Source organism: Rhizobium sp. LEGMi-198b, from assembly GCF_054114205.1.
This window is the reverse complement of the sequence record NZ_JBSYVH010000002.1, coordinates 1,184,307-1,298,066: the sequence shown is the minus strand read 5'-3', so window position 1 is coordinate 1,298,066 and position 113,760 is coordinate 1,184,307. Positions and strand designations below refer to the sequence as shown.

General features: G+C 60.1%; 105 protein-coding genes and 1 pseudogene (2 of these 106 running past the window's edge). 58 read left to right on the top strand and 48 right to left on the bottom strand.

The window, feature by feature from the left end; translation table 11 throughout:
* The 3 genes in view from ACXHXG_RS12880 to ACXHXG_RS12870 are tightly spaced (at most 18 nt apart) and all read left to right on the top strand, a layout consistent with a single transcriptional unit that may run on beyond the window.
* On the top strand, positions 1-1,040 hold the 3' portion of the coding sequence (locus ACXHXG_RS12880) for a PrkA family serine protein kinase (protein WP_104824385.1). It extends 907 nt beyond the left edge of the window; the window shows 1,040 of its 1,947 coding nt (coding positions 908-1,947); the start codon falls outside the window, past its left edge; it ends in the stop codon at positions 1,038-1,040.
* Between the two features lie 18 nt (positions 1,041-1,058).
* Positions 1,059-2,330, top strand: a complete 1,272-nt coding sequence (locus ACXHXG_RS12875; protein ID WP_104824384.1) for a YeaH/YhbH family protein — start codon at positions 1,059-1,061, stop codon at positions 2,328-2,330.
* Positions 2,330-3,877, top strand: coding sequence for a SpoVR family protein (locus ACXHXG_RS12870; protein ID WP_104824383.1), 1,548 nt, complete (start codon positions 2,330-2,332; stop codon positions 3,875-3,877). Before ACXHXG_RS12875 ends, ACXHXG_RS12870 begins: the two co-directional genes overlap by 1 nt.
* 73 nt (positions 3,878-3,950) lie before the next feature.
* Here the strand turns inward: ACXHXG_RS12870 and ACXHXG_RS12865 are convergent, their stop codons facing one another.
* The 5 genes from ACXHXG_RS12865 to ACXHXG_RS12845 all read right to left on the bottom strand — a co-directional run bounded on the left by ACXHXG_RS12865 (position 3,951) and on the right by ACXHXG_RS12845 (position 8,758).
* A complete protein-coding gene (locus ACXHXG_RS12865) occupies positions 3,951-4,892 on the bottom strand; it encodes a DUF6030 family protein (protein ID WP_457899481.1) in 942 nt (313 codons plus the stop codon).
* Between the two features lie 135 nt (positions 4,893-5,027).
* The gene (locus ACXHXG_RS12860; protein ID WP_457899480.1) at positions 5,028-5,738 is read right to left on the bottom strand and encodes a copper homeostasis protein CutC; all 711 of its coding nucleotides are present in this window, start codon (positions 5,736-5,738) and stop codon (positions 5,028-5,030) included.
* On the bottom strand, positions 5,728-6,654 hold the full coding sequence (locus ACXHXG_RS12855) for an ROK family protein (protein WP_457899479.1): 927 nt from the start codon (positions 6,652-6,654) through the stop codon (positions 5,728-5,730). The genes ACXHXG_RS12860 and ACXHXG_RS12855 overlap by 11 nt, the downstream gene beginning before the upstream one ends.
* Positions 6,655-6,746: 92 nt before the next feature.
* Positions 6,747-8,102, bottom strand: a complete 1,356-nt coding sequence (locus ACXHXG_RS12850) for an ATP-binding protein (RefSeq protein WP_104824379.1) — start codon at positions 8,100-8,102, stop codon at positions 6,747-6,749.
* Entirely contained in the window at positions 8,099-8,758 is a 660-nt protein-coding gene (locus ACXHXG_RS12845; protein ID WP_104824378.1) for a response regulator, read from the bottom strand. The genes ACXHXG_RS12850 and ACXHXG_RS12845 overlap by 4 nt, the downstream gene beginning before the upstream one ends.
* Before the next feature lie 227 nt (positions 8,759-8,985).
* On the opposite strand from ACXHXG_RS12845, the gene ACXHXG_RS12840 reads away from it, so the two are divergent.
* The 9 genes from ACXHXG_RS12840 (at position 8,986) to ACXHXG_RS12800 (ending at position 18,790) form a co-directional block, all read left to right on the top strand.
* Positions 8,986-9,441, top strand: a complete 456-nt coding sequence (locus ACXHXG_RS12840) for an RbsD/FucU family protein (protein ID WP_457899478.1) — start codon at positions 8,986-8,988, stop codon at positions 9,439-9,441.
* Between the two features lie 55 nt (positions 9,442-9,496).
* Entirely contained in the window at positions 9,497-10,450 is a 954-nt protein-coding gene (locus tag ACXHXG_RS12835) for a sugar-binding transcriptional regulator (RefSeq protein ID WP_457899477.1), read from the top strand.
* A gap of 145 nt (positions 10,451-10,595) precedes the next feature.
* Complete coding sequence (locus ACXHXG_RS12830; RefSeq protein ID WP_104824375.1) at positions 10,596-11,912, top strand: ABC transporter substrate-binding protein; 1,317 nt, start codon at positions 10,596-10,598, stop codon at positions 11,910-11,912.
* 146 nt (positions 11,913-12,058) lie between these two features.
* Complete coding sequence (locus tag ACXHXG_RS12825; protein ID WP_104824374.1) at positions 12,059-12,931, top strand: carbohydrate ABC transporter permease; 873 nt, start codon at positions 12,059-12,061, stop codon at positions 12,929-12,931.
* A gap of 1 nt (position 12,932) precedes the next feature.
* Positions 12,933-13,775 (top strand): carbohydrate ABC transporter permease, encoded by an 843-nt coding sequence (locus ACXHXG_RS12820; RefSeq protein WP_104824373.1) that lies wholly within the window; start codon positions 12,933-12,935, stop codon positions 13,773-13,775.
* 11 nt (positions 13,776-13,786) lie between these two features.
* Positions 13,787-14,785 (top strand): ABC transporter ATP-binding protein, encoded by a 999-nt coding sequence (locus ACXHXG_RS12815; RefSeq protein ID WP_104824372.1) that lies wholly within the window; start codon positions 13,787-13,789, stop codon positions 14,783-14,785.
* 146 nt (positions 14,786-14,931) lie between these two features.
* The gene (locus ACXHXG_RS12810; RefSeq protein ID WP_457899476.1) at positions 14,932-16,413 is read left to right on the top strand and encodes a mannitol dehydrogenase family protein; all 1,482 of its coding nucleotides are present in this window, start codon (positions 14,932-14,934) and stop codon (positions 16,411-16,413) included.
* Between the two features lie 98 nt (positions 16,414-16,511).
* A complete protein-coding gene (locus ACXHXG_RS12805) occupies positions 16,512-17,186 on the top strand; it encodes an HAD family hydrolase (RefSeq protein ID WP_457899475.1) in 675 nt (224 codons plus the stop codon).
* Positions 17,187-17,206: 20 nt separating this feature from the next.
* Entirely contained in the window at positions 17,207-18,790 is a 1,584-nt protein-coding gene (locus tag ACXHXG_RS12800) for an FGGY-family carbohydrate kinase (protein WP_457899474.1), read from the top strand.
* 48 nt (positions 18,791-18,838) lie between these two features.
* Here ACXHXG_RS12800 and ACXHXG_RS12795 read toward each other — a convergent pair whose 3' ends face one another.
* On the bottom strand, positions 18,839-19,690 hold the full coding sequence (locus ACXHXG_RS12795) for a MurR/RpiR family transcriptional regulator (RefSeq protein ID WP_457899473.1): 852 nt from the start codon (positions 19,688-19,690) through the stop codon (positions 18,839-18,841).
* A gap of 255 nt (positions 19,691-19,945) precedes the next feature.
* Between ACXHXG_RS12795 and ACXHXG_RS12790 the strand changes: the two genes are divergently transcribed.
* Positions 19,946-20,659 (top strand): sulfate transporter family protein, encoded by a 714-nt coding sequence (locus ACXHXG_RS12790; protein WP_104824367.1) that lies wholly within the window; start codon positions 19,946-19,948, stop codon positions 20,657-20,659.
* Between the two features lie 28 nt (positions 20,660-20,687).
* On the opposite strand, the gene nth is transcribed toward ACXHXG_RS12790, so the two are convergent.
* Positions 20,688-21,485, bottom strand: a complete 798-nt coding sequence (gene nth / locus ACXHXG_RS12785; protein ID WP_457899520.1) for an endonuclease III — start codon at positions 21,483-21,485, stop codon at positions 20,688-20,690.
* Here nth and ACXHXG_RS12780 point away from each other — a divergent pair.
* Both ACXHXG_RS12780 and ACXHXG_RS12775 read left to right on the top strand, forming a co-directional pair.
* Positions 21,484-21,987: a DUF2244 domain-containing protein gene (locus ACXHXG_RS12780; protein ID WP_457899472.1), complete on the top strand. Its 504-nt coding sequence runs from the start codon at positions 21,484-21,486 to the stop codon at positions 21,985-21,987. The genes nth and ACXHXG_RS12780 overlap by 2 nt on opposite strands.
* Before the next feature lie 69 nt (positions 21,988-22,056).
* On the top strand, positions 22,057-22,929 hold the full coding sequence (locus tag ACXHXG_RS12775; protein ID WP_457899471.1) for a methylated-DNA--[protein]-cysteine S-methyltransferase: 873 nt from the start codon (positions 22,057-22,059) through the stop codon (positions 22,927-22,929).
* A 40-nt stretch (positions 22,930-22,969) separates the two neighbouring features.
* On the opposite strand, the gene ACXHXG_RS12770 is transcribed toward ACXHXG_RS12775, so the two are convergent.
* A complete protein-coding gene (locus tag ACXHXG_RS12770; RefSeq protein ID WP_104824364.1) occupies positions 22,970-23,959 on the bottom strand; it encodes a sugar-binding transcriptional regulator in 990 nt (329 codons plus the stop codon).
* Positions 23,960-24,459: 500 nt separating this feature from the next.
* Between ACXHXG_RS12770 and tal the strand changes: the two genes are divergently transcribed.
* Positions 24,460-25,425: a transaldolase gene (gene tal, locus ACXHXG_RS12765; RefSeq protein ID WP_104824362.1), complete on the top strand. Its 966-nt coding sequence runs from the start codon at positions 24,460-24,462 to the stop codon at positions 25,423-25,425.
* Positions 25,426-25,522: 97 nt separating this feature from the next.
* Here the strand turns inward: tal and ACXHXG_RS12760 are convergent, their stop codons facing one another.
* The 4 genes from ACXHXG_RS12760 to ACXHXG_RS12745 form a co-directional block, all read right to left on the bottom strand.
* Positions 25,523-26,680 carry a CaiB/BaiF CoA transferase family protein gene (locus ACXHXG_RS12760; RefSeq protein ID WP_457899470.1) on the bottom strand — a complete coding sequence of 386 codons (1,158 nt, stop codon included), beginning with the start codon at positions 26,678-26,680 and terminating at the stop codon, positions 25,523-25,525.
* Position 26,681: 1 nt separating this feature from the next.
* A complete protein-coding gene (locus ACXHXG_RS12755; protein WP_457899469.1) occupies positions 26,682-27,227 on the bottom strand; it encodes a MaoC family dehydratase in 546 nt (181 codons plus the stop codon).
* A 31-nt stretch (positions 27,228-27,258) separates the two neighbouring features.
* Positions 27,259-28,095: an amidohydrolase family protein gene (locus tag ACXHXG_RS12750; RefSeq protein WP_457899468.1), complete on the bottom strand. Its 837-nt coding sequence runs from the start codon at positions 28,093-28,095 to the stop codon at positions 27,259-27,261.
* A gap of 65 nt (positions 28,096-28,160) precedes the next feature.
* Positions 28,161-28,952, bottom strand: coding sequence for an IclR family transcriptional regulator (locus tag ACXHXG_RS12745; RefSeq protein ID WP_104824358.1), 792 nt, complete (start codon positions 28,950-28,952; stop codon positions 28,161-28,163).
* 177 nt (positions 28,953-29,129) lie between these two features.
* Between ACXHXG_RS12745 and ACXHXG_RS12740 the strand changes: the two genes are divergently transcribed.
* From ACXHXG_RS12740 to ACXHXG_RS12690, 11 genes are all read left to right on the top strand, one after another.
* A complete protein-coding gene (locus ACXHXG_RS12740; RefSeq protein ID WP_104824357.1) occupies positions 29,130-30,446 on the top strand; it encodes an ABC transporter substrate-binding protein in 1,317 nt (438 codons plus the stop codon).
* 180 nt (positions 30,447-30,626) lie between these two features.
* The gene (locus tag ACXHXG_RS12735; protein ID WP_104824356.1) at positions 30,627-31,520 is read left to right on the top strand and encodes a carbohydrate ABC transporter permease; all 894 of its coding nucleotides are present in this window, start codon (positions 30,627-30,629) and stop codon (positions 31,518-31,520) included.
* Between the two features lie 2 nt (positions 31,521-31,522).
* A complete protein-coding gene (locus ACXHXG_RS12730; RefSeq protein ID WP_104824355.1) occupies positions 31,523-32,389 on the top strand; it encodes a carbohydrate ABC transporter permease in 867 nt (288 codons plus the stop codon).
* A 5-nt stretch (positions 32,390-32,394) separates the two neighbouring features.
* Positions 32,395-33,492, top strand: a complete 1,098-nt coding sequence (locus ACXHXG_RS12725; RefSeq protein WP_457899467.1) for an ABC transporter ATP-binding protein — start codon at positions 32,395-32,397, stop codon at positions 33,490-33,492.
* A gap of 17 nt (positions 33,493-33,509) precedes the next feature.
* A complete protein-coding gene (locus ACXHXG_RS12720; RefSeq protein ID WP_457899466.1) occupies positions 33,510-34,622 on the top strand; it encodes a mandelate racemase/muconate lactonizing enzyme family protein in 1,113 nt (370 codons plus the stop codon).
* Between the two features lie 14 nt (positions 34,623-34,636).
* Entirely contained in the window at positions 34,637-34,966 is a 330-nt protein-coding gene (locus tag ACXHXG_RS12715; RefSeq protein WP_457899465.1) for an L-rhamnose mutarotase, read from the top strand.
* A 201-nt stretch (positions 34,967-35,167) separates the two neighbouring features.
* A complete protein-coding gene (locus ACXHXG_RS12710) occupies positions 35,168-36,241 on the top strand; it encodes a Gfo/Idh/MocA family protein (protein ID WP_457899464.1) in 1,074 nt (357 codons plus the stop codon).
* A gap of 3 nt (positions 36,242-36,244) precedes the next feature.
* The gene (locus tag ACXHXG_RS12705) at positions 36,245-36,697 is read left to right on the top strand and encodes a MaoC/PaaZ C-terminal domain-containing protein (RefSeq protein ID WP_457899463.1); all 453 of its coding nucleotides are present in this window, start codon (positions 36,245-36,247) and stop codon (positions 36,695-36,697) included.
* 6 nt (positions 36,698-36,703) lie between these two features.
* A complete protein-coding gene (locus ACXHXG_RS12700) occupies positions 36,704-37,837 on the top strand; it encodes an extracellular solute-binding protein (RefSeq protein ID WP_457899462.1) in 1,134 nt (377 codons plus the stop codon).
* A gap of 114 nt (positions 37,838-37,951) precedes the next feature.
* Entirely contained in the window at positions 37,952-38,683 is a 732-nt protein-coding gene (locus ACXHXG_RS12695) for an SDR family oxidoreductase (protein WP_104824348.1), read from the top strand.
* A gap of 109 nt (positions 38,684-38,792) precedes the next feature.
* Positions 38,793-39,467, top strand: coding sequence for a DUF1345 domain-containing protein (locus ACXHXG_RS12690; protein ID WP_283047475.1), 675 nt, complete (start codon positions 38,793-38,795; stop codon positions 39,465-39,467).
* A 35-nt stretch (positions 39,468-39,502) separates the two neighbouring features.
* On the opposite strand, the gene ACXHXG_RS12685 is transcribed toward ACXHXG_RS12690, so the two are convergent.
* The 7 genes from ACXHXG_RS12685 to ACXHXG_RS12655 form a co-directional block, all read right to left on the bottom strand.
* Complete coding sequence (locus ACXHXG_RS12685; RefSeq protein WP_104824347.1) at positions 39,503-39,676, bottom strand: DUF1328 domain-containing protein; 174 nt, start codon at positions 39,674-39,676, stop codon at positions 39,503-39,505.
* A 225-nt stretch (positions 39,677-39,901) separates the two neighbouring features.
* The gene (locus tag ACXHXG_RS12680) at positions 39,902-41,329 is read right to left on the bottom strand and encodes a gamma-aminobutyraldehyde dehydrogenase (protein WP_457899461.1); all 1,428 of its coding nucleotides are present in this window, start codon (positions 41,327-41,329) and stop codon (positions 39,902-39,904) included.
* 13 nt (positions 41,330-41,342) lie between these two features.
* Complete coding sequence (locus tag ACXHXG_RS12675; protein WP_457899460.1) at positions 41,343-42,158, bottom strand: ABC transporter permease; 816 nt, start codon at positions 42,156-42,158, stop codon at positions 41,343-41,345.
* Positions 42,148-43,119, bottom strand: coding sequence for an ABC transporter permease (locus ACXHXG_RS12670; RefSeq protein WP_104824344.1), 972 nt, complete (start codon positions 43,117-43,119; stop codon positions 42,148-42,150). Before ACXHXG_RS12670 ends, ACXHXG_RS12675 begins: the two co-directional genes overlap by 11 nt.
* A complete protein-coding gene (locus ACXHXG_RS12665; RefSeq protein WP_260303150.1) occupies positions 43,116-44,102 on the bottom strand; it encodes an ABC transporter ATP-binding protein in 987 nt (328 codons plus the stop codon). The genes ACXHXG_RS12670 and ACXHXG_RS12665 overlap by 4 nt, the downstream gene beginning before the upstream one ends.
* 168 nt (positions 44,103-44,270) lie before the next feature.
* On the bottom strand, positions 44,271-45,431 hold the full coding sequence (locus ACXHXG_RS12660; protein ID WP_104824342.1) for an ABC transporter substrate-binding protein: 1,161 nt from the start codon (positions 45,429-45,431) through the stop codon (positions 44,271-44,273).
* Positions 45,432-45,659: 228 nt separating this feature from the next.
* Positions 45,660-46,145: a TetR/AcrR family transcriptional regulator gene (locus tag ACXHXG_RS12655; protein ID WP_457899459.1), complete on the bottom strand. Its 486-nt coding sequence runs from the start codon at positions 46,143-46,145 to the stop codon at positions 45,660-45,662.
* Here ACXHXG_RS12655 and ACXHXG_RS12650 point away from each other — a divergent pair.
* Positions 46,030-47,274 carry an SDR family NAD(P)-dependent oxidoreductase gene (locus ACXHXG_RS12650; protein ID WP_457899458.1) on the top strand — a complete coding sequence of 415 codons (1,245 nt, stop codon included), beginning with the start codon at positions 46,030-46,032 and terminating at the stop codon, positions 47,272-47,274. The genes ACXHXG_RS12655 and ACXHXG_RS12650 overlap by 116 nt on opposite strands.
* Before the next feature lie 37 nt (positions 47,275-47,311).
* On the opposite strand, the gene ACXHXG_RS12645 is transcribed toward ACXHXG_RS12650, so the two are convergent.
* A complete protein-coding gene (locus tag ACXHXG_RS12645) occupies positions 47,312-48,220 on the bottom strand; it encodes a LysR family transcriptional regulator (RefSeq protein ID WP_457899457.1) in 909 nt (302 codons plus the stop codon).
* A gap of 195 nt (positions 48,221-48,415) precedes the next feature.
* Between ACXHXG_RS12645 and ACXHXG_RS12640 the strand changes: the two genes are divergently transcribed.
* On the top strand, positions 48,416-49,264 hold the full coding sequence (locus ACXHXG_RS12640; protein ID WP_104824339.1) for a hypothetical protein: 849 nt from the start codon (positions 48,416-48,418) through the stop codon (positions 49,262-49,264).
* A gap of 36 nt (positions 49,265-49,300) precedes the next feature.
* On the opposite strand, the gene ACXHXG_RS12635 is transcribed toward ACXHXG_RS12640, so the two are convergent.
* The 7 genes and pseudogenes from ACXHXG_RS12635 to ACXHXG_RS12605 all read right to left on the bottom strand — a co-directional run bounded on the left by ACXHXG_RS12635 (position 49,301) and on the right by ACXHXG_RS12605 (position 57,410).
* The gene (locus tag ACXHXG_RS12635) at positions 49,301-49,585 is read right to left on the bottom strand and encodes a hypothetical protein (protein ID WP_104824338.1); all 285 of its coding nucleotides are present in this window, start codon (positions 49,583-49,585) and stop codon (positions 49,301-49,303) included.
* Positions 49,586-49,822: 237 nt separating this feature from the next.
* Positions 49,823-51,319, bottom strand: coding sequence for a lysine--tRNA ligase (gene lysS / locus ACXHXG_RS12630; protein ID WP_457899456.1), 1,497 nt, complete (start codon positions 51,317-51,319; stop codon positions 49,823-49,825).
* Between the two features lie 16 nt (positions 51,320-51,335).
* Positions 51,336-52,793 carry a glutamate--tRNA ligase gene (gltX, locus tag ACXHXG_RS12625; protein ID WP_283047466.1) on the bottom strand — a complete coding sequence of 486 codons (1,458 nt, stop codon included), beginning with the start codon at positions 52,791-52,793 and terminating at the stop codon, positions 51,336-51,338.
* 174 nt (positions 52,794-52,967) lie between these two features.
* Positions 52,968-54,741, bottom strand: a pseudogene (locus tag ACXHXG_RS12620) (SLC13 family permease).
* A gap of 165 nt (positions 54,742-54,906) precedes the next feature.
* Entirely contained in the window at positions 54,907-55,650 is a 744-nt protein-coding gene (locus ACXHXG_RS12615) for a TerC family protein (protein WP_104824334.1), read from the bottom strand.
* A gap of 134 nt (positions 55,651-55,784) precedes the next feature.
* Positions 55,785-56,624, bottom strand: a complete 840-nt coding sequence (locus tag ACXHXG_RS12610; protein WP_457899455.1) for an AraC family transcriptional regulator — start codon at positions 56,622-56,624, stop codon at positions 55,785-55,787.
* Positions 56,625-56,729: 105 nt separating this feature from the next.
* Complete coding sequence (locus ACXHXG_RS12605; RefSeq protein WP_104824332.1) at positions 56,730-57,410, bottom strand: TetR/AcrR family transcriptional regulator; 681 nt, start codon at positions 57,408-57,410, stop codon at positions 56,730-56,732.
* Positions 57,411-57,570: 160 nt separating this feature from the next.
* Between ACXHXG_RS12605 and ACXHXG_RS12600 the strand changes: the two genes are divergently transcribed.
* From ACXHXG_RS12600 to xylA, 5 genes are all read left to right on the top strand, one after another.
* A complete protein-coding gene (locus tag ACXHXG_RS12600) occupies positions 57,571-58,803 on the top strand; it encodes an HlyD family secretion protein (RefSeq protein ID WP_457899454.1) in 1,233 nt (410 codons plus the stop codon).
* Between the two features lie 15 nt (positions 58,804-58,818).
* Complete coding sequence (locus ACXHXG_RS12595; RefSeq protein ID WP_457899453.1) at positions 58,819-60,417, top strand: DHA2 family efflux MFS transporter permease subunit; 1,599 nt, start codon at positions 58,819-58,821, stop codon at positions 60,415-60,417.
* A 157-nt stretch (positions 60,418-60,574) separates the two neighbouring features.
* Positions 60,575-61,600 (top strand): LacI family DNA-binding transcriptional regulator, encoded by a 1,026-nt coding sequence (locus ACXHXG_RS12590; protein WP_457899452.1) that lies wholly within the window; start codon positions 60,575-60,577, stop codon positions 61,598-61,600.
* A 39-nt stretch (positions 61,601-61,639) separates the two neighbouring features.
* Positions 61,640-63,097, top strand: coding sequence for a xylulokinase (xylB, locus tag ACXHXG_RS12585; protein WP_457899451.1), 1,458 nt, complete (start codon positions 61,640-61,642; stop codon positions 63,095-63,097).
* 163 nt (positions 63,098-63,260) lie between these two features.
* Complete coding sequence (xylA, locus tag ACXHXG_RS12580; RefSeq protein ID WP_457899450.1) at positions 63,261-64,571, top strand: xylose isomerase; 1,311 nt, start codon at positions 63,261-63,263, stop codon at positions 64,569-64,571.
* 39 nt (positions 64,572-64,610) lie between these two features.
* Here xylA and ACXHXG_RS12575 read toward each other — a convergent pair whose 3' ends face one another.
* Complete coding sequence (locus ACXHXG_RS12575) at positions 64,611-64,967, bottom strand: VOC family protein (protein WP_457899449.1); 357 nt, start codon at positions 64,965-64,967, stop codon at positions 64,611-64,613.
* Positions 64,968-64,977: 10 nt separating this feature from the next.
* On the bottom strand, positions 64,978-66,003 hold the full coding sequence (locus ACXHXG_RS12570) for a LacI family DNA-binding transcriptional regulator (RefSeq protein ID WP_104824325.1): 1,026 nt from the start codon (positions 66,001-66,003) through the stop codon (positions 64,978-64,980).
* 166 nt (positions 66,004-66,169) lie between these two features.
* On the opposite strand from ACXHXG_RS12570, the gene ACXHXG_RS12565 reads away from it, so the two are divergent.
* The 8 genes from ACXHXG_RS12565 (at position 66,170) to ACXHXG_RS12530 (ending at position 77,112) form a co-directional block, all read left to right on the top strand.
* Positions 66,170-67,693: a sugar ABC transporter ATP-binding protein gene (locus ACXHXG_RS12565; RefSeq protein WP_457899448.1), complete on the top strand. Its 1,524-nt coding sequence runs from the start codon at positions 66,170-66,172 to the stop codon at positions 67,691-67,693.
* A gap of 61 nt (positions 67,694-67,754) precedes the next feature.
* The gene (locus tag ACXHXG_RS12560) at positions 67,755-68,771 is read left to right on the top strand and encodes an ABC transporter permease (protein ID WP_457899447.1); all 1,017 of its coding nucleotides are present in this window, start codon (positions 67,755-67,757) and stop codon (positions 68,769-68,771) included.
* A 62-nt stretch (positions 68,772-68,833) separates the two neighbouring features.
* Positions 68,834-69,781 carry a substrate-binding domain-containing protein gene (locus tag ACXHXG_RS12555; RefSeq protein WP_457899446.1) on the top strand — a complete coding sequence of 316 codons (948 nt, stop codon included), beginning with the start codon at positions 68,834-68,836 and terminating at the stop codon, positions 69,779-69,781.
* 261 nt (positions 69,782-70,042) lie between these two features.
* The gene (locus ACXHXG_RS12550; RefSeq protein WP_457899445.1) at positions 70,043-71,095 is read left to right on the top strand and encodes a sugar phosphate isomerase/epimerase family protein; all 1,053 of its coding nucleotides are present in this window, start codon (positions 70,043-70,045) and stop codon (positions 71,093-71,095) included.
* Between the two features lie 319 nt (positions 71,096-71,414).
* A complete protein-coding gene (locus ACXHXG_RS12545) occupies positions 71,415-72,602 on the top strand; it encodes a Gfo/Idh/MocA family protein (protein WP_457899444.1) in 1,188 nt (395 codons plus the stop codon).
* Between the two features lie 193 nt (positions 72,603-72,795).
* Positions 72,796-74,169, top strand: a complete 1,374-nt coding sequence (locus tag ACXHXG_RS12540; protein WP_457899443.1) for a GH1 family beta-glucosidase — start codon at positions 72,796-72,798, stop codon at positions 74,167-74,169.
* A gap of 74 nt (positions 74,170-74,243) precedes the next feature.
* On the top strand, positions 74,244-74,789 hold the full coding sequence (locus ACXHXG_RS12535; protein ID WP_457899519.1) for an NADPH-dependent FMN reductase: 546 nt from the start codon (positions 74,244-74,246) through the stop codon (positions 74,787-74,789).
* 109 nt (positions 74,790-74,898) lie between these two features.
* Positions 74,899-77,112: a bifunctional diguanylate cyclase/phosphodiesterase gene (locus tag ACXHXG_RS12530; protein WP_457899442.1), complete on the top strand. Its 2,214-nt coding sequence runs from the start codon at positions 74,899-74,901 to the stop codon at positions 77,110-77,112.
* Positions 77,113-77,220: 108 nt separating this feature from the next.
* On the opposite strand, the gene trhO is transcribed toward ACXHXG_RS12530, so the two are convergent.
* Positions 77,221-78,165 carry an oxygen-dependent tRNA uridine(34) hydroxylase TrhO gene (trhO, locus tag ACXHXG_RS12525; RefSeq protein ID WP_457899441.1) on the bottom strand — a complete coding sequence of 315 codons (945 nt, stop codon included), beginning with the start codon at positions 78,163-78,165 and terminating at the stop codon, positions 77,221-77,223.
* A gap of 111 nt (positions 78,166-78,276) precedes the next feature.
* Between trhO and ACXHXG_RS12520 the strand changes: the two genes are divergently transcribed.
* A complete protein-coding gene (locus ACXHXG_RS12520) occupies positions 78,277-78,771 on the top strand; it encodes a GNAT family N-acetyltransferase (protein ID WP_457899518.1) in 495 nt (164 codons plus the stop codon).
* A gap of 60 nt (positions 78,772-78,831) precedes the next feature.
* Here the strand turns inward: ACXHXG_RS12520 and ACXHXG_RS12515 are convergent, their stop codons facing one another.
* The 3 genes from ACXHXG_RS12515 to ACXHXG_RS12505 all read right to left on the bottom strand — a co-directional run bounded on the left by ACXHXG_RS12515 (position 78,832) and on the right by ACXHXG_RS12505 (position 82,816).
* Complete coding sequence (locus ACXHXG_RS12515) at positions 78,832-81,222, bottom strand: arylsulfatase (protein ID WP_457899440.1); 2,391 nt, start codon at positions 81,220-81,222, stop codon at positions 78,832-78,834.
* A gap of 222 nt (positions 81,223-81,444) precedes the next feature.
* Positions 81,445-82,353 (bottom strand): CHAD domain-containing protein, encoded by a 909-nt coding sequence (locus ACXHXG_RS12510; protein ID WP_457899439.1) that lies wholly within the window; start codon positions 82,351-82,353, stop codon positions 81,445-81,447.
* Positions 82,331-82,816 carry a CYTH domain-containing protein gene (locus tag ACXHXG_RS12505; RefSeq protein WP_104825212.1) on the bottom strand — a complete coding sequence of 162 codons (486 nt, stop codon included), beginning with the start codon at positions 82,814-82,816 and terminating at the stop codon, positions 82,331-82,333. Before ACXHXG_RS12505 ends, ACXHXG_RS12510 begins: the two co-directional genes overlap by 23 nt.
* 160 nt (positions 82,817-82,976) lie before the next feature.
* Here ACXHXG_RS12505 and ACXHXG_RS12500 point away from each other — a divergent pair, with 160 nt between their 5' ends.
* From ACXHXG_RS12500 to ACXHXG_RS12490, 3 genes are all read left to right on the top strand, one after another.
* Complete coding sequence (locus ACXHXG_RS12500) at positions 82,977-83,615, top strand: 2-dehydro-3-deoxy-phosphogluconate aldolase (protein WP_104824316.1); 639 nt, start codon at positions 82,977-82,979, stop codon at positions 83,613-83,615.
* Positions 83,616-83,799: 184 nt separating this feature from the next.
* On the top strand, positions 83,800-84,495 hold the full coding sequence (locus tag ACXHXG_RS12495; RefSeq protein WP_457899438.1) for a tellurite resistance TerB family protein: 696 nt from the start codon (positions 83,800-83,802) through the stop codon (positions 84,493-84,495).
* A gap of 92 nt (positions 84,496-84,587) precedes the next feature.
* A complete protein-coding gene (locus ACXHXG_RS12490) occupies positions 84,588-84,803 on the top strand; it encodes a hypothetical protein (RefSeq protein WP_457899437.1) in 216 nt (71 codons plus the stop codon).
* A 9-nt stretch (positions 84,804-84,812) separates the two neighbouring features.
* Here ACXHXG_RS12490 and ACXHXG_RS12485 read toward each other — a convergent pair whose 3' ends face one another.
* From ACXHXG_RS12485 to ACXHXG_RS12475, 3 genes are all read right to left on the bottom strand, one after another.
* On the bottom strand, positions 84,813-85,925 hold the full coding sequence (locus tag ACXHXG_RS12485; RefSeq protein WP_104824313.1) for a nickel/cobalt transporter: 1,113 nt from the start codon (positions 85,923-85,925) through the stop codon (positions 84,813-84,815).
* Positions 85,919-86,575, bottom strand: coding sequence for a DUF1007 family protein (locus ACXHXG_RS12480; protein ID WP_199773487.1), 657 nt, complete (start codon positions 86,573-86,575; stop codon positions 85,919-85,921). Before ACXHXG_RS12480 ends, ACXHXG_RS12485 begins: the two co-directional genes overlap by 7 nt.
* A gap of 90 nt (positions 86,576-86,665) precedes the next feature.
* Complete coding sequence (locus ACXHXG_RS12475) at positions 86,666-87,559, bottom strand: LysR family transcriptional regulator (RefSeq protein ID WP_104824311.1); 894 nt, start codon at positions 87,557-87,559, stop codon at positions 86,666-86,668.
* Positions 87,560-88,089: 530 nt separating this feature from the next.
* On the opposite strand from ACXHXG_RS12475, the gene odc2 reads away from it, so the two are divergent.
* Together odc2 and ACXHXG_RS12465 are read left to right on the top strand one after the other, a co-directional pair.
* Positions 88,090-89,223, top strand: a complete 1,134-nt coding sequence (gene odc2 / locus ACXHXG_RS12470; RefSeq protein ID WP_283047433.1) for an ornithine/lysine decarboxylase — start codon at positions 88,090-88,092, stop codon at positions 89,221-89,223.
* A 112-nt stretch (positions 89,224-89,335) separates the two neighbouring features.
* Complete coding sequence (locus tag ACXHXG_RS12465) at positions 89,336-89,926, top strand: GNAT family N-acetyltransferase (RefSeq protein WP_104824309.1); 591 nt, start codon at positions 89,336-89,338, stop codon at positions 89,924-89,926.
* A 40-nt stretch (positions 89,927-89,966) separates the two neighbouring features.
* On the opposite strand, the gene ACXHXG_RS12460 is transcribed toward ACXHXG_RS12465, so the two are convergent.
* The 6 genes from ACXHXG_RS12460 to ACXHXG_RS12435 form a co-directional block, all read right to left on the bottom strand.
* Entirely contained in the window at positions 89,967-91,346 is a 1,380-nt protein-coding gene (locus ACXHXG_RS12460) for a cytochrome-c peroxidase (protein ID WP_457899436.1), read from the bottom strand.
* 22 nt (positions 91,347-91,368) lie between these two features.
* Positions 91,369-92,994 (bottom strand): phospholipase C, encoded by a 1,626-nt coding sequence (locus ACXHXG_RS12455; protein ID WP_457899435.1) that lies wholly within the window; start codon positions 92,992-92,994, stop codon positions 91,369-91,371.
* A gap of 456 nt (positions 92,995-93,450) precedes the next feature.
* Positions 93,451-94,266, bottom strand: coding sequence for a serine O-acetyltransferase (gene cysE / locus ACXHXG_RS12450; protein ID WP_104824306.1), 816 nt, complete (start codon positions 94,264-94,266; stop codon positions 93,451-93,453).
* Positions 94,267-94,282: 16 nt separating this feature from the next.
* The gene (locus ACXHXG_RS12445) at positions 94,283-95,272 is read right to left on the bottom strand and encodes a WD40 repeat domain-containing protein (protein ID WP_457899434.1); all 990 of its coding nucleotides are present in this window, start codon (positions 95,270-95,272) and stop codon (positions 94,283-94,285) included.
* Positions 95,272-96,378, bottom strand: a complete 1,107-nt coding sequence (locus ACXHXG_RS12440; protein WP_457899433.1) for a CobW family GTP-binding protein — start codon at positions 96,376-96,378, stop codon at positions 95,272-95,274. The genes ACXHXG_RS12445 and ACXHXG_RS12440 overlap by 1 nt, the downstream gene beginning before the upstream one ends.
* A gap of 190 nt (positions 96,379-96,568) precedes the next feature.
* Positions 96,569-97,360 (bottom strand): creatininase family protein, encoded by a 792-nt coding sequence (locus ACXHXG_RS12435; protein ID WP_457899432.1) that lies wholly within the window; start codon positions 97,358-97,360, stop codon positions 96,569-96,571.
* 86 nt (positions 97,361-97,446) lie between these two features.
* On the opposite strand from ACXHXG_RS12435, the gene ACXHXG_RS12430 reads away from it, so the two are divergent.
* The 3 genes from ACXHXG_RS12430 (at position 97,447) to ACXHXG_RS12420 (ending at position 100,102) form a co-directional block, all read left to right on the top strand.
* Positions 97,447-97,959: a MarR family winged helix-turn-helix transcriptional regulator gene (locus tag ACXHXG_RS12430; RefSeq protein ID WP_283047418.1), complete on the top strand. Its 513-nt coding sequence runs from the start codon at positions 97,447-97,449 to the stop codon at positions 97,957-97,959.
* A 120-nt stretch (positions 97,960-98,079) separates the two neighbouring features.
* Positions 98,080-99,102, top strand: a complete 1,023-nt coding sequence (locus ACXHXG_RS12425; RefSeq protein ID WP_104824301.1) for a LacI family DNA-binding transcriptional regulator — start codon at positions 98,080-98,082, stop codon at positions 99,100-99,102.
* Positions 99,103-99,133: 31 nt separating this feature from the next.
* Positions 99,134-100,102 carry a 2-hydroxyacid dehydrogenase gene (locus ACXHXG_RS12420; RefSeq protein ID WP_104824300.1) on the top strand — a complete coding sequence of 323 codons (969 nt, stop codon included), beginning with the start codon at positions 99,134-99,136 and terminating at the stop codon, positions 100,100-100,102.
* On the opposite strand, the gene ACXHXG_RS12415 is transcribed toward ACXHXG_RS12420, so the two are convergent.
* Positions 100,103-100,891: a gamma-glutamyl-gamma-aminobutyrate hydrolase family protein gene (locus tag ACXHXG_RS12415; RefSeq protein WP_457899431.1), complete on the bottom strand. Its 789-nt coding sequence runs from the start codon at positions 100,889-100,891 to the stop codon at positions 100,103-100,105.
* Between the two features lie 285 nt (positions 100,892-101,176).
* Between ACXHXG_RS12415 and ACXHXG_RS12410 the strand changes: the two genes are divergently transcribed.
* From ACXHXG_RS12410 to ACXHXG_RS12380, 7 genes are all read left to right on the top strand, one after another.
* Positions 101,177-102,283 (top strand): TRAP transporter substrate-binding protein, encoded by a 1,107-nt coding sequence (locus ACXHXG_RS12410; RefSeq protein ID WP_283047413.1) that lies wholly within the window; start codon positions 101,177-101,179, stop codon positions 102,281-102,283.
* 230 nt (positions 102,284-102,513) lie between these two features.
* Positions 102,514-104,817, top strand: coding sequence for a putative bifunctional diguanylate cyclase/phosphodiesterase (locus ACXHXG_RS12405; RefSeq protein WP_104824297.1), 2,304 nt, complete (start codon positions 102,514-102,516; stop codon positions 104,815-104,817).
* 351 nt (positions 104,818-105,168) lie between these two features.
* Positions 105,169-105,924 carry an N-acyl amino acid synthase FeeM domain-containing protein gene (locus ACXHXG_RS12400; RefSeq protein WP_457899430.1) on the top strand — a complete coding sequence of 252 codons (756 nt, stop codon included), beginning with the start codon at positions 105,169-105,171 and terminating at the stop codon, positions 105,922-105,924.
* Positions 105,925-106,105: 181 nt separating this feature from the next.
* The gene (locus ACXHXG_RS12395) at positions 106,106-106,330 is read left to right on the top strand and encodes an aa3-type cytochrome c oxidase subunit IV (RefSeq protein ID WP_104824295.1); all 225 of its coding nucleotides are present in this window, start codon (positions 106,106-106,108) and stop codon (positions 106,328-106,330) included.
* 126 nt (positions 106,331-106,456) lie between these two features.
* Positions 106,457-107,620: a Re/Si-specific NAD(P)(+) transhydrogenase subunit alpha gene (locus tag ACXHXG_RS12390; protein ID WP_285167522.1), complete on the top strand. Its 1,164-nt coding sequence runs from the start codon at positions 106,457-106,459 to the stop codon at positions 107,618-107,620.
* Complete coding sequence (locus tag ACXHXG_RS12385; protein WP_457899429.1) at positions 107,621-108,019, top strand: NAD(P) transhydrogenase subunit alpha part 2; 399 nt, start codon at positions 107,621-107,623, stop codon at positions 108,017-108,019. It begins immediately after the preceding gene.
* A gap of 10 nt (positions 108,020-108,029) precedes the next feature.
* Positions 108,030-109,424 (top strand): NAD(P)(+) transhydrogenase (Re/Si-specific) subunit beta, encoded by a 1,395-nt coding sequence (locus tag ACXHXG_RS12380; RefSeq protein ID WP_457899517.1) that lies wholly within the window; start codon positions 108,030-108,032, stop codon positions 109,422-109,424.
* A 94-nt stretch (positions 109,425-109,518) separates the two neighbouring features.
* Here the strand turns inward: ACXHXG_RS12380 and ACXHXG_RS12375 are convergent, their stop codons facing one another.
* The 5 genes from ACXHXG_RS12375 to ACXHXG_RS12355 form a co-directional block, all read right to left on the bottom strand.
* Entirely contained in the window at positions 109,519-110,001 is a 483-nt protein-coding gene (locus ACXHXG_RS12375) for a DUF992 domain-containing protein (protein ID WP_104824292.1), read from the bottom strand.
* Positions 110,002-110,082: 81 nt separating this feature from the next.
* Complete coding sequence (locus ACXHXG_RS12370) at positions 110,083-111,747, bottom strand: sensor histidine kinase (protein ID WP_457899428.1); 1,665 nt, start codon at positions 111,745-111,747, stop codon at positions 110,083-110,085.
* Positions 111,748-111,754: 7 nt separating this feature from the next.
* On the bottom strand, positions 111,755-111,985 hold the full coding sequence (locus ACXHXG_RS12365) for a hypothetical protein (RefSeq protein ID WP_283047405.1): 231 nt from the start codon (positions 111,983-111,985) through the stop codon (positions 111,755-111,757).
* A 3-nt stretch (positions 111,986-111,988) separates the two neighbouring features.
* Positions 111,989-113,068 carry an NAD(P)/FAD-dependent oxidoreductase gene (locus ACXHXG_RS12360; RefSeq protein ID WP_457899427.1) on the bottom strand — a complete coding sequence of 360 codons (1,080 nt, stop codon included), beginning with the start codon at positions 113,066-113,068 and terminating at the stop codon, positions 111,989-111,991.
* 151 nt (positions 113,069-113,219) lie between these two features.
* A protein-coding gene (locus tag ACXHXG_RS12355; RefSeq protein ID WP_104824290.1) for a tetratricopeptide repeat protein crosses the window boundary here: on the bottom strand, positions 113,220-113,760 show its 3' portion. Its footprint extends 335 nt past the window's final position; only the last 541 of its 876 coding nucleotides appear in the window; its start codon lies off the right edge, out of view; the stop codon is at positions 113,220-113,222.

Below are 113,760 nucleotides of genomic sequence, written 5' to 3'. Positions count from 1 at the left end.
TTCTCGCCCACTCGAACGAGTCGGAATGGCAGACCTTCAAGGCCAACAAGAACAATGAGGCGTTCATCGACCGTATCTGCGTCGTGAAGGTGCCTTATTGCTTGCGGGTCACCGAAGAACAGAAGATCTACGAGAAGCTGATCGAGGAATCCGAGCTTAGCGACGCGCCCTGTGCGCCGTCGACGCTGGAAACGCTTGCCCGCTTCACGGTTCTGACGAGGCTTGCCAAGCACGAGAACTCGACGGCCTTCTCCAAGCTTCGGGTCTATGACGGCGAAAGCCTGAAGGAGACCGATCCGAGGGCGCGCAGCGTGCAGGAGTATCGCGATGCGGCCGGTGTCGACGAAGGTATGGACGGGGCTTCGACCCGCTTCGCCTTCAAGGTGCTGGCGGCGACCTTCAACTACGATACGACCGAGATCGGCGCCGATCCGGTGCATCTGATGTATATGTTGGAGCAAGCGATCCGCCGCGAGCAACTGCCGCTCGAAACCGAAAAGCTCTACATCGAATTCATCAAGAGCGAGCTCGGGCCGCGCTACGCGGAATTTATTGGACATGAGATTCAAAAGGCCTATCTGGAATCTTATGCGGATTACGGCCAGAATCTCTTTGACCGTTATGTCGATTACGCCGATGCCTGGATCGAGGATGTGGATTTCAAGGATCCGGATACCGGCCAGCTTTTGGACCGAGAGCTTCTCAACCAGGAACTGACCAAGATCGAAAAGCCGGCGGGTATCGCCAATCCGAAGGACTTCCGCAACGAGATCGTCAAGTTCTGCTTGCGGGCGCGGGCAAGCCATGGCGGAAAGAATCCGTCCTGGACGAGTTACGAGAAGATTCGCGAAGTCATCGAAAAGCGGATGTTCTCCCAGGTCGAGGACCTCCTGCCGGTGATCTCGTTCGGATCCAAGAAGGATGGCGAGACGGAAAAGAAACATGGCGAATTCGTCGAACGCATGATGGCGCGGGGCTATACCGAGCGTCAGGTTCGGCGGCTTGTGGAATGGTACATGCGTGTGAAACAGGCAGGATGAGCCACCAAGGAAGAAGGAATGCACATTGTTGACCGGCGCCTGAATCCAGGCGGCAAAAGTCTAGAAAATCGTCAACGGTTTTTGCGAAGAGCAAAAGCGCTGGTGCAGAGAGCGGTCTATGAATCCTCTCAAAATCGCGACATTCAGGATATTCTGAAGGGCGGTGAGATCAGCATTCCCCTTGATGGAACCGAGGAGCCCCGGTTCCATCGCGGCCCAGAGGGCCTGCATGAGCATATCCTTCCCGGCAACAAGGACTTCCTTGAAGGCGATATCCTTCCGCGGCCAGAGAGCGGTGGCGGAAGGGGGCGGGCCGGCGGCGAGGGCAGTGGCGAAGACGCCTTCCGCTTCATCCTGACCCGCGAGGAATTTCTCGACCTTTTCCTCGACGATCTTGAACTTCCCGACCTTGCCAAAAAGCGGCTGACAACGACCGATCAGCCTAATCCGGTACGATCGGGCTATTCGGTAACGGGATCGCCGGCCAATCTTGCCATCAACCGCACCATGCGGCTGGCGATGATGCGGCGCGTGGCGCTGCACCGTCCGAAGCCCGAGACCGTCGCCGAACTCATCGCGGAGGCGGCCGAATGCAAGGATGAAGAACGCCGCGCCGCGCTCGAGGCTGAGATCAAGGTGCTGGAATCGAAAGTCCGGCGTATTCCCTATATCGACCCAATCGATATCCGCTACCGCCGTTTCGAGAACGAGCCGAAGCCGGTGGCACAGGCCGTCATGTTCTGCCTGATGGATGTTTCCGGCTCGATGTCGGAGCACATGAAGGATCTGGCCAAGCGCTTCTACATGCTGCTCTACATCTTCCTGACGCGGCAGTATCGCCGCGTCGAGATCGTCTTCATCCGCCATACGGATGTGGCCGAAGAGGTGGATGAGGAGACCTTCTTCCGCAGTCCGGCGACCGGCGGCACGCAGGTGTCGAGCGCTCTCGAAGCCATGCGGCGGATCGTTCATGATCGTTTCCCGCCATCGGACTGGAACATCTACGCAGCGCAGGCATCGGATGGCGACAACGCCTATTCGGACAATGCGACTGCGGCGGCGCTGCTCACCAGTGCCATCCTGCCGGTCAGCCAGTATTTCGCCTATCTGGAGGTGGGGGAGGCGCGCAGCGTCGCGATCTCTTCCGGTTCGGCGCTTTGGTCGCTTTATGAGCGCATTCAAGTGGGGTGGCCCGTGCTATCGATGCGCCGCGTCAGCGATCGCAGCCAGATCTACCCGGTCTTCCATGATCTCTTTCAGCGCCGGGCGGCGGAAACCAGGAGCGGATAATGGCAAAGGCATCGATGGAGCGGCTTTTTGACGGTGCGGACTGGGACTTCGCCACCATCCAGCGGATCCACAATGCCTGCGAGCGGATCGCCCTCGACGAGCTCGGCCTCGACGTTTATCCCAACCAGATCGAGATCATCACCGCCGAACAGATGCTCGACGTCTATTCCTCGATCGGCATGCCGCTGTTCTACAAGCATTGGTCCTTCGGCAAGCATTTTGCTCATCACGAGGCTTTTTATCGCAAGGGTCTGCGCGGGCTTGCCTATGAGATCGTCATCAACAGTTCGCCTTGCATCTCCTATCTGATGGAGGAAAATACGGCGACGATGCAGGCGCTGGTGGTCGCCCACGCCGCCTTCGGGCACAATCATTTCTTCAAGAACAATTACCTGTTCAAGCTCTGGACGGATGCGGAGGGTATTCTCGATTACCTCAACTTCGCCAAGGGCTATATTGCCCGCTGCGAGGAGCGCTATGGCCATGCCGCCGTGGAGCGGACGCTGGATGCCGCGCATGCGTTGATGTCGCATGGTGTCCACCGTTATGCCGGCAAGAAGACGCTCGATCTTCGCGATGAGGAAAGGCGCGAGCGCGAGCGGCGCGAATATGACGAACGGATCTTCAACGATCTCTGGCGGACGGTTCCGGTCGTAAAGGGCAAGAAGGCGCCTGACCTCGATTTGGAGCACCGGCGTTCGCTCACCGGCCTGCCGCAGGAAAATATCCTCTATTTCCTGGAGAAGATGGCGCCGCGGATGAAGCCGTGGCAGCGGGAGATCCTGCGCATCGTCCGGCATGTGGCGCAATATTTCTATCCGCAAAGCCAGACCAAGGTCATGAATGAGGGCACGGCGACCTACGTGCATTACCGCATCATGACTCGGCTGCACGAACTCGGCGGCATCGGCGACGGCGATTTCCTCGAATTCCTGAAATCGCATACCAATGTCGTCTTCCAGCCTTCCTTCAACGATCCGCGCTTTTCCGGTTTCAATCCCTATGCGATCGGTTTTGCGATGATGCAGGACATCGAGCGGATCGTGACCAAGCCGAAGGACGAGGACCGGCAGTGGTTTCCCGATATCGCCGGGTGTGGGGACACTATGGGAGTACTGCGCGACCTCTGGGCGAATTACCGCGACGAGAGCTTCGTATCGCAGTTCCTCAGCCCGCATCTGATGCGCAAGATGCGCATGTTCCACCTCACGGACGATCCGGAAGAGGAGGAGGGATTGCTGGTGGCGGCTATCCATGACGAACGCGGTTACAAGCGCATCCGGCGCGAACTGGCGCGGCAATATGATGTCGGCTGGATCGATCCGCATATCGAGATTGTCGATGTCGATCTTGCCGGCGACCGGCGGCTCATGCTCAAGCATACGGTGCTGAACGGCGGCCTGCTGGAGGATATTGATGCCAAACGCGTGCTGCAGCACCTTGCCGATCTTTGGAGCTATGATGTGCTGCTGCAGGAGGTCGACCGCTCCGGCTCGGTCCTGCGCGACCACCTCGTCCATCCGCGTCCGTCGGCCATTGCGGCCTGACGGCGCAGATTCACCGGCCATCAAGATTGGCGATATTTGACCACCATCGTTGCGCGGTGAGAACAGCGACCCTTCATCGCGAACGCCATGTAAAATTTTCGCGAGCGGTTTGATATGTGACGGGTGGCGGCGACCGCAGCGTCCATCGCGCCTTGTCGAAGACGATGGCGGTGCGGATCTGTTCCGGCGTTTTCCTCTGGAGGCTTAGCTGAAGATTGAAGCTTCTGTCGTTCCGGAATTCCCGGAAGAAGCTGAGCTTTGTGCCGAAAGCTTCCAGCGTCACGTCCTGCAGCTTGCCGATCGCTTCGAGCGCCGGCTGGAAATCGAGCCAGCGGGTTTCGGTCAGAAGCAGGACGACGGCGTCGATAAATGTCTCGCCGGTCGCCCTGCCATCCGCATTGTCGGGCATGATCACCTTGATACGGATATTGTCGAGCTCCCCGGTCGACGCACCACGGACGATGATGAAGAACGACGCAGCATTGCGGTCACCGTTGCCGCCTTTCTGAATCTCGTAGCTGCATTCGAAGGTTCCGGCGTCAAGCGCGCTCTGCCTCCATTCGCCAACGGACAGGCCCGATTTCGAAAGGTCGGCGCAGAGCGTTTGGCCCGTTATCCGCCAGCTTCGCACGAAGGCGCCGCGCAGGGCATCGACGGGCGGGTCGAATAAGTGGGAGCGCCGGGCTGGTTTTGGCGTTGCCGCTTTTTTGACGCGCGTGGCCTGCTTCTGTGCTGGCGCGGTTGTCGTGACCCCGGGATTGGGTGTCGCACTCTTCGCGCCGGCGATTTCGGTGGGTTTCGGATTGGCGGTTTGTGGGGCGGCGGCTGTCATGACCGGAGGTGAGGCTGGCTGGGCCGACCCGCTGAACAGATCGAGATGATAACGAGCATCGAGCGCCCTCAGATTGCGCATATCGTTAGCAAGCAACGCGGTCGCCAAAATGATCGAGCCGATAACGATCGTCGCAATCCAGAAGACAGCCCTGCTTTTCTTGCGAGGTGGCGCCACCGACATGGTTTAGATCTACAGCTACTCCAGAGGAAACCTGCTTAACTGCAATGGGTTGGCATTCCGCAGCAGATCCATAGCTACAGAATATGCGTTTATGAACGATTGATCACTCTACCGTTTTTTGTCAAATCGCAGCCTTCAGGCGAAATGTGCCTTGAGCGCCATAACGGTCGCTGCATCGGTGCGGCGCACCGTCGGTGTGGAAAATCCGAAGGCGAGCAGGTGTTCATCCGTTTCCGGGGCAGCAACGGAGCAGGAAGCGTGGATTTCGGTGATCGCAAGGCGCGGCCAGAGCTTGCCGACAGTTCCAAGATTGACGCCCGAACCGGGCATGATGGAGATGCGGCCGGCGGCAACGGCGATCGCCTGTTCCAAAGCGGGGAGCCCTTCCGCGGCCGTTTTCGCGCGGCCCGAGGTCAGGATGCGCTCGAAGCCGAGGGAAATGGCGAGCTCCACCGCCTCCTCGATATCGGGAACGAGATCGAAGGCGCGATGCAATGTTTTGCCGAGGCTTCCCACATGATCGGCGAGCGCGCGGAGTGTATCGCTGTCGAGGCGGCCGTCCGGCAGGGAGGCGCCGAGCACGACACCCGGCAGACCGGCGTGGCGGGCGGCGTCTATGTCGCTCTTCATGATGTCTTGTTCATCGGCCGAGTAGACGAAGCTGCCGGCGCGCGGGCGGATCATGGCATAGGCCGGGATCGGCGCACGCGCCGCCGCGGCCATCAGCCCAGCGCTCGGCGTGAGGCCGCCGACGGCAAGGGCGCTGCAAAGCTCGATGCGATCGCCGCCACCGGCGATGGCGGCATTGAGCCCGGCAATATCCTCGACGCAGACCTCAAGCAGCATGGCTGCGCTCTTCGGCAAATTTCAATCCAAGCAAGGCCGCGCCGATCAGGCCGGGCTCGACCTTGCATTCGCTCGGCACGACGAGCGGGCGGTCGAACTTGCGGAGAATGCGGGCGCGCACCGCCGTGTCCAGCCGCGCCAGCAGGGGTTCGACATTGGAAAGGCCGCCGCCGACCGGAACGATGGTTGCGCCGGTGATGTTGACGGTCAGCGCCAGGGGCGAGGCGACGAGATCGACAAGGACATCGATCGTCCGCTCGGCCTTGGCATCGCCCTCAAGCCATTGGCCGATGATTTCCTCGCTGGAAAATTCCAACCCATGCAGGGTCCTGTGCAGGCGCTCGACGCCACGAGCGCCGCCTATGGTGTCGACACATCCCTTCTGGCCGCATCCACAGGGATAAGCGGGGATGACCGCCGGCGGAATGCCGGCAAAGGAAGCGATGATCGGGCCATGGCCCCATTCGCCCGCAAAGCCGCCGGCGGCGTTAACGAGGCGGCCATCCGCCACCAGGCCGCCGCCGACGCCGGTGCCGAGAATGGCGCCGAAGACGATGCGATGGCCGCGTCCCGCGCCGGACATTGCTTCCGCCATGGCGAAGCAATCGGCATCGTTGGCGATCAGCACGGGATAGCCGAGTTCCGCTTCCAGTTCGGCGGCAAGGCGCCGGCCGTTGATGCAGGGAATGTTGGCACAGGTGAGTGCCTGCGTATCGGGGTCCACAACGCCGGCAATGGAAAAGGAAATGCAATCCGGCGTCTCGCCGGCCTCGGCGATGACAGCGCGCAAAGCTTGGACGAATTCGCCGAAGTCGTACTTCGGCGTCGGGCGGCGGGCGAGCGGCGTGATGTCCATCATGGAATGGGCGATGCCGCCTTTGATGGCGGAGCCCCCGATATCGAAAGAAACGATCATGAATATTGGCCTGCAGGGAACGTCTTGCGCTTGCTCGCACCCTTTGCCGGTCTTTGCAAGCCATTCCGCGCGGTGCTCCGGTCTCGGCGTGATCAGGCTTCGGGTGGGATGATCCTGGCCTCGAAACCGTCCACCTTATCGGTAGCGGGGGAGAAAAGATCGAGGCGGCCGCCGATCTGCTCGACGATGCGCTCGGCGATGGCAAGGCCGAGGCCGGAGCCGGAAGCTTTCGTATTGCCGCGCCAGAAACGTTTTTTCAGATCGGCCAGTTCTTCTTGCGACAGCACATTGCCGCCATTCAGGATATGGATCGTTCCTGCCTGGCCGATCCTGACGGTCACCTCGTCATCGGTCGGACCATGAATCAAGGCGTTTTCGATGAGGTTACGGATGGCGATGGCGAAGGCGTCGATATCGACGTTGCGGATCAGCTTCCCGTCGGCCTCGTTCTCCAGGAGAATGCGGCCCGCCGTACCCGTATCCCGGTCGTAGTCGCCGATGACTGTTTCGATGATGGCGATCAGATCGGCGGGCTTGTCGCCAGTGCCAATGCCGGCCTGGGCGCGGGAGAGCTGCAGCAGCTTTTCCGCCAGGCGGCCGAGATTGGAGAGCGAGGTCTCGATTCGTCCGGCGCGTTCGGCGAGAGGCCCTTTCGGCAGTTCGGCGATCAGCCGCTGCGTCTGCGCGAGCGCGCCGGCGATCGGCGTGCGCAGTTCGTGGGCGCTGTTGGCGGTGAATTCACGTTCGGCCTCGAGAGCCGAGCGCAGGCGGCCGAGGAGCAGATTGACGGAACGGCCTATCGGCTGCAGCTCGCGGGGCAACGGGTCGCTCTCCAACGGGGCCATGTTGCCGCCATCCTTGGTGGCGATTTCCAACCGCAACCGATCGATCGGCCGAAGCGAGCGGCCGACGATGAACCAGATGGCGACGACGCTGCCGGGGATGAGGGCAAGCAGCGGCCAGAGCAGGGCGACGCCGCTCTCCCGCGAGGCTTCCCGGCGATTCTTGAAGGCGTCGGCGACATGCAGGAAGAGTGTGCCGTTCAAAGAGGATTCTGTGTAGATTCGGTATTTCGGCGTGTTGTGGAAACCGATCTTCAATGGCACGTCGTAGGGTATCTTCGGTGCATCATGGGAATGCAGGATGAGCTTGCCCGTCGCGTCGAGCACCTGGTAGGTCAGGTATTCCCGGTTCAGTCCCCTCTCCATATTTTCGAGGGTTTGCGGATCGGCGGAGGGATCGCGATCGGCAAGATCGTCGACCACCAGAGGCATCAGGCGTTGGGCGGTTTCCTGCAATGCGCCATCGAAGGTCTCGGCGAGCTCCTTGTTGACCACATAGACGCCGATGCCGACGGCGATCAGCCAAAAGAGGACGACCGTGCCGGTCAGCGCCGCGATCAGGCGGCGGGTGATGCTGGTGCGGTTGAGACTTTTGCGCTGCGTCATCTTTCACCCAGGCAATAGCCGACGCCGCGGGCCGTGCGGATGCGGTCCTTGCCGATCTTCTTGCGCAGGCGGCTGACATAGACCTCCACCGTGTTGCTTTCGATTTCCGAACCGAAAGCATAAAGCGCTTCTTCTATCTGGTCCTTCGAGACGATGGCGCCCGGTCGCGCAACCAGCAGATCGAGGACCGCCCATTCCCGGCCGGTCAGCACGACATCCTTGCCGGAGAGCGTAATGCGCCGTTGCGGCAGGTCGATTTCGAGATCGGCTAAACGAACGGTGGGCTGCGGACTGCCGCTGTAACGGCGGGCCACCGCCATGATGCGGGCTGTAAGCTCGCCGAGATTGAAAGGCTTGACGAGATAATCGTCGGCACCGCTGTTCAGGCCCTCGATCCGGTCGGAGATCTGGTCGCGGGCGGTCAGAATGATGACGGGCGTCTCGTCCGGTTTGCGGCGCAGTTTCTTGAGGAAGTCGATGCCGATGCCGTCGGGGAGCTGCAAATCAAGCAGGATGAGGCCGTAGTGCACGGCGCTGGTAACCTCTTGCGCATCCGCGAGGTTTTTCACCCAGTCTATGGCATGCGGGGACGCGGCAATATGGTCGCGAACCGCGCCGCCGATCATATCGTCGTCCTCGACCAGAAGAATTCTCACCTGTCCCTCGCAACCATGCCCGTGCTTCAGTTAATGCCGCCGAACCTATCTGGTCAATAAAGGCCGAAATAAGCCACAATGAGAAGCGCAGTTCTCATCCCTCACGTTCTGCTGATAACGTTCGTGGCGGCTATGGACAGAGATCGGCGCCGCGATTACTTCTTTGCTCCCGATGAAGAGCGCGGCTTCGGAACTGCCGCTGATCGAAGAGCTGAGGAGAGCCGTTCATGCTGAAGGGAATTTCGCCGCTGTTGAATGCGGATGTGCTGCATGCGTTGAAATCGATGGGGCATGGCGACATGCTCGCGATCGTCGACACGAATTTTCCGGCCGATGCAATCGCGCGTCAGACCAGGCTGGGGCAGCTTCTGCGAATCGACAATGTATCGGCCGCCGAAGCCGTCGCGGCGGTGCTATCGCTGATGCCGCTCGATACGTTCATCACCGACGCGGCGACGCGCATGGAAGTGGTCGGCGCGGCCGATGAAGTACCGCAGGTTCAGAAGGAAGTGCAGGCGGCGATCGATCGCGCCGAAGGCAAGCACTGGCCTCTGACGCCGGTGGAGCGTTTCGCCTTCTATGAGCGGACAAAAACCGCTTACTGCGTGATCCAGACCGGCGAGCGCCGCTTCTATGGTTGTTTCACCTTGACCAAGGGCGTCATTCCGCCGGAAACTGACTAACGTACCGCGCTGCTGCCATATCGGGTAAAGGGTGCTGCTTTCGCAGAGGAATGTGATGGTCAGGAAGTTGGATTCCCAGGGGCGGCTTGACGATGCGGCGCGAGCCGGCTGGCTGTATTACGTTGCCGGGCGGACGCAGGACGAGATCGCCATCGCCATGGGAATCTCCCGGCAATCGGCACAGCGGCTGGTGTCGCTCGCGGTTGCCGAAAGGCTGATCAAGGTGCGGCTGGACCATCCGATTGCCGCCTGCCTCGAATATGCGGTGGCGCTGCGGGAAAAATTCAAGCTCAGGCATGTCGAAGTGGTGCCGAGCGATCCCGACGGGACATCCTCCACGGTCGGTATCGCCGAAGCGGGTGCTGCCGAGATCGAGCGCTGGCTGAAGCGCAGCGATCCGATCGTGCTGGCGATCGGCACCGGCCGCACGCTGAAGGCCGCGGTCGACCAGCTGCCGGTCATGGAATGCCCGCAGCACCGGGTCGTATCGCTGACCGGCAATATCGGTCCGGATGGCTCGGCCGCCTATTACAACGTTATCTTCAGCATGGCCGATGCGATCAAGGCGCGGCACTATCCCATGCCGCTGCCCGTGCTGGTCTCCTCGGCCGAGGAGCGCGAGCTTCTGCATGCGCAGGCGCTGGTGCGCTCGACGCTCGATATCAGCGCGCAGGCCGATGTGACTTTCGTCGGCGTCGGCGAGATGGGCATCGAGGCGCCGCTCTGTCTCGACGGCTTTCTCGAGAAGGAGGAGATGCTGGCGCTGATGAAGCGCGGAGCGGCCGGCGAAATCTGCGGCTGGGTATTCGATGGCGACGGCAAGTTGATGTCGGATGCCATTAATGACCGGGTGGCCAGCGCACCGCTTCCGCCGCGCGAAGCCTCTTCCGTCATCGGAATAGCCAAGGGCAAACGGAAGTTCGAAGCCATCAAAGCGGCCGTTACCGGCCATCAGATCAATGGTTTGATCACCGACGAAGCGGTCGCTGAGTTTCTGCTCAAGGCTTGAGCAAAAAATAACCCCATAAAATCAAATGGATGAGCTGCTTGTTCGGCAATGCAGCAATGAATTCGCATTGACATTTTGTCGCAACGGGTGAGTAATTGCTCACGAGCAAAGCGAATGCTCAAATTTGATCTTCTGGGAGGAAGATATGAAATTGAAAACTTTCCTGCTGAGCGCATGCTCCGCACTGATGTTTGCTGGAATGGCGTCCGCCGAAACCCTCACGATCGCCACCGTGAACAATGGCGATATGGTTCGTATGCAGAAGCTTACGGACGATTTCAAAGCCAAAAACCCCGACATTGACCTGCAGTGGGTCACGCTCGAAGAAAACGTATTGCGCCAGAAGGTTACGACGGACATCGCTACCAAGGGCGGCCAATACGACGTGCTGACGATCGGCACCTACGAAGTGCCGATCTGGAGCAAGCTCGGCTGGCTCGCGCCGCTCGATAAGCTTGCTGCCGACAAGAACTACGACGTGGATGACCTTCTCCCGGCTATCCGCAGCGGCCTGACGGTAGACGGGAAGCTCTATGCTGCGCCGTTCTACGGTGAAAGCTCGATGGTGATGTACCGCAAGGACCTGTTCGACAAGGCCGGCTTGAAGATGCCGGATGCGCCGACTTGGGATTTCATAGCCGACGCAGCCCGCAAGATTACCGACAAGGACCATGAAGTCTACGGCATCTGCCTTCGCGGCAAGGCCGGCTGGGGCGAAAACATGGCATTCCTGACGGCGATGTCGAACTCGTTCGGCGCTCGCTGGTTCGACGAGAAATGGAAGGCACAGTTCGATCAGCCGGAATGGAAGGACACGCTGGACTTCTACGTCAAGCTGATGAAGGACGCTGGCCCTCCGGGCGCTTCGTCCAACGGCTTCAACGAAAACCTCTCGCTGTTCCAGACCGGCAAGTGCGGTATGTGGATCGATGCGACCGTCGCAGCTTCGTTCGTTGCCGACCCGAAGCAATCTAAGGTTGCCGACAAGGTTGGCTTCGCTCTGGCGCCGGACAAGGGCCTCGGCAAGCGCGGCAACTGGCTCTGGGCATGGAGCTTGGCGGTCCCTGCCTCTTCGAAGAAGACCGAAGCTGCCGAGAAGTTCATCTCCTGGGCAACCAGCAAGGATTACACCAACCTCGTTGCCCAGAAGGAAGGCTGGCTGAATGCACCTCCCGGTACCCGTGCCTCGCTCTATGCGAATGCGGACTATCAGAAGGCAGCACCTTTTGCGAAGATGACGCTGGACTCGATCAATGCGGCTGATCCGGCCCACCCGACCGTCAAGCCGGTCCCGTATGTCGGCGTCCAGTTTGTCGCTATTCCTGAGTTCCAGGGTATCGGCACCGCCGTCGGCCAGCAGTTCTCTGCTGCCCTTGCAGGTCAGATCCCCGTCGATCAGGCGCTCAAGGCCGCACAGCAACTGACCAGCCGTGAAATGACCAAGGCTGGTTATCCGAAATAAGAAACCTCCCAAGGGTATGGAGGAGAGCGGCTCGTAGCGCTCTCCTCCCTTAGGTCGCCGAGTGCCCGAATTGCTCTTCGGCGGCCTCTTTTATTTTAGCCGGTCCGCGGCCACTCTCCCTGCTAAAAGATAGGTCGGTACTTGCCATGGCAACGCTACACACCCGTTCTACCGCACGCGTCATGATGGCGCCCTCGGTTTTGCTTCTCTTCGCGTGGATGATCGTCCCCCTGGTCATGACGATCTATTTCTCGACGCTGAACTACAATCTCATGTCTCCCGGTGCGCATGACTTCATCGGGTTCTTGAATTACGAATATTTCGTCACCGATCCGGCCTTCTGGAATTCGCTGCTGGTAACGATCCTGCTCGTGGTCGGCGCGTTGATCATCACGGTGGTCGGCGGCATCGCTCTCGCGCTCCTTCTCGATCAGCCGATCTTCGGCCAAGGCATCGTGCGCATGCTGGTGCTCGCGCCCTTCTTCGTCATGCCGACGGTCGCCGCCCTTATTTGGAAACATATGTTCATGAACCCGGTGAACGGGCTTCTGGCGTATCTTTTCAAGCTCGTCGGGCTCGATCCGCTGACCTGGCTGGAGACGATTCCGCTGTTTTCGATCATCATCATCGTTGCCTGGCAGTGGTTGCCCTTCGCAACGCTCATCCTGCTGACTGCTTTGCAGTCGCTCGACGAAGAGCAGAAGGAAGCCGCCGAAATGGATGGTGCCGGCGCGGTGTCGAAGTTCATCTACATCATCCTGCCGCATCTGGCGCGTGCGATCACGGTCGTCATTCTCATCGAGACGATCTTCCTGCTTTCGGCCTTCGCCGAAATCCTGGTCACCACCAATGGCGGCCCGGGCACGGCAACGACCAACCTCACTTACCTGGTCTATTCGCAGCTCGTTCTGCAGCAAGACGTCGGCGGCGCGTCGGCGGGCGGCATCATTGCCGTCATCCTCGCCAATATCGTCGCGATCTTCCTGATGCGCGCAGTCGGCAAGAATCTGGAGGCTTAAGATGGCTCGTACTGTCTCAACCAAACATAAGGTGGTCGTATCCGTCGCCGCCTGGGTGGTCGCGATCCTGATCTTCTTCCCGATCCTCTGGACGTTCCTGACGAGCTTCAAGACGGAGGGCGACGCCATCGCCTCGCCTCCGCAATTCCTCTTCTTCCATTGGACGCTGGAGAATTATTTCGAGGTGCAATCGCGCTCGAACTATTTCCTCCACTTCGGCAACTCGGTGCTCATCGCCTTCGGTTCGACGATCCTTGGTCTGATCGTCGCCGTTCCGGCGGCCTGGGCCATGGCCTTTTCGCCGACCAAGCGCACCAAGGACGTGCTGATGTGGATGCTGTCCACCAAGATGATGCCGCCTGTCGGCGCCTTCATCCCGATCTATTTGCTGTTCCAGGCATTCGGTCTGCTCAACAATCAGTTCGCCAGCCGTCTCGGCATGGTCGTCGTACTGATGCTGATCAACCTGCCGATCATCGTGTGGATGCTCTATACCTACTTCAAGGAAATCCCCGGCGAGATCCTCGAAGCGGCCCGCATGGACGGCGCGTCGCTGGCCAAGGAGATCATCTATGTGCTGACGCCGATGGCGATCCCGGGCCTTGCCTCGACGATGCTTCTCAACATCATCCTCGCATGGAACGAGGCCTTCTGGACGCTGAATCTCTCCGCCGTGGACGCGGCGCCGCTCAGCACCTTCATCGCCTCCTATTCCAGCCCGGAAGGCTTGTTCTACGCCAAACTTTCGGCGGCATCGACCATGGCGATCGCCCCAATCCTGATCCTCGGCTGGTTTTCGCAAAAACAACTCGTTCGCGGCCTCACCTTTGGCGCGGTTAAGTAAGGAAGAGAAACATGGGTAGCATTGTCCTTAAGAAGGTTTCTAAGGTCTTCGGCGAAGCCAAGGTCATCCCTTCCATCGACCTCGAAATCAATAACGGCGAGTTCGTCGTGTTCGTCGGCCCCTCCGGTTGCGGCAAGTCTACGCTGCTGCGTCTGATCGCCGGCCTCGAGGATGTCTCAAGCGGCCAGATTATGATCGACGGCAAGGACGGCACCAATCTGGCGCCGGCCCAGCGCGGCCTCGCCATGGTGTTCCAATCCTACGCGCTCTATCCGCACATGAGCGTTCGCAAGAATATCGCCTTTCCGCTCAAGATGGCGAACCTGGCACAGGCGGAGATCGACAAGAAAGTGGCGGATGCGGCACGTGTTCTGAACCTGACGGACTATCTGGAACGCAAGCCGCGCCAGCTCTCAGGTGGCCAGCGCCAGCGCGTCGCCATCGGCCGTGCCATCGTACGTCAGCCCGCAGCCTTTCTGTTCGACGAGCCCTTGTCGAACCTCGATGCGGCATTGCGCGTCAACATGCGCCTCGAAATCAGCGAACTGCACAATCAGCTCAAGACGACAATGATCTACGTGACCCACGATCAGGTGGAGGCCATGACCATGGCCGACAAGATCGTCGTCCTGAACCGCGGCAATGTCGAACAGGTCGGTTCGCCGCTCGAGCTCTATCGTAACCCGCAGAACATCTTCGTTGCCGGCTTCATCGGCTCGCCGAAGATGAACTTCGTCACGGGCGCCTATGCCCAGAACCTCGGCGCCCACACGATCGGCGTCCGTCCGGAACACGTACTGCTGTCGACCACCGAGGGGGACTGGCAGGGCAGGGTGAACGTCGCCGAACATCTCGGCTCCGACACCTTCCTGCATATCGATGCCGATGGCATCGGCACCATCACGGCCCGCGGAACCGGCGATTTCCCGGCACGCGCCGGCGATACCGTTTATCTGACTCCCGACAAATCCCGCATCCACCGGTTCAACGATAGGGGGCAGTCGATCTAAATCGCGCGCCCTCGCCATGTCCGGCCTCACGCGGCATGGCGAATACTATTAGACCTGGGCCACATCAGATGGGCCCAGGCCATCCTAGCCGGATAAGGCATTCCCAATCCATCCGGAGCAGAAGACCTTTCAGAAGGACTTGAGACATGACGTGCAAATTATCGCTCGCAACCCTTCAGGAGGCGGCTGCAACGGCTGCCATCCCGGCCTATGATCCAAAGTCGCTGTCGGCGGGCATCGTTCATTTCGGCGTGGGCAATTTCCATCGCGCCCATCAGGCGGTCTACCTCGACGACCTTTTCAATGTCGGCCAGAACCACGATTGGGCGATCATCGGCGCCGGCGTCCTGCCTTCGGACGCCGCCATGCGCGAGAAGCTCGCGGCTCAGAATTTCCTGACGACGGTGGTCGAACAGGACAATAATCGCACCGCTGCGCGCGTAACCGCGCCGATGATCGACATTCTGCCGGTCGGCGACGCCGCGGTCATCATCGCCAAGCTTGCCGATCCTTCGATCCGCATCGTCTCGATGACGATCACCGAAGGCGGCTATTTCATCGACGCATCCGGCAAGTTCAATCCCGCCCATCCGGCCATCGTTGCCGACGGTCAGAATGCGGATGCGCCGAAGACGGTGTTCGGCCTGATCGTCGCCGGCCTCAAGGCCCGCCGCGCCGCCGGTCTGCAACCCTTTACCGTCATGTCCTGCGACAACATTCCCCACAATGGCGGTGTCACCAAAGCCGCCGTCGTCGGCACGGCGAAGCTTTCGGATCCCGCTTTTGCCGACTGGATCGCCGCCAACGTCGCCTTCCCGAACGGCATGGTCGACCGCATTACGCCCGCAACCGGCGCACGCGAGATCGATCTGCTCAAGGAATTCTTCGATATCGAGGATAACTGGCCGGTCTATTGCGAAGAGTTCAAGCAGTGGGTGCTGGAGGACAATTTTCCGGCAGGCCGTCCGGCGCTGGAAAAGGTCGGCGTTACTTTCGTGCCGGATGTTACGCCCTACGAGCATATGAAAATCCGCATCCTGAACGGCGGCCATGCGGCAATCGCCTATCCGGCGGCGCTGATGGACGTACATTTCGTGCACGAGGCCATGGAAGAGCCCTTGATCCGCGCTTACCTCGCCAAGCTCGAGAACGAAGAGATCATTCCCGTCATCCCGCCGGTGCCGAACACGGTGCTTGCCGATTATTTCAAGCTGATCGAGCGGCGATTCTCCAATCCGAAGATTGCCGACACCATTCCGCGCTTGGCACAGGACGGTTCGAACCGGCAGCCGAAGTTCATCCTGCCGTCGACGGCCGATCGTCTGCGCCGCAAAGAGGATGTCGTGGGCCTGGCGCTGGTTTCGGCGCTGTGGTGCCGCTACTTCGCCGGCACCACCGACAGCGGCAAGGACATCGTTTTCAACGATGCCAGCGCCGACCGGCTACATGCCGCCGCGCTGAAGGCCAAGAACGACCCGGGCGCCTTCCTCGTCTTCGACGATATTTTCGGCGACGTCGCCAAATCGGATCTTTTCCGCAAGCGCTTTGCCCATGCATTAAAAACGCTGTGGGAAAAGGGGACCCGCGTTACCCTGCAGCTATACCTCGATAACAAACTCGCGGAATAACTGTCTATCGGCCGGGGCGCCCAAGTCCCGGCCGAATTTTTATGGCCAGGCCTGCGTTTGAAGAGGCGCGGCTTAACAGGGTTCGGGTTGGATCTGCGATGACTGGTGCGGAGAAGGGACTCGTAATCTTCGACTGCGATGGTGTGCTCGTCGACAGTGAACCGCTGTCCGTCAGCGTGCTCCTCCAGGCCATGCGTGATGTCGGCGTCGATATGAGCGAGGAGGACATCTACAGGCGCTTTCTCGGCAAGAGCCTCGCCACGCTCGTCGATACGCTGGAGACGGAGTTCGACGTCTTCATCGATCAGGATTTTCTCGATCGTATCCGCAATGACCTTTATGAACGCTTCCGGAACGAACTGAAGCCCATCGGCGGCATTGCCGAGACGCTGGACGCGCTGACCGTTCCGCGTTGCGTCGCCTCTTCCAGCCAGATAGAGCGCATCCGGTTGTCGCTCGGCGTTACCGGTCTGCTGGAGCGGCTGGAGCCGAATATTTTCAGCGCCAGCATGGTCAAGCGCGGCAAGCCGGCACCCGATCTCTTCCTTTATGCCGCCAAGCAGATGCAGGTCGCGCCGCAGGACTGTATCGTCATCGAAGACAGTCCGGCCGGGATCACGGCAGCGAGGGCGGCCGGCATGACGGTGTTCGCTTTCATCGGCGGCTCGCATGCTCATTCGCCGAGTTACCGGGCAGAACTGGAGCGGCTTTCTCCGGAAGTCGTGTTTGACGCAATGTCGGATTTGATACACCTTGTCCGCAATAAGCCATAAATGGACGGGGCCCATACTGAATGCGTGATCATGTGGTTGCGGTCGATATCGGCACTGGCAGCGCGCGCGCCGGCGTGTTCACATCCCGCGGTGCTCTGCTGGGTAAGGGCGAACATCCGATCATCATGAACCGCCCGCGTGAAAATCACGCCGAGCACGATTCTGAAAACATCTGGGCCGCTGTCTGCACAGCGGTGCGCGCCGCCGTTGCCGCCTCCGGCGTCGATATCTCCGTCATCGGCGCCATCGGCTTCGATGCCACCTGTTCGCTGGTGGTGCGCGACGCGGATGGCAAGCCGCTCACGGTTTCGACCGGTGGCGAAGACCGGTTCGACACCATCGTCTGGCTCGATCACCGGGCGCTTGCCGAAGCGGATTTCTGCACGGCGACCAAGCATCAGGTTCTCGAACATACCGGTCACTTCATGTCGCCGGAAATGGAGATGCCGAAGCTAATGTGGCTGAAGAAAAATCTGCCGCAGAGCTGGGCAAGGGCCGGGTATTTCTTCGACCTCGCCGATTTCATGACCTGGAAGGCCACTGGTTCGCTTGCGCGCTCGCGCTGCACGCTGACGGCGAAATGGAATTATCTCGCGCATCGCGAACCCGGCTGGCAGACGGATTTCCTCAATGTGATCGGTCTTGGCGATCTGCGCGAACGCGGCAACCTGCCGGAAGAGACAACTCCGGTTGGGGAAAGCGTCGGCACGCTGACAGCGCAAGCGGCGGAGGCTTTGGGCCTCGACCGAGAATGTCATGTCGGCGCCGGCATGATCGATGCCTATGCGGGCGCGCTCGGCACGCTCGGCGGCCGTGCCGGCGACCTCAACGCGCTGGAGCATCAACTGGCGCTGATTGCCGGAACGTCGAGTTGCATCGTCTCCTTCTTGCGCGAACGCAAGCGCAGCACCGGCATGTGGGGCCCCTATTACGAAGCCGTGTTTCCGGACACCTGGCTGGTCGAAGCCGGGCAATCGGCGACCGGTGCGCTGCTCGATCATATCGTCGGCATGCATGCGGCCGGCGGCGAACCGACGGCGGCGCTGCACGACCGTATCGTGAGGCGCATCGCGGAGCTTCGCGCCGTCGAGGGCGATGCCTTTGGCGAGCGCATCCATGTGCTTCCGGATTTTCACGGCAACCGCTCGCCGCTTGCCGATCCGCATGCGGTCGGCGTCGTCAGCGGCCTGACGCTGGATGCATCCTTCGACGGCCTCTGCCGCCTCTATTGGCGCACCTGCGTCGGCGTCGCGCTCGGTCTCCGCCATATCCTCGAGAAGATGCATGACTACGGGTACGTGCCGGATACGCTGCATGTCGCCGGCGGCCACGTGAAGAATGCGGTTCTGATGGAACTTTATTCCGACATCACCGGCTGCAAGGTGGTCGTGCCGAAGATGAACGAGGCGGTGCTCTTGGGAACGGCGATCGCCGCTTCCGTCTCCTGCGGTCTTTACGACAGCCTCGCAACGGCCGGCGCGGCCATGTATCCCGGCGGTCACGAGCGCATGCCGGACAAGGGCAAGAAGACGCTTTATGATCGCGATTATCGGCGCTTTCTCGCGATGTATCGTCATCGCGCCGAGCTGGAGTCCATGGAATAAAAAACGCCGGAAGGACTTTCCGGCGTCCAAGCCATCGTTTGTCGACCATTATCGAAGCGGCGCGTGGGCAAACATGCCTTCCAGCTCTTCGATCCTGTGGATGCGGCTCTCCGCCTCTTCGCCGGCCGCATGAATGACGGCAACCGCCAGGAACTCCAGCAACGCCATCATTGCCGACAGGTTTTCGTGGTTGCCGGCGCGCAGCGGCGGCAGTGACAGCGTCATATTGGCGAATTCATGCGCCCATTCGGTATATTGGCTGGTGATCAGCAGCACCTTGTAGCCAGAGCGGCGGGCGGAGCGCGCAAGCAACCGCGAGGCGACGAAGCGAGGCGAATCGACGATCACCACCAATGCGTCGTTCGACTGATGGCCGAGCAGCTCGATATAGCTGCCATTGGCGCCGTCGAGGAACTGCACATGATCGCGTGCGAATGCGAGACGGTCGCAGAGATGGCGCCCGAGACTTGCGAGACTAAGATGCGCGGTGACGAAAACCTCGCTGGACGACAGGATCGTCGCGACCGCATCCAGCCAGTGCGGCTGGCTGGTGAGATTGTAGATATGCTGCAGCATCTCGACCTGCTCGGCGATCTGGCCGGCAATCGGGCGTCCCTCGTTGGCGTCCTTCTGCAACTGTTCCAGAACGTTCGGCAGTTGCAGCGTCACCGGGGTCACATTTTCCCGCAGGTGCACCTTGATGCCATCCAGGCCCTGATAGCCGAGCGACCGCAGAAAGCGCCCGACAGTCATCGGGCTCAATTCCAGCCTGTCGGCGACGGAAGAGGCGGTTTCAAAGGGCAGCTCGTTCAAGTGTTCGGAGAAATACTTGGCGATTCGACGCTCGGCGGGAGTGCCTGTTTTGATATATTGTCTAAGCTTCTGGCCAAGGTCTTCCAAATGTTGCGCCTCGCTGACGGTCTATCCTAAGCGTGATCGCGCCGAATGCGGAAACAATCGGAGTGCTTGCAGATTTTGGATGACCGCTAATCATGTTAGGTTGTTGTTTTTCATATGAAACCCACAATATATTAGTGCGTACTTGATTACAACAATTCAAATGGGTGAGGGTTATTACGCGGCCGGCGGGAATATATTGATATATCTGCAATTACTACTTACATATCCGGCCACGACTAACGGGATATCGGACGAATGATCATCCATGCCGCGCGTCTTTCCGTCGCCAATCTCTTTGCAGCCGAGACGCGCAAGGTTTTTTGGAAAGTCCTCGGGCTCACATTGCTGGCGCTTATCGCTCTCTGGTTTGCGCTGCGCAGCAGCTTCATCGCCTTCGTATTGCCGTGGTTACAAAGCGTCATGCCGCCCGTACCGGATTGGACGAGCTGGCTCACCTTTCTTCTCGCCGTTCTGGCGGGCCTTGTTTTGGCGCTAGGCTTGGCGTTGCTGATCTCACCGGTTACGGCACTGATCGCAGGGCTCTTTCTCGACGATGTCGCTGAGGTGGTGGAGAAGAGGGATTATCCGGCCGATGCGCCGGGAAAAGCGCTGCCATTTGTGCCGGCGATGAAGAGTTCGCTGAAATTCCTCGGCATCGTTGTCGTGGGCAACATCATCGCGCTGCTTCTGCTTTTCATTCCCGGCGTCAATCTCGTCGCCTTCTTCCTGGTCAACGGCTATTTGCTTGGCCGGGAGTTCTTCGAATTTGCCGCCATGCGCTTCCGGCCGCCGGAAGAGGCACGACGGTTTCGCAGCAAATATGCCTTCACCGTTTTCCTTGCCGGTCTGGTGATCGCCGCCTTCCTCGCCATTCCCCTGGTCAACCTTTTGACGCCGCTGTTTGCCGCGGGGATGATGGTGCACTTGCACAAGCTTCTTTCTCAGAAGGAAGCGGCTCGTCGCGGCTGAAAATTGCAGATATAGGACGATTGCAGCTCTAATCGGCGGCGCCGACCAATTGCGGCGGTAGCTCTACCAATGGTGCAGGGATATCCCAGGTCTTTTCCGGCGAGCGACAGAGATCGGCGATAACGCAGCGTTCGCATTCCGGCTTGCGCGCCTTGCAGACATAGCGCCCGTGCAGGATCAGCCAGTGATGCGCGTGGTAGAGGTATTTGTCAGGGATTACCTTCATCAGCCGCTGTTCGACCTCGTCCGGCGTCTTGCCTGGCGCAAGCAGCAGGCGATTGGCGATGCGGAAAATATGGGTGTCGACGGCGAGCGTTGCCTGGCCGAAGGCCATGGAGAGCACGACATTGGCGGTCTTGCGGCCGACGCCAGGCAGCGTCATCAGCTCTTCGCGCGTCTGCGGCACCTCGCCGTCGAAATCCCGGATCAATTTCTCCGACAATGCCACGACGTTCTTCGCCTTGTTGCGGTAGAGGCCGATCGTCTTGATGTAGTCGCGGATGCGATCTTCTCCGAGATCGAGCATCTTCTGTGGCGTATCGGCGACGGCAAAGAGAGCGCGGGTCGCCTTGTTGACGCCGACATCGGTCGCCTGCGCCGACAAGGCCACGGCAACCACCAGCGTGAAGGGATTGACATGCTCCAGTTCCCCCTTCGGCTCAGGCCGCTGGATGGAAAAACGACGAAAGATCTCGTCCAGATCCGCCTTGGAATAGGGGCTTTTAAAAGCCGGCTTGCGGCTTGCGGCCGCATTTGACTTTTTCACGGTTTGCGCGCTGGATTTGGTCTTGGGGTTTGCCATGAACGACCTATACTCAAGTCCTATGACCGAACGCAACGCCGATACTGACATCGATAGCAACAAGCCGGTCTTCGCCGCCGAACTGTTTCCTCATCGCTCCCTGGGGCGACGGGGATTCAAGGTGATGCTGACGTTGGCGGGAGCGTTCTGCCTGATCTATGGCATCTTATTCGTCATCCGTGGCGCATGGCCTATCGGCGTCTTCTTCGGGGCGGATTTCACCCTGCTCTATGGCGCCTTCTGGCTGAATTACCGCTCTGGCAGGGTGCGGGAGGAGGTGACGGTGTCGCGCACCGACGTTTCGATCCGCAAATTCTCGCCCTCGGGCCGCATGGTCGAACACCGTTTCAATCCGTTCTGGACACGTTTCCTTGTTCGCCGGCACAGTGAAATCGGTGTTGTCTCGATGCAAGTCCGCGATCGAAGCCATCACACCCATGTCGGCTCTTTTCTCAATCCGGAGGACCGGGAGAGCTTTGCGAAGGCTTTCAAACGCGCCCTCGCAACGGTGACGCAGCGGATATAAGCGTCCAGGCAAGAAACGGGTGGTTTTACCCTTCTCTTCGTGGTGTTCTCCTTTTTAAGGAGAAAGATTATGAATGCTATCGCACAGTTGAAGACAGACATCACCCCGGAAGGACCGGACTACGACACCGTCCGCCGGGTGATCGAGCTCATCACCGAGGATTATCGCGATCAGCCGTCATTGGAAACGATCGCCGAACGGCTCGGACAATCGCCCACTCAATTGCAGAAGACCTTCACCCGTTGGGCCGGATTGTCGCCCAAGGCCTTCCTGCAGGCCGTAACGCTCGACCATGCCAAGCGGCTGCTGCGGGAGGAGGACCTGCCCTTGCTGGAAACCTCGTTCGAAGTGGGTCTTTCCGGGCCAAGCCGGCTGCACGATCTCTTCGTCACGCATGAGGCGATGTCACCCGGCGAATGGAAGGCGAAGGGCGGCGGGCTTATCATCCGCTACGGGTTCCATATCTCGCCCTTCGGCCTGGCGCTGATCATGGTCACAGACCGCGGTCTTGCCGGCCTTGCCTTCAGCGATTCCGGCGATGAGAAGGCTTGCCTGGAGGATATGACCTGCCGTTGGCCGAATGCGCAATATGTCGAGGACCTGCAGGCGACCATGCCCTATGCGGCGCGGATTTTCGAGCCATCGAAATGGTCGAGCGAACAGCCGCTGCGCGTCGTGCTAATCGGCACGGATTTCCAGGTGCGGGTCTGGGAAAGCCTGCTGAAGATCCCGATGGGCCGGGCTGTTACCTATTCCGATATCGCCAAAGACATCGGCCAGCCGACGGCGATGCGCGCGGTCGGCGCCGCCGTCGGCCGCAACCCCGTTTCTTTCGTCGTTCCCTGTCACCGCGCGCTCGGCAAGAACGGCGATCTCACCGGCTATCATTGGGGCCTGACGCGCAAGCGGGCTATGTTGGGCTGGGAGGCGGGGAAGGCTTGAGGGGGCTCTGCCTCCTCCTCGCCGGGGGTGAAGGCAGGAGTCAAGCTGCCTTTGCCATCGCCATCTGCAACAGTTCCTTTGCGGCGCCTTCGTCCGTAATCAGGGTATTGCACCCGATGCGCTTGATAGTGGCGCGGATTGCAAGGGCGCGGTGTGCGCCGCCGGAAGACAGGACGATGTGCTTGGCCTTCTTTAGGGTGTCGAGATCGACCGACATGACGCGCTTGTTGATCGGATGATCGACGGAATTGCCCTCGGCATCGAGGAAATTGAACATGGTATCGCAGACGCAGCCCGCCTCGATCAACTGATCCAGCACCTGCTTCGAGATGAAGCCTTCCGACAGCGAGGTGGAACGGGGGCCGATATCGCCGCAACTGACGATGGCGAGATCGAGGCTTTCGGCCAGGCGGTAGATCGCCTCCAGACCGCATTTTTCAATCAGATTGCGCTTGGTCTCAATGGAATCGACCAAAAGCGGTGCCAGGAACATGTAGCATTCCGCGCCGAGTTGGCTCGCCAAACGCCAGGTATAGTCGATGGGATTGGTCTGCTGGACAGCGACGATGCCACCGAGCAGCGAAACCACTTTGCAATTGTCGCGGCGTGGCGGGCGAAAGCTTGCGAGCGAAGCCGTCATCGTCCGGCCCCAGCCGACGCCGATCGTATAATTGTCGGGAATCGCCTCGGTCAGGAACTGGCCGAGCGCCAGGCCAACGCTTTTTGCCTGCGCGTCGACGTCTCCGCCTGCGGGCGAAGGAACGACGATCGCCTCGTCCAGCCCATAGGCACGTTCCAGCTTGATCGCGAGTTCGACGCAATCGTCGATGCCTTCATTGATCCAGATCTGCACTTCGCTGCGACGCATCGCCTCGTCCAGCAGACGGATCACAGTGGTGCGGCTGATGCCGAGCTGCTCGGCAACATCCTTCTGCGTCAGACCCTGATTGTAATAGAGCCAGGCAGCGCGCAGCCTCAGAGACGCCGTCTCGGAATAGGCGGTGTGTGTCCCACGTCTGAGTTTGGCCACAGGTCCTCCGGCAAGATTTCTGCACGCCCTTTTTGTTTTAATGATCGCAAACGACAAAGGTTGCGGCGATCGTGCATGACAGGGGCGAGCAAGATCAGCTTCTATTGCCGATATTCTATGGCTTGAAACTTATGTCAATTGAAATGCACAAATGTCCTTGACTTTTCGCTGCGAGATTGATGATAGTCGCCGTGAGGAAGTCGGTCTTTGTCCAGTCGAGGAGGGCAATGTGCGAGTGCTGCGCCGTGGATGCGTCTGGCCAAGCAGGGAGCCATATAGGGCGCTCGGTTTTGGCGGAAAGCCTGTCTTCGGCAATTGCTTCTTCGCGGCTTTGACCGTTCACCGGAAATGGAACTTTCGCGCTTTTTCTCCCGTTACCGAGGCATAGGAGAAGGAACGGCGCAATCCGCTTGCAGTCTTCGTGTCGTCCATCGAACCGGACGGAATTCGCCGGTCAATATCTCTCAATTCAATGGGCCAATTCAACAAGGATACGTATCATGACATCCAAGCTTGACCAACTTCGCGCTATGACGACGGTCGTGGCCGATACCGGCGATATCGAGGCGGTTGCCCGCCTGAAGCCGGTCGACTGCACGACCAATCCGACCATCGTCCTGAAGGCGCTCGGCACGCCGATGTTTGCCGACGCGATCAAGGAAGCCGTCGCCTGGGGCAAGAAGCAGGGTGGTACGCCGGACGCCGTTGCCGCTGCCGTCGCCGACCGCCTGGCAATCTCCGTTGGCGCCGCTCTCTCCGGCCTCGTTCCCGGCCGCGTCTCGACGGAAGTCGACGCCGATCTCTCCTTCAACACCGAAGGTTCGATCGCCAAGGCCCGCTCCATCATCGCTGCCTACAAGGAACGCGGCATCGGCCATGACCGCATCCTGATCAAACTCGCATCCACCTGGGAAGGCATCCGCGCCGCCGAAGTCCTGCAGAAGGAAGGCATTGACTGCAACCTGACGCTGCTCTTCAGCAAGGCCCAGGCCGTTGCCTGCGCCGACGCCAAGGTTTTCCTGATCTCGCCCTTCGTCGGCCGCATCCTCGACTGGTACAAGAAGTCGACCGGCAAGGAGTTCACGCCAGAAGAAGATCCGGGCGTTATTTCTGTTCGCGAGATCTACAATTACTACAAGGCCAATGACATCAAGACGATCGTCATGGGCGCCTCCTTCCGCAGCGCCGGCGAAATCGAAGCGCTGGCCGGCTGCGATCGCCTGACGATCAGCCCCAACCTGCTTGACGAACTCGCCAAGGATGAAGGCAAGCTGGAGCGCAAGCTCTCGCCGGAAAACAAGACTTCCGTCTCCAAGATCGCCGTCGATGAACGGACCTTCCGCTGGATGATGAACGAAGATGCGATGGCAACCGAAAAGCTCGCCGAAGGCATTCGCGCCTTCGCCAAGGATCTGGTCGCCCTTCGCACCATGGTCGGCAAGGAACTGCAGCTCGCCGCTGCCTAATGCGAGGTTGCTTCTCTTTTTGAAGAGGGCCGTTGTTTAAGAGGGTGCCGCAGAGATGCGGCGCCTTTTTTTGTTTCGGATGATAGGGCGGAAAAGCCTACCCAATAAATTCCGCCCTGATCTTCTCCGATTGACCACCGATCGTCGGCGCCGCCAAGCTGTTCTTGCTCCTGACACCGTCGACGCGAATCGGGTTTGCCGTTGTGCGAACGGAGGTGCCGTCGTCGCGGGTGACCGTCTGCAGCATGTCGAGCTGGCGGAAGGCAGCGCTTTGCAGCAGTTTCGGCCAGTCCAGCACCTCCGCGGCCCAGATATCGGCGGGCTCCAGGATGGCGAGCCATTCCTTCACCGTCTTCTCGTGCAGGCGGCTGGCGATCAGGCTCTTGATCTCGTCGCGGCGGGAGAAGGCCTCGTCCGGTGTATAATCGGCAAGCGCCGGAAGCTCGAAGAGCGGCGCCAGCTTCGCCAGCGGCATCATGGCCAGCGCCAGCCAGCCATCGGCGCAATGATAGACGCCGTAAGGAGCCGAGAGATAGGCGTGGGCATTGCGCACGGAGGATTTCTTCGGCAGGCGGCCGCCGTCGTTCAGATGGGTGGTCAGTACCTCGAACTGGAAATCGATCATCGCTTCCAGCAGGCTGGTTTCGACATGGACGCCCTGACCGGTGACGCCGCGCCGCACGAGGCCGGCGAGAATGCCCTGGACGATGAGATTGCCGGCCAGCATGTCGGCGACCGCGAGGCCGAAGGGCACCGGACCGTCATCGGCTTCACCGTTCAGCCACATGGCGCCGGAGCGGGCCTGGGCAAGCAGGTCCTGACCGGGGAAATGCCGCCATTCGTTATCGGGCCCGTAGCCGGTGATGCTGCCATAGACGATGCGGGGATTGATCTTCGCGACCGTGACGTAGTCGAGACCCAGGCGGTCGATGACCCCGGGGCGGAAATTCTGGATGATGACGTCGGCCTTTGCGATCAGCACGCGCAGGTCCTGCAGGTCACCTTCGTCCTTCATATTGATGGCAACGCTTTCCTTGCCGCGATTGATCGCGTGGAAGAGCGTCGAGTCGCCGCCAATCTCGGTGTCGCTGAGATAAAGCCGGCGGCAGAGATCGCCGCCATCGGGACGCTCGATCTTGATCACGCGCGCGCCGAGATCGCCAAGCCGCAGCGCGGCCATCGGTCCGGCCAGAAATTGGCTCATATCGAGCACCGTGATGCCGTCGAGCAGGCCGCCATTATTGCCTTCGATCATCTCAGCCCTTCAACTCCGGAGCGTCCGCGGGCCGGCCGTTCTTGTAGCGCACCGTCTGGATATGCTCGCAATAGAGCACCAGCTCGCCTTCGCCCTTGAAGACTTCGTAGGAAGAGCGGATCAGGCCGAGCTCGGCATATTTGGGCTGCTTCTCCAGATTGGTGCGGATGGTGTAGATCGTGTCGCCGATGAAGGTGGGCTTGATGAAGCGCAGCTTGTCGTAGCCATAGGAAAAGGCGTTGATGCAATTGGTAGCGACGAGGCCGAGGCCGGCGGAGAAGACGAAGGCGCCGGCGACGAGGCGCTTGCCGAACAGACCTTCCGTCTCCGCAAAGATCTGGTCGCTGACATAGGGATGCATATCGAGAACAAGGGCGTTGAACTGCTGGGATTCGCCTTCGGAGATCGTCCGCCGCAGCGAGCGGATCTTGTGGCCGATCTCGAAGTCTTCATAGAACCAGTTTTCTGAGTTCCAGACGGGAATATCGGCATGATCCGCCGGCATGGTCTTGGGGTGGGTGCTGGAAATGCCGACGGTGGCGGTCATGGCATTGGCTTTCGGTGGAAACGCGCCGGTCTCAGAGAGACCAGAGGCGCTTGGCGTTAAGATGATAGAGTCGATTGCGTTCGTCGGCGCTTACGCCTTGCATCAAGGCATGGGTGGCGGCGACCCAGGTGGAGAGATTGCCGGCGAGCGTGCAGACCGGCCAATCGCTGCCCCAGATGACGCGATCCCAGCCGAAGCTTGTGATGCAGTGTTCGACGAAGGGACGCAGTGTTTCTGGCGACCAGTTATCGGGATCGGCATAGGCAACGACACCGGAGATCTTCACGGTGACATTCGGCCGTTTGGCAACCTCACTGATCCCAGACGACCAGCTTTCGCTCAATCCATCCTTTACTGCCGGCACGCCGCAATGATCGAGCACGAAGCGGATGTTGGGATTGAGGTCGATTAGCGCGATCGCCTGGGAAATCTGATGCGGGAGGACGCATAGATCGAAGGTGAGCCGTGTATTGTTGAGCCGCTTCAAATTTTCGCGGAAAAGTGCGCCTTCGGAAACGTCGTCGGGAACGACATGCAGCACCCGGCGGAAGCCTTTTACGAAGGGGTCGGCGAGCACGCGTTCGAGATAGGCGGGAAAGCCGGCATCTTCCGGACGGCAGGCGGCGATCGCGCCGCGCAGCAGGCTGCCGGGCTCACGTCTCAGACCTTTGACATAGTCGGTCTCGCGTTCGATATCCTCTTCGGCGACATCGACTTCCATGTGAAGCGTGTCGGTGATGCGGAGGCGCTTCGCTTCGCGCGCATAGTCCTCATAGAGGCTGTCGCGATTGAGCGCACCGGCGCCAGCCAGCCAGGGATAGGCGAGCTTTTTTCGGTCGACGATATGCAAGTGGCTGTCGAAAAGCATGGTGTTCCTCCCATACCTGCTTGCTCAACATATACTCACATAAGAATAGTTTATTCAAATAAAAATTATAACTCGGCCTTGTCGACCGTTCCGGCGACGGTTTCGGAGATATCCTTGGCCGCTTCCCGCACATATTCGACGACCTGTTCGCGTGTCGGTGCCTTCTGGTTCACGGGCTCGATATAGGGGCAGGTCAGCGCTGCCAGCGCATTGCCGTCCATCGCCAGGATGGGCGCGGAAATATTGTGAACGCCACTCGTCTGCAGGCTGTTCATAGTTTCGAAGCCCTTCTCGCGGATTGCCGAGAGCTTTTCCTCAAGATCGGCTGGCGGCTCCTCCGCGTCCTGTTCCTGGCGCCTCTGCTCATTGATCATCATCTGGCGCTGTTTTTCATCCTTGAATGCCAGAAGAATGTGGCCGGAGCCGGTATTATACAAATTGATCTGGGCGCCGACGCGGATCGAGATGCCCCAATAGGTCGGCGAATCCTGCTGGGCGATGACGACGACCGAGCCGCGGTCGAAAATCGCCAGATGGCAGGCTTGCTCGGCGCGGTTGGAGAATTCGCGCATCAGCGGCGTGGCGAAGGAAACAAGCCGGCGCACCGGCGCGTGGTAGTGCGCCAGGCCGAAGAGCTTGAGGGTCAGATAGAAGCGATCGCCGTCCTGACGCTGTACATAGCCACGCCGGACCAGGCGATCGAGCATACGGTAGAATTCGTTCGGGCTTTTGCCGAGCGCCTTGGCGATTTCGGCCTGCGTCAGGCCGCCGTCGATCCGCGCCAGCAGCTCCAGGATATCGAGGCCTTTGTCCAGCGCCGGCGCGCGGTATCGATCGCTGTCGTCTTCTACACTCATAGGGGCCTCATCAGAGAAATATGATTCATCATTCATATATGAATGAAAGCGATTTGCAAGCGCCTGTGATCCCGCTTGACGGTCAGTGAATAAGGTGTTTACATATAAATCATTGATCCATATTTGGATCGTGAGGCGATCGGGCGGAGTGTCCGGTCCTTTAGGGAGGAAAATTCAATGAGGAATTTGAAGGCCGGTCTTGCCGCCGGCGTATTGGCATTGCTCGCGAGCTCCGCGGCCTTTGCCGCCGACCTGCCCGGCAAGTTCCCGGGCGTGACGATCGACGCCAAGCTGATCGGCGGCCAGCAATACGAGCCGCTTTATGGGCGCATTTCCGAGTGGGAGAAGGAGACCGGCGCCAAGGTCAACATCCTCTCCAAGAAGAACCACTTCGAGCTCGACAAGGAAATCAAGTCGGACATGGCGTCGGGCGATATTTCCTGGTGCGTCGGCTCGAACCATTCGTCCTTTGCGCCCCAGTATCCCGACCTCTATACCGACCTCGGCAAGCTGCTGCCGAAGGAAGAGATCGCCAAGTTCGTCGATTCGACCATCGAGGCATCGACCATCGACGGCCGGCTAGTCATGCTGCCGCGCGCTCAGTTCGACGTTTCGGCACTCTACTATCAGAAGAGCCTCTACAACGATGAGGCCAAGAAGACGGCGTTCAAGACCAAGTACGGCTACGACCTGGCGCCGCCGAAGACCTGGAAGGAAGTGTCAGACCAGGCAACCTTCTTCGCCAATCCGCCGAACTTCTTCGGCACGCAGTTCCCCGGCAAGGAAGAGGCGATCAACGGCCGCTTCTATGAAATGCTTGTCGCCGAAGGCGGCGAATATCTCGATAAGGACGGCAAGCCGGCCTTCAATTCCGAAGCCGGCGTGCGCGCGCTCGACTGGTTCGTGAACATGTACAAGGCGAAGGCCGTTCCGGCCGGCACGACCAACTATCTTTGGGACGATCTCGGCGCCGGTTTTGCGTCGGGCACCGTTGCGCTCGATCTCGATTGGCCGGGCTGGGCGACCTACTTCAACGATCCGAAGTCCTCGAAGATCGCCGGCAATGTCGGCGTCGTCGTGCAGCCTGTCGGTTCGGCCGGCAAGCACACCGGCTGGTCCGGCCATCACGGCTTCTCCGTGACGGAAGCGTGCAAGAACAAGGATGCCGCCGCCTCGCTCGTCTGGTTCCTGACCAACGACGATTCGCAGAAGCTCGAAGCCGCCAATGGCACGCTCCCGACCCGCAAGGCCGTCTGGGAATGGGACATCCAACAGGCTGCATCCGATCCTTACAAGAAGGAAGTGCTCAGCACTTTCCAGGAATCGATGAAGTATGCCTTCCCGGTTCCGCGCACGCCGCAATGGATCGAGATTTCCAACGTCGTCTATCCTGAGCTTCAGGCCGCCATCCTCGGCGACAAGACCTCCAAGGAAGCGCTCGACACGGCCGCACAAAAGGCAACCGACGTCCTGAAGGACGCCGGCGCGCTCTGATCGCCGCAATCAAACTCCCGCATCCGGCAGAGGGTGCGGGAGTTGTTTGAAAAATAGTATGACCTGCGCCTTTAGGGGCCGGTCTGTCCGGCCGGCTGTGACGCCGGCCTCTCGGCCCCATGCAATCGCATTCCACGCAGTCCGGGCCATGCTGCTGAGGAATGCCGACAGGTGCAAACCATGTATAAGAAAATATCTCCACCGGTCCTGCTGCTTCTTCCGGCGATCATCGTGCTTGTGGCGGTGGTGCTGTTTCCGTTGCTTCTGTCCTTCTATTCCAGCTTCACGCCGTTCCGCCTGACGCGCCCGGCGACGCTCTTCACCTTCATCGGCTTGCGGAATTATACCCGCATTCTCACCGATCCAGTTTTCCTGGCGGCCTTCGTGCGCACCGTGGTGCTGCTGACCATCGCTCTCAATCTGGAAATGCTGCTCGGCCTCTGCCTGGCGCTTCTGGTCAACAAGGCGACTTACGGCAAGCGCGTGCTGCGCACGCTGATGATGTTTCCGATGATGTTTTCGCCCGTGCTCGTCGGCTTCCAGTTCAAATTCATGTTCAACGACAATGTCGGCATCATCAACAATGCCCTGCAATCCCTGGGCATAACCAATAGTGCCATCCCCTGGCTGATCGATGGCAATCTGGCGCTGTTGTCGATCGTCATCGCCGAAATCTGGTCGTCGACATCGGTTTTCGCCATCCTCATCCTCGCTGGTCTGCTCGCCATGCCGCAGGAGCCGGTGGAGGCAGCGAAAGTCGACGGCTGCACGAGCTGGCAGACTTTTCGTTATGTCACCTGGCCGTTCCTGATGCCGTTCGCCTTTATCGCCATGACGATCCGCTCGCTCGACGTCGCCCGCGCCTATGACATCGTCAAGATCATGACGGATGGCGGCCCCGCGCGCCGCACCGAGCTGATCTGGACGCTCGTCGGGCGCACGGCCTATGCCGATGCACAGATGGGGCTCGCCAACGCCATGGCCTATGTCTCGATCATCCTGTCGATCGCCTTCACAGTCTATTTCTTCCGTAAGCTGGCGCTTGCCCGCACCCAGATCGGAGCGGAGTGGTAATCATGGATCGCAACGCTGAACAACGCATGCGCCGCCGCATCGGAAAAGTCGCTTATCTCATCGGCCTTTTCATCGCGATGCTCATCATCTGCCTGCCGGGCTTCTGGATCATCCTCAGCTCGCTGCGGCCCACGGTCGAGATCATGGCGAAGCCGCCGGTTTGGATCCCGCAGGAGCTGTCGCTCGATGCCTATCGCGCCATGTTTGGTGGGGCAGGGCAGGGCGGTATTCCCGTCTGGGATTATTTCCGCAATTCGCTGGTGATCTCCGTCACGTCCACTGTCATCGCGTTGATCATCGGCATGTCCGGGGGCTATGCCTTCGCGCGCTTCCGCTTCACCGGCAAATCCGCGGTTTTCCTCGGCCTGATGCTGACGCGCTCCGTGCCCGGCGTGGCGTTGTCGCTGCCGCTGTTCATGGTCTATGCGCGGCTCGGCATCATCGACACGCATTTCGGCCTGATCCTCACCTATGTCGCGCTGAATGTGCCTTTCACCATCTGGCTGATCGACGGATTCTTCCGGCAGGTGCCGAAGGACCTCGCCGAAGCCGCGCAGATCGACGGCTGCACGCGCTGGCAAGCCTTCTGGCAGGTGGAATTTCCGCTCGCCGGCCCCGGCATCGCATCCGCCGGCATCTTCGCCTTTCTCACCTGCTGGAACGAATATGCATTGGCCTCGCAGCTCACGCGCTCGGTCGATTCCAAGACACTCCCGGTCGGGCTGCTCGACTATACGGCGGAATTCACCATCGACTGGCGCGGCATGTGCGCTCTTGCGGTGGTGATGATCGTTCCGGCGCTCGCTCTCACCTTCATTATTCAGAAGCATCTGGTGTCCGGTCTGACATTCGGTGCGGTCAAAGGTTGAACTCCATGGCTCAGGTTACGCTCAAAAAACTCGTCAAGCGCTATGGCGCCCTGGAAATCGTCCATGGGATTGACCTTGATATCAGAGACAAGGAATTCATCGCCCTTGTCGGGCCTTCCGGCTGCGGCAAGTCGACGACGCTGCGCATGATCGCCGGCCTCGAGGACGTCTCCGAGGGCGCCATCATGATCGGAGATATCGTCGTCAACGATCTACCGCCGCGTGATCGCAACATTTCCATGGTGTTCCAGTCCTACGCGCTCTATCCGCACATGACCGTGCGCGAGAATATGGGCTTCTCGCTGAAGATCGCCAAGCAGCCGCAGGCGGAAATCGACCAGCGCGTCAACGAGGCGGCGGCGATCCTCAGCCTGGAAGCGTTGATGGACCGTCGCCCGGCACAGCTTTCCGGCGGCCAGCGCCAGCGCGTTGCCATGGGCCGCGCCATCGTCCGCCAGCCGGAAGTCTTCCTCTTCGACGAGCCGCTGTCGAACCTCGACGCCAAGCTGCGTACGCAGATGCGCACCGAGATCAAGAAGCTGCATGCCAAGGTGCAGTCGACGGTGATCTACGTCACCCATGACCAGGTGGAAGCGATGACGCTTGCCGACCGCATCGTCATCATGCGCGATGGCTACATCGAGCAGGTCGGCACGCCGGATGAAGTGTTCAAGCGGCCGGCCACGCGCTTCGTCGCCGGCTTCATCGGCTCGCCGCCGATGAATATCGAGGAGGCAACGGTTTCGGCCGGCGCGCTGGTGTTCAAGAATGGCGACAAGCTGCCGCTGCCGGGGCAATTTGCGGATCGGGTCAGAGATGGCGAAAAGGTTGCCTTCGGCCTACGCCCGGACGATATTTTCCCGAGCGGCCATGGCCTTCATTCCGGCGCCGAGGCCGCGGTGCATGAGGTGACGTTGCCCGTCGCCATCACCGAGCCTCTCGGCAATGAAACCCTGGTCTTCGTCGAATTCGCCGGCCGCGAATGGGTGTCGCGTATGCTCAATCCGCGCGGATTGAAGAGCGGCGAACAATTGAAAATGAGCTTCGACCTCAGCCAGGCGCATCTCTTTTCCGCCGAGACCGGCAAGAGCCTGGCGATCTGAGCGGGGGAGGCAAGCACATGGCCCGCATCGAGAAAATTGAGCTGCGCATGGTCGACCTGCCGCCGAAGGTGAAGCGGACGGATGCGATCCAGAGCTTTGTCAGCCAGGAGACGCCGATCGTCACCATCACCGATTCCGACGGCGCCGTCGGTACGGGCTACAGTTACACAATCGGCACCGGCGGTTCCTCCGTCATGCGGCTGCTGTCGGACCATCTCGTGCCGCTGCTGATCGGCGAGGATGCCGATTGCATCGAGGCGATCTGGCACAAAATGGAATTCGCGACGCACGCGACGACCATCGGCGCCATTACGGCCCTGGCGCTCGCCGCCATCGATACGGCGCTTTGGGACCTGCGGGCCAAGAAGCAAGGGCTGCCGCTCTGGAAGCTTGCCGGCGGCGCCAAGGATCGGTGCCCGCTCTACACGACCGAGGGAGGCTGGCTGCACATCGAGAAGGAGGCTTTGGTCGAGGATGCCTTGCAGGCGAAGGCCAAGGGTTTCTCCGGCTCGAAGGTGAAGATCGGCAAGCCGCATGGCTCGGAGGATTACGATCGGCTCTCGGCCATGCGTCTGGCGCTTGGGACGGGTTTCGAGATCATGACCGACTGCAATCAGGGCTTCACGGTCGATGAGGTCATCCGCCGTGCTGCAAGGTTGAGAGAACTCGATCTCGCTTGGATCGAGGAGCCGCTGCCATCAGACGATCTCGATGGCCATATTCGCCTGACGCGCTCGACGCCGACGCCAATCGCTGTCGGCGAATCCATGTATTCGATCCGGCATTTCCGCGAATATATGCAGAAGGGCGCCTGCTCGATCGTCCAGGTCGACGTTGCCCGTATCGGCGGCATCACGCCTTGGCTGAAGGTGGCACATGCGGCGGAAGCCTTCGATATTCCGGTCTGCCCGCATTTCCTGATGGAGCTGCATGTCAGCCTCGTCTGCGCCGTGCCGAACGGGAAATATGTCGAATATATCCCGCAGCTCGACGACCTCACCACCAAGGGCATGGAGATCATCGACGGCAAGGCAATCGCACCCTCCGAGGCCGGTATCGGCATCGCCTGGGATTGGGAAGCGGTGAAGGCACGCTCGATCGGCGAATTCACGAAAGAGATTCACGGCTGAAGGAGGACAGGGTCATGCAGCGGATGGGGATGGTGATCGGCCTGGAGCCGTCGAAGATCGAGGAATACAAGCGCCTGCATGCGGCCGTCTGGCCCGAGATCCTGGCGCTGATCTCCGAGTGCAACATCACCAACTATTCGATCTTCCTGAAGGAGCCGGAAAATCTGCTTTTCGGCTATTGGGAATATGTCGGCACGGATTTCGAGGCTGACATGGCCAAGATGGCCGCAAGCCCGAAGAACCAGGAATGGTGGTCCGTCTGCATGCCCTGTCAGAAGCCGCTCGAGACCCGCAAGGAGGGCGAGTGGTGGGCCATGATGGAAGAGGTGTTTCATCATGGCTGAGATGAGGCTTCTCACCTTCTCCCCAGCGGGGAGAAGGACGCGCGGAGCGCGGGTTGAGGGGGCGTTATCGGGTGAATTTCGCCTTTTGCTTTCAGCTCAATGCAGCTCCGAATATGCCGTGGCACCCCCTCATCCGACCCTTCGGGCCACCTTCTGCCCGAGGGGAGAAGGCAAGGTTGCCGCCAACGCCGGAGATATCCAATGACCTTCGATCCCAAATCTCTCCGCCAATGGTGGCCGAAGCCGTCGAATCCCCGCCCGATCGTCATTTTTGGTGCCGGCAGCATCGTCGGCGACGCGCATCTGCCGGCCTACAATAAGGCAGGCTTTCCGGTCGCTGGTCTCTATGATCCGAATGCCGAGAAGGCAGCGGAGTTGGCGGCCCAATGGGGCATTTGCGCCTTTGCATCTGAGGCCGAGGCGCTTGCCGTCGAAGGTGCGATCTTCGATCTGGCAACTCCGCCGGCTGCCCATGCCGCTATCCTTGCCAAGCTGCCGCGCGGCTCTTTTGCGCTGATCCAGAAGCCGATGGGCACCGATCTGGCTGCGGCGACGGAAATTCTCCGGGTATGCCGCGAGCGCGACATCAAGGCGGCTGTCAATTTCCAGCTTCGGTTCGCACCGATGATGCTGGCGCTCTATGATGCTGTCGATAAAGGCTATCTCGGCGAGGTCGTCGATTTCGACGCTTGGCTGGCGCTTGCAACGCCGTGGGGACTCTGGCCGTTTCTCAAGGGCCTGCCGCGGATCGAGATTGCCATGCACTCGATCCACTATCTTGATTTCATCCGCGGCCTGCTCGGCAATCCCAAGGGCGTGCATGCCAAGACCATCGGCCATCCGAACCATCAGGTGGCGCAGACGCGCACGGCGGCGATCCTCGACTATGGCGACAAGGTGCGCTGTGTGCTCTCGGTCAACCACGACCATGAATTCGGCCGCAAGTTCCAGGCCTGCGAGTTCCGCATCTCCGGCACCAAGGGTGCGGCCTATATCAAGCTCGGCGTCAATCTCGACTATCCGCGCGGCGAGCCGGACGAACTGTGGATTCGCCCGACCGGCGGCAGCGAGTGGGTCGAGGTGAAGCTTGAAGGCGCCTGGTTCCCGGATGCCTTCGTCAACCGTATGGCCAATCTGCAGCGTTTTGCTTCGGGCGAGGATCAGACATTGGTCGGCTCCGTCGAGGATGGCTGGCAGACCATGGCGCTGGTTGAGGCCGCCTATCAATCGAGCGCTGAGCCGGCAACGCCGATCGCCGGACTTCCAAAGGTGTAAGCGATGGCCGAACAGACGATCTACTTCGAAGACTATGAGCTCGGCCACGTCCGCATAACGACCGGACGGACGATTACCGAAACCGATTTCGTTGTCCATGCCGGCCACACCGGCGATTTCTTTCCGCATCATATGGACGCGGAATTCGCCAAGACCTTGCCTGGCGGTCAGCGCATTGCCCACGGCACGATGATCTTCTCGATCGGCGTCGGGCTGACGGCGTCGCTCATCAATCCCGTCGCCTTTTCCTATGGCTACGATCGGCTGCGGTTCATCCGCCCCGTGCATATCGGCGACACGATCCGTACGCGGGTGACGATATCGGCGAAAGAGGACGATCCGAAGCGCCCGGCGTCCGGCCGCGTTGTCGAGCGTTGCGAGGTGCTGAACCAGCGCGACGAGGTCGTCCTCGCCGCCGACCATATTCTGATCGTCGATCGCAAAGCGGCAAACTGAGAGAGAATGATGGTGACACTCAAGGGAATGACTTGGTCGCATCCGCGCGGCTACGATCCGATGGTGGCATGCTCGGCCATCTGGAAGGAAAAGACCGGCGTCGAGGTCGTCTGGGAGAAGCGCTCGCTGCAGGATTTCGAGACCTTTCCGGTGGAGGAGCTTGCGGCCTCCTATGATCTGATCGTCATCGACCACCCGCATGTCGGCCAGATCACGCGGGAGAATTGTCTGCTGCCGCTCGACGATGCCGACCATGCCGGTGAACTTGCCACAATCGCCGCCGGCACGGTCGGGCGCTCCTATCCGAGCTACAACTGGCAGGGTCGGCAGTGGGGATTCCCGATCGATGCGGCGACACAGGTTCAGGCTTACCGTCCGGATCGGTTGAGCCGGCCGATCACCGATCTTGCCGAGATCGTATCGCTCGCGGTCAAGGGCAGGGCGATCCTGCCGATGCGGCCGCCGCATTCGCTGATGACCTTCTTCACGCTTGCGGCGCATCTCGGTACGCCCTGCAGCGTCGAAGGACCGGAGTTGATCGCCACGGCGGATGGAGAAGCCGTGCTCGACTGGATGGCACGGCTCGTCGGCGGCATGGATGCCAAATGTGACGACATGGACCCGATAGCTGTCTTCGAGCTGATGGGTGAGCTGGATTGCCCCTATGACGTCGTTCCCTTCGCCTATGGCTATGTCAGCTATTCCTTTGCCGGATTCCGACCGGCGCGCTTAGCCTTTGCCGACATGCCCGTGATCGATGGCCGCGCGCCCAAAGGCTCAGCGCTCGGCGGCACGGGTATTGCCGTTTCGGCCCGGTCGCAGGCGCCGGAAGAAGCCAAGGCCTTTGCGCGCTGGATCGCGAGTGGGCCGGTGCAGGCGGGCGCCTACGCCAGTGGCAATGGCCAGCCCGGCCATGCCGACGCCTGGGGCAGCGATAGCGTTAACGGGCCGGCGCTCGATTTTTACCGCAATACGCGCGCGACGCTGGAGGGCGCCTATGTCCGGCCGCGTCATGACGGCTACATGGCTTTCCAGAGCGAGGCTTCCAACATTATTACCAATGGACTGCGCACCGCCGCGCGGCATACAGTCCTCATCGACAAGCTCAACCAGCTCTTCGCACAATCGTTCGAAAGCTAGGGCAGGCGGCTCTAGCTGTTTGTTTTCGCATGATCTTATCCGCAAGCAACCACGCATTTTCGCTTCGTGGCCTTTCGGTCCCGGGATCATGCCCTGGAGGAAAGGATCAGGATTATGGGTCACGGATTGGAAGGCAAGAAGGTCGTCATCACGGCGGCGGGACAGGGGATTGGCCGCGCGACGGCTGAGCGCTTCATCTCGCTCGGGGCGCATGTATATGCCACCGACATCAACGAGCAGACGCTTTCGACGCTGGAAGGCGCCAGCAAGCATGTGCTGAACGTGCTCGACAGCGCCGCGGTCAAGGCATATGCCGACGAACTCGGTCCGATTGACGTGCTCTTCAATTGCGCCGGCTTCGTGCATGCCGGCACCATCCTAGACTGCGAGGAGAAGGATTGGGATTTCTCCTTCAATCTCAATGCCAAGGCGATGTACACGACTTGCCGCACCTTCCTGCCGGGCATGCTCGAAAAGGGCAAAGGCTCGATCGTCAACATGTCCTCGGTCGCCTCCAGTGTGAAGGGCGTACCGAATCGCTTCGCCTACTGCGCCTCCAAGGCAGCGGTGATCGGCCTCACCAAGTCGATCGCCGCCGATTTCGTCGCCAAGGGTATCCGCGTCAATGCCATTTGCCCCGGCACGGTCGACAGCCCCTCGCTGCATGAGCGCCTGCGCGCCACCGGCGATTATGAGAAGGCGATGAAGGACTTCATCGCCCGCCAGCCGATGGGCCGCATCGCGACTGCCGAGGAGATCGCTGCCCTGGTGACCTATCTCGCCGGCGACGAGGCGGGTTTCACCACCGGTCAGATCCATGTCATCGACGGTGGCTGGACGGCTTGAACTAGCGTCTTCTCCAAGCGCGGAGGCCTCGCATTGCGGGGCCTCTTTTTGTTTGCCACCTACGTCAGAGAATCTATATCTGATGGATATTTAGTGAATGGAGAGCGGCATGCGCATGGACGGACAGCAGCATCGTTCCAGGACCGCCATGCTGTTGCACAAGCATCAGGTGATTCTGGTCAGCGTCGCGGCCGGCATCGTATGTTTCCTACTTCTGACCTCGCGCGCATTCAATCCGAGCAACTTGCTCGCTGCCTGGGATGCCACCGCCATCGTCTATATCGTATTCAGCCTGTACCGGATGCTAACATCCGATGTGCATCGCATCCGCAAGCGTTCGGCCGATCTCGATTTTTCGGATGCCGTTCTGCTGTTCCTGTCCATCGCGGCCGCAGTCGCCAGTGTTGGCGGCATCGCTCTGGAACTGCTCGGCGTCAAGGAGGCGCCGCCGCAGGTAGCGCTTTTCCGTGCATTGATGGCGATCGTAACGATCCTGATTTCCTGGGTGTTCCTGCACATGCTTTTTACGGTCCACTATGCGCACCGCTTCTATCGCGGTTCGGGCAAGGGGCAGGGGTTGAAGTTCGCCGAGCCGGTAGAGGAGCCCATCTATTGGGACTTCCTCTATTTCTCCTTCACCATCGGCGTCGCCGCCCAGACAGCCGATATCGGCGTATCTTCCGTCAGCATGCGCAAGCTGGTACTGCTGCACGCCATCCTGTCTTTCCTGTTCAACACGACGATCCTGGCGCTTGCGATCAATGTCGGGGCGAGCCTGGTGTAGCCCGCCCGCCGAAGCATCGTTGATATCTCGTCGGTTTAGAGCACCGCGTTACCGGCCATCACTGCCATGATCAGGAACACCAGGAAAACGATCAGGAAGAGCGCGAAGAGCACGCGGGCGATCGTCGCTGTTGCGGCCGAGACGCCGGAAAAGCCGAAAAAGCCGGCTATCAACGAAATCACGAAGAATATCAGAGCCCATTTCAGCATTAGAAAATCTCCTCTGCGTTGCGCCTAATGAAGACGCAGAAAAGGGGAAATTGTTCCGATGCCGTTTCGATTGCGGGGAGCGGTGGTAGGGCGGCATTCTTGAAACCAATGCCTTTCAGCAGACGTTTCGCAAGTGCTGCACCACCGGCCCTTCGCGTGGTTCAGGGCGTTCGGCGCTGCAATCGACCCGCTGGGTCGATTGCTTCGGTTACACCGAACCGCGCCTCACCCATGATTGATCATGACGTGCCGGACGGCTGTGTAGTCTTCCAGCGCGTAGACAGACATGTCCTTGCCATAGCCGGATTGCTTCAGGCCGCCATGCGGCATTTCGTTGACCAGCATGAAGTGGGTGTTGATCCAGGTGCAGCCATATTGCAGGCGGGCGGCGGTTTGCATGCCGCGGCTGATGTCCTTGGTCCAGACGGAGGAGGCAAGGCCGTAGTCGCTGTCATTAGCCCAGGCGACGGCATCGTCGGTGCTGGTGAAGCGGGTGACGGAGACGACGGGGCCAAACACTTCGCGACGGACAATTTCGTCGTCCTGCGTGGCGCCGGCAACCACGGTCGGGGCGTAGAAGAAGCCGCGATCGCCCGAGGTCTTGCCGCCGGTGGTGATTTCCATGTGCCGGTGTTCGGCGGCGCGGGTGACGAAGCTTTCGACGCGGTCGCGCTGGCGCTTGGAGATCAGCGGGCCGATTTCGTTCTCCGTGTCGTCGGCAAGGTTGAACTTGATGCTGGAGACGGCAGAGGTCAGGTCGGCGACGAAATTGTCGTAGACCTTGGCATCGGCATAGATGCGGCAGGCGGCGGTGCAGTCCTGGCCGGCATTGTAATAGCCGAAGGTCCGGATACCGGCGACGACGGCGTCGATATCGGCGTCATCGAAGACGATGACCGGGGCTTTGCCGCCGAGTTCGAGATGGGTGCGTTTCACCGTCTTGGCGGCGGCCTGCAGGACTTTCTTGCCGGTGGCGACATCGCCTGTGATCGACACCATGCCGATTTTCGGATGGTTGATCAGCGCATTGCCGACGCTCTCACCACGGCCAAGGATGACGTTGACGACGCCTTCAGGCAGGATGTCCGCGAGCAGTTTCGCCATCTTCAATGCCGTCAGCGGCGTCTGTTCCGAGGGCTTGAAGACGACGGTGTTGCCGCCGGCAATGGCGGGCGCCAGCTTCCAGGCCATCATCATCAGCGGATAGTTCCACGGTGCGATGGAGCCGACAATGCCGATCGGATCGCGGCGGATCATTGAGGTGTGGCCGGGCAGGTACTCGCCGGCGACCGGGCCGTGCAGGTTGCGCACCGCGCCGGCGAAGAAGCGGTAGCAATCGACGATGGCGGGGATTTCGTCGTTGAGGACGGCGTTGATCGGCTTGCCGCAGTTCAGCGCCTCGAGCGTCGCGAAGCTTTCGGCATCCTTCTCGATGGCGTCGGCAATCTTCAGGAGATAGGTGGAGCGCTGGGCGGGCGTCGTCTGCGACCAGCTCGCGAAAGCCTTCTCGGCGGCGTTGACGGCGGCATCGATCTGGCCGAGCGAGGCTTCCGGCAGATTGAGCACGGTCTCACCCGTCTTCGGGTTGAGAATATGCTCTTCCGTCTCCGAACCGGCCTCAAAGCGGGAGCCGATCAGCATTTGGGTGTCCATAATTATCTCCCTTTCATTTGCCGCCGCCGGCGATTTGGTCGCCGTCGCGGGTAAGATAGTAGGCTGCCAGGATCGGCAGGAAGGTGACGAGCACCACGACCATGGCGACGACATTGGTGACGGGACGTTGGCGCGGGCGGATCAGCTCTTCCAGCATCCAGATCGGCAAGGTCATCTGCTGACCGCCGGTAAAGGTAGTGACGATGACTTCATCGAAGGACAGCGCGAAGGCGAGCATGCCGCCGGCAAGCAGCGCCGTGCCGATATTCGGCAGGATCACATGGCGGAACGTCTGGAAGCCGTCGGCGCCGAGATCCATCGAGGCTTCGATCAGCGAGCCGGAAGTGCGGCGGAAGCGGGCGACGGCGTTGTTATAGACCACGACAACGCAGAAGGTGGCGTGGCCGAGAACGATCGTCCAGACCGAGAAGGGAATGTCGAACAGGCTGAAGGCCGAGCGCAGCGCTATGCCGGTGATGATACCGGGAAGCGCGATCGGCAGGATGACCAGCAGCGAGATCGCCTCGCGACCGAAGAATTTCGTCTGGCTGACGGCCGCTGCGCAGAGCGTGCCGAGCACGAGAGCGATGGCAGTCGCGACGGTCGCCACCTGCACCGACAGTGCCAAGGACGACCAGACGTCCGGCCTGTTCCAGGCTATGCCGAACCATTGCAGCGTGAGGCCCGGCGGCGGCCACTGATAGCTCTTTTCCTCCGTCGTGAAGGCATAGACGAAGATCAGCAGGATCGGCAGATGCAGGAAGAGCAGGCCGCCGGCGGCGGCGATCTTCAGGGGCAGGGACGCGCGTTGGCCGCGATCAGAGCGCATCGAAGGCCCCCTGTTTCTTGGCGATCCAGAGATAGATGGCCATGATGACAATCGGCACCACCGAGAAGGCGGCGGCGAGCGGCACGTTGCCGGCCGTGCCCTGCTGCGCATAGACGGCCTGACCGATGAAGAGACGCGACGAGCCGATGATCTGCGGAATGATGTAGTCGCCGAGCGTTAGCGAGAAGGTGAAGATTGAGCCGGCAACGACACCCGGCAAGGCCAGCGGCAGCAGCACCGTGCGGAAGGTTTGGTTCGGCGTCGCGCCGAGATCGGCGGAGGCTTCGAGGAGGTTGGCCGGCACGCGCTCAAGGGCAGCCTGCGTCGGCAGGATCATATAGGGCAGCCAGATATAGACGAAGACCAGGAAGGTGCCGATATAGCTCACCGACAGCGAATTTCCGCCGACGATCGGGAGACTGAGCACGCCGTCGAGCAGCCAGCCGAGGTAGAGCTTGTCGAAAAGCCAGGTCAAAATGCCTTCCTTGGCGAGGATCAGCTTCCAGGCGTAGACCTTGACCAGATAGCTCGACCAGAGCGGCAGCATGACGCCGAGATAGAACAGCGCCTTCCATTTTCCCTTGGCGTAACGCGCCGCATAATAGGCGATCGGAAAAGCGACGAACGAGGAGGCGATGGTCACTAGCGCCGCCATAACGACCGTGCGGATGATGATGTCGAAATTGGCGGAATTCAAAAGCTGCGCATAGGTCGCGAGCGTGAATTCGTAATTCACCATTCCGGAGAAGTCGTCGATCGAGAAGAAGCTTTGCAGCAGCAGCGCGATCAGCGAGCCGATATAGATGATGCCGAGCCAGAGCAGCGGCGGCGTCAGCATGAGGAAAAGCAGGAGTTTCGGGCGGCGCCAGAAGAGATCCGAGAGGCGGCCGAAGAAACCGCCGCGACGTGGCAGGATCGAGGTGGCTGCCGGTGCAGCCGTTGAGATGGCGGCTGATATCATGCGGCGTCGTCCATGTAATGGATGTCGGCGGGCAGCCAAGCGATGCGCACCGAGGCGCCGGTGTCGGGGATAGGTTGGCCGGCCGGCACGGTGACTTGCATGCGCGTGCCCTGCGCTTCGACCGAAAGCCGGGTGGCGGCGCCGAGGAAGCTGGTCGCCTGCACCGTCGCCGGAACACCGGCCCCCTCTGTCAACCGTATCGCTTCCGGCCGCAGGCTCGCCCAGCGCCGTTCACCGCCGAGCGATGACATGGTCTCAGGGGCGATCACATTGGAAGAACCGACGAAATCCGCGACGAACCGGGTCTTCGGCCGCTGATAGATGTCATGCGGCGTGCCCTCCTGCACGATCCTGCCATTGTTGAAGACGGCGACGCGGTCGGCCATGGAGAGTGCTTCGCCCTGATCGTGGGTGACAAAGACGAAGGTGATGCCGAGCGCGCGCTGCAGGCTCTTCAGCTCTTCCTGCATCTGCTCGCGCAGCTTGAGGTCAAGCGCACCGAGCGGTTCGTCGAGCAGCAGCACCTTCGGCTTGTTCACGAGAGCGCGGGCCAGCGCCACGCGCTGGCGCTGGCCGCCCGAGAGTTGGCCGGGGCGGCGGTCACCATAACCCGGCAGCTTCACCAATTCGAGCGCCTGTTCGGCGGCCCTCAGCCTTTCGGTCTTGCCGATACCCTTGACCATCAGCCCATAGGCGACATTGTCGAGGATGTTGAGATGCGGGAAGAGGGCATAGTCCTGGAAGACCGTGTTGACGTTGCGCCGGTAGGGCGGCACACCCTCGGCGGTTTCGCCGAAGATCTCGATATGGCCGCCGGTCGGCTGCTCGAAACCGGCGACGAGCCTGAGGCAAGTGGTCTTGCCAGAGCCGGAAGGGCCGAGCATGGCGAAGAATTCACCGGACTCAATCTCCAGATCGACGCGGTCAACGGCGCGGACCTGGCCGAAATGGCGCGATACCTGCTGGAAACGAACGGCGGTCATGGGATGCTCCCGGGTATGCAGAGAAGAAGGGCATGTTGTTCCGTTGCGCCTCTTCGCTTGGAAGAGGGCTCGGTGAGGCGATGAGGGGCTTCAGATATCAGGCCCCTCATCGCCCCGGTGCGATCGCGCTCTTTAGAATGGAGAGGCGGTCGCCATAATCGGCGTGAACTATCTGCCCCCAATCACGCCGATATAGTCTGAAACCCAGCGATGGTACGGCACGCATTCGCTCTCGGTCTTGCACTTGGCGACCGGTGTTTTCCAGAACTTGATCTTGTCGAAATGATCATAGCCGTTGGTCGCGCAGCCGCTGTCGGTCAGGAGCTCGTTGCCCTTGCACGCAGCCGGGACCGAAGGCACGGCGCCGAACCAGGCCGCAGCGTCGCCCTGGACCTTTGGCTGTAGCGAATGCTCAATCCACATATAGGCGCAGTTCGGATGCTGGCTGTCGACATGCAGCATGGTCGTATCGGCCCATCCGGTCGTGCCTTCATCAGGGAAGGTCGAGCCGATTTTCTGCTTGTCCGCCTGCAGCAGGTTGACCTGGAACGGCCAAGAGCCCGAGGCGACGACGCCTTCGTTCTTGAAGTCGTCCGTCTGGATCATCGCGTCGTGCCAATAGCGGCTGACGAGCTTGCGCTGGCCACGCAGCAGGTCAAGGGCGGCCTTGTATTGGTCTTCACTGAGTTCGTATGGGTCCTTGATGCCGAGTTCCGGCTTGTGGGCCATCAGGTAGAGCGCGGCATCGGCGATGTAGATCGGCCCGTCATAGGCCTGCACGCGGCCCTTGTTGGACTTGCCGTCCGGCAGGGTCATTTCCTCGAAGACGACATCCCAGCTCTTGGGTGCCTGATCCTTAAAGGCGTCGGTGTTGTACATCAGGACGTTCGGCCCCCAGAGATAGGGCACGCCATAGTGGACGCCGTTGACCGTATGCCACGGCGCATTTTTCAGTCGTTCATCGAGATTTTTCCAGCTCGGGATCAGATCGACGTTGATCGGCTGAACCCGCTTGCCGGCAACAAGGCGGAGCGACGCGTCGCCCGAGGCTGTGACGAGATCGAAGCCGCCTTCGTTCATCAGCGCCACCATTTCATCGGAGGTGGCGGCGGTCTTGACGCTGACCTTGCAGCCCGTGTCCTTCTCGAATTGGGTGACCCAGTCGTAATTCTTGTCGCTCTCACCGCGCTCGATATAGCCGGACCAAGCAACGATGCTGACGGCGCCTTCGCCTTTGCCGAGCGTCTTCAGCGGCGCAGCGGCGACGACCTGCGTGGCGAAACTTAAGCATGCGAGCGCTGCCGTGCATGATTTCAGCAGATGCTTCATCAAACTCTCCCGGTTCTTGAGCCAGTTGGTATCGGAGCCAGTTTCTGGCGTTATGTTCCCGAAAGAAAAGGTGACGCTATTTTGCCGTATTCGCAAATTCATTTATCAGAAAGGCGGTATCGGAATTTCCGATATCTCACTTGGCATATATGTGTCGCAAGTAAGCTCGGCACCTACCCGATATGCGTAGGGAAGAATCCGCGAGAAGCGGACAAAGACAAAGCAGCTTCAAATGAAACGATCGATCAGCAATCGGACTCGTTTCTCAAGAACGGGAACAGAAGGATCGTCCCCAATCTGACCGTCTAACGACAGCATGAACACATCAGCGGCCGTCCTATCCGCCACAATTGCCGATATGCACTCGAGCGCGACTTTGCGATGTAGCGCATCAATTTCCGGATCTAGCCGTTCACACACTTCATAGAACTCGCCGGCCATAGGTGCCCCAATCATGTCCGCCCAAGGCTCGATCAGCATAATACGGCAGACCTCAAAGAGGCGCTCCTGCTTCGTGCCAGCGCCAGTAACGGCTGCCTTGGCAAGCGGGTGTCGGGATATCAGCCAGTGCCGAAACACGGCAGTAAAGATATCCTCTTTGTTGCTGAACATTTTGTACAGCAGCGTGCGCGAAATGCAGGCGCGTTTAGCGATATCGTCCAGCGACGTTTTGGCGAAGCCAAAATTGAGGAAGCACCATTTTGCGGCATTCAAAATGGTGTTGCGGCGTGAAGCAACTTCTTCTGGGGTTATCCTGGGCGCCATAGCCGCTTGTGACAAATTGAGTGTTTTTTGTCAAGTTATTGCATTTCTCCTCTTGATCTTTGGCTATCGTCAATTCATTTTGACAGAAAGAGTAAATGTTGTCACAATGTACCGCTTTGCGCAAACAAAGTTACAGCGCGCCAGCTTCCACAGACAGAAAGCAATGAAAATGAGCAATGCTTGGACCCCTGCAGAAATCCCCCCGCAAACGGGTAGACGTATAATCGTTACAGGTGGCAACAGCGGAATAGGATGGCATACCGCGCTCGAATTGGCTCGCGCCGGCGCACAGGTTACGATCGGCGCGCGCAGCAAGTCCAAAGGCGAGGACGCGGTAAAGCGCATCCGCGACATTATTCCGACCGCCACTGTACGCTCGGGTGTCTTGGACCTTTCCAATCCTGTGTCCGTTCAAGCATTCGCCGACAGCCAGCTCGAAGACGGCCATCCTATCGATATGCTGATCAATAATGCTGGCGTAATGGGCCTTCCTCGGCGCGAAGTTAGCGTCGACGGCCACGAGCTGCAGTTCGCGACCAATGTCTTCGGGCCTTACCGTTTGACTGGTTTGCTTTTGCCTGCATTGCTGCGCGCGAACCGCCCACGTGTCGTAACAGTCGCGTCCGGCACACATAAGATGTTCAGGCCGGGACGGATAACGGATTTTGAGGCCAAGGACAGCTACGTGCCGATGCGCGTCTACGCCAAGACGAAGCTTGCCAACGTCCTCTTCGCTCGTGAGTTACAGCGTCGCGCGGGCGACCGACTACTATCCACCATCAGCCATCCTGGCGGCGCGCGAACCAATCTCTTTGCCGCAACAACCTTGAGCACCAAGATCGCCGGCATCTTGACGTACCCTCTACTGCAAAGTTCGGAGAAAGGCGCGTGGCCGAGCCTTATGGCTGCAACTTTGGAGAACGCCCGACCTGGCGGTTATTACGGACCTGGCGGCTTTATGGAGCTACGCGGCAATCCCGTCGAGGCGAAAACGGCTCCCTATGCGGATGATCCCTCCGCTTGGCGCGCTCTGTTCAATGATCTGGAGCGGATTACCGGCGTCACATACGCCATTTGAAATCGGAAGATCACATGAAAAGCTTTTCAGCTCTCTGCTACCGCTGACGGCCCGAACGCATGGCTTCGGCAATGCCGACGAAATCGCGGGCGGCTTGCGGCAGGCTGGAACCCTTGCGCCAGACCATGCCGACCTGGACGACCGGCAGCGAGCCGGAGACATCGCGGCTTTCGATGCGGTCGCCTTCCAGCGACCAGGGGCGGTAGACGAGGTCCGGCAGCAACGCAACGCCGGCACCCGTGGCAACCAGGCTTCGAACCGCCTCGACGGAGCGGGTACGGAAGGCCACATGCGGGCGGGCGCCAAGCGCTGTCAGCAGCTTGCCGGTATTCTCCTCGATCTCGTCGATGGTGAGCATGATCAGCGGTTCGCGGGTGATGTCGGCAACGCTGATGATATCGGCGGAGACCAGGGGATGACCCATGGGCAGCCAGAGACGATAGGGGGATGTCTCGAGGATTTCGGCCTGTAGCGCCATGCGGTCACGCAGGTTGGAAATGACCATGACGGCAACGTCGAGTTCGCCACCAACCAGAAGATGCTCGAGATAGCCGCCATTGTCCTCAATGGCGCTGACCTCGACGCCGGGGCAAGCGCGACGGTAGCGCGCCAGGAGGTCGGACAGCACATAGCCGGCGACAAGCGAGGTGACGCCAATATTCAACGTGCCGCCGGCCGCATTCTGCTGGCTGGAAAAACTGGTGCGCGCGTCGGAAACGGTCGCGAGGATCTTTGTGGCGTGGCGCAGGAATTGGTGGCCGTTATGGGTGATGGAGAGACCGCGCGGATGGCGGTCGAAAAGCTCGACGCCAAGATCGCTCTCCAGCTCCTTGAGCGCTTCGGTGACCGAGGATTGCGAGATCGACAGGTTCTGCGCCGCGCGAGTGACGGAGCCCTGTTCCGCCACGGCGACGAAATATTGAAGCTGTCTCAAAGTGAAGGCCATGCCCCGGTTAGAGCATGGGTTTGCCGTGCAAGGCAAGAACCAGCATCAGTCTGAAAGGCTTGGACCTTTTTTGGTAGCGGAAATGCGAGCGGCACAAGATTCATCTCTTCTTTAAGTATTCCGAAACGCGATATCCCCTAACGTGAGAGTTGATCATCTTGTCGCGTTGGAGTGCTCTATGGTGGAGCAGTTGGCGTGAGCGCCTTACTGCACATTTTCCGGCCATCCCGGAAGCTTGTCTTCATCATCGGCGGAGTGGCCTTGTTGATAGGCTGCTCCGGCGTCTTCGCGCTTTATCTCGGCAAAGACAGGCTTTTGGGTCTTGCCTCCGCCTCCCCGAACGGTTTGAAATGCAGCGACGTCAATCTGGTTACGATCCGCAAGGAGAATCGGCTCTGGGTGCGCAAATATATCCGCACGGACCCGACCGATGGGCTGACGCGCGTCAAAACGGCGCTTCGCGTCGCCAAAGCCGTGTATGACGAGCAAAAGCCTGATCTCGTTCAGGTCGTCGTCCTTGATAAGAACGGCCCGACGCTACGGTCCGATATTCGCGGCCGGGCGCTGGGGGCCGATGTCGTTTATGTTCCGCATCCGGACAAGGTTGCCGATGGTGCAGCCGAGGAGCCGGTGACGGCGCGCTACTACAATGGTGGCGCGAGCGCCCAAGGTCTGTTTTATGGCGAACAGATCAATATGCTGCCCAAGGATATCGATGACGCGCTTGCAGCGCTTCAGGATCACAGCGACTGCGACAATCCCCTGTCTGCCGACAGCGAGGCAGGCGGCAGCGCCAAGAAAGACAAGCAGAAGGCCGCCGAAGCCGCCGAACAGAAAGCCGTCGCCCGCGAGGAAAAGGAGGATGCGCCCGCGACTCCTCCGGAACAGAATCCTCCCGCGTCGAGGAGCAGTCTCCCGCCGGAGGGCAACAATACCGGCAGCTTCATTGGCGCCGACGCCACCGAACCAAATGCGGCACCATCGCCGGGTCTGGATCCGACGATGACAGGCGCCAGCAACCGGCGATCGCCGGTCACCAATTGACGGTAGACGTCACCTGGCCGGGGCCAGGATAATCTCTCAATCCGCCAGATGTTTCTCGCCGATGGCCTGATAAAGCGCAAACAAGGCTTCGTGGACGTCGCCGGCAAGGCGGTAGAATTCCGGATTGGCCAGGATGGCGGGGTGCTGCAGGAGATGGTCGTCGGTCATGTCGAGCATGAGCGAGGTCGTGTGCATCGCCTCATGGCAGCCGAATGTGCCCGGCGCGAATTGCGTCAGATCGATATCGCCCAGTTCGGCGAGATCGTCGAGGCGCTGCTGCTCGTGATCGGCGTCGGCGGTCGGATTTTCTTTTTCAGTCATTGTTCGTGCCTCTTGTTTCCGGAGGGCGAGGATTCGCCGCGCGTTGGCGGGAACTTATACGCAATCCGCAGGCAATGGCCCAATAAAAAAGGCCGCCATGGCTTAACCTGGCGGCCTGTCGTCTGTGCGAAACCGTGTTAGAGCGGTTCAGCGTTTCAGGGGATCGCTTTCCCGCTCTATCCCTTTGTTTTTCGCATTCCGGACGGAAAACCGCTGCGCTCTTTTCCTGGAATTGCTTTAGTCCGCCTTGCTGCGCCGCGCCGGGAACAGGATGATGTCGCGGATCGACGGGGAATTGGTGAGCAGCATGATCAGGCGGTCGACACCGATGCCGAGGCCGCCGGCGGGCGGCATCCCCTGATCGATGGCGTCGAGGAATTCCTCGTCCAGTTCCTTCTGCTTCTCGCCGCGCGCATGGGCTTGTTCGAGCTGTTCGACCATGCGGGCGCGCTGCTCTTCCGGATCGTTGAGTTCCGAGAAGGCGTTGCCGAGTTCCCAGGTGTTGCAATAGGTCTCGAAGCGTTCCACGAGGCGCGGTTCGCCCGGCACTTCCTTGGCGAAGGGCGAGATGTCCTTCGGGAAATGCGTGACGTGAGCCGGCTGGATCAGCGTGTCCTCGACCTTCTCTTCGAAAATGAAGGCGAGGCATTCGCCCCATGTGGCGTCCTTCTCGACGGCAAAGCCGGCGGCCTTGGCGGCGGCGCGCGCTTCCTCATCGGTCTTGATCGCCAGGAAGTCGATGCCGGTCGCTTCCTTGACGGCGTCGGGCATCGGCACGCGGCGGAACGGGCCCTTGAAGGAGATCTGCTTGTCGCCGAAGGCGAATTCGGTGCTGCCATGGATCGACATCGCCAGCGTCGAGAACAGGCGTTCCACGAGGTCCATCATGTCCTCGTAGTCGGCATAGGCCCAGTAACACTCCATCATCGTGAATTCTGGATTGTGCCGGGTGGAGACGCCTTCGTTGCGGAAGTTGCGGTTGATCTCGAAGACCTTGTCTGCGAGGGCCGAAACCAGCGTGCGCTTCAGGAACAGTTCCGGCGCGATGCGCAGATACATGTCGAGCTTCAGCGTGTTGTGATGCGTCTTGAACGGCTCGGCCGTGGCGCCGCCATAGACCGAATGCAGCATCGGCGTCTCGACTTCCATGAAGCCGTCAGTCTCCATGAAGCGGCGGATGCCGGAGACGATGCGGCTGCGCTGTTGGAAGCGAAGCTTCGATTCCTCGTTGGTCATGATGTCGAGATGGCGCTTGCGGTAGCGCAGCTCGATATCGGACAAGCCATGCCACTTTTCCGGCATCGGCAGCAGCGACTTGGTCAGCATGGTAATTTGCTGGGCATTGATCGTCAGCTCGCCGCGCTTCGTGCGGCGCACGACGCCGGTTACGCCGATGATGTCGCCGATGTCGATCATCGGCAGCAGGGCGCGGGCCTCTTCGGACGTTACATCCTTGTGGCTGAAGATCTGGATCTTGCCGGAGGCGTCATGGATATCCATGAACATGCCGGAATTGCGCGAGGAATAGACGCGGCCGGCGACGGTGACGACGTCGCCCGTTTCGGTGTCCGGCTCAAGGCCCTCGTATTTTGCAGCCAGCTCGGCATTGGTCAGCGTCCGGTGGAAATGCGCCGGATAGACGTCTCCGATCTGTTCGCGCAGCAGCTTTAGCTTCTGCCGGCGGACTTCCGTTGCGTCAGAGGAAAGGCCTGATGTTTCGGTCTTGTCGTTCATGATTTTTACGTCCGGTTCAGTTCTTCGGGCCGACGAGGGTCGCAACGGTCTGGGCGGCAAGCTTCAGCCGCTGACGCACGACGGAGCGGCCGAGGATCGCCATGCTGTCGAAAAGCGGCAGCGAGCGCGACGAGCCCGATACGGCGACGAAGAGGGGAGCGACCACCACCTTCAGCTTCTTGCCCATGCGGTCGGCAATGGCGCGCAGTTCGGCTTCGATCGTCTCGACATTCCATTCGAGGATCTTTTCGAGATCGGGCTGTACCGTGTTCAGGATTTCCAGCAGCTCTTCCGGCGTCGACTTGATCTTGGCGAAAGCCGAGGGATCGAGGTTGAGGTCGGACTTGAACAGGAAGCCAGTGAGGTCGGGCAGTTCGCCGAGCTTGGAGATGCGCGACTGCGACAGCTTCAGGCCTTCCCTCAGGCGGCTGTTTTCCATGGCCCAGGTGAGCACCCGATGCTGGAACTCCTCCTCCGACAGCTTCTCGCGGATCCAGCGGCCGTTCAGCCAGTCGAGCTTCTGGATATCGAAGATCGCGCCGGCCTTGGAGAGGTTTTCCGGATCGAACTTTTCGGCAAGCTCGTCCATGGTCAGCAGTTCTTCGCCTTCGGCGATCTGGATGAAGAACAGGCCGAGGAAGTTCATCAGCGCCTCGGGAATATAGCCGAGTGCGGTGTAATAGGAGATCGACGTCGGGTTCTTGCGCTTCGACAGCTTCGACTTGTCGGCATTGCGCATCAGCGACAGGTGCATGAACTGCGGCGGTTCGAGGCCGAGATACTGGTAGATCAGAATATGCTTCGGCACCGAGGCGAGCCATTCCTCGCCGCGCGCTACATGGGTGATCTTCATCAGATGGTCGTCGACGACGTTGGCCATGTGGTAGGTCGGCATACCATCGGCCTTGAGAAGGACCTGCATGTCGACTGCGTCCCAGGGGATTTCGACATCGCCATAGACGCCGTCATGGAACTTGCACGAGCCTTCGGTCGGGATCTTCATGCGCACGACATGCGGCTCGCCGCCGGCAACGCGCGTGGAGACTTCCTCGGCCGTCAGGTTCAAACAGTGGCCGTCATACTTCGGCGGCAGGCCGGCGGCGCGCTGGGCTTCGCGCATCTTTTCCAGGCGTTCGGGCGTGCAGAAGCAGCGGAAGCCGTGGCCGGCATCGACGATCTTCTCGACGAAGGGCTTGTAAATGTCCTTGCGGTCGCTCTGGCGATAAGGGCCGTAGGGACCGCCGATATCGGGGCCTTCGGACCACTTCAGGCCGCACCATTTCAGCGCATCGAGCACCTTGGTCTCGAATTCCGGGGTTGAGCGCGTCGCGTCGGTGTCTTCGATGCGCAGGATGAACTCGCCGCCATGCTTTTTGGCGAAGAGATAATTGAACAGCGCAATGTAGGCCGTGCCGACATGCGGCTCGCCGGTCGGGGAGGGTGCGATGCGGACGCGAACGCCTGATGTTGTCATCTTGTTTGCCCGTCAGAAAAAGCCAGGCCGCTGCTTGGGATAAGCGCTGCCCGGCTGGGGATGTTTATCTGGATCAGGAAACCGGCCGGAAAAGGGCGCCTTGCCGCTTCAATCCCGCGTTTTCCGTTTGGCAGGCTTAGGCCATATTCAACGGATAACGTCAAGGGAAACTGCTCAGCTTACCGGCCAGACATAAAGCAGGGCTGGCACGCTCACGATGATAATGATGAACGATAATGGCAGCCCGAGACGTGGATAATCGCTGAATTTGTAGCCGCCGGGTCCCATCACGAGGGTGTTGCACTGATGACCGATAGGCGTCAGGAAATCGCAGCCGGCGCCGACCGCCACCGCCATCAGAAACGCCTCGGGGCGGTAACCCAACGTCTGCGCAAAGCTGATGGTGATTGGCGCCATGACGAGCACCGTGGCGGCGTTGTTGAGGAAAGGTGTTACCGCCATGGCAGTGACCAGGATCAGTGCAAGCGCGCCATAGGGTGGCAACTGAGTGGCGAAGTGCCCGAGCCAGTGGGCAATCAGCTCGCTGCCACCAGTTGTGCGAAGCGTATCCGAGACCGGGATCAATGCTGCAAGCATCACGAGGATTGGCCCGTCGACGGCTTTGTAGACGTCGGCCAATGGAATGACCCGAAAAAGCAGCATGGCGAGAGCGGCGGCAAAGAAGCCAACCGATACAGGCGCCAGGCCGGTGGCGGTCGTCCCCATGGCTGCGACGAGGATCAGAAGCGGTATGTAGGCACGCCGCCTCGTCCCGAGCATGATCTCCCGTTTGGCCAGCGGCAGGCAGCCATTTTCCTGCAGGAAGGCCGGCATGGCGTTGCGGCTGCCCTGCAAGACCACGACATCGCCTGCCTGCAACGAAATGCCAGCGAGCCTTTCGCCGAGGCGCTCACCCTTGCGGCTGACCGCCAGCAGGTTGATACCGCGGGTGTGAAACAGCGAAAGATCGCGGGCCGATACGCCGACCAGGCTGGAATCCTGCGCGATGACAGCCTCGACCGCGATGATGTCGCCGTCCTCCTTATGCACCTCGGCCATCGGCTTGCCGGAAAGCTTCAGGCTGGCGCCGGAAACGACTAGGTCCAGAGCCTTTGGGCCGCCCTCCAGCAGGATAGTGTCCCCGGCCTGGAGCATGACGTCGGGAACCGGTGAAAGGCGTAGATCGCCGCGCAGGATCGCGGTTGCCACAACTTCTCCATCACCGTTGCGAAGAACTTCGTGCAGAGGTTTGCCAACGGCACCCGAGCCTTCGGGGACCGTCGCCTCGGAAAAATAGGCTTCAATGTCCAGTGCGTCTTCCAACGAGGGATTCTTGTGGCTGCGTTCAGGTACGAGGCGATGGAAGAAAATCAGGAAGAGAACACCGACCAAGGTCAGGAGTGCGCCGACAGGCGTGAAGTCGAACATGGAGAAGGGCGTTCCGCTGATCTCCTGCCGCAGCCGCGACACCACGATGTTCGGCGAGGTGCCGATTTGCGTCATCAGGCCGCCCAGCAGAGCGGCGAAGCTCATAGGCATCAGATAGCGCGAGGGTGAAACGCCCGTCTTTTTCGAAAACTGAAAGGCAACCGGCATCATGATCGCCAAAGCGCCGATGTTCTTGATGAAAGCCGACAGCACAGCAACCACGATCGTCAGCAGCGCGAGCTGCGTATGGGGGGATTCAAGCTTCGGAAAGAAGCGCCGTATGGCAGAATCGATTATGCCTGATCGGGCGACACCGGCGCTCACCACTAGCGCGCTGCCGACGATGATGACGATATCATCACTGAAGCCGGAAAAAAGCATTCTCGGCAGGGACGAGGCCCAGCGCTACAGCGAGAACGAGTACCGAGCACGCTACAATATCGTAGCGGATCCTACCCCAGATGAAGGCGGCCATCATCAGGGCAATAACACCAAATGCAAGTGCTTGCTGAGTGGACATGCCGCTCCGATGATGTTGTTGCCAAGGATCCAAGGCCGGATCGTGACGCCAGCTTTTGCCGATACATATCGCCGAGATGAATCAATGCAGGTTTCGCTGCAAAGTTCCGCCGACGCAAAGCCCGCCGACAACAGGCGGGCCTACATATAGTCATGGCCGATGGTTTCAGTGCCCGCCGGCAGCTCTTTTCCGCCGGTTCCGGGCCAGCATGTTCAGCACCTCGACTGCGGCGGAGAAGGCCATTGCGGCGTAGACGTAGCCCTTGGGAACATGGAAGCCCATGCCTTCGGCAATCAGCGTCGTGCCGATCATCAGCAGGAAGGCCAGCGCCAGCATGACTATGGTCGGGTTCTTCTCGATGAAGTTGGCAAGCGGCGTTGCGGCCACCAGCATGACGGTGACTGCGGCGATGACTGCGATGAACATGATCGGCAGATGCGGCGTCATGCCGACGGCGGTGATGATGCTGTCGATCGAAAAGACGAGATCGAGCAGCAGGATCTGGCCGATGGCCGAGGCAAAGCCGGTCGTGGTCGATTTGGCGATGAAATCCTCGCCATGTTCCAGCGGATCGACATTGTGATGGATTTCCTTGGTCGCCTTCCAGACCAGGAACAGGCCACCGCCGATCAGGATCATATCCTTCCAGGAGAAGCCCTGGCCGAAGACTTCGAAGACCGGTTCCGTCAATTGCACGATCCAGGCGACGGTGCCGAGCAGGGCAAGGCGCATGACCAAGGCAAGGCCGATGCCGATCTTGCGTGCTTTTTCCCGGTGCTCGACCGGCAGCTTGTTGGTCAGGATCGAGATGAAGATGAGGTTGTCGATACCGAGGACCACCTCCATGACGACGAGCGTGACAAGCGCAATCCATGCACTCGGATCCTGCACCAAGCCAACAATGTCCATTGATGATTTTCCTTTGGTCAGCGTCTGCCGACGCTGACCCCCCAGCTCCGGCTCCTCAATGATGGTCGTTTATGTAAGGAGCGAAATCGCAGGTGCAAGCGCCGCGACTATTTTCGCGGCGCGCGCGCATATTTCTATGCTTTCAGCGGAATCCAGATCTCCGTCACGCCGGTGCCGGTGCGGGGATCGAAACGGTCGTCGTAACGCTCCATCGTGTCGGGCACGCTGGCGTGCTCCTGGCCGGATTGCGGCAGCCAGTCACCGAAGATCTGATGCACGGTGGCGGAGATGCCGGAAATATGGCCGCGATGGGTAAAGACGGCATAGCGCTGCTGCGGCAGTTTCAAGGTCGTAAAACCCTCCGGCAGATCGTCGACCGCGCTAACCTCGGCGGCGGCGATATAGCGGAAGGTTTCGCTCTCGTCTTCGGCGAGGATGCAGACGCCATAGGCGACATTGCCGACCTGGCCGGGAATATGGCCGAAATGCTGGTTGAATTTCTGCCAAAGCGAGGGAATCCCTTGCGTGGCTTCATAGGCATAGGTTTCCGCAAGGCCGGCGAGCAGCATTGCGGGGAGGGTCTCGAAACGCGGCGCGTCGAGTTTGGGAAGGCGGGTGTCGTCCATTCTGATGGGCTCCAGCAAAACAAGGTTTCGGGCGTGCCCCTGTTTGCGCAAGCTGTCCGGCGTCATGCCGAATTGCTCGTGGAAGGCACGGGTGAAAGCCTCATGCGAGCCGTAGCCCGCATCGAGGGCAACCTCGAGAATGGTCGATGAGCTGTTGATCAGCGCAAGAGCCGCCCCGCTAAGGCGTCGGCCCCTGATGTAGCCGCTGATCGAATGGCCGGTGGTGAGCCCGAAGACGCGCGACAGATGATAGCGCGACAGGCCAGCCGTATCGGCAATCTCGTCCAGCGAGATGTCCGACGAGAAATGGCTTTCGATGAACCATATCGCTCTTCCAATCGCGCTCATATTCGATTCCCTGGTTGCCCGCCCATTGTTAGGCGCCGACCGGCTATCGGGTTTGATCGCGATTGCGGGATTGGGGTCAGATATCCGCTGGCTATCGGAAGGCGGTCAGGCCTGATCTTTCCGATTGATACCATAAGCAGCCATGAAGACGCGAACGGCGCCGCGCACGACATAGTCGATCTCCTCTTTCGAGGGCGGGAAATCCATGTCACCGAACAGTCTCAGCTTGAAGTAGCTGCCGCTGGCCATATCGAGGAAATGACGGGCTGCCATATCGAAGTCCTCGATGCGGAGATGACCGGCCGCAACCTGACGTTCGAGAAAGCCACGCAGAACGGTGCGCAGGTTTTCCGGGCCGGTGAAGAAGCGTTGACAGAGGGAGGGCATGCGTTCGCGCACACCGATGATGGTGCGCATGGCGCTGATGGTCTTGTCCGATGTGACGTGGGTGACGAACACCATGCCGAATTCATAGAGATTGGTGGCGACGTCGGTATCGTCGGCAAGCGCGGTGCGCACGGTCTCGACGAAATGCGCACGTTCGCTGTCCACCATGGCGGCGAACAAATCTTCCTTGTTGGCGAAATAGACGTAGAGCGTGCCCTTGGAGACGCCCGCTTCGCGCGTGACGTCGTTCATGCTCGCGGCATCGAACCCCATTTTCATGAAGACACGCTTGGCGCCATCCAGAATTTGCTGGCGCTTGACTGGGTCTTCTCCAGCGGCCCAACGCCCCCCGGATGCGGGTGCGTTCAAGACGGCGGTATTTTGCGGTTCGTGTTTCATCGTCTCCTTCGCGATCACTTTTTCAGAATCTTAATCAGATTCGTTAATTAAATCGAACCGGGTGGTTCGATATGACTTGATATGGAATGAAAAACGATCTATGTCAACTGAACTGAACCGTACGGTTCGATTATTTAGTCAGATTTCCGGTGGTAGGGCAATGTCGTCAAGTCATAGTAACAATGTAGCGCGCATCGTTGATGATTCCGCTGACGTCGAAGTGGAAGCACGGAATGCCGGTGCAACCGCCGAGGCTCCTGCCACGGAAAAGCCTAACAGCCCGCCCCCCGCCCAGGCTGCGCATGCTCACCCGGTCCAAGCGGCCCCACCGCCGACCGAGAAGAAGCGGCGCAGCCTGGCACTGCCCATCATCGCCGTTCTGGTGCTCGTTGGCGGCGGTTGGTACGGCTATGACTGGTGGACGAACGGCCGCTTCCTGGTGTCGACCGATGACGCCTATATCGAAGGTGACATCGCGACCATCCAGCCGAAAGTGACGGGCTATGTCGCCAAGGTGAACGTCGTCGCTAACCAGCAGGTCAAGGCGGGCGATGTGCTCGCCACGCTCGACGACGGCGACTACAAGCTGGCGCTTGAACAGGCCCAGGCATCGCTCGATACCGAGCAGCTTTCACTGCACACCATCGATGCGCAGATTGCCGCCGGCCAGGCTGCTCTTGCCCAGTCGCAGGCTCAAAAGGTTGCCTTGGAAGCGACGGTACGCGGCGCGCAGATCACCCAGACACGCGCTGCCGAACTTCAGTCGAAGTCCGTCGGCACCACTGCGTCGCTAGACAGCGCCAATATCGCCCTCGACCAGGCCAAGGCCAATCTCGTCGGCGGCGATGCCGCCATCGCGTCGGCTCAGGCCAATATCAACCTGCTGCAGGCGCAGCGTCGCCAGGCCGAAAGCACGATCAAGGGCCTGGAGGCCGCTCGCGACAAGGCCGCCCGCGATCTCTCCTTTACCGTGTTGAAGGCGCCTTATGACGGCATTGTCGGCAATCGTTCGGTTCAGGAAGGCGATCTCGTTTCGCCTGGCCAGAAGCTGATGGCACTGGTTCCGACCCGCCAGCTCTATATCGACGCCAACTTCAAGGAAACGCAGATCCAGCATCTGGTTGCCGGCTCCAAGGTTAACGTCCATGTCGATGCCTATAGCGATCATCCGATCGTCGGTACGGTAACGTCGATCTCACCGGCCTCTGGTTCGGTCTTCTCGCTGTTGCCGCCGGAAAATGCGACGGGCAATTTCACCAAGGTGGTCCAGCGCGTGCCGGTTCGTATCGCACTGCCGCAGGACGCGCTCGACAGCGGTCGTCTGCGTGCTGGTCTGAGTGTCGTCGTCGATGTCGATACGCGCACTGCGCCGGATCGGGTGGCCAGCAACTAAGTTTGGAGAGCGCCGATGGCCTCGACAGCAGCGACCGTAGGTTCGACAGCCGGTCCCGTCGTCCCAGCGGCGGACCACATGGACCCCCGCAAACTCATCGCTTTCTTTGCGATGGTGCTCGGCATGTTCATGTCGATCCTCGACATTCAGGTCGTTTCCGCCTCCCTCAGCGAAATCCAGGCCGGCCTTAGCGCCGGCTCGGATGAAATTCCGTGGGTCCAGACAGCCTATCTGATCGCTGAAGTCATCATGATCCCGCTTTCGGGAACGCTGGCCCGCATCATCTCGACACGATATCTTTTCGCGGCTTCCGCCGCCGGCTTCACCATTGCCAGCGGTCTCTGTGCGACGGCGACCAACATCGATCAGATGATCGTCTATCGTGCGCTGCAGGGCTTTATCGGCGGCGGTATGATCCCGTCGGTCTTCGCCGCAGCTTTCACCATTTTCCCGCCGTCAAAGCGCAACGTCGTGTCGCCGATCATCGGTTTGATCGCAACGCTTGCGCCAACCATCGGCCCGACCGTCGGCGGCTATCTCAGTCACGCATTTTCCTGGCACTGGCTGTTCCTCGTCAACATTGGGCCCGGCATCATCGTCACCATCGTCACCTGGAACTTCATCGACTTCGACAAACCGGAGCTGTCGCTGATGAAGAAGTTCGACTGGTGGGGATTGTTCTCCATGGCGCTGTTTCTCGGCGCGCTGGAATATGTGCTCGAAGAAGGCAACACCAACGACTGGTTCAACGACGACTATATCGTGATTGCCGCGATTGCTTCCGCGATCGGCGCGCTCGTCTTCTTTTACCGCGCTTTCACCGTCGAATTCCCCGTCGTCGATCTGAAGGCCTTCGGCAACAAGAACTTCGCATTTGGTTCGGTATTCTCCTTTGTCATGGGCATCGGGCTTTATGGTCTGACCTACATTTATCCCGTCTATCTCAGCCGTATCCGCGGATATGATTCGCTGATGATCGGCGAGACGATGTTCGTCTCTGGCCTTGCAATGTTCTTCACTGCGCCTCTCGCCGGTATTCTTTCCGGCAAGATGGATCTTCGGCTCATGATGATCATCGGCTTCTGCAGTTTCGCGACCGGCACGTGGATCATGACGGGCTTGACGACGGACTGGGATTTCTGGGAGCTCTTCATCCCGCAGATTCTTCGCGGCTTCGGGCTGATGTTGTGCATGGTGCCGATCAACAACATCGCGCTCGGAACGATGCCTCCCGCCCGCATGCGCGGTGCTTCCGGCCTGTTTAACCTGACCCGCAACCTCGGCGGTGCCGTCGGGCTCGCCATCATCAATACGGTGCTTAGCACCCGTCAGGACGCCCATTACATGCATCTGCGCGATCATGTTCACTGGGGGAGCCCGGCCGCCATCGATAAGATCAACAATATGACGGCCAATTTCACCGCCAACGGTCTGGACGGTCCGCAGGCAGCGTTGCGGCAGTTGGTCAACATGGCGGAGCAGCAGGCGGTCATCATGTCCTTCGGCGATGTCTTCCTGATGTTGACCGTATTGTTCCTTGCGATGATTTTTGGCGTATTGATGCTGAGCAAGCCGAACGCTCCACCGAGAGGCGCGGGTGGCGGCGGCCACTAGGCTTAACCGTTTCCTTCCTATCTTCCTGTAATTGAAAGGCTTCTCTGATCGAGAGGCCTTTTTCTTTTGTGCTTGTCGACAGGGAATTTCAGGTTTCAAAAGTTTTTGATTTACGTACATCAGAAATCGCAGTAAAGGATTTCGCCAGGAGGAGCCGATGAGACCCACCGTTTACGACATCGCCGCTGCTGCGGGCGTCAGCCTCGCGACCGTGGATCGCGTGCTGAACCGGCGCCCGGGCGTGCGTCTCGTGACGCGCGAGAAGGTGGAAGCGGCAATTCGCGACATCGGCTATGTCCGCGACGTGGCGGCAGCCAATCTTGCCAAGGGCCGCGTCTATCCGCTCGTCTTCATCCTGCCGACCGGCGACAATTCCTTCATGAACGGGCTCTATGCCGAGGTGCGTCAGGCGATGATGCGCTCGACCTTCGATCGCACCGAGATTCGCATCGTCGAGGTGCCCGCCTTCGACGCGCCGGCGCTGGTTGCCGCGCTAGACGCGCTGCAGGGACTGAATCTCGCCGGCGTGGCTTTGGTGGCGACCGATGCGCCGGAGGTCCGCGCCGCCGTCGACCGACTGGTGGCGGCACGAATTCCTGTAGTCACGCTCGTTTCCGATCTCACCGACTCCACCCGGCACCACTATGCTGGCGTCGACAATATTGCTGCGGGCCGGACGGCTGCCCGGCTGCTCGGCCGTTTTCTCGGCGGGCAGAAAGGCGATATCACCGTTCTCGCCGGCTCCATGTTGGTGCGCGACCATCGGGAGCGTCTGGAAGGATTTTCCTCCGTCATGGCGGAGGAATTTCCGCAACTGCGCCTGCTGCCGGTGCTGGAAGGGCGCGACGATCCGGAAATCGCCAACACGCTCGTCTCCGAAGCGCTTTCCGGCAGCAACAGCATCATCGGCGTCTATAGTCTCGGCGCCGGCAATCGCGGTCTGCTCAGGGCGCTGAAGGAGACAGGGCAGGGGCGCGGGCTGACGGTCGTCGTCCACGAATTGACGGAACATACACGCGCAGCGCTGCAGGAGGGCACCATCGATGCCGTTCTCAACCAGGACGCCGGCCATGAGGTGCGCAGCGCCATCCGCGTCATGAAGGCGACGGCGGACGGCCAGGATGTCATCGCCGGCCAGGAGCGCATCCGCCTCGACATTTTCTTGAAGGACAATCTGCCCTGATCATCAAAATCTGCGGCAGAGCATAGGGAGTTACATCTGATGTATTTGGGTCTTGATCTCGGAACGTCCGGCGTCAAAGCGATGCTGATCGACGGCAACCAGAAGATCATCGGATCGGCCAATGGCGGGCTCGACGTGTCGCGGCCGCATCCGGGCTGGTCGGAACAGGAGCCGGCGCACTGGGTTCGTGCCACCGAGGAGGCGGTTGCTGGCCTGAAGGCAGCACATCCGAAGGAGCTGGCTGCCGTGCGCGGCATCGGTCTGTCCGGCCAGATGCACGGCGCGACGCTGCTCGATGCGGATGACAAGGTTCTGCGTCCCTGCATCCTCTGGAACGACACGCGCAGCTATCAGGAAGCCGCCGCCCTCGATGCCGATCCGCGCTTTCGCGCCTTGACCGGCAATATCGTTTTCCCCGGCTTCACCGCGCCGAAGCTCGCCTGGGTCGCCAAGCATGAGCCTGACATTTTCGCCAAAGTGCGCTGGGTGCTGCTTCCGAAGGATTATCTGCGCCTGTGGCTGACGGGCGAGCACATGTCGGAAATGTCCGACTCCGCCGGCACGTCCTGGCTGGATACCGGCAAGCGCAAGTGGTCTTCCGAGCTGCTCGCCGCCACCAATCTCGATGAAAAGCAGATGCCGACGCTGGTGGAAGGCACGGAAGCCGCCGGCAAGCTGCGCGGCGAGCTGGCATCGAAGTGGGGTATCGCCGGCGACGTCGTCGTGGCCGGCGGGGCAGGGGACAATGCCGCCTCGGCCTGCGGCATGGGCACGGTCAGCCATGGCGCCGCCTTTGTCTCGCTCGGTACTTCCGGCGTGCTCTTTGCTGCCAACGGCTCCTACCTGCCGAAGCCGGAAAGCGCCGTTCATGCCTTCTGCCATGCGCTGCCGAACACATGGCATCAGATGGGCGTCATCCTGTCGGCGACCGATGCGTTGAACTGGCATTCGAATGTCACCGGCAAATCCGCCGCCGAACTGACCAGCGAATTGGGGGATGCGCTGAAGGCACCGTCTGGCGTCACCTTCCTTCCCTATCTTTCCGGCGAACGCACCCCGCATAATGATGCGATCATCCGTGGTGCTTTCATCGGTCTCGGCCATGAGAGCAGCCGTGCCGTCCTCACCCAGGCGGTGCTCGAAGGCGTCACCTTTGCCATTCGCGACAATCTCGAAGCGCTGCGCTCGGCGGGAACCGATATCGCCCGCGTTACCGCCATCGGCGGCGGCTCGCGTTCGCGCTACTGGCTGGCTTCGATCGCGACGGCGCTCGGCGTTCCCGTCGATTTGCCGGCCGACGGCGATTTCGGAGCCGCTTTTGGCGCTGCCCGTCTCGGCCTGATCGCGGCAACCGGCGCCGATCCGGTCGCGGTCTGCACGCCGCCGGAAACCGCCGGCACGATCGAACCGGTCATAGCGCTGGGCGGTGCTTACGAGGATGCCTACAAGCGTTACCGCGCGCTTTATCCGGCGATCAAGTCGCTGAGCGCCGGCTAATACTCCTCACCCTGCCCTCTCCCCGAGGGGAGAGGGTGAGATCGAGCTTGCTGCAGCCACCCATACCTTCTCCCCGGCAGGGAGAAGGTGGCCCGAAGGGTCGGATGAGGGCGCGCTACCAGCGACGAAACAATATCGAATACCAAACCCAAGGAGATGAGTTATGGGCACCGGATTTTTTGGTGACATCAAGAAAGTGAAGTACGAAGGGCCTGAGAGCACCAACCCGCTGGCCTTTCGCCACTACAACAAGGATGAAGTGGTTCTTGGCAAGCGCATGGAAGACCATCTGCGTTTTGCCGTTGCCTACTGGCACACCTTCACCTGGCCGGGCGGCGACCCCTTCGGCGGCCAGACCTTTCTGCGCCCCTGGTTCCAGGACACGATGGAAGCGGCCAAGCTGAAGGCTGACGTCGCCTTCGAATTCTTCACCCTGCTCGGCTCGCCCTACTACTGCTTCCATGACGCCGACGTGCGTCCGGAAGGCAAGAATTTCGCCGAGAACACCAGGAACCTCAACGAGATCGTCGATTACTTCGCCGAGAAGCAGGCCGAGACGGGCGTCAAGCTGTTGTGGGGCACGGCGAACCTGTTCTCCAACCGCCGCTTCATGTCAGGTGCCGCCACCAACCCGGATCCGGATGTCTTTGCTTTCTCGGCTGCGACCGTGAAGACCTGCATGGACGCAACGCACAAACTCGGCGGTGAAAACTACGTTCTCTGGGGCGGCCGCGAAGGCTACGAAACCCTTCTCAACACCGACCTGAAGCGTGAGCTGGACCAGATGGGCCGCTTCCTCAACCTTGTGGTCGAGTACAAGCACAAGATCGGCTTCAAGGGCACGATCCTGATCGAGCCGAAGCCGCAGGAGCCGACCAAGCATCAGTATGATTACGACGTCGCGACCGTCTACGGCTTCCTGAAGAAGAATGGCCTTGAAAACGAAGTGAAGGTCAACATCGAGCAGGGCCATGCGATCCTTGCCGGCCATTCCTTCGAGCACGAACTGGCGCTTGCCAACGCGCTCGGCATCTTCGGCTCAATCGACATGAACCGCAACGACTACCAGTCCGGTTGGGACACCGACCAGTTCCCGAACAATGTTCCGGAAATGTCGCTCGCATACTACCACGTGCTGGCAGGCGGCGGCTTCAAGAGCGGCGGCACCAACTTCGACGCCAAGCTGCGCCGTCAGTCGCTCGATCCGGAAGATCTGATCATCGGTCACATCGGCGGCATGGATTGCTGCGCCCGTGGCCTCAAGGCCGCTGCCAAGATGATCGAGGACAAGGCGCTCTCCAAGCCGCTCGCCGACCGTTACGCCGGTTGGGATTCGGCTGAAGGCCAGAAGCTGCTGCGCGGCGAATATTCGCTCGATCAGATCGCTCAGTGGGTCGAGAGCAAGGACATCAATCCGCAGCCGAAGTCCGGCAAGCAGGAACTGCTGGAAAACATCGTCAATCGTTACGTTTGATCGACAAAACCGGGAGGCGGTGGTTCATCGCCTCCCGGATTATCGCCGGAAGGCGCGGCTGGAAATGGATATGGAATTTCCGCAGGGGTCCTGGGCATTGGCGTACACATAACCATCGGCCTGGTGCAAAGGGCCGAATTCAAGCCCGTTGCCGGCGCATTTGGCGCGAAAGGCTTCCACATCCTCGACGTCGAAGACCAGCTTTACCAGCACCTGGCCCATTTTCTGTGCTTTTCCTGCCGGATGGATCATCAGATTGGCGCCGCCGTCTGGTGCCAGCAGCTCGACAATTCGATCGCCGTCCTGCCGCAGCGGTTTGAACCCAAAATGCTTCTCGTAAAAGCTGATCGTCGCGTCCACGTCGCGGGCATAAAGGACGAGTCTGCCGAGCGGCACGGCTATGTCCTTATCGCCGGGCGCGCGACGGTGCCGAGACCGAGTTGCGCACCACCAAATCCGGCCGCAGCAAGATTTCCGTCTCAGCCGGCTGGCCGTCCGACAACAGCTCAATCAGGAGCGACATTGCATGCTTGCCGATGGCGGTTCGCGGCTGCCGGATCGTGGTCAACGAGGGTGACATGAAAACGGCCTGCGGCACATCGTCGAAGCCGGTCACCGAAAAATCCCCGGGAATGTCGTAGCCGCGCGCTTTCAGCCCGATCATCACGCCGATGGCCGTCTGATCGTTGACACACATGAAGGCTGTCGGCAGCGTGTCGCGCATGAAAAGCTGCTCGACGGCCAGCCTGCCGCTCTCGATGGTGCCGTCGCCCTCGAATACGATACGAAGGTCGGGACTGACGTTGGCGGCATCCAGTCCCGCCTCGTAGCCCATGCGGCGCCGGCTATAGGCGAGGCGGGTGCGCGAATCGCCGATGAATGCAATCTTGCGATGACCCTCGGCAATCAGAAGGTCGACCGCCTTGCGCGCTCCAGCGATATCGTCCACGCCGACATAGGGAATGCCGCCGTTGAAGACCGGCTCGAAAACGCCGACGCTCGGCGGCAGCCGCGCTGTCATCGTCTGGTGTCCGAAGGGCAAGATACCGGTGAACAGGATCAAACCAGCCGCCTGGTTGGAATTCAGGAACTTCAGATATTCCAGCCCGCGTTGCGCATCGTTCTGCGTGTGGCCGATCAGGACGCCGTAGCCGTGCGAGCGCGCCTCATTTTCCAACCCGATGAGAATATTGGAGAAATTAGGATCGCCGATATCGGGCGCGACGACGAGGATCATGTTCGATCGACCGAGCCGCAGGCTGCGCGCCATGGCATTGGTGGTATAACCGGTGATCGCGATCGCCTGATTGACCTTCAGCCGCGTCGAGTTCGCGACCTTTTCAGGCATATGAATTGCCCGCGAGACCGTAGCGATCGAAACATTGGCAATGCGGGCGACGTCTTCGATGGTTGCGGGCGTGGAATTAGACACTGCGCTCTGCCTTGGGTCTCGTCTCGGACCGGACACTACACAGACTTCCGCGGAGATCAAAGGCGACCGCGAAAAATTGTGCGATATGCAATGATGTAAACCTTTACACAGAGTATGTAAAGGTTTACACAACATGGAAGTGGTGTGGGGCCACAGGGAGGAAATAATGAGTTCGGAGACCGTCGACGGCGCGGTGGTGCTGTCCGCGAGGCGAATTTCCAAGTCCTTCAGCGGCGTGCAGGTGCTGTTCAGCGTCAATTTCGATCTTCGGGCCGGCGAAATCCATGCGCTCATGGGGGAGAACGGCGCCGGCAAGTCGACGCTCGTGAAAGTCCTTTCCGGGTTCGAGCAGCCAAGCTCCGGCGAAATCCTGCTCGACGGCGAGCCGGTGAAGCTGCCGCCCAACGGCGGCGCCGAAGCGCTCGGCATTGTCATCATCCACCAGGAATTCAATCTAGCCGAACATCTGACCGTTACCGAAAGCCTGTTTCTCGGCCGTGAAGTCACGCGTTTTGGTGTGCTTGATCGCAAATATATGCGCGCCGAAACGCGGCGTGTCCTCGATCTCCTCGGTTCGCATGTCGACGAGAATGCGCTGATCGGCACGCTTTCCATCGCCGACAAGCAGATGGTGGAGATCGCCAAGGCGATCAGCCGGGACGCGAGGATCGTCTTCATGGACGAGCCGACCGCCGTCTTGTCTCGCGAGGAGACCAACTTCCTGTTCAAGCAGGTGCGCAAGCTTAGGGACCAGGGAACAAGCTTCGTGTTCGTGTCGCACAAGCTCGACGAAGTCATGGAGCTGACGGACCGCGTCACGGTCCTGCGCGACGGCCAGTGGGTGAAGACATCGCAAACCTCGCTGCTCGACGGCGAATCGATTGCCCAGTTGATGGTCGGGCGTGAGCTTTCCAGCCTCTATCCGGCCAAGAACGAGCCCGATGTCGACGAGAAGGTGGTGCTCAGCGTCAGCTCGCTCTCGACCGGCTACGTCCACGATGCGAGCTTCGAGTTGCGCAAGGGCGAGATATTGGGCTTTTCAGGCATGATCGGTTCGGGCCGGACGGAGCTGATGGAAGCGATCGTCGGCCTGCGCTCACGCGCGGCCGGTGAGGTCGTCGCCAATGGCCAAACGGTGCCGCCGCATGACGTGCATGCGGCCATCGATGCCGGGCTTGCCTATATGACCAAGGACCGGAAGTCCAAGGGTCTCCTTCTGAATTCCGGCATGGCCGTCAACCTGACCCTCCAGTCCTTGGATCGGCACGGCAAGTTCGGTTATCTCAGCGCCTCCAGCGAGGCCAGTGCGCTGACGCGGGCGCGCCGGCGCTTCGACATCCGGGTTCGCGACGGAAATATCGTTGCCGGCCGCATGTCCGGCGGCAATCAGCAGAAATTGCTTCTGGCCAAGGTCATGGAAACCGACCCGCAGATCATCATCATCGACGAGCCGACACGCGGTATCGATGTCGGCACGAAGCAGCAGATCTATCACTTCATTTCGGCACTGGCCCGCGATGGCCATTCGATCATCGTGGTCTCCTCGGAAATGCCCGAGGTCATCGGGCTGTGCACGCGGATCGCGGTGATGCGCGAGGGCCGGATCGTCGGCATGCTTGAAGGCGACGAGATCTCCGAGCAGGAAATCATGCGTTATGCGGCGGGCCTGAAGAAAAAGGCGGCTGCCTGAACGGGCAGCAGAGGCAGGGCGAATTCCCAGCAGTCATTGGGATGGGAGGTTGGTTTTGGTTATGAGCGTGGGCGAAGACAGCAGCGGCAAGACCGGTCGGCGAGGGCGTTCCTGGCGTGATGTCGATCTTAGGGCCGTGGCACCGTTTGCAGCGCTGGTGCTGCTTCTGATCGTAGGCGCACTGGTCAACCCGAACTTCATCGGCATCACCAATCTCACCAATGTCGCGACGCGATGCGCCTATATTGCGATCATTGCGGTCGGTGCCACCTTCGTCATCTCGGCGGGCGATCTCGATCTGTCCGTTGGCGCGATGGTCGCCTTCGTCGCAAGCCTGATGATCCTCTTGATGAACTCCGGTGTCATCGCCGATCCTGCCCTGATGTTGGCGGCGGCCGTGTTGTTTTCGATCGTCGCCGGTCTCCTGTGCGGCTTGGCCAACGGCTTGATCACGACCATGGGCAAGATCGAGCCGTTCATTGCGACGCTCGGCACGATGGGTGTCTACCGAGGCTTGACGACGTGGCTGTCGCAAGGCGGCGCGATCACCTTGCGCCCGGCGAACCTGCAGGCGCTGTATAAGCCCGCTTATTACGGCTCCGTGCTCGGCGTGCCGGTGCCTATCGTCGTCATCATTGTCGTTACCTGCATCGCGGCCTTCATTCTTTATCGCACCCGTTACGGGCGGCATGTCATCGCCGTCGGCTCCAGCCGCGACGTTGCGCGTTATTCCGGCGTGGCGGTCAATCGCGTGCGCACCATCGCCTTCGTCATCCAGGGCCTGTGTGTGGCGATCGCCGTGCTTCTCTACGTGCCGCGGCTTGGTTCGACATCGGCGACGACGGGTAGCTTGTGGGAGCTGCAGGCAATCACGGCCGTCGTCGTCGGCGGCACGGCGCTGAAGGGCGGCGCGGGCAGGGTATGGGGTACCGTTTGCGGAGCCTTCATCCTCGAGCTGGTCGGCAACATCATGCTGCTTTCCAATTTCATCAGCGAGTATTTGCTCAGCGCTATCCAGGGCGCGATCATCATCATCGCCATGCTCGTCCAGCGCTCGCTTGCTCGCAAACAGCAATAACCGGGTCTAAGGGGCGCCCGGTCATTAGGACAATGCCCTGTTTCTATCTGGGAGGATGAAATATGCGTAAAAGACTATTTGGTCTGGCCGTCGCGCTGGTGGCTCTGGCCAGTGCGGTTCATGCCGAGGACAAAAAGGTCACCATCGGCGTTTCCATTCCGGCGGCGGACCATGGCTGGACCTCCGGCGTCGTCTTCCATGCCGAACGCGTCGCCAAACTCTTGATGGCCGAACATCCGGGGCTGAATGTCATTGTCAAGACCTCGCCCGACGCCGCAAGCCAGGCAAATGCGGTACAGGACCTTGAGACTCAGGGCATCGACGCTCTCGTGATCCTGCCGTCGGATCCAGATCCGCTGGTCAATGCGATCAAGGAAGTCAAGGACAAGGGCAAGTTCGTTGCTCTCGTCGACCGCGCGCCGAGCAACAACGACAATTCCGTCCGCGACCTCTATGTTGCGGGCAACAATCCTGCTCTCGGCCAGACGGCGGGCGAGTATATCAAGGCCAATACACCGAATGCTCAGGTCGTCGTCATCCGTGGTCTGCCGATCCCGATCGACCAGCAGCGTCAGGACGGTTTCGACAAGGGCATCGCCGGCTCCAACGTCAAGGTTCTCGACCGGCAGTACGGCAACTGGAACCGCGACGACGCCTTCAAGGTCATGCAGGATTATCTGACGAAGTTCCCGAAGATCGATGTCGTCTGGTGCCAGGATGATGATATGGCCGTCGGCGTGCTGCAGGCGATCGACCAGGCCAAGCGTACCGACATCCAGTACATTATCGCCGGCGCCGGTTCCAAGGACATGGTCAGGAAGGTCATGGACGGCGACAAGCTGATCCCGGTGGATGTGCTCTATCCGCCGGCAATGGTCGGGACGGCTATGGAACTGACGGCCGCCAACTTCTACGATCAGGTTCCGGTTCGCGGCAACTATATCCTGGACGCGACCTTGGTCACCAAGGACAATGCCAAGGATTTCTACTTCCCCGACTCGCCGTTCTGATCGGCACGGATTCCGACAGAGGCGCCCGCCGGTTCCGGCGGGCGCTTTTTAAATGTTCCGCCGCTTCGTTTCGCGGCCCGAGGAAATTTTGCGGCACGTACCTCTTGCCGTCGGCGACTGGCCATGATTAGGTCGCAAGGCATTCGACTTTCATCCTGACGACCCTATTGTTTTTTGAGGTTACGGCGTCCCGGCCGCCTCGGATATGGGCCGGAAAGGCATCGGAAACGTTTACAGAACGCAATTAGGGAGGAATTACGCATGAAGACGATCAAGGGTCCAGGCCTGTTTCTTGGCCAGTTCGCCGGTGACGCGGCGCCGTTCAACTCGTGGGATTCGATCACGAAATGGGCTGCCGACGCCGGCTATGTCGGCGTGCAGGTGCCGACCTGGGCAGGCCAGCTCATCGACCTGAAGAAGGCGGCCTCCTCTAAGGACTATTGCGACGAATTCGCCGGCGTCGCCCGCGCCAACGGCGTCGAAGTCACCGAGCTCTCCACCCATCTGCAGGGCCAGCTCGTCGCCGTGCATCCGGCCTATGACGAGGCTTTCGACGGCTTTGCAGCGCCGGAAGTGCGCGGTGATCCGAAGGCCCGGCAGGAATGGGCCGTCGAGCAGGTGAAGATGGCACTGTCGGCTTCCAAGCATCTCGGCATCAAGGCGCATGCGACCTTCTCCGGCGCGCTCGCCTGGCCGTTCCTCTATCCCTGGCCGCAGCGTCCGGCCGGGCTGGTCGAAACCGCCTTCGACGAACTCGCCCGCCGCTGGACGCCGATCCTCGACCATGCCGATTCCTGCGGCGTCGATGTCGCCTATGAAATCCATCCCGGTGAAGACCTGCATGACGGCGTCACCTTCGAGATGTTCCTGGAACGCGTCGGCAACCATCCGCGTGCCAACATGCTCTACGACCCATCGCACTATGTCCTGCAGTGCCTCGACTATCTCGACCACCTCGACATCTACAAGGACCGCATCAAGATGTTCCACGTCAAGGATGCGGAGTTCAATCCGACCGGACGTCAGGGCGTCTATGGCGGCTATCAGAGCTGGGTCAACCGCGCCGGCCGCTTCCGTTCACCGGGCGATGGCCAAGTCGATTTCGGCTCGATCTTCTCGAAACTGACCGCCAATGATTTCGACGGCTGGGCCGTGGTCGAGTGGGAATGCTGCCTCAAGCATCCGGAAGACGGCGCACGCGAAGGTGCCGAATTCGTCAAGTCGCACATCATCCGCGTCACCGAAAAGGCGTTCGACGACTTTGCCGGCAGCGGCACGGATCAGGCGGCCAACCGGCGCATGCTGGGGCTTTAGAGCCAGGTCCCTTCTCCCCGTCCTGAGCTTGTCGAAGGGGCGGGGAAGGTGGAGGCCACCTCGTCCTTCGAGGCTTCACTCCTTCGCAAGGCTCAGGAGGCTCCGCACCTCAGGATGAGGGTGGAGCGGGCTTTCGCGAATTTTCATAGGAGCCATCCGTGGCCATCAGCGGATGGAAAAGCGCGGGTTTCGGCGCAAAAGATCAGCCTCACCCTGAGGTGGCCCGCAGGGCCCTCGAAGGGCGAGGCGGGTTGTTTGGAACGGCAGGCACCAATCTTCCCCCGCGAGGGGCGAATTCTAATTCATTCAGGAGGACCATATGGCAATCGAAGGATCATCGGGGCAGACGCGAGAGCCGCGCATTCGGCTTGGCATGGTGGGCGGAGGCGCGGGCGCCTTTATCGGTGCGGTGCACCGTATCGCCGCGCGCATTGACGACCAGTTCGATCTTGTCGCCGGCGCGCTGTCGGCCTCGCCGGACAAGGCTATCGCTTCGGGCCGTGATCTCGGTCTCGATCCATCCCGCACCTATTCCAGCTATCGCGATATGGCGATCCGCGAAGCCAAGCTCAAGAACGGCATCGAGGCGGTTTCAATCGTTACGCCGAACCATGTTCACTATGACGCCGCCAAGGAATTTCTGAAGCGCGGCATCCACGTCATCTGCGACAAGCCGCTTACCTCGAATCTTGCCGATGCCAAGAAGCTGAAGAAGGTGGCTGACGAAAGCGGCGCACTGTTCATCCTGACGCATAATTACACCGGCTACCCGATGGTGCGGCAGGCGCGTGAGATGATCGCCAATGGCAAACTCGGAGATATCCGCATCGTGCATGCAGAATATCCCCAGGATTGGCTGACGGAAAACATCGAGCAGTCGGGCCAGAAGCAGGCGGCCTGGCGCACCGATCCGTCGCAGTCCGGCGCGGGTGGCTCGACCGGCGATATCGGCACGCATGCCTATAATCTCGCCTCTTTTGTTAGCGGCCTGGAACTCGATAGCCTCGCTGCCGATCTCGACAGTTTCGTCGAAGGCCGCCGTCTGGACGACAATGGTCATCTATTGCTGCGCTTCAAAGCCAAGGGTTCGGAGAAGCCGGCTAAGGGCATGCTGTGGTGCAGCCAGGTGGCACCGGGTCATGAAAACGGCCTGAAGGTCCGCGTCTACGGCACCAAGGGCGGCCTCGAATGGACGCAGGCCGATCCCAACTATCTCTGGTATACGCCGTTCGGCGAGCCGAAGCGCCTGATCACCCGCAATGGTGCGGGCTCCGGTGCGGCCGCGGCGCGCGTCTCGCGCATTCCGTCGGGTCATCCGGAAGGCTATCTCGAAGCCTTCGCCACGATCTACACCGAGGCTGCGCGCGCCATCAATGCCCGCAAGAAGGGCGTGGCGGTCGATCCGGCCGTGGTTTACCCGACCGTCGATGATGGTGTGAAGGGTGTGGCTTTCGTCGAGGCCTGCGTTGCTTCCTCGAAGCGTAACGGTGCCTGGGTCAAGCTTTGATCTGCGAGTAAGAGGGCGGCGGGTTGTCCGCCGTCCCATGCTTTTCGACTTATAACTGCAACGTTGCAGATTTGTCATTTCAGGACTGTACAAGGACGTTTTCGTTGGTTTAAACCGCGCGCGGGCCCAATATCGTGAGCACGGTCGATCGCATCAACTGCCGTCCCGCCGTTTGAAAGAAACGAGATTAGTCATGATTGATCCAAAGAGCTTCGCTGCCCGTTTCCCGGGCGATTTCACGTTCGGCGTCGCCACTGCCGCTTTCCAGATCGAAGGCGCCACCAAGGCGGATGGCCGCAAGCCGTCGATCTGGGATGCCTTCGCGAACATGCCGGGCCGCGTCTATCAGCGGCACAACGGCGATGTCGCCTGCGATCACTACAACCGGCTGGAACAGGATCTCGATCTGATCAAGGACATGGGCGTCGAAGCCTATCGCTTCTCTATCGCCTGGCCGCGCATCATTCCGGACGGCACCGGCCCGGTGAACGAAGCCGGCCTCGATTTCTACGATCGTCTCGTCGATGGCTGTAAGGCGCGTGGCATCAAGACCTTCGCGACGCTCTATCACTGGGATCTGCCGCTGACGCTCGCCGGCGACGGCGGCTGGACGGCGCGTTCCACCGCCTATGCCTATCAGCGTTATGCCAAGACCGTCATGGCACGCCTCGGCGATCGCCTGGATTCGGTTGCCACCTTCAACGAACCTTGGTGCATTGTCTGGCTCAGCCATCTCTATGGCGTTCATGCGCCGGGCGAGCGTAACATGCAGGCCGCGCTTTATGCCATGCACACCATGAACCTCGCGCACGGTCTCGGCGTCGAGGCAATCCGGGCCGTCGCGCCGAAGGTGCCGGTCGGTATCGTGCTGAATGCCGCCTCGATCCTGCCGGGTTCCGATAGCGCCGAGGATCAGGCCGCCGTCGAGCGTGCGCATCAGTTCCACAACGGCGCCTTCTTCGATCCGATCTTCAAGGGTCAGTATCCGAAGGAATTCGTCGAGGCACTCGGCGACCGCATGCCTGTTGTCGAGGACGGCGATCTGAAGATCATCAACCAGAAGCTCGATTGGTGGGGGCTGAACTACTATATGCCGATGCGCGTCGTCGATGACGCGTCCAAGAGCGGCGATTTCCCCTGGACGAAGGAAGCGCCGCCTGCGAGCGACGTGAAGACCGACATCGGCTGGGAAATCTACGCGCCGGGCCTGAAGCATGTCGTGCAGGACCTCTACAAGCGCTACGAACTGCCGGAATGCTACATCACCGAAAACGGCGCCTGCTACAACATGGAGGTCGTCAAGGGTGAAGTCGACGACCAACCGCGCCTCGATTACTACATCGACCATCTCGGCATTGTCGCCGACCTGATCAAGGACGGTTATCCCATGCGCGGTTATTTCGCCTGGAGCCTGATGGATAATTTCGAATGGGCGGAAGGCTATCGCATGCGTTTCGGCCTCGTGCATGTCGATTACGAGACGCAGGTGCGGACGGTGAAGAAGAGCGGCAAGTGGTACCGTGAACTCGCCGGCCAGTTCCCGAAGGGGAACCACAAGGCGGCTTGATGCCGCCTTTCCGGCGCCTTCCGAAGGAGAGGAAGGTCGCCCGAATCGCTGGCACCTGATAAGCCTTGGGCATGATCCAGCGTCCGCTCTCCCTCTACGCGCTCTGCGGCAGCCAAAGGCAGGCCTCGACCAGCCTTCGGTTGCTGGAAGCCCTGCGGCTGATTTCGCCAGACGGCGTTTCCATCGAAATCTGCGATTTGATCGGCAGCCTGCCGATCTTCAATCCGGATCATGAGGGCGACAGGACGCCTCCTATTGTCGAAACCTTTGCCGCGAAAATCCGCGATGTAGACGGGGTGATCGTCTCTTGCCCGGAATATGCCCATGGCATTCCTGGCGGATTCAAGAACGCATTGGATTGGCTGGTGTCGCGCGACGAAGTGCCGTTCAAGCCGCTGATGTTTGCGCATGCCTCGCATCGCGGCGATCTTGTGCTGGAACAACTGACCGAGGTGCTGAAGACAATGTCGCTCCGCATCGTGCCGGAGGCTTTTCTGCGCGTGCCGCTGGCCGGCAAGAGCGATGAGGCGCAGGCGACGATCCTGGCGGAGGCGCAACAGAACGGCACGTTGCAAGCCAGCCTCGATCGTTTTGCACAGGCGATCCGCTCATCCGCATGAATGCCTGCGATACCGATAAATATACAACCATTTCCTGCAAGAATCGTAGGCTCGCTTTAACCGTTTCTTGAAGACCTGACGGCACACTCCAAAGTCAAGGAGAAGTGCGTTGGGTGCAGTTTTCAAGTCAATCCAGCGGAATACGCAAATCGGTCGTCATTCCATCGTGACGGCCGTTTTGTTTTCGTTCGCTTTGGTGGTCACTGTGGTTACCTTGATGGTGCTGACAGCGATCGGCCGCGTCGCGGACTATTCCAACAAATTGGATGATGAACGCTCCTGGGAAACCACTGCCGGTGCGCTGAAGACCTTCGAAGGCCTGCTCGATGCCACGCTGCATGACTATGCTGCGCGCAACACGGCCGCCAGAAATGTCTATGATGAAAACGACCAGGACTGGATCGCCGGCAACTACGGCGAGATGTCCTCGGATGGCGCCCTGTTCGACATGGCGCTGGTGGTCGACGACAATAACAAGCCGATTATTGCCTATCAGGACGGCAAGCCGATGACCGACAGGATCGAGGATGTCTTCGGTCCCTCGCTCTGGGCCTTGGTGGATCAGGTGCGCAAGGCGCGGGTGACCAGCGTTCCGGAGGCGAGCGGCTATGTGATGACCAATAAGGGCATCGCCGCCGTTGGCGTGGGGACAATCCGCGAAAAATCCGGCCGAATCCCCGTGCCGGAAGGCAAGCGCCGCTATCTGATCTTCGTCCGGCATCTCGATGCGGCCAAGATCAAGATGCTTTCCAATACCTATGTCATCAGCGGCCTCAAGCTGGTGCCGCCGGATACGATTGCGCGCTATGCCGTTTCGATCGTCGATCCGCTCGGCAAGCCGCTCGGGCGGCTGGTCTGGACCTCGCGCGGGCCTGGTGACGTCAGCTATCAACAGGCCCGTCCGCTGGTGGTTGGTGCACTCGGCCTGGTCGGCATGTTCTTCTTGGTGCTGCTGATTCTGGGGTCTCTGGCAGGACGCCGGCTCAGGGCGGAAGAGGTGCTGGCGCGGCAGGGCTCGCTCAGAGACCGGCTCAGCGGCCTCCTCAATCGCGAGGGTCTTCGTCTCGATGTCGACCGGCTGGTCGAGAGCGCCCGCGCCGATGGCAGCAATGTCCTGTTGCTCTATCTCGACCTCGATGGCTTCAAGGAAATCAACGACTCCTATGGCCACGGCACTGGCGACCAGTTGATCCGCGCCGTCGCAGCCGGGTTGAATGTGCTTATCCCGCCGAAGGCGATTCTTGCGCGGCTCGGCGGCGATGAATTCGCCGTCGCCTTTCCGACCAAGGAACTGAACGATGCGCCGGCGCTCAGGCTTGCCGAGCAGGTGCTGGATTTCTTTGCCGAGCCGCTGGAGATCGGTCGCCGCGTGGTGGTCGTCGGCGCCAGTATCGGCATTGCCAGCTCGCCGGAGGGCCGCATCGGCCGCGAGGAGCTGGTGCGCCGCGCCGACCTAGCCATGTACAAGGCCAAGGAAGCCGGACGCGCCCGTATGGCTTGCTATGAGACGGCGATGGATGCCGATCGCGAGGAGCGCAATGCACTGGAACTGGATCTGCGCAATGCCATCGAAAAAGAAGAGCTGACGCTCGCCTACCAGCCGCTGGTCGACGCCACGAGCCATGAGATCACTGGCGTCGAGGCGTTGGTGCGCTGGAACAGGCCGGGTCACGGGCCGATTTCGCCTGAAGCCTTCATTCCCGTCGCCGAAACCAGTGGTTTGATCGAAGCACTCGGGCTGTTCGTACTAAGAAAAGCCTGCGAGACGGCGCGGCAATGGCCGGATCTGCGGATTGCAGTCAATGTCTCGCCCGGACAATTCCGCAATCCCGCTTTCGCCGACTATGTCCGGCATGTCCTGAACCATACGGAGATCGAAGCCGAGCGCGTCACGCTGGAAATCACCGAAGGCTACATTATCCAGAATCCGGAGCGCACCCGCCAATCGATCGAGCGGCTGAAACGGCTTGGGGTCAAGGTGGCTCTGGACGATTTCGGCTCGGGCTTCTCGTCGATCGGCTATCTCCGCCAATTCGGCTTCGACCGCATCAAGATCGACCGGTCGCTGACCATGGATGTGCTGGAAGACAGCCGCGCCCGCGAGATGCTGCAGGCAACGGTGGCTTTGGCGCGTTCGCTCGACATCCCCGTGACGGCGGAAGGCATCGAGACGAAAGAGCAGGGGGCCGCCCTGGAGCACTTCGGTTGCGACGAGCTGCAGGGCTATTTCTTCGGCAAACCGCTGCCGGAAGCCGAGATCAGCAAGCGGCTGATGGCGCAGACGGCTCGCGTGCTCGACGTCGAGCGCGACGCAGCCGCCTAAATTCCCTAAAGCATGTCGCGCAAAAGTGTGCAGCGGTTTTGCGATAACGACATGCGCAAAATCAAGAACCTAAAGCGCAAGGGCGAATCCCAGAGATCGCGATGCGCTTTAGCCGCCAATATGCTCCTGGCCACGCTTGCGGGCGAGCATCACTTGGCGCTGGCGCTCGCGGAAGCGCTTGCGGTCTTCCTCAGTGCGGTCGTGATAGCAATGGCTGCAGGAGACGCCGGCTTCATAGAAGGGTGACGTGACCTCTTCCGCAGTGATCGGGTTGCGGCAGGCATGGCAGAGCTTGTGGTTGCCTTCCTTCAGGCCATGTTCGACGGAGACGCGCTCGTCGAAGACGAAGCAGGCGCCTTCCCACAGGCTTTCCTCGGCGGGCACTTCTTCGAGATATTTCAGAATGCCGCCCTTGAGGTGGTAAACTTCGTCGAAACCCTGCTCCTTCATGAAGGCAGTCGCCTTCTCGCAGCGGATACCGCCGGTGCAATACATAGCAATCTTCGGCTTGTTGTGCAGACCCTCGTTCTGGCGCACCCATTCCGGAAATTCGCGAAATGTCTTCGTCTTCGGATCGACCGCGCCCTTGAACACGCCGATTGCCGTCTCGTAGTCGTTGCGTGTGTCGATGACGATGGTGTCGGGGTCGGAGATCAGCGCGTTCCACTCCTGCGGCGCGACATAGGTGCCGACGATCTTGGTGGGGTCGATGTTCTCGACGCCCATGGTGACGATCTCTTTCTTCAGCTTCACCTTCATGCGGACGAAGGGCATTTTCGAGGCCCGGCTTTCCTTGTGCTCCAGCGTCGAAAATTCCGGCTGGGCGCGCAGGAGGGAGAGGACGGCGCCAATGCCTGCATCGGTGCCGGCGATGGTGCCGTTGATGCCCTCATGGGCGAGCAGCAGCGTGCCCTTGACGCCGTTTGCTTCACAGAGCGCAAGCAGCGGCTCGCGCAGGGCTTCGAAGCGCGGGAAGGAGGCGAAATGATAGAGGGCGGCAACGAGGAACGCGCCCCCTGCCTCATGCCGTGGAGTGGAAAGGATGTCGGTCATGCCGCGGAAATACAATTTTGCGCGCCGGCAGGCAATCGGGATTTATCTCACGGCATTACGGTGGCCGTTATACGACTCGTGCTAGTCTGGGTTTGTGTGCAGCAACGATCGATGCGCGGCGATGAGGTTGATGTGTCTGACAACATGCTGATGGTAAGACCATATGTCCCCGCGGATGCCGATCTGACCATGGACATATTCCTGAGAGCAATCCGGGAGGTGGCGTCGAAGGACTACAACCAAGCTCAAATCGACGCCTGGGCCAAGGTGGAAGACAGGGACGCGTGGGCGAAACGACGGTCAAGCCGGCCGGCCTGGATCGTCCAATATGGGGACGTGTCGATCGGATTTGCGGATCTGGTGCCCGATGGGCTCCTGGATATGATGTTTGTCCATCCCGATTATCAAGGCATCGGTGCAGCTAGTTTGCTCCTCGCAACGATCGAGATGGAGGCAAAAAGGCAAGGGCTTGAGCGCATTTTTACAGAGGCAAGCCTTACCGCTAGACCGTTCTTCGAAAGACGAGGCTTCAGCGTCCTGTCATCGCAGACGGTGGAAAAGCGCGGGCAAACGCTCGAAAATCTCCGGATGGAGAAATTTCTCTGAGAGGCGGCTGCAGCGGGATTGAGGAGACATCGATATCAATGTCCCCCCGTCCTGCATTGTCTACGGCTGCAACGCCACTTCCAGTTTTCCGATATTTCCATTGAAGGGGAACGGCACCTGATAGTCGTTGTCCTCTACGCCTGTCCGCGTATCGACCCCCACATCGAAGGTCTCATCCCACGGCATCAGCGCTGGAATTGTGTGCGGAATTTTCTCGTTGGCAACCTCGCTACCATCCACTTTGAGGACGCCCGTTCCGCCCTTGCCGAAACCGGGGCCGTCGGATTTGAAATCGAACACAAGGGTGTGCTTGCCGGGTGCCAAGGCGTCATGACCTTCCCAGCGAAAGCGCTCCATATCGACAAAATTGTACAGGAACACCGGCTTGCCTTTGAGCAGATAGAAACCGTATCCGCCAAAGCGTCCACCCGTGGTGACAAGCATGCCTTCACCACCACCCTGCGGTATCTCCACCTCCGCGGTGATCGTGTACGATTTGTTCACGATGCTCGGAGCGTTGCTGGACGGAATACCGGATATCACGCCTGAATAGGTGAAGTTATTTCGCCCGGCCGTGGCACTCGGCCGCGGGGTGAGGAGACGCTCCAGGATAGAGTTATCAAGCGGGAAGACATTGTATTTCGCCGCTTCCATGAGAAACAATTCCTGCATCTCGTGCAGCTTGTCCGGCATCTTGGCGGCGAGATCGTTGTTTTCCGAAAAATCCTCCGTGAGGTTGTACAATTCCCATTTGTAGCCATCGACGACGTCGGGCATTTTGGTCGTGCCCATCAGCCAAGGCGCTGCGGGCGGCCTCGTGGCTGCGATCCAGCCGTCATTATAGATCGCGCGGTTACCGAACATCTCGAAATACTGCGTCGTGCGCGCCGACGGGGCTTGGGCATTGTCCCAGCTATAGGCCATGCTGACACCTTCGATCGGCTTTTGCGCCACGCCGTTGACCATGACAGGAGGTTGGATTCCAGTCGCCTCGAGAATGGTGGGAACGATGTCGATCACATGGTGGAACTGACTGCGGATGCCACCGGCTTCCTTGATCCGTGCTGGCCAGGCCATCGCCATGCCCTGCCTCGTACCGCCGAAATGCGAGGCGACCTGCTTCGTCCATTTGAACGGCGTGTCAAAGGCCCAGGACCAGGCCACCGACATATGCGGATACGTCTTGTCGGAACCCCAGACGTCGTAGAACTTCATCTGATCCGCGACCGGAATCTGCATACCCTCGATGGTGATCAATTCGTTGGGGGTGCCAAGAGTGCTGCCTTCGGCACTCGTACCGTTGTCGCCTTCGATGTAGATGACAAGCGTGTTATCGAGCTTGCCCAGGTCGTCGACCGCCTGGATCACTCTTCCGATCTCGTGATCGGAATAGGCGACATAGGCGGCGAAAACCTCAGCCTGTCGTGCAAACAGCTTCTTGCTGTCGGCATCTAAGCTGTCCCACTTCGGCAGGTCGTCAGGCCATGGGGTTAGCTGCGTATTCGCGGGAATGACCCCGAGCCGCTTCTGGTTGGCGAAAATCTGTTCGCGCATTTCGTTCCAACCCATGTCGAACTTGCCTTTGAACTTGTCTATCCACTCCTGGGTCGGATGGTGAGGCGCATGGGTAGCTCCGGGTACGAAATAGACGAAGAACGGTTTGTCAGGAGCGGCTGCATTCAGTTGCTTGATATGGTCGATGGCATTGTCGGCTTCGTCCGTGATAAGGTTGTAGTCCGGCTTGCCAACCCAGGGGAAAATCTGGGTCGTGTTTTGGAACAAGTATGGAGTCCATTGGTTGCTGTCGCCGCCCATGAAGCCGTAGAAATATTCGAAGCCCATCCCCACGGGCCATTGATCGAACGGCCCGGCACTGCTGTATTGGAAAGCAGGGGTGTTATGGTTCTTGCCGAACCAAGACGTTGCAAAGCCGTTCTGCTTCAGAATTTCACCGATCGTGGCGTTGTTTACCCCAATGACGGAATCGTAACCGGGGTAACCGGTTGCCTGCTCGGAAATGACCCCGAAACCCGACGAATGATGGTTTCGTCCGGTAATCAGCGCTGCCCTCGTCGGAGAACAGAGCGCTGTCGAATGGAACTGCGTGTAGCGCAGGCCCGCTTTCGCAACGCGATCCAGGGCAGGCGTCGGGATGACGCCGCCGAAAGTGCCAGCAACGCCGTAACCCGCATCATCGGTCATGATGAGCAGGATATTCGGCGCGCCCTTGGGGGGCACAATCTGCGGCGGCCAATAAGGTTTGGAGTTCTTGGCGTCGAGGCCAATTTGTCCGCCAAATGCCGCGGGCGGGTTCGGAAGATATCTTCCGTCGATCGTTGTCGTTGCGCTGGGCGAACCAGGTTCGCCTGTGACCTGTTGGGCGCTTGCTCGGTCGAGTGAAATGGTGGTTAAACTCAGTGTGGCGAGAAATAATGTTCCAATTCTCAACATCGTCGTGTCCTCCAACCCGATGAAGTCGAAACGTTGGCACGATGCTGAAAAGTAACAAGTACGTTACGGTTAATGAGACGCAGTCGCTGACACGTCGGGGCCGTTATGGCACTGCCGGCACGTGTATGTGGTAGTTATCTTTAACTTTAAGTTGTCGCTCGGGGTGGTCGCTGCAAATGGAGAGGAATTGCTAGCCGTTTCTGGCTGATGGAATTGATTTCCTCAATCCCCCGCTTCCAGCCAAAGCCGTTTGATCGTCCGCGCTTCCCGGTTCGGCTCGTCGGCGAAAATCCAGCGCGCTTTGGTCAGTGCTTCCTGGCGGGCGGATTGCTGGCGGGAGATGATTGCCTCCAGCAGGCGGGCGCGGTCGTCGCTGCCGTTGAAGAGATGCGGCTCGCGATCGGTGACCTCGGATAGTATCGACAGATCGAGATAGCGGCCGAGCACATCGACCAGCGCCTTGGCTTCGAGCTGTTTTGCGTGCATGGCCGCCGGCCAGATGTCGCGCAGCAGCGCATGATGCATCCAGCAATCCTGGCTGCGTTTGCGCAACTCGTGAAATTGGTCGGTATGGGCTTCGGCATGGCATTCGGAGAGTGCCTTTGTCGCCTTGCGCCCGGTCTTGCGCCAGCTATTTTGAAAGATGCGCGCGGTCTGGCGCCGGCCGCTGCCGAAGGAGGCAGCTTTCAGCGCTTCCAATGCTTTGCGGCAGGTGGCGATTGCATTTTCCGCCTTCTCTTCGAGATCGGTTTCCTCCTGCGATAATCGGTCGCGTCGGACCGTGAGCACGTCAATCACCCGGGCAAGCGCCTGGGCCTCGTCCTCGGATGTCGCCGTCTCGTGCAGATAGTGGCTGGCCTCGATCAAGGCGGTGGCGTCGCGCACGCTGGAAAGCGTTCGCGCCATCTCCCGTAGCCTGTCGTTTTCCTGTTGCTGGAACTCTGGCGCACGCCAGGCAATCAGCCGATAGAGCGCGCGTACGCGCTTGATGTGCTTGCGTGCCGTGTGCACCGCCTCGTGCAATCCCTCCGGCCGGTCGGTGAGAGCTGCAATTACCCTGTTGAGCTGTTGCGCGGCGGCGGCTTGTACCTCGTTATCAAAGGCCTTGTCAGGCCGAATGCGATAACTCATCGTATTCCTGTTCGAATTGCGTCGCGAGCGCCTGGTTGGAGTAGCGGTATTCGCCGGTCACCTCGCGGCCAATCCAGTCCGGCAATTCCGGATCGTCGCTTTCGTCCTCCATCTCGACTTCGGCGATCACCAGGCCGCGGTGCATGCCCCGAAAAACGTCGACTTCCCAGACGAAGCCCTTGAAGGGAACCTTGTAGCGGATTTTTTCTATGACCAGACCGATGGCGTTGCCGAGCAGCTCTTCGGCATCGGCGACGGGGATTTCATATTCGAATTCATCCCGGATCATCGCCTTGCCGATCTTCATCGTCAGGGTCGCGACCGTGTGGTTCGTCAGGCGAACGCGAACGGAACGGTCGTCCATCGAGGCGACATAGGCCTGCCGTAAGGTGAGTTTCTCGGAAACGAGGTCTCGCCAATGATCGCCACGGACCAGAAACTTTCGCTCGATCTCTTTTGCCATATGCTCGACATGCTCCGCCCGCATCCCATTTAAATAGACTAACGTAACTTATCGGCATTTCCTACCCGTTGTATTCAAACTTAGCTTTTGTCTCGACAAGGACCCTCGGGAAGGCTATTCGGAAACCGGATTTCAATCGTTTTAAGGGAGCACGCCGACCATGGGCGAGAAAACCGAAAAGCTTCTTTCCATCCTGAAACTGCAGCCTGTCGTCCCCGTCCTCATCGTGGAAGATGCGAAGTCGGCCGTTCCGCTCGCCCGCGCGCTTGTCGCCGGCGGCTTGAAGGCGATCGAGATTACGCTGCGGACCGCCGGTGCACTGGATGCCGTTCGGGCCGTCGCCGAGGAAGTCGAAGGCGCCGAAGTGGGCGCCGGCACGATCCTGAACGTCGCGCAGTGGGAAGCTGCCGTCGAGGCCGGCTCCAAATTCATCGTCAGCCCCGGCACCACGCAGGAACTTCTTGATGTGGCCCGCACCTCCCACGTTCCGCTGCTGCCGGGTGCGGCGACGGCGAGCGAAGTCATGGCGCTGCGTGAGGAAGGCTACAAGGTGCTGAAGTTCTTCCCGGCCGAACAGGCTGGCGGCGCTGCCTATCTGAAGGCACTGTCTTCGCCGCTGGCCGGCACGCTGTTCTGCCCGACCGGCGGCATTTCGCTGAAGAACGCCCATGATTACCTGTCGCTGCCGAACGTCATCTGTGTCGGCGGCTCCTGGGTTGCGCCGAAGGAACTGGTCGCGGCCGGCGATTGGGCCGGGATCACCAAGCTCGCCGCCGAAGCCGCCGCGCTGAAGGGCTGAGCCTTCCTGAAAAGTCGATTAAAGGGCGTGCATGGCTTCATGCGCGCCTTTTTTGCTTTTCAGCGGATTTGTATTTGCGGTCCTACCTTCCTATCTCCCTCTCGCAATTTCGTTTGCGCATGATCTCGTCCCAAAACCGCTGCGTACTGGGATCATGCTCCACAAAGGACGGAGGACCATCCACATGATCGACGCCCGCAAGCTTCTGGACCAGTTCCTCGGATCGCAAGTTCCGGGAATGCAGGGAAGCGTGAGAGACAAGGCGAGCGAGGCCATCAATCTCGCCAGGGACAATCCGCTGGCGACCAGCGCTATTGCCGGCGTGCTGCTGGGCACGAAGACTGGCCGCGACATTGCCGGCAACGTACTGACGCTCGGTGGTCTCGCCGCCATCGCCGGGCTCGGCTATCAGGCCTACAAGAACTATCAGGCCGGCAATGCACCACAGCCTGCCCAGCAGGCGGAGCCGCAATTTCTGCCGCCGCCTTCCAATTCCGGCTTCAGCACTGCGCCGGCGATTGCCAGCAATGATTTTGCACTTTCGCTGGTCCGCGCCATGATCGCTGCGGCTCGCGCCGATGGGCATATCGACGATGCCGAGCGGCAGCATATTCTCGGCAAGGTGCACGAAGCGGGCGTCGGTGCTGAAGCGGAAGCCTTTTTCGAGCGCGAGCTTGCCAATCCCGTCGATCTCGACGCCATCGTCGCATCGGCGCAAACGGAAGAGCAGCGCGTGCAGGTCTACGCTGCGTCGCGCCTGGCGATCGAGCCGGATTCGCGGGCGGAGCGCGGCTATCTCGATCTTCTCGCCGGCCGGCTCGGTCTCCCCGACGCGCTGGTCGATCACATCGAAGCGACGGTCGTGAGCGCCAAGGTCTGATCGTTGCCAGGAAAGGGCCGGTTGCCTTTCGCGGGCGGCTGGCCTAAGCCTTCGCCGGAAAGTAAGCAGCAGTGCGCGGAGGATTGGCCATTTTGACGGATAAGAAAAGCGAAACTCGCTCCACGGCGATCGCCGCCGCCATCATCCTGCTGGCCGCCATGGTGCTGTTGTACCTGATGCCTGATGTGATCGTCCGGCTCGGCGATGTTTCGCCATGGCTCGGCACCGGCTTCGGCGTCCTCGTCATTCTCGCCTTCTTCCTGGTCTTCTGGTTGAGAGCCCGCTACCAGAGGCGCAACAGCCGGTAGTCCGCAGGGTCAAGTCTGCAGCGATGCGCCGAGCAGAACGATGCCGGTGCAGATGACCAGCAGCGCGCCAAGAATCTCAATGCCATTGCCGACCCACATCGAGAGCCTCGAGCCGCGACCGGTGAAGTGCACGGCGGTGCCCTTGGCGAAGACAGCGATGATGGCGAGCAGCGACACGGTCAGCGCCGTGCCGACCGACATGGCGATGACGGATAGCAAGCCGCCGAGATAGAGCCCGTTCAGCATCGAGAAGGTCATGACCAGCAGGGCGCCGGAACAGGGGCGCAAGCCGACGGTGATGATCGCCGACCAGGCCTCGCGGACACTGAAATTTTCATTCGACAGCATTTTCGGATCCGGCAGATGCGAATGGCCGCAGGTCTCGCAGACCATGCCATTGCCCGCATCATGCGTCGGATCGTCACAATTATAGCGGTTGCCCGTCTGCGGCGCTGCGCGGAAGTGCGATAGCCTTTGGGCGGGAGCGGAGCCGTTCGGAGCATCTTCGAATAGCGACATGCTGATCGGGCCGACCGATGTCGCGAGCTGCACTTCCTGGCGCTGTGGCCGGGCCTGGATCATCGAGCGCAGCTTGCGGAACAGCAGCCAGCCGCCAAAGATAATCACCATCACGAAGCTGGTGATCTCCATCGCATTGGTGGCCATCGTCATGGTGATGCCCGAGCCGCGCAGCACGAAATAAGCGGCACCGACGACGAGGACGGCGACGAGGCCCTGGATGAAGGCCGAAATGAACGAGATGATGATGCCGCGCTTCAGCTCGATCTCGTTGGCGACCATGTAGGAGGAGATGACGGCCTTGCCATGGCCGGGGCCGGCGGCATGGAAGATGCCGTAGGCGAAGGAGAGGCCGATCAGCGTCCAGAGCTGCCAAGGGTCCTGGCGCATGGCCTCGATGGATTTGGTGAGCGCCCGATAGAAGGCCTGCTGCTCGTAATTCACATAGAGAAAGATCGGCGCCAGCGGCCCTCCGACCGGCTGGAAGCTCGGCTCCGCCGTGCCGATACCGAGCGGCGATCCGGTGGCGTGGGCGAGGCTTGCCATCGCTAGGAAGGCGAGGGCCATAGCCGGAAGCAACCGCGCTATCCGGAACGTCAGCATTGAACGTCTAACCGCGTTGCGAAGAGCTTCGACATGGTCGTTCCCGTCGGATCGTTGAAGAAGGCATCCGTCAAAGTCGACTTGTTTTCGGCGATGACCTCGTCCGGATTGGGGCGCACGACCTTTTGCGTGCAGCCTTTGAAGCCATCGCCCTCTGTCACCAGCTCATTGTCGCTGGGAAAATCGATCGAGGTATAGAGTGTTGGATCGTAGATGCCAAAGCTCAGCTTGTTGCCCTTGAGCGGCATCGGTTCGGACGGCTTGACGGCGAAAAACATCAGGAGCTGGCCGTCCCTGTAGTCGACATTGATGATGTCGGGCTTGTTCACCTTGATGGCTTTGCCGTTCAGCGTCAGGTTTGTGTAGTAGTCATAGTCGGCGAGCGAATCGCGCACCGTTTTGCCGACTTCCTTGAGCTCGTCCGGATCGAGCTTCAGATTGGTGTTCTTGTCGAAATCCATCAGCACTGAGGAGGAGAAGACCTCGTCGAAGCGCCAGACATTGCGTAGCTCCTGCACGGCGCCGTCGGAGCCGGCCAGCACTTCCAGCCGCGCTTCCACGAAGATATGCGGATGCGCCGATGCCGCAACAGGCGCGAGCATCAGACCTCCGGCGAGGGCGGCAATAGAGATAGGCGTGGATTTTCTCATGCGTCCGATGTGCTTCGTGAGCATTGATTCACCTCGACTTCTGGTCAGGAAATGAGACGGAATTGGGACCGGTCGGCAGAGCTGAAGGGCTCAGCCGTGCTTGCGGAACCAGCTATGGAGGTAGTCGACGAAGATGCGCACCTTGGCCGGGAGATAACGACGGTGCGGATAGACAGCATAAATGCCGCGATCGGTCGGAAGATAATCGTTGAACAGCGTCAGCAACTGCCCGCTTTCGATCGCCTTGCGGCCGATGAAGTCCGGCACGACGGCAATGCCCAAGCTTGCCAAAGCCGCGCGCAGCGTCGCATGCGGGCTATTGACTTCGAGCGTGCCATTGATCGCGACATTAAAGGTCGAGCTGTCGGCATCGACGAAGCGAACATTGCCCTGTGAGCGATTGTTGGTGTCGATAATGAAAGGCACACGCGCAAGATCGCTCGGATGCTCCAGCGTCGGATAACGATCGAGGAATTCCTGGGTTGCACAAAGATGAACGCGGAAATCCGAGATCTTGCGGGCGATCATGCCGGAATCCTCAAGCTTGGTGACGCGCACTGCAACGTCGAAGCCTTCCTCGATCAGATCGACGAATCGATCTTCGGCGGCGATCTCCAGCGCGAGATCGGGGTTCTCCCTGGCGAAGTCGATCAGCGATTGCCCGACATCGGCGTCGACAAAGGTACGCGGCACGGAAACACGAAGCCGCCCTTTAAGCTGCTGATTGTTCTCGCGCACGAGATCGGCGAGATTGTCGATTTCTTTCAATATGTCGGAAGCGGTGCGGTAATAGGTGTGGCCGGCCTCGGTCATCGAGAATTGCCGGGTGGTGCGATTGAGCAGAAGCGCGCCAAGCTCATCTTCGAGTTCTCGGACATATTTGGAGAGCAGCGCCTTGGAGCGTCCGGTTTTCCTGGCGGCCGCGGAGAAACCTTCTGCTTCGACCACGTCGATGAAGGCGCGAATCCGGGTCAAAGTGTCCATGGCGAAGCCCTCGTTAACTGTCGCAAGTTATTGAACAAAATGCGCCGATTTGTTCAATTATTTTTTTCGGGCATAGGCGAAAAAAATTCTTGATTATGTCGGCGAATATTCCTATTTCGGGTTCAGCCCAAAGTCGCACGTGCCCGTGGGTGTCCGCCGATCCTCGATGTGGTGAGAAAATCGGTAAGGTACCTGGAATTAACCCCTCCAGTCGCTATTCCGGCCAACCGGAAAATGCGAGGACATCTGAAGCAACGACGGTGCGGGCCTTTTTGTTCTCTCCCGGCTTTCCATCAGCCGGGGTTACTGAAGAGGCACACCTTCATTGCCGGAAGTGCGGTTGGGATTATCCCTCCAATCCATGGCAGACAAAGCGAATTAGCGCCGCTTGCGGCACTCGTTCATCATCCGCGCTTCGCGCATTTGCACGGTTCCGGGGTCTCCACCGGCTGGTACCTGAGCGAATGAGCGTCGCCCTTTGTCCTCTGGGTCTTTTTCCCGGAGCTTTTGGAATTGAAAAGGGAATTGACATGACCACGCAACGTATTCGCGACTTTCTCGCTACCCGACGTCCGGACGGTCCCTGCCTGGTGGTTGATCTCGATGTCGTCCGCGACAATTTTCACGCCTTCCGTCATGCCATGCCGGACAGCGCCATCTATTACGCCGTCAAGGCCAACCCGGCTCCGGAAGTGCTGCGCCTGCTGGCAAGCCTCGGCTCCAACTTCGATTGCGCGTCCGTCGCTGAAATCGAAATGGCGCTCGACGCCGGTGCGACCGCTGCCCGCATCTCCTTCGGCAACACGATCAAGAAGGAACGCGATATCGCCCGTGCGCATGCACTCGGTATCAACCTCTTTGCCGTCGACAGCCACGAGGAAGTCGAGAAGATTTCCCGTGCCGCTCCCGGCGCTCGTGTGTTCTGCCGCGTTCTGACGGATGGCGAAGGTGCCGAATGGCCGCTGTCGCGCAAGTTCGGCTGCGTTCCGCAGATGGCTGTCGACGTTCTCGTCTATGCCCATCAGCTCGGTCTGGCATCCTACGGCGTGTCGTTCCACGTCGGCTCGCAGATGACCAAGGTCGATGCCTGGGATGCGGCTCTCGCCGATGCCAAGCGCGTCTTCGTCTCGCTCGCCAAGCAGGGCATTCACCTGCAGATGGTCAACATGGGCGGCGGTTTCCCGACCAAGTACCTGCGTGACGTTCCGTCGGCGGAAGCATACGGCAAGGCGATCTTTGCGGCTCTGCGCGCCCATTTCGGCAACCAGATCCCGCACACCATCATCGAGCCGGGCCGCGGCATGGTCGGCAATGCCGGCGTGATCAAGGCTGAAGTCGTCCTGATTTCGAAGAAGTCGGACAACGATGCCGCTCGCTGGGTCTTCCTCGACATCGGCAAATTCGGTGGTCTCGCCGAAACCATGGACGAGGCGATCCGCTATCCGATCCGCACCGAGCGCGACGCCGACGAGATGGAAGCCTGCATCATTGCCGGTCCGACCTGCGATTCGGCCGACGTGCTCTACGAGAAGAACCTCTATCCGCTGCCCGTGACGCTCACGATCGGCGACGAGGTCCTGATTGAAGGCACGGGCGCCTATACGACGACCTACTCGGCTGTAGCGTTCAACGGCTTCGACCCGCTGAAGGCCTACATCATCTAAGATCCCGTAAGGATCTAAACTCCGACAAAGCCGCCCCCGTAGCCAGCCGGGGCGACACACTCACAATTCCCTTTAGCACCGCTGATAACGGTATTGGGCACGGGAGGCCGAGATGGCCGCTGTTCTTGATTCTGTCCGCGCATTCTTTGCGCCGTCCACTTTCACCCTCGACCTGGAAAACGCAGGTGATGTCGTCGCTCGCGAAAATCTGCTTGATCGCGTCATGGGCGCCGATCGCCGCAAGAAGTCGTCCGAAAAGCTTCGCCGTGGCCGCGTTCCGGCCGAGGGCCTGGCGCTTGTCGCCCGCGATCGCGCCGGCCATGTCATCGGCACCGTTCGCCTGTGGAACGTCGAAGCTGGCGTCGATCGTGAGACCCGCCCGGTCGATGCGCTGCTGCTCGGCCCGCTGGCGGTCGATGGCGCCCACGAAGGCAAGGGTGTCGGCTCGGCGCTGATGCGTGCCGCCATCCTCGAAGCCAAGAAGCGCGGCCATGGCGCTGTCCTGCTCGTCGGCGATGCACCCTATTACGAGCGTTTCGGCTTCTTCGCCGAAAAGGCGCGCCATCTGGTCATGCCTGGCCCATTCCAGCGCGACCGTTTCCTCGCGCTGGAACTCAAGGATGGTTGGCTGGGCAGTGCCGTCGGCATGATCGTCGCCAGCGGCCGCAAGCTGGCCCAGCCGCCGGTCGCCAAGGCGGCCTGAGGTTTCAAATCCGCCTTCGCCCGTTCGGGCGGAGGCGTTTCTATTTGGCCGCCTTCACCCCATCCTTAGCCGGGTCGTAACCATCAGTCAGCGTCTTCAGAAACGCAACGACATCGGCGATTTCCGTATCGTTCAGAGCCGGCGCATCGCCTAGCTTGCGGTTCATCGGCGCGTCGATGACGTCGATATTGGCCTGATATTGCGCCGGAAGATCGTTGTATTTCTGTGCCTTCCCGCCGGCGTCCTTCGGGTAGATCTCGTCGGGATTGGTGTCCCGCTTGACATAGAAGCGGGTGACGTCCTCCAGCGAGCGGTAGACGCCATTGTGGAAGAAGACGTGGCGGCTGGCGACATTGCGTAGCGTCGGTGTCTTGAACAGCCCGCAATTCTGCGGCTGGGCGGAATAGGTGTCGTTGCGTAGCGGGCCGCAGATGCCGGTGTCGTAATAATGCGCGTCGGCATTGGCTGGAATGTCCGGATTGCGCGGTGCGCCAAGCGCCTCGAATTCGAAATCGGTGAAGTTCGGCATCTGGCCGTCGCCTGTCATCTTGTCGAGATGGCAAGAGGCGCAGTTACCCTTGTTGGGATCATCGAACAGTTTCAGCCCGCGCATTTCGGCGTCTGATAACATCGCCTTGCCGCGCAGATAATAGTCGTATTTGCTCGAATAGGGATGGAAGGAGGGCTCTTCGATCTGGTAGCGGGCGAGCGCAAAACCGGCTTCGGCGATCGTCATATCCTGATCGTTGAGGACATTATTGCCGAAGAGGGCGCCGATGTCCTTGCCGTAGCCCTGTTTCAGCTTGGCATAGACGGCGGCTGCATCGGCATTGGCCATCTCGAAGGGCGAGATCATCGGCTGCAGCGCTTGTTCCTCCAGCGAGTCGACACGGCCGTCCCAGAACATGCCGCCTTGCGGCACCAGATCGGGCGCGTTCGAATTGGCTTTGACGACGGCCTGTGCGGTCAGTGGCCCCGCGACCGTCGCCGGGGTGTTTGCAAGCGCCACGCCGGAGGCTTCGGTCATTGGGGCTGCCTCGGCCGCCTCGTCGGCAGCACTTTCCGCGCCGACGGAGAAGGAAGGCGTCGACATCTTATAGGCAAGGCTCGGCACTGCGCGGATGCCCGGCTGATCGAAATGCGGGCCACCGAGCTGCACGGCGCGGTCATTGGCCGGTGCGTAGTGATTGGCGGGATCGTGGCAGGTGGCGCAGGACATCTGGCCGCCGCCTGACAGTGAGGGATCGTAGAACAGCTTCCGGCCGAGCTGCGCGACGGCGCTCAGCGAAGCCGTGTCGTCACGGGTATTTGCCGCGACGGCATTGGCGGCGGGTTCGCTTGCCAAGCCGATGGTCGCCCCCGCGAGCGAGATGCTCGCGAGTGCGATCAGGGGAAGGAAATGGTGCTTCTTCAAGGACATTGTCCATCCCCTTATTTTCAGCTTAGGAAGCGCTATTGCCGGTCTTCGTGTCGAGGATCAGCTTCTGTGCATCGCCCTTCGACCAGTCGAACATGTTGTTCAGCGAGCCGGAAATGGCATCGAACGAGCCGCCACCGAGACGTTCGCCGCCCATCCAGTTGTCTTCGATGAAGCGCATGACGGAGGTCTGGTCGGTCAAAGTATGGTCGACGAAGTTGACCTTGGAGTAGGGCGAGATAACCAGCAGCGGCTGGCGCGTGCCGTAGCCACAACGGCCCTGGGCCGGCTGGCCGTTGACGCCCGGCAGCGGCGTGCCGGTCGAGCAGCCATCTCCGTTCAGCACGTCATAACCCTTGACGCCAAGCTTCGACGGATTGACGACGGCGTGGGCATGGTCATACCAGCCGTCGGAATCGTCGTAGAGGACGATGATAGCGGTGTCTTTCCAGTCCGGCGAATTCTGAACGGTGTTGACCACCTGGGTGACGAACTCCTGCTCGTCGAGCGGATCAGAATAGCCGGCATGGCCGTCCTGATAGGCCGGCGCCTTCAGGAAGCTGACGGTCGGCATGTTGCCGTTCTTCAGGGCCGCGTAGAAGTCCGTCACATCATACTGGTGGTTGGCTGCGTCGGTGGTGCCGATTGCAGCGACCGAGGACGGGCGCGCATGCGTCGGGTTGGCGGTGGAGGCGTAGTACTGGAACGGCTGGTGATGCGGGATATAGTCAGCGCTGTTGACCTGGGTGACTGTCGAGGTCGTCGCACGCTTGCAGCCGATCGTGCCGTCCGCATTCGTCACCGTCAGGTCGAAGCCGCCTTCGAAGAAGCCCCAGGTGATGTTGTGTTCGTTCAGCATGTCGCCGATGTTCTTGCCGTACATCAGCCCTGTCTGGCCGACCGAGCAGACATCGCCGGTCGGATCGAAGTCGCTGATGACGGTCCAGCCGCCATTGCCGTCGGGCACGATGCGGCCCTTGGAATAGGTGCCGTCCTTCTCCAGCGCATAGCCGGGCGGCAGGATGGCGCCGTTGGTCTGGCCGGAGATGAGGTTCAGCGCGCCGGGGGTCGACGGGCCGAAATTGGTCGAGAAGGAATTGTCGTTCAGGGCATAGTGCTGAGCGTAGTTCCAGAGCGCCGTGACGGTGTTGCCGTCATAATAGCCCATGACCTGGCCCTTGGTGCCGAAAGCGCCGGCAGCACCCTTGGTGCCCCTGCCGGTGTTGGCCGGGAACAGGTCCATGGCGAAGTTGTTGTAGGCAGCCTGTTCGGCGGTGTAGCCGTGGTTCTGCGATTGGGTGGCTGCCTGCGTGCGGTCGAGGCGGAACGGGGCCGCATCGGCTCCGTTTGCCGCGTTGGTCTTATTCGGATTGCTGTCGAGAAGACCGGCATTGGCCAGCGTGTTGATATCGGTCGACGTGTTGTCGGCGGCCTTGAATGCCGGCTCACCGTCGACGTTTGCGGCCTTGGGGTAGGTCGCGAAATAGTGGTCGAAGGAGACGTTTTCCTGGAAAACGACGATCAGATGCTTGATCGGCGTCGCCGTATTCGTCGGCGGCGCCTTGTCGGCGGCACCGGCGGTGGAACAGAGCGAAAGCAGAGTAAGCGCGCTGCCGGCGGCAAGGGCGGCGCGACGCGAAAGACAGATCATTGCCATATCCTCTCGAGTGGGGGCTTTGCCCCGACGCTTAAGGTGCGCCGCGCCGAGGCGGAAGGAACCATGCCGGGCTAGCAAGCGCATATGACAGTTCCGTGAAGGGTGGGGCGAGGGGATTTTGCTGCCGTCGTAGCGTTTCTGGCAAGCAGTTGATTCTGTTGCGCTAAGAGGAAGGCTTGCGGAGGACTCCTGTCTGGCGCGGTCGCGATGCTACTTTATGTCACGGGTGGGGAGGGGCGTGGATTTCTCACCCGCCCTCGTGGTTCGAGATGGCCCTTTGGGCCTCCTCACCATGAGGGCTACTCCTCTCGCACTGGGCTGGAAGGGCTTCATCATTCAAGGAATGCGTACAGGCTCTGGCCCGCTCCGCCTCATCCTGAGGCGCATTTCGGAGCAAAGCGCAGAAATGCCTCGAAGGACGAGGCGGCCACTGACGTTCAGGGACTAAAGCTAGATATTTTGATCCATCGTCTCGGCCGGTATCTCATCGGCGCGATGGATGCGGACGACCGTGGCCGGTACGCCGGCGACGGTGCAGTGGGCCGGGACCGGCTTTACCACGACGCTACCGGCCGCGACCTTGCTGAAGGCGCCGACTTCGATGTTGCCGAGGATCTTTGCGCCGGCGCCGATCATCACGCCATGGCGGATTTTCGGATGCCGGTCGCCGGTTTCCTTGCCGGTGCCGCCGAGCGTGACGTTCTGCAGGATCGAGACTTCATCCTCGATAACGGCCGTCTCGCCGATGACAATGCCGGAGCCGTGATCGAGCATGATGGACGAGCCGATCCTCGCCGCCGGATGAATATCCGGGCCGAAGACGAGCGAGGCCAGGTTGGAAAGCCAACTGGCGATTTCCGGTCGGCCCTCCGTCCAGAGCGCGTGGGCGATGCGGTGGGTCTGCAGGGCGTGGAAGCCTTTGAGATTCAGGAGCGCATGCAGATAGGTCGTGCAGGCGGGATCGCGGGTGCGGACCGCGACGAGATCGGCCTCCGTCGCCTGGAGGATTGCGGCATGCCGCGTCAGCACATCATGAAACAGGGCGAAAAGAGCGTCGGTTTCGATGCCGGCGACGGAAAGCCGGGCGACCAGGACATTGGCGAGGCTTTCGGCATCCGACTGCGTCGCGATGATCTGCGCTGCGAGCAGCGGGCGCAAGGTCGGCTCGCGGCCGGCGAGGTCGGCCGCTTCATGGCGGATTACGTCCCAGACGCTGCCGGCTGCGGCAGGGGAATGTCCGGCGATTGCCGTTCCTGTCTGGGACATAACCATATCTTTCTGATCAAGCGGAAACGTCAACCACGCCGCAATCGCCGGTTTCGGAGGCAAAGGCGAGCAGCTTGCCGGATTTGCTCCAGCTCATCGAGGTGATCGCACCTTTGCCTGGACGGCGCAAGAGCGCTTCCTTGGAGTCGCCGATGCGCACCGCCAGGATCATGCCATCAATGAAGCCGATCGCCAGGATGTCTTCCACCGGATGAAACTTGACCGAGGTCGCCATGATGTTGCCACGGGTGCCGAGTTCCAGCGGCGCCTTGCCCATCGGGCCGTCCTTGCCCTGAAACGGCCAGACGATCGCCGCCGGTGCGCCGGAGGAGGCAAGCCACTTGCCTTTGTTGGACCAGGAGAGCGATTTCACCTTGGCGGGATAGCCGGTCATGCGCATGTGCCTGGCCTCGGCGCCGGGCTTCGTATCCATCTTCCAGCCGTGCAAGGCGTTTTCCTGCATGGTGGTGACGACAAACTGACCGTCGGGCGAGAAGGTGACCCCGGTATGGGCGCCCTTCCATTCGAGATTGATCGGCTGCCCTGCCATCCCGACCCAATGCAGCGACACGCCGTTATAGCGCGCGACCGCGATGCGCAGGCCCTTCGGCGCGAAGGCGATGCCTTCGACGGTGCGCTCCTCGGCAAATTCCTTGATCGAGCCGTCTGCCAGCCGCACGAAGCTGCTTTTCCCGTAGGCATAAGCAACCGCGCCCTGCGGGCCGGCGGCGAGCTGGGTGATCCATTTGCGCGGCGCCTCGGCAAGCACGGTAACGCCGCCGTCAGCGGCAATCCGGAGAACCTTCCCGTCCTCGCCGCCGGAAATCAGGCTGTCGCTGTAGGGATCGCGAACGCAGGTGAGCATGCCCTGATGGGCTTCGGTCACCTTTTCGCCGCCTTCCAGCCGATGGATCGCGCCGGCGGCGCTGGCGAAGAAGGGGGTATCACCTAAAAATTCGACGGCCAGAACGTGGCCGTCGATATCAAGCGGAGCAACAGTCGGCATCAGGCGGCCGCCTCGCAGGCCTTGAAGCTCTTTTCCAGCTTTTCGCGGTCGAGTTCGCGGCCGATGAAGACCAGGCGGCTCTCATGCTTTTCGCCGTCCTTCCAGGGGCGCTGGTGATCGCCCTCGATGATCATGTGGACGCCCTGGACGACGTAGCGCTCGGCGTCGCCCTTGAAGGCGATGATGCCCTTGAGGCGCAGAATGTTCGGGCCGTCGGTCTGCGTGACCTTCTGGATCCACGGGAAGAAGCGCTCCGGATTCATCTCGCCGCCACGCAGCGAGACCGACTGCACCGTTACGTCATGAATGGCCGACAGGCTATGGTGATGGTGGTCGTGATCATGATCATGGTGGTGATGGTCGTGATCATGATCATGATTATGGTCATGGTCATGGTCATGATGGTGGTGATCGCAATCCGGGCCGCAGACATGATCTTCATGGCCGTGCTCGAGGAAATGCGGATCGTTTTCCAAGGCGCGCTCGAGGTTGAAAGCACCCTGGTTCAGAACGCGGGCGAGATCGACGCCGGAGCGGGTGGTCTTGTAGACGCGGGCGGCCGGATTGATGGCGCGGACGATATCTTCGATCTGAGCCAGCTCTTCAGCAGAGACGAGATCGGACTTGTTGATGACGACGACGTCGGCGAAGGCGATCTGGTCTTCGGCCTCGCGGCTGTCCTTCAGGCGCAGCGGCAGGTGCTTGGCATCGACAAGGGCGACGACGGCGTCGAGCTCGGTCTTGGCGCGGACATCGTCATCCATGAAGAAAGTCTGGGCGACCGGAACCGGATCGGCAAGGCCGGTGGTCTCGACGATAATGCCGTCGAAGCGGCCCGGACGGCGCATCAGACCTTCGACGACGCGGATGAGGTCGCCGCGCACCGTGCAGCAAACGCAGCCATTGTTCATCTCGTAGATTTCCTCGTCCGATTCGACGATCAGATCATTGTCGATGCCGATCTCGCCGAACTCATTGACGATGACTGCGTATTTCTTGCCGTGGTTTTCGGAGAGAATGCGGTTCAGCAGCGTCGTCTTGCCGGCGCCGAGATAGCCGGTGAGAACGGTGACGGGAATGGGCTTCTGCGTGGCTGTTTCGGTCATGGGAGCCTCGAAATATCGGAGTTTTCTCCGGAGAGCGGAAAATGATCGGCTTCCATATAAGGAGTTGGCGGCGTCAGTTCAAAGGCTTTTGTATGTTATAAGATCACATCAGGTTTGGAGTGGCGGGTTCGATGTCGGTCTGAGAGAAATCGTTTCCGACGAAGAGGAGAGGGCAGCCACAAGTGATCGGCTATCTCAACGCCTCCACATCAAACTCATCGACATCCCGCAAAAGCTCCACCAATCCCTGCACCGCATAGCCGATCAGCCGCTCACCCTTCTCCGCAGTCGCAGCACTGGCGTTGCCGGCTACGCCCTCTTTGCTCAGATCAGACATCCTCCAGCCGAAGGCGTGCTGGCCATAGGCTCGCAGGTGCTTGAAGCGCCTGATGAAATCGGATTGCTGCGAAGGGAAATCGGCAGCCTTGGTCATGTCGACCCTCTCCGGGTGGAGGGCCAGCATTACCGATGTTTCGATATCGCCACCGTGGATATCGATGGCCTTGTTCTCCGGCGCGATCAGCCCTTCAGGTACGCCAAAGCGTGTCCAACTGGTCGCGACGGCCAGCATGTCGAAGCGAACGCGTGCTTCCGTCGCGACGATGGTCATCAAGGGCGAGTTGCCGCCGTGAGCGTTCAGCATGACGAATTTGCGGATGCCGAGATGGTGCATGTTTTCGGCAATACCAAGCCATCGGTTGACAGCATCGTCGAAGGCGAGTGTTTTGGTACCGGCGATATCCATATGCTCGATGGAATAGCCGATCGGCTCGACGGGCAGGAAAGTGACGGGCAAATCAGATGGTAGGGCAGTCTTCAGGCGGGCGACGATGCCCTCCGCAATCAAGGTGTCGGTCTCGAAAGGCAGATGGGGCCCGTGTTGTTCATGGGCGCCAAGCGGCAGGACGGCGATCCAATTTGCCCGTTCCGTTGGCGTCAGCGTCCTATCATTGTCATCGAAACGCGGCATAGGCTGTGCCATCTGCGGATGTGCCTCTTGTTTATGTCAATAACCTGCGCAATGTCATACCGTGATGCTGCAGCGGCGGAAAGATCAACGGAATCACGATGGGTAAGAAGAACAAGGACGGAAAAAAAGGTAAGTCGGGTAAGAAGAAGGATCACGGCGACTACACGCTTGCCGATTTGTCGCCGGCATTGACGCAGGCGGCGCGGTCGATGCGCACGGTTCTGACCCGCAACCTGACTGCAAGTGGCCTTTACGCGGGCCAGGATGGCGTCATCCTCGCGCTGGCGGAGAGCGATGGCCTGCCGGCGGGGACGCTGGCGCAGAAGCTCGGCGTCAAGGCGCCGACCATGACCCGCACGATCGGGCGCATGGAGGCGCAGGGCTTCGTCGAGCGGCGGCCCGATGCCGCGGACGCCCGGTTGACAAAGGTCTATCTCACCGAGACCGGGCGCAACAGCGTCACCGAGATTACAAGTTCGGCCGCGGCTTGCGACGAACTCGCCACTCGCGGTTTTTCGGAGAAGGACGTCCGTTCGCTCGTGCGTCTGTTGAAGGCGATCGACGGCAATCTTCAGGCCGGCGACCATGACGAAGATGATGGGGAATTCTGAGCTCCCTTGAGGATTCAAGTTGCACGGCGCGATTTAAGCTTTTAATTAAAGTTTTTAAATTCCGGATTCGTGAGGCGCCGGGATCATATATTTGGCTGCGTTTCACGAGGAGGGGAGCGCATGGCGCAAAAGATAAAGCTTTCGACCATTGCGGAAACGCTGGGTATTTCAACGGCGACCGTATCCCTTGCCTTACGCGACAGTCCGCTGGTGGCGGTGAATACGCGCGAGAAGATCAAGGACCAGGCGCGCACGCTCGGCTATATCTACAACCGCCGTGCGGCGAGCCTCAGGACATCGCGTTCCGGAATTATCGGCGTCGTCGTGCATGACATCATGAATCCGTTCTACGGCGAGATTCTGAAGGCGATCGAAAGCGAGCTCGACCGCAGCCGTCATACATTCATTCTCTCCAACCACTATGATTCGGTCGAGAAGCAGCGGACCTTCCTCGAAACCCTGCTGCAGCTCGGCGGCGACGGCATCATCATGTCGCCGGCAATCGGCACGCCGCCGGAGGATTTCGATCTGGCGGAGGAAAACGGCATGCCGGCCATCCTCGTCGCCCGTTCGATGGAGGGGCTGGACCTGCCGACCTTTCGCGGTGACGACAGCTATGGCATTTCGCTCGCGACGAACCATCTGATCAGCCTCGGTCACCGCACCATCGCGATGATCGGCGGCACGGACCAGACCTCAACCGGCCGTGATCGTTACCAGGGCTATGTGAACGCTCTGCGCAAGGCGGGCATCGAGGTCGATCCCAATCTGCGCATTCCCGGCGCTCGTTCCAAGCAGGGCGGTTTCGAGGCGGCGGTACATCTCCTGTCACTGCCGCAGAAGCCGACGGCCGCCGTCTGCTGGAACGATCTGGTGGCGATCGGTTTGATGAACGGCATTTCCCGCGCCGGCCTTGTGCCGGGCAAGGATATTTCTGTGACCGGCTATGACGATCTGGAAGAGGCGGCGATCGCGACTCCGGCGCTGACGACGGTGTGGAACGGTCAGGCCGAGGTCGGAAGGCTTGCGGCGCGCGCGCTTTTGGATAGGCTTGCCGGCAGCCATGAGCCGGATGGAATTCATCTCATCAAGCCGGAAATGCGCATCCGTCAGTCGACATCTCCCTATCAGGCGCGCCAATAGCGTCGAACCCGCATCTTCAAGAGGAAAGATCATGTCCGATAATCGCATTGCCGTCCTCGTTCCGGGGAAGATACACCCGCGTGTTCTCGAAACGCTCAAAGGCCGCTTCGATATCATTGCGCTGGACTCCGGCGAGAGCCCGAAGGTCGATGCTGAGACGGCGGCGCGTGTGCGTGGCGTGGCGGTGTCCGGCGGTTTCAATGCCGTCTGGATGGATGCCTTCCCCAATATCGAAGTCATCGCCAATCTCGGTGTTGGCTATGACGGCGTCGATGTCGGGCATGCGGCCTCGAAAGGCATCGTGGTTACGAACACGCCCGATGTGCTGAACGATGAGGTGGCCGATACGGCCATCGCGCTGTTGCTGAATACGATACGACAATTTCCAAATGCGGAAACCTGGCTGCGCGAGGGACGCTGGGTGAAGGAAGGAGCCTTTCCGCTCTCGCCTTTCTCCCTGAAGGGACGTCGCGTCGGCATCTACGGCCTCGGCCGCATCGGCCTGGAGATTGCCAGACGGCTGGAGCCGTTCAAGGTGAAGATCGGCTATCACACGCGCTCGCCGCGCGACTCGTTGCCTTACGATTACTATCCGACCCTGAAGGAGATGGCACAATCGGTGGACACGTTGATTTCCATCGTTCCGAAGACGCCGGAGACGCATAAGGTGATCAATGCTGAGGTACTATCGGCACTTGGGCCGCAGGGCGTGTTCATCAATGTTGGACGCGGCTGGTCGGTGGATGACGACGCGCTGATCGCCGCCCTTCGGAACGGCACGCTTGGTGCTGCCGGCCTCGATGTTTTCTACGACGAGCCGAACGTTCCCTCAGCTTACCTCTCTCTGCCGAATGTCTCGCTGCTGCCGCATGTAGCATCTGCCTCGGTGCCGACGCGCAACGCCATGGCCGATCTCGTGGCGGACAATATCATCGCGTGGTTCGGCAACGGCAACCCGTTGACGCCGGTGCCGGAAACACCAGTAAAATCAAAAGCTTGATCAAACGGCCTGCTGGTGGCGAGGGGTTGCCAAAGGCTGCTCCTTGCTCGCCGCATAATCGCGCACCGCATCGCCGAAGGCGGCAAACAGCTTGCGCGAAGGCGAATCCGTTTCCGCCCAATATTCCGGGTGCCACTGCACGCCGACGGCGAAAGCCTTGGCGTCGATGACCGAGACGGCTTCGATCGTGCCGTCTTCGGCGATCGCTTCCACTTGCAGCCGCGGCGCCGTTTCGGCGATTGCCTGGCGGTGCAGCGAGTTGACCCGCACTTCGCCTGGGCCGATGACGCGGGCGATGCAGGAGCCTTCCTTGACGAACACGCTCTGGCGGATCGAATACATCGCGTCGCGATCGACATTCGGCGGCTTGCGGTGATCCCAGATGCCTGGCTGTTCCTGGATTTCGCTGGCGAGCGTGCCGCCCAATGCGACGTTCAGCTCCTGAATGCCGCGACAGATGGCGAGCATTGGGATGGCACGATCGATGGCGCGGCGAATGAGCGGCAGCGACGTCGCGTCGCGGGCCGGATCGAAGGGGCCGTCGCTTTCGAGCGCTTCCTTGCCGTAGAGCGAGGGATGTACGTTGCTGGCGGAGCCCGAGACGAGCAGGCCGTCGACGCGATCGAGAATGGCGTCGATATCGTTGCCGTCTTCCAGCGCGGGGACGATCAGTGCCATCAGGCCGGCGGCATTGACGGCTGCCCGGATATATTGCTGCTGCACCGCATGCCAGGTCACACCATCGAATTCGCGGAGATCGGCAGGAATGGCGATGATCGGTCTGGGCATGCAAGGCTCCGGAGAATTGCGAGGATATCGGGATCGGTTGGGACCCCGGAACGAATATGGTGTCGATGCCGAGGCCCGTCAAATCTAAGCGAAGAGCGGGTCTTCGGCAACGCGGAATGGTTGCGGGCGAGCTTTGTCTTTATTCGTCATAACGATGTACAGGAATCGCCATAATGCAGTGCAAAAGCAACCTTGAAAGACAATGCATGGCGTGGTTAGCTCCAGCGCTTGCGCCATGAGCGGGAGAGCATGTTTCCCGCAATGCCATATATACGGGAGGTTTCGATGGATCGCCGTTCGTTCATCAGGCGGGCCGGAGCGGTTGGCGCGGGCGCGGCCGCCTCGGCGCTCGCCAGTCCCGCTCTGGCTCAGGACTATCCGAAGATCAATTGGAAGATGACTTCCTCCTTTCCGAAGAGCCTGGATACGATCTATGGCGGTGCAGAAGACATCGCGACGCATGTTTCGGACGCGACAGGCGGCAATTTCGTCATCCAGACCTTTGAAGCCGGTGAGATCGTGCCAGGCGCGCAGGCGGTCGACGCGGTGAGCGCCGGCACCGTCGATGCGGCTCACACCTGTTCCTATTATTTCTGGAACAAGGACCCGACTTATGCCATCGGCACAGCTCTGCCTTTCGGCCTCAATGCCCGGCTTACCAATGCCTGGTTCTACCAGGGCAATGGCAACAAGCTGATGAACGAGTTTTATGCCACGCAGGGCATGTTCGGTCTGCCGGCCGGCAATACCGGCGCGCAGATGGGCGGCTGGTTCCGCAAGGAAATCAATACGCTGGACGATCTCAAGGGCTTGAAGATGCGCATTGCCGGCCTCGCCGGAAAGATCATCGAAAAGATCGGCATCGTGCCGCAACAGGATATTCCCATCAATGACGTCTACGCTGCGCTCGACAAAGGTACGATCGACGCCGTGGAGTGGGTCGGCCCTTATGACGATCTGAAACTCGGTTTCGAGAAGATCGCCAAATATTATTACTATCCCGGATGGTGGGAGGGCGGTGCCGTCGTGCACGCCTTCTTCAATTTGGAAAAATGGAACGCGCTGCCGAAGACCTATCAGACGATCCTCGCGGACGCCTGCGCTTTCGCCAACACCAATATGCTGGCGAAATATGATCTGAAAAATCCGCAGGCGCTGAAGGAGATCGTGCACCAGGGCGTAACGCTGCGCCCGTTCAGCCAGGAAATTCTCGAGGCCTGTTTCCAAGCGGCTACCGTAATTTATGCCGATCTCTCGAAATCCAACAATTATTTCAAGCGGATCTACGACGATCAAGTTGCTTACAAGAAGGACTCCTATCTCTGGATGCAACTTTCCGAATACACCTTCGATACTTTCATGATGATCCAGCAGCGGGCAGGTAAACTCTGAGCGATCGCCCCTCTATTTTCATTAGTTTATGTTTTAGTAATTGATGATTTAAGAAGTATAGTCTGAGTAGAATCAGTTTTAACTGATTGCACGAATACGATGCAAAATATCACTCAAAATTAGTGTAAGTGACCGAGATGATTAGAAAATCCGTCCAGATACCCCCTATTTGGGCAATCAAATTTTAAAAAGTTTCAACTAGAGTGCCTGCCGCATCAGGGGAACTCTGAATGAAGCCTCAAAGCCCGGACACCGTGCCGACAGATGTTTATCTGTCGTTCGTAAGTTCGCTTTTCGGAAACCGTAAAACGTTGTTTACGGGTGTGTTTGTTCACATCCTGACATATGTCATCGTGTTTCTGAGCACGGACGCCGGCATCTATCTCGGTCTCTGTCTCGCTTTCGCCGCCGTTTTCGCTTTCCGCATGTATTCCTTCTGGCAGTTCGACGCTGCCGATAAACATGCCTTTTCGCGCGCCGATATTGCTCATTGGGAAACGCGCTACGTGCTTGGCGCCGCAGGGACAGCGGCTATCCTCGGCATCGGCAGCGGCTATGCGATCCTGATCGTCCAGGATCCGTTGGCGGAGTTCATCTGCATCGCCGTGACCATGGCCTCGATGGTGTCGATCGTAGGCCGCAACTATGGTTCGCAGAAAGCGATCGACCTCCAGACCATGGCCTGCTGCCTGCCGATTATCGTCGCCTGCCTGATGTCGGAACAGCTTTACAAGTCCATCGTCTCCATCATGCTCGTGCCCTTCGGGTTGACGACGCGCTCGATGGCCAATGGCGTGCGCGAATTTCTCTACAAGAACGTCATCGCGTCACGCGAGATATCGTTGATTGCCGACCGGTTCGATACGGCGCTCAACAATATGACGCACGGCCTGTTCATGCTGGATGCCGACAATCGGATCCTGGTGGTGAACCGCAAAGCCTGCGAGCTGTTGAACCTGGCGCATCAGGAGCAGCTCAGGGATTGCGAGTTCGATGTCGTGCTGCGCTACGGTGCCCGCCATGCCTTCATCGACGGTTCGCTGCCCGGCCTGATCCAGCGGCAGATGGCGCAGCTCGTCAGCGGCTCGCTATCGCGCACCCTCATTCAGTTCAATGAGGATCTGTTTCTGGAATTTTCGGCAAGCCGTCGTGCCGATGGCATTGTCATTCTGATTTTCGAGGATGTGACGCCACGCATTCGCGCCGAGCGCAAGATCCTGCATATGGTGCGCTTCGATCCGCTGACGGGTCTGCCGAACCGCGAATATTTCGTCCAGATGGTCAAGGAAAAGCTCGCCGCTCGCGCCCAGGAAGGCCAAATTGGCCTTTTGGTTCTCGATGTGGACGACTTCAAGCACGTCAACGATACTAAGGGGCATTTCATCGGCGATCGGCTGCTGGTCGCCATAGCAGCGCGACTGAAGGAGAGGGCGGGAGACATGGCGCTTTGTGCGCGCCTCGTCGGGGATCAATTCGTCTTGTTTTTTCCGAACGAGGATGGCGAGCCGGATTTGGATAGCCGCGTGCATGCGCTGCACGCCGCCATGTCGGGCATCTACGAGGTGGACCGCAATAGTTTCCGCGTTTCCTTCAGCGGCGGCTATGTGACCATGTCGAGCCGCGAGTTCCGTCCGGAGGAATGGCAGATCAAGGCTGATCTGGCGCTGTTCGAAACCAAGTCGCGGATGAAGGGCGGATGCTCCGCCTTCGAGCAGGAAATGGATGCCCGTTACGTCGAGCGGCAGAAACTGAAAGAGGATCTGCGCGAGGCAATCGAAGGCGGTAAGCTGCATGCCGTCTATCAGCCGATGTTTACGCCGGATGGCAGCCGCATCGATTGCTGCGAGGCGCTGTCGCGCTGGGTGCATCCGGAAAAGGGCTCGATCCCGCCCAACGTCTTCGTGCAGATCGCCGAGGAAATGGGCATCGTGACCGGCATCACCCGCTTCGTGCTCAATCAGGCCTGCCGGGACTGTGCCAACTGGCCGGAGCCGATCTCGGTCTCGGTCAATCTCTCGGCGCAGGATCTGCGCAGCAACGATATCGTCACCATGGTCATGGAAGCGCTCGATGCATCGGGGCTGGACCCATCGCGGCTGCATCTGGAAGTAACCGAAAGCTGCCTGATGGACGAAATCGCGATCACGCGATCCGTTCTCACCGATCTGCGCGCCAGAGGCATCACCATCGCCATCGATGATTTCGGCACCGGCTTCTCCAGCCTCAGCTATCTCGACACGCTGCCTGTGGATATCGTCAAAATCGACCGCTCCTTCGTGCGCGACATCACCACGGACAGCCGCCGTTTCAAGCTCCTGTGCGGTATCGCCGATCTTTCCCGGGCTCTCAGCCTGGAAATCGTCATCGAGGGCGTGGAGACGCCGGAACAACTATCGCTCATTGAACAATATGATTTGGCCGACATCGTCCAGGGCTATGTCTTTTCGGTTCCCGTGCCGCGGGATAGCGTCATTGAGATGGTGGACAATCTCGGCCGCCACCAGCCGGCCATCCGGCAGGATAATGTGGCTTAAACCTCGCCGAGGAGGCCGGTTACAAAGCGTCCTTTACGTCTGCCTCGGACACCAAGCCGAACTCAAGCCGCTCAGTGCAAGCCCCTTTATTTTCGACGGCAGACAGGCATTTCCGCCGCCGATACTTCCTTGCCTGCCGTTACGTTAGGCTATTCACAGCAAAGCCGGTAGAGTGATCAGTTTATCCCCAATAATCTGTAGATGAGAATTTGTTAATATTCGAATCTATACCGGTATTTTTAATCAAAAATTAACCTTAACGAAAAGATAATTAATAAAAATTAAAACGATTATTGATCAATTTTTCTATTAATACCAATAATGGTCCGTTAACGTTTTGGAATAACGACCATGTCTTATATAAGTACTTTGAAAAATAGCTTCGCCGGCAAGCTAATGGAGGTGCTTGATCATATCGAATATCGCCGGATCGAGAGCAGCGAGGACATGGAGGATGTCGCTCGGTTGCGTTACAAGGCCTATAAAGCGCGTGCGGTTTTGCCGGTTGCGGCCCAGACCATGATCGACGATATCGATTTCGACGAGCAGGCCTATATTTTCGGCGTCTATTATTACGAAGAGCTGGTGAGTACGGTGCGGGTGCACCATGTCACGCCGGACCATCGTGTCTGCCAGTCAACAGGCATTTTTCCCGATGAAATCCATGCCTTTCTCGATGCCGGCATGACACTGATTGATCCGGCGCGCTTCGCCATCGATCCCGATTTCGAACTGGAAATGCCGGCGCTGCCTTATTTGACGCTGAGACCGGCAATTGTCGGCGCTGTCTATTTCGATACCGACCGAGTCATGCAGCATATCCGCCCGGCGCATGCCGCCTTCTACAAACGTGTCTTTTATGCAGATACGATCGTGCCGCCGCGCATGACAGAGACCTATGGTTTCGAACTGACGCTGCTGGCTTCGCGGTCGAAGGAGATTCGCGGCAAGTTGATGCAGCGATACCCCTTTTTCGATTCGGAACCCTATGAGCGGCGGATGATGTTCTCGCGCGGCGCTGACGGCGGCAGGCATCCGCTGACCATTCTGCCGACGGCGCGAATGGCTGCTGGCGGCCGCGCTGCTGGTCGGCAGCAGTTCAGCTAAGCCTTCTCAAGCCGCTGCGGCGTTCTCGTGCATTGCATTTTTCGTCGCTTTGTGTAACCCCTCGATTGAGGAAATTTGGCCGCGGTGTCTCTTCGGGATCTACCGCGGCTTTCGAGGCTGAACTCCAGCCGACACGCGATTGCAAAGCCGGTCGGGGAGTGCATAGAGGGGAGATTTTTGCATGGCCGAACATCAAGCCGGACCGGTCGAAACCGGTGCTCCTATGGACTACAAAGAGCACGACAAGACCTATCACGGGTTCCTTTTCGTCGCCAGGGCCGGATCGGCGATCATCGCCGCGTTGATGATAGCGATGGCGGCTGGCTTCTTCGGTCATGCCGGCTTCCTTGGCGGTCTGCTTATTTTCTTCGTTCTTTCAATCGTTGGCACCATGCTCGTGCGCTGATATTTCAAGCGCGCTAATCGATGCAGGGCCGTCCGGCCCGCGCCTTCCATGGAATCTCAGCCCTGGGTCTGCAGGCTATGCGCTGCTGTATCCAGTGGCGCTGTCGTTTGACGTGAGGTGGTGTCGTTGGGCAATCTGGTTTTTGTCGCCAAGGAGACCGTGGCGGATGAGACGCGTGTCGCAGCGTCCATCGAAACGGTGAAGAAAATGAAAAGCCTTGGCTTTGACATTGTGGTCGAAGCCGGCGCCGGTGCTCTGTCGCGCATCCCGGATGATGAATATGAAGCCATCGGCGCGCGTATCGGCTCCGCTCGGGATGCTGTGCGCGCCGATGTCATTCTCAAAGTGCGCCGGCCGACGAGCGAAGAGATTGCCGGTTACAAGAGCGGCGCGATCGTCATCGCCATCATGGATCCCTATGGCAATGAGGCAGCGCTCGCTGACATGGCGCGGGCCGGGCTCACAAGCTTCTCCATGGAGCTGATGCCGCGCATCACCCGTGCGCAGTCGATGGACGTGCTGTCATCGCAAGCCAATCTTGCCGGCTATCAGGCCGTGATCGAGGCAGCCGCGGTCTATGACCGGGCCTTGCCAATGATGATGACGGCGGCCGGCACCGTGCCGGCGGCGAAGGTCTTCGTCATGGGTGCCGGCGTCGCAGGGCTGCAGGCGATCGCGACAGCGAGGCGATTGGGCGCGCAGGTATCGGCAACGGATGTTCGTCCTGCAGCCAAGGAACAGGTCGCCTCGCTCGGTGCGAAATTCGTGGCCGTCGAGGACGAAGAGTTCAAGGCGGCGGAAACCGCCGGCGGCTATGCCAAGGAGATGTCCAAGGATTATCAGGCCAAGCAGGCGGCGCTGGTTGCCGAACATATCTCCAAGCAGGATATCGTTATCACCACGGCGTTGATTCCCGGCCGTCCGGCGCCGCGGCTTGTCAACCGCGAGATGCTGAAGGCCATGCGCCCCGGCGCAGTTGCCGTCGATCTCGCCGTCGAACGCGGCGGCAATATCGAGGGTGTCGAATTCGGGACCGTGGCCGATGTCGAGGGCGTCAAGGTGATCGGATATCCCAATCTGGCCGGTCGCATTCCGGCAAGTGCTTCCGCGCTCTATGCCAAGAACCTCGTCACCTTCCTGGAAACGATGGTCGACAAGAATAGCAAGAGCCTCGGGCTCAACCGGGCCGATGAGCTGATCAAGGCGACGATGCTAACCGATGGAGGCGAGGTCGTGCATCCGAATTTCGTCGACCCGGATCAGCCGACGGTCAACAAGGGGGATCTGTAGATGGCCAGCCAAGCAATGGATCAGGCGCTCCAGAAATTGAACGACGCCGTTGCCGCTGTGACGACCGCGGCCACGCAGGCGCCGGAATCCATCAGTGCCGTGTCCGGCGGTGCGATTGATCCCTTCGTGTTCCAACTGGCGATCTTCGTATTGGCGATCTTCGTCGGTTATTACGTGGTGTGGTCGGTGACTCCCGCCCTGCATACGCCGCTGATGGCCGTAACGAACGCGATTTCCTCGGTCATCGTCGTCGGTGCGCTTCTGGCGGTCGGCATTTCCGCCAGCGGGCTTGCCACCGGTTTCGGCTTCGTGGCGCTGGTGCTCGTCTCGGTCAATATCGTCGGCGGCTTCCTTGTCACCCAGCGCATGCTGGCGATGTACAAGAAGAAAGACAAGTGAGGGCGGCATGCTGAGCAATATCGCGGCCTTCCTCTATCTCGTCTCCGGCGTGCTGTTCATCCTGGCGCTGCGCGGCCTGTCGCATCCGGCCACCAGCCGCCGCGGTAATCTCTACGGCATGGTCGGGATGGGCATCGCCATCGCGACGACGCTGGTTCTCGCGACGCCCTCCTTCGGCGGCTTCGTGCTGATCGTTCTCGGCCTTGCCATCGGCGGCGGGGCAGGGGCCTATATCGCCCGCGTCATTCCGATGACGTCGATGCCGCAACTCGTTGCCGGTTTCCATTCGCTGGTCGGTCTGGCGGCCGTGCTCGTCGCTGCCGCGGCACTCTATACGCCGTCATCCTTCGGCATAGGCGAAATCGGACATATCCATACGGAAGCGCGCATCGAAATGGCGATCGGCGTCGCTATCGGTGCGCTGACCTTCACCGGCTCGATCATCGCCTTCCTGAAGCTCGACGGCCGCATGTCCGGCAAGCCGATCCTGTTGCCCAACCGGCATATCATCAACGCCGTGCTGCTGGCGCTTATCCTGTTTTTCATCTTCGGCCTGGCGGTCAGCGAAAGCCACTTCAATTTCTGGGCGATCGTCGCCCTGGCTCTGGCGCTCGGCGTGTTGCTGATCGTGCCGATCGGCGGCGCCGACATGCCCGTCGTCGTATCGATGCTGAACTCCTATTCCGGCTGGGCGGCGGCCGGCATCGGTTTCACGCTCGGCAATCTGGCGCTGATCATCACCGGTGCTCTGGTCGGCTCCTCGGGTGCCATCCTCAGCTATATCATGTGCAAGGGCATGAACCGTTCCTTCATCTCCGTCATCCTCGGAGGGTTCGGCGGCGAAACGGCTGCCAGCGGCGCCGACAACAGCGACAAGACGGTGAAGCTCGGCTCGGCCGAGGATGCCGCCTACCTGATGGCCAACGCCTCGAAGGTCATCATCGTGCCGGGCTATGGCATGGCGGTTGCGCAGGCCCAACATGCGCTGCGCGAAATGGCCGACAAGCTGAAGGCGAACGGCGTCGACGTGAAATACGCCATTCATCCCGTCGCCGGCCGCATGCCGGGACACATGAATGTGCTGCTTGCCGAGGCCAATGTTCCTTATGACGAGGTCTTTGAGCTGGAAGACATCAATTCGGAATTTGCCCAGGCCGATGTCGCCTATGTCATCGGCGCCAACGACGTCACCAATCCGGCTGCACGTGACGACAAGACGTCGCCGATCTACGGCATGCCGATCCTTGACGTCGACAAGGCCAAGACCTGCCTCTTCGTCAAACGTTCTCTTGGTTCCGGCTATGCCGGTATCGACAACACGCTGTTCTATAAGGACGGCACGATGATGCTGCTCGGGGACGCCAAAAAGGTCACCGAGGAGATCGTCAAGGCGATGAACGAGTGAGCTTCCATCTTCCCGGTGGGGAGATTTCAGGATCTGAGAGACTTGAAGGCCCGGCATAGGGGCGATTTGCGAGAATCGCCCCAACTTGTCTTTCTCAAATCGAAGCGGGTGCCAGCGTCATTTTCTCGACGCCAATGGCGACGTTGACGCCTTCCTGGGCCTGGACGTTGAGAGGTTGCAGCATGAAAGCCCGGTTGGTGCCGCCAGCGATGACCTTGGCGCCGCCTCCGGCTGCAACGCTGGCATCGGCGCCGACGCCGTAATATTCGCCGGCCAGCGCGATATCGCTGAATGGTGTGCCGGTTTTAGCAAGCACTACCCAGACCATGACGCTGCGGCCGGTAATGCCGAGATCGACGCCATATTTCTGGATCATGCCGGCGTAACGTGCAGGCGCCCCGCCGCCGCTCGGCTCAAAAATGCACATCAGGTTCTTCTGCGACATGATGATCATGCCCGTCGACCCCTTCGACGTGCAGGTGAGCCTGCCGAGAGTAGCGTAGTCGGCGGACGTTGCGGGCGCAGCCCATACAGCAAAGGACAGTGCTGCGGATGCCAGGAGAATGTGTTTCAGCATGGTCTTTCTCCTCTGGATTGACCAATGATGAAATTGGAACGGCTCCTGCGGTGGAATGTTCCGGGCGGAGTCGGGGGCCAGCTAGTTTCGTTCGCGCTCACGCTCCATGGTGCTGCGCACAGCATTCAGCACCCAAACGAGGCCTGTCGGACGGAAGTCGATCTCGACTGTGCCGCTGAAGGCGGCGGCGGCATGCGCCTTGGTGACGGTTGTGCCAAAGCCCGTAATGGTCGGCGCTTTGACGATCGGGCCGCCGCTTTCCGTCCAGATGAGCCTGATCATCTGCCCGATCTCGCCGTCGGCGCTCGTCCATTCGATGGTGATCTTCCCTTCGGGAGCGGACAGAGCGCCGTATTTCACCGAATTCGTCGCCAGCTCGTGCAGAATCAAGCCGAGATTCTGCACCGCCTCCGGCTTGAGCAGGAAATCCCTGCCCTTGATATCGAGTTGTTGCGGTCCTTGCAGGAAGGTGGCCAGATGAATGTCGATCACCCGCCGCAGCGACACGCCGGACCATTGTTCGCTGGTCAGGACTTCGATCGAGCGCGCCAGGCCTTCCAGCCGGTCGGCGACCGCGCGCTGAAAGGTGTCGACGCTGTCGGTCTGCCGGGCGAGCTGACGGGTCATTGCCTGGGCAAGCGCGAGCAGGTTCTTGGTGCGATGAACGAGCTCATGCATGACGAAATGCAGCCTGTCCTCCGTTTCGCTGCGATCGAAGGATGCGTTGGAAAGCGCCATGGCCATCTGATTGGCCTCGATGACACTGGTCTCGATCGGCGAAACAATCTCGCCCCGGCCCATGCGGTCCGCCATGTCGGCGATGCTCTGGATGGTAGTGCGCACCTGTCGGGCCAGCGCATAAACCGCAATCACCGCGATCAGCAACAGGGTGACGCCACCATAGATCAGGAAGCGCCAGGTGCTCATCAGCGAAGCCTGCGCGGACGCGATGGGGCCCCAGACCACGGCTTTCCACGACCAGCCCGGAATTTGCGCATAGCCGAGCAGCGAGTGCGGCAGGACCTTCTCATCCTGATAGACGCCGCTCGAGGCAATCAGTTTCGGCAGGATATCCTTGTTGAACGCGTCGCCAGGGGAATGATTGGCAGGGCCGCTGGCGGCAACGATATGGCCGGAACTGTCGATGACCGCAGCCGACCAGCCGGGCGCAAGGGCATCGGTCGTCACGAGCTTAGCGAGTTCATCGGCATCCTGCGTCATGGCAAGGGCCGCACCGGCCGGCGAATGATCGAGCGGCAGGGTGACATTATAGACCCAGCGGTGGATGACTGATCCGACAAAGACGTCCGAAGCCTCGATGCGGCCCGAATTGAGTGCCGATTGCAAGGCGGCCAGATTGCCAGTCTTGCCGAGCGGCTTGCTCAGCGGCCAGCGCGTGTTCAGCCGCATCTGACCGTCCTTGTCCAGAAGCAGGACGAAAAGCGAATCGGTGCGCAGCACCGTCTCTGTCCGGTCGAAGAAGGTGGCGATGTCGTTGCGCTCCAGTTCCGGCGAGGAGGAAAGCAGTCGCAGGGTCGTCGCCATGTCCTGCAGTTGCCGGTCGATGGTGCGCGCCAATGCTTGGGCGTCCTGAACCGTATCGCGCTTCAGCACATCGCGTTCGTTGCTTTCGAGCTGAACCAGCAGCAATGCCACGAAAGCCAGAATCGGCAAAGCGATCGCCAATGCTATGGCGATCAGATAGGCCCCAATCGAAGCCTTTGGGAAACGCGGCGGCTTTCTCATGACGCGATCAACCGATCGGACCACCATTAAAATAAAAAGCGTCTACCAAAGCGGGAATATCGGTCTTGATCACCATGTCGAGCGCCCCCATGCTTTTACCCGAGCAGCATGCTCTCGAAAGGGCCATGTTAGGGCCCGGTAAATTGCGTTGCAACATATGAAAAGTCATCGCAGTTAAATCGTAAGTGATACCAGACACTTTGGACGCGAGTGGCATAGGCTTAAAGTTGAGCTGCATGAGTTATTCGCTTGTCAGCGCGAATCGCGACAGGTGAAATGGCGCAAGCTGAGGATCGGGATCGTCACTGAGGATCTCCGCTGCCGCAACCGATCCGACGAGCGGCGCCAGCGTCACACCGGAATGCAACACGGCAAGATAGAGGCCCGGAGCTGCATCGACACCGCCGATGATCGGGAAACCGTCTTTCGGGGTCGGACGATAGCCAACCGTATAAAAATCGAGTTCGAGCTCGTCGCCGCCACGCAGCATGGTTTTGACCTTGGCGAAGAGTTCGTCGGCGGCCTGCTGCGGTTTCTCGCCCGGATCGGTACCGCCGAAATCGGTGCCGGCAATGATCCTGCCTTCCATCGTCTGGCGCATGTGCAGCTCCGGCGCCATGACGAGGCCGTTCAGCAGCCGGGGAGCAGGGCGGGAATGAACGATGAGGCCCGGCGGCGTTTCGATCGGCACATCGATGCCGACGGACGCAGCAAGTGCTGCGGTGCCGGCACCGGCGGCGAGAACCACATGATCGGCAAGCAGCACTCCGTCTGCCGTTTCAACGCCCGTGATCCTGCCGTTCTCCCGCAGAAGCCGTCTGGCTTCCATGCCATAGGACAGCGTTGCGCCATGACGGGCGGCATCTTCCAACAGCAAATTGGCGGCGGCAACCGGCTCGACGGCGCCTTCTTCGCCGACATGCAGCGCAAAAGTGGGCGGATCGGCGAGGTGAGGTTCGAGTGCGGCGCTTGTTTCGCGATCGACCTGCCGCAGGCCGTAGCCCCAGCCGCCCTGCCGCACGGCATAGGCCACCAATTCGGCTTCCGGCAGATCCCAGCAGAGCCCGCCGCACCAGGAAAGCGGCAGGCCGGGTAGGTCAGCCGCCAGCCGCGACCATTCCGCCATCGAGCGGCGACGGAAATGGAAATAGAATTCGGGGTTGCCCCAGCTCGCGTTGATCCAGGCGAAAGAGCTGGGCGTCGCCTCGCCTCCGGGCTTTGCCGCGATCACGGTGACGGATGCACCCTTGCGCGCCAAATGCCAGGCGATGGAGGCGCCGATAATGCCGGCGCCGATGACGATGATTTCTTGAGAAGGCATGCCGCGTCTCTTATCCGAATGTGGGGTCGGGGGAGACTATGCGTTCAACAGCGCAAAGAAAAGCCGCCGGGCGGATGATCGCACGGCGGCCCACTGTTGTTCTCAGGCACTTGTGGCAAGAAAAGCGCCATGCGCTTTTCCTGCAACTATTTTAGGCGCCTGCCCCTACGCGTGCCAGGCCGTCCTTGGCCGGCTGGTAGGACGGGTCGAGGTTGACGGCGTGCTGGTAGGAACGGCGGGCTTTGGCCTTATCGCCACGGCGCTCATAAACGAAAGCCTGGTTGGCCCAGGATTCGGCGACCTTGTTGTTGAGGTCGATCGCGTGGTTGAAATCGGCAAACGCGTTGTCGTCGTCGTTCTGCGCGAGATAGGAGATGCCGCGGCTGTTATAGGGCTCGGGCGAATTCGGCGACAGCGAGATCGCCTTGGAGAAGTCGTCGATCGCCTTATCCTGCTGATTACGCTTCTGGTAGATCACACCACGGCCGTTATAGGCGCGGCCATCCGTCGTGCCGAGGCTGATCGCCTTGGAATAATCGTTGAAAGCGTCGTTGTCGCGGCCGGACTGACGATAGAGGTTGCCGCGGCCGATATAGGCGACGTCATAATTGGAGTTGATCTGCAGCGCGGCGTTATAGTCGGCGACCGCTTCCGGCAGCTTGCCCATGTTGCGATAGATGAGCGCGCGGTTG

What these genes read in the sequence shown, in the direction of transcription:
- ACXHXG_RS12875 (WP_104824384.1), top strand. Translation starts at nt 1,059, where the DNA reads ATGCACATTGTTGACCGGCGCCTGAATCCAGGCGGCAAAAGTCTAGAA.
- ACXHXG_RS12870 (WP_104824383.1), top strand. Translation starts at nt 2,330, where the DNA reads ATGGCAAAGGCATCGATGGAGCGGCTTTTTGACGGTGCGGACTGGGAC.
- ACXHXG_RS12865 (WP_457899481.1), bottom strand. Translation starts at nt 4,892, where the DNA reads ATGTCGGTGGCGCCACCTCGCAAGAAAAGCAGGGCTGTCTTCTGGATT.
- ACXHXG_RS12860 (WP_457899480.1), bottom strand. Translation starts at nt 5,738, where the DNA reads ATGCTGCTTGAGGTCTGCGTCGAGGATATTGCCGGGCTCAATGCCGCC.
- ACXHXG_RS12855 (WP_457899479.1), bottom strand. Translation starts at nt 6,654, where the DNA reads ATGATCGTTTCTTTCGATATCGGGGGCTCCGCCATCAAAGGCGGCATC.
- ACXHXG_RS12850 (WP_104824379.1), bottom strand. Translation starts at nt 8,102, where the DNA reads ATGACGCAGCGCAAAAGTCTCAACCGCACCAGCATCACCCGCCGCCTG.
- ACXHXG_RS12840 (WP_457899478.1), top strand. Translation starts at nt 8,986, where the DNA reads ATGCTGAAGGGAATTTCGCCGCTGTTGAATGCGGATGTGCTGCATGCG.
- ACXHXG_RS12835 (WP_457899477.1), top strand. Translation starts at nt 9,497, where the DNA reads ATGGTCAGGAAGTTGGATTCCCAGGGGCGGCTTGACGATGCGGCGCGA.
- ACXHXG_RS12830 (WP_104824375.1), top strand. Translation starts at nt 10,596, where the DNA reads ATGAAATTGAAAACTTTCCTGCTGAGCGCATGCTCCGCACTGATGTTT.
- ACXHXG_RS12825 (WP_104824374.1), top strand. Translation starts at nt 12,059, where the DNA reads ATGGCAACGCTACACACCCGTTCTACCGCACGCGTCATGATGGCGCCC.
- ACXHXG_RS12820 (WP_104824373.1), top strand. Translation starts at nt 12,933, where the DNA reads ATGGCTCGTACTGTCTCAACCAAACATAAGGTGGTCGTATCCGTCGCC.
- ACXHXG_RS12815 (WP_104824372.1), top strand. Translation starts at nt 13,787, where the DNA reads ATGGGTAGCATTGTCCTTAAGAAGGTTTCTAAGGTCTTCGGCGAAGCC.
- ACXHXG_RS12810 (WP_457899476.1), top strand. Translation starts at nt 14,932, where the DNA reads ATGACGTGCAAATTATCGCTCGCAACCCTTCAGGAGGCGGCTGCAACG.
- ACXHXG_RS12805 (WP_457899475.1), top strand. Translation starts at nt 16,512, where the DNA reads ATGACTGGTGCGGAGAAGGGACTCGTAATCTTCGACTGCGATGGTGTG.
- ACXHXG_RS12800 (WP_457899474.1), top strand. Translation starts at nt 17,207, where the DNA reads ATGCGTGATCATGTGGTTGCGGTCGATATCGGCACTGGCAGCGCGCGC.
- ACXHXG_RS12790 (WP_104824367.1), top strand. Translation starts at nt 19,946, where the DNA reads ATGATCATCCATGCCGCGCGTCTTTCCGTCGCCAATCTCTTTGCAGCC.
- ACXHXG_RS12780 (WP_457899472.1), top strand. Translation starts at nt 21,484, where the DNA reads ATGACCGAACGCAACGCCGATACTGACATCGATAGCAACAAGCCGGTC.
- ACXHXG_RS12775 (WP_457899471.1), top strand. Translation starts at nt 22,057, where the DNA reads ATGAATGCTATCGCACAGTTGAAGACAGACATCACCCCGGAAGGACCG.
- tal (WP_104824362.1), top strand. Translation starts at nt 24,460, where the DNA reads ATGACATCCAAGCTTGACCAACTTCGCGCTATGACGACGGTCGTGGCC.
- ACXHXG_RS12760 (WP_457899470.1), bottom strand. Translation starts at nt 26,680, where the DNA reads ATGATCGAAGGCAATAATGGCGGCCTGCTCGACGGCATCACGGTGCTC.
- ACXHXG_RS12755 (WP_457899469.1), bottom strand. Translation starts at nt 27,227, where the DNA reads ATGACCGCCACCGTCGGCATTTCCAGCACCCACCCCAAGACCATGCCG.
- ACXHXG_RS12750 (WP_457899468.1), bottom strand. Translation starts at nt 28,095, where the DNA reads ATGCTTTTCGACAGCCACTTGCATATCGTCGACCGAAAAAAGCTCGCC.
- ACXHXG_RS12745 (WP_104824358.1), bottom strand. Translation starts at nt 28,952, where the DNA reads ATGAGTGTAGAAGACGACAGCGATCGATACCGCGCGCCGGCGCTGGAC.
- ACXHXG_RS12740 (WP_104824357.1), top strand. Translation starts at nt 29,130, where the DNA reads ATGAGGAATTTGAAGGCCGGTCTTGCCGCCGGCGTATTGGCATTGCTC.
- ACXHXG_RS12735 (WP_104824356.1), top strand. Translation starts at nt 30,627, where the DNA reads ATGTATAAGAAAATATCTCCACCGGTCCTGCTGCTTCTTCCGGCGATC.
- ACXHXG_RS12730 (WP_104824355.1), top strand. Translation starts at nt 31,523, where the DNA reads ATGGATCGCAACGCTGAACAACGCATGCGCCGCCGCATCGGAAAAGTC.
- ACXHXG_RS12725 (WP_457899467.1), top strand. Translation starts at nt 32,395, where the DNA reads ATGGCTCAGGTTACGCTCAAAAAACTCGTCAAGCGCTATGGCGCCCTG.
- ACXHXG_RS12720 (WP_457899466.1), top strand. Translation starts at nt 33,510, where the DNA reads ATGGCCCGCATCGAGAAAATTGAGCTGCGCATGGTCGACCTGCCGCCG.
- ACXHXG_RS12715 (WP_457899465.1), top strand. Translation starts at nt 34,637, where the DNA reads ATGCAGCGGATGGGGATGGTGATCGGCCTGGAGCCGTCGAAGATCGAG.
- ACXHXG_RS12710 (WP_457899464.1), top strand. Translation starts at nt 35,168, where the DNA reads ATGACCTTCGATCCCAAATCTCTCCGCCAATGGTGGCCGAAGCCGTCG.
- ACXHXG_RS12705 (WP_457899463.1), top strand. Translation starts at nt 36,245, where the DNA reads ATGGCCGAACAGACGATCTACTTCGAAGACTATGAGCTCGGCCACGTC.
- ACXHXG_RS12700 (WP_457899462.1), top strand. Translation starts at nt 36,704, where the DNA reads ATGATGGTGACACTCAAGGGAATGACTTGGTCGCATCCGCGCGGCTAC.
- ACXHXG_RS12695 (WP_104824348.1), top strand. Translation starts at nt 37,952, where the DNA reads ATGGGTCACGGATTGGAAGGCAAGAAGGTCGTCATCACGGCGGCGGGA.
- ACXHXG_RS12690 (WP_283047475.1), top strand. Translation starts at nt 38,793, where the DNA reads ATGCGCATGGACGGACAGCAGCATCGTTCCAGGACCGCCATGCTGTTG.
- ACXHXG_RS12685 (WP_104824347.1), bottom strand. Translation starts at nt 39,676, where the DNA reads ATGCTGAAATGGGCTCTGATATTCTTCGTGATTTCGTTGATAGCCGGC.
- ACXHXG_RS12680 (WP_457899461.1), bottom strand. Translation starts at nt 41,329, where the DNA reads ATGGACACCCAAATGCTGATCGGCTCCCGCTTTGAGGCCGGTTCGGAG.
- ACXHXG_RS12675 (WP_457899460.1), bottom strand. Translation starts at nt 42,158, where the DNA reads ATGCGCTCTGATCGCGGCCAACGCGCGTCCCTGCCCCTGAAGATCGCC.
- ACXHXG_RS12670 (WP_104824344.1), bottom strand. Translation starts at nt 43,119, where the DNA reads ATGATATCAGCCGCCATCTCAACGGCTGCACCGGCAGCCACCTCGATC.
- ACXHXG_RS12665 (WP_260303150.1), bottom strand. Translation starts at nt 44,102, where the DNA reads ATGACCGCCGTTCGTTTCCAGCAGGTATCGCGCCATTTCGGCCAGGTC.
- ACXHXG_RS12660 (WP_104824342.1), bottom strand. Translation starts at nt 45,431, where the DNA reads ATGAAGCATCTGCTGAAATCATGCACGGCAGCGCTCGCATGCTTAAGT.
- ACXHXG_RS12645 (WP_457899457.1), bottom strand. Translation starts at nt 48,220, where the DNA reads ATGGCCTTCACTTTGAGACAGCTTCAATATTTCGTCGCCGTGGCGGAA.
- ACXHXG_RS12635 (WP_104824338.1), bottom strand. Translation starts at nt 49,585, where the DNA reads ATGACTGAAAAAGAAAATCCGACCGCCGACGCCGATCACGAGCAGCAG.
- lysS (WP_457899456.1), bottom strand. Translation starts at nt 51,319, where the DNA reads ATGAACGACAAGACCGAAACATCAGGCCTTTCCTCTGACGCAACGGAA.
- gltX (WP_283047466.1), bottom strand. Translation starts at nt 52,793, where the DNA reads ATGACAACATCAGGCGTTCGCGTCCGCATCGCACCCTCCCCGACCGGC.
- ACXHXG_RS12615 (WP_104824334.1), bottom strand. Translation starts at nt 55,650, where the DNA reads ATGGACATTGTTGGCTTGGTGCAGGATCCGAGTGCATGGATTGCGCTT.
- ACXHXG_RS12610 (WP_457899455.1), bottom strand. Translation starts at nt 56,624, where the DNA reads ATGAGCGCGATTGGAAGAGCGATATGGTTCATCGAAAGCCATTTCTCG.
- ACXHXG_RS12605 (WP_104824332.1), bottom strand. Translation starts at nt 57,410, where the DNA reads ATGAAACACGAACCGCAAAATACCGCCGTCTTGAACGCACCCGCATCC.
- ACXHXG_RS12600 (WP_457899454.1), top strand. Translation starts at nt 57,571, where the DNA reads ATGTCGTCAAGTCATAGTAACAATGTAGCGCGCATCGTTGATGATTCC.
- ACXHXG_RS12595 (WP_457899453.1), top strand. Translation starts at nt 58,819, where the DNA reads ATGGCCTCGACAGCAGCGACCGTAGGTTCGACAGCCGGTCCCGTCGTC.
- ACXHXG_RS12590 (WP_457899452.1), top strand. Translation starts at nt 60,575, where the DNA reads ATGAGACCCACCGTTTACGACATCGCCGCTGCTGCGGGCGTCAGCCTC.
- xylB (WP_457899451.1), top strand. Translation starts at nt 61,640, where the DNA reads ATGTATTTGGGTCTTGATCTCGGAACGTCCGGCGTCAAAGCGATGCTG.
- xylA (WP_457899450.1), top strand. Translation starts at nt 63,261, where the DNA reads ATGGGCACCGGATTTTTTGGTGACATCAAGAAAGTGAAGTACGAAGGG.
- ACXHXG_RS12565 (WP_457899448.1), top strand. Translation starts at nt 66,170, where the DNA reads ATGAGTTCGGAGACCGTCGACGGCGCGGTGGTGCTGTCCGCGAGGCGA.
- ACXHXG_RS12560 (WP_457899447.1), top strand. Translation starts at nt 67,755, where the DNA reads ATGAGCGTGGGCGAAGACAGCAGCGGCAAGACCGGTCGGCGAGGGCGT.
- ACXHXG_RS12555 (WP_457899446.1), top strand. Translation starts at nt 68,834, where the DNA reads ATGCGTAAAAGACTATTTGGTCTGGCCGTCGCGCTGGTGGCTCTGGCC.
- ACXHXG_RS12550 (WP_457899445.1), top strand. Translation starts at nt 70,043, where the DNA reads ATGAAGACGATCAAGGGTCCAGGCCTGTTTCTTGGCCAGTTCGCCGGT.
- ACXHXG_RS12545 (WP_457899444.1), top strand. Translation starts at nt 71,415, where the DNA reads ATGGCAATCGAAGGATCATCGGGGCAGACGCGAGAGCCGCGCATTCGG.
- ACXHXG_RS12540 (WP_457899443.1), top strand. Translation starts at nt 72,796, where the DNA reads ATGATTGATCCAAAGAGCTTCGCTGCCCGTTTCCCGGGCGATTTCACG.
- trhO (WP_457899441.1), bottom strand. Translation starts at nt 78,165, where the DNA reads ATGACCGACATCCTTTCCACTCCACGGCATGAGGCAGGGGGCGCGTTC.
- ACXHXG_RS12520 (WP_457899518.1), top strand. Translation starts at nt 78,277, where the DNA reads ATGCGCGGCGATGAGGTTGATGTGTCTGACAACATGCTGATGGTAAGA.
- ACXHXG_RS12515 (WP_457899440.1), bottom strand. Translation starts at nt 81,222, where the DNA reads ATGTTGAGAATTGGAACATTATTTCTCGCCACACTGAGTTTAACCACC.
- ACXHXG_RS12510 (WP_457899439.1), bottom strand. Translation starts at nt 82,353, where the DNA reads ATGAGTTATCGCATTCGGCCTGACAAGGCCTTTGATAACGAGGTACAA.
- ACXHXG_RS12505 (WP_104825212.1), bottom strand. Translation starts at nt 82,816, where the DNA reads ATGGCAAAAGAGATCGAGCGAAAGTTTCTGGTCCGTGGCGATCATTGG.
- ACXHXG_RS12500 (WP_104824316.1), top strand. Translation starts at nt 82,977, where the DNA reads ATGGGCGAGAAAACCGAAAAGCTTCTTTCCATCCTGAAACTGCAGCCT.
- ACXHXG_RS12495 (WP_457899438.1), top strand. Translation starts at nt 83,800, where the DNA reads ATGATCGACGCCCGCAAGCTTCTGGACCAGTTCCTCGGATCGCAAGTT.
- ACXHXG_RS12485 (WP_104824313.1), bottom strand. Translation starts at nt 85,925, where the DNA reads ATGCTGACGTTCCGGATAGCGCGGTTGCTTCCGGCTATGGCCCTCGCC.
- ACXHXG_RS12480 (WP_199773487.1), bottom strand. Translation starts at nt 86,575, where the DNA reads ATGAGAAAATCCACGCCTATCTCTATTGCCGCCCTCGCCGGAGGTCTG.
- ACXHXG_RS12475 (WP_104824311.1), bottom strand. Translation starts at nt 87,559, where the DNA reads ATGGACACTTTGACCCGGATTCGCGCCTTCATCGACGTGGTCGAAGCA.
- odc2 (WP_283047433.1), top strand. Translation starts at nt 88,090, where the DNA reads ATGACCACGCAACGTATTCGCGACTTTCTCGCTACCCGACGTCCGGAC.
- ACXHXG_RS12465 (WP_104824309.1), top strand. Translation starts at nt 89,336, where the DNA reads ATGGCCGCTGTTCTTGATTCTGTCCGCGCATTCTTTGCGCCGTCCACT.
- ACXHXG_RS12460 (WP_457899436.1), bottom strand. Translation starts at nt 91,346, where the DNA reads ATGTCCTTGAAGAAGCACCATTTCCTTCCCCTGATCGCACTCGCGAGC.
- ACXHXG_RS12455 (WP_457899435.1), bottom strand. Translation starts at nt 92,994, where the DNA reads ATGATCTGTCTTTCGCGTCGCGCCGCCCTTGCCGCCGGCAGCGCGCTT.
- cysE (WP_104824306.1), bottom strand. Translation starts at nt 94,266, where the DNA reads ATGTCCCAGACAGGAACGGCAATCGCCGGACATTCCCCTGCCGCAGCC.
- ACXHXG_RS12445 (WP_457899434.1), bottom strand. Translation starts at nt 95,272, where the DNA reads ATGCCGACTGTTGCTCCGCTTGATATCGACGGCCACGTTCTGGCCGTC.
- ACXHXG_RS12440 (WP_457899433.1), bottom strand. Translation starts at nt 96,378, where the DNA reads ATGACCGAAACAGCCACGCAGAAGCCCATTCCCGTCACCGTTCTCACC.
- ACXHXG_RS12435 (WP_457899432.1), bottom strand. Translation starts at nt 97,360, where the DNA reads ATGGCACAGCCTATGCCGCGTTTCGATGACAATGATAGGACGCTGACG.
- ACXHXG_RS12430 (WP_283047418.1), top strand. Translation starts at nt 97,447, where the DNA reads ATGGGTAAGAAGAACAAGGACGGAAAAAAAGGTAAGTCGGGTAAGAAG.
- ACXHXG_RS12425 (WP_104824301.1), top strand. Translation starts at nt 98,080, where the DNA reads ATGGCGCAAAAGATAAAGCTTTCGACCATTGCGGAAACGCTGGGTATT.
- ACXHXG_RS12420 (WP_104824300.1), top strand. Translation starts at nt 99,134, where the DNA reads ATGTCCGATAATCGCATTGCCGTCCTCGTTCCGGGGAAGATACACCCG.
- ACXHXG_RS12415 (WP_457899431.1), bottom strand. Translation starts at nt 100,891, where the DNA reads ATGCCCAGACCGATCATCGCCATTCCTGCCGATCTCCGCGAATTCGAT.
- ACXHXG_RS12410 (WP_283047413.1), top strand. Translation starts at nt 101,177, where the DNA reads ATGGATCGCCGTTCGTTCATCAGGCGGGCCGGAGCGGTTGGCGCGGGC.
- ACXHXG_RS12405 (WP_104824297.1), top strand. Translation starts at nt 102,514, where the DNA reads ATGAAGCCTCAAAGCCCGGACACCGTGCCGACAGATGTTTATCTGTCG.
- ACXHXG_RS12400 (WP_457899430.1), top strand. Translation starts at nt 105,169, where the DNA reads ATGTCTTATATAAGTACTTTGAAAAATAGCTTCGCCGGCAAGCTAATG.
- ACXHXG_RS12395 (WP_104824295.1), top strand. Translation starts at nt 106,106, where the DNA reads ATGGCCGAACATCAAGCCGGACCGGTCGAAACCGGTGCTCCTATGGAC.
- ACXHXG_RS12385 (WP_457899429.1), top strand. Translation starts at nt 107,621, where the DNA reads ATGGCCAGCCAAGCAATGGATCAGGCGCTCCAGAAATTGAACGACGCC.
- ACXHXG_RS12375 (WP_104824292.1), bottom strand. Translation starts at nt 110,001, where the DNA reads ATGCTGAAACACATTCTCCTGGCATCCGCAGCACTGTCCTTTGCTGTA.
- ACXHXG_RS12370 (WP_457899428.1), bottom strand. Translation starts at nt 111,747, where the DNA reads ATGAGAAAGCCGCCGCGTTTCCCAAAGGCTTCGATTGGGGCCTATCTG.
- ACXHXG_RS12365 (WP_283047405.1), bottom strand. Translation starts at nt 111,985, where the DNA reads ATGCAGCTCAACTTTAAGCCTATGCCACTCGCGTCCAAAGTGTCTGGT.
- ACXHXG_RS12360 (WP_457899427.1), bottom strand. Translation starts at nt 113,068, where the DNA reads ATGCCTTCTCAAGAAATCATCGTCATCGGCGCCGGCATTATCGGCGCC.